The following is a 115343-nucleotide window of genomic DNA, read 5'->3' on the forward strand; positions in this document are numbered from 1 at the left end:
GCTGACCACGGCTACCGCGCAACGAATGCCGCACCAATCACAAGGCGTTTCTTGATACTGGTTATTCTGGCCTATCAGTCACCGATACGGGGCATGGGAAACCTTGTCAGCGCTTGTTCACTGGGAACCTAGCAATGACGACAAGCGTCGATCTCGGGATCATCCACCGGGACATACAATTTCAGCCATTAAACCAGCAGCCAGGCACCCCAACCCAAGGGGCGCCCGGCTCTTCGGCAAGTCCTACTGTCTAATGATTCTTTAGCCGATTGCTATGGTCAGTTGATTCCAAGGGAGCCATCGGTTTCCATGCCTTATCGATTTCTATCTTTCGCCCGTCGCGCAGCCCCTTGAAGAGGTTGGAAGTTCCGCGGATAGTCTTCTCAACGAGTACTAAGCGCAAGATTTCCTTCGCGAAGGTCAGCACTGTTCCCAAGGCGAAGTGAGCGGGGAATAACACACCGTGAGCGCGATAATACTGTTTGAGAATCGCCCGGTTGCGCATGATGTAGTACCGGTATCCGTTGCTAGACGCGTTAAAGTGCCTAACTCCGAGGTCGAGTTGCCGAATGTCTCGGGTACGCCTGAGAACAAACTCATTGACAATAACAGAAGTGGTGATCTTCGAAGCTAACCAACCGTAGAGCTGGTCGTCCCAATATATGAAGAACCGTGGGTCTGGAAGCCCAATACGACGGACCACTTCCCTGTGGATGAACATGCCTTCGAAGCACCCGGAGTTCATCTCTCGATATCCAGTGATATCAAAGTCGCTCGGTGCAAACGGAATCGGGATGGCAAGACGGTCAGAGATCCGATATTGCCAATAGAACTCGCTACCGTCGTAGTCGTACCGGCGTCCTTGAATAACCTGGAACCGCGCTGCCCACTTGCCTAATTTGCCAAGAGAATCAGGGATGACTTCTACGTCATCGTCCATCATCCAGATCCATGAGGCGCCGAGTTCATATGCGGTTTTCACACCGTGATGGAAACCGCCTGAACCACCGGTGTTCGTAGCGAGTTTTTGGTAGATAACCGTTGGAGCCAGCTCGATCGTATGCTTGGCGACAATCTCATGCGTGTCATCCGCAGAGTCGTTATCAATAATTACTACGTGACCTGGCGACGGATTCATCACTTGGATACTGGAGAGAAGACGATCAAGCAGGTGCGATCGGTTGTAAGTAACGATCACGATCGCCGTATCCGACGGCGCGAAACTCGTCGTATCGACCTCTGCTTTGTCTTTTGGTTCAGGCTTCATATCAAATCAACTTTATCTCAATAAAAAGATGTCAGCTAATTATGAAACGACTTATCAATGATAATCAGCAAGAATAAACCATATGTTCACTTGATGTTAACCTAAAAATTATCAACAATTTGTTTTGCGTAGCCAATAGGTCCCCTTTGCTTCACTTCAAAAGATTGATACTGTGCGTTAGAAATCAAAATATAAGCCATGGCCTCGTGATTATGTCAACGTGCAGGTGGGAGCCGGCGCACTTCATGGATCTTGCGAATTACGGCGTACTGCCTCGACGAAGAACAGGAAGTAAGTTCGAAAGGTCGGCTACGAAGTTTAGGTGTCCCCAGTACCCTACGTGACAATTAAGTGAAGCCAGTGATCGCGGATACCGAAGCAATACACCCGCTTGCCGACTAGCGCTAAACGGTACTCTTGTTCCTAAGAAATAGTGCGAAGTCATGAGTTCCACTGTCTACGAAGTAACGAGATTTCACCTCGCTTACAAGAACAGAAGTACCTTCAAGCGCTATTCTGCATCCGCCCGAGTTCTATTTAATCACCAGTGCCAAATACGGATAGCTGGTACCGCTAGGCCATGTAGATGCTACCCGGATTCCAGGTCGCCGTACGCGCGGTACCAACAAACCCTATTCAGCAACCGGTGACTTGCACGTCATCAAAGCAACCAGGAAACTCTGGTCGACAAGTACATGTTGAACCCACCTAAACTAAAACAACCTACCCGCCCACAGAGTCATCACCATCCGTGCAGCAAGCCAAGCATGCGCGGCAATACAGAGATCCCCAATCGCCCGAACCTCACTGCAGACCCACTTGATAAATGGCATTTAGTGACTCTTGATGCTTTGTAGACCCGAGGCAGGCTCGCTGGACGTACATCGGGCCGAGAACCCATCCAGCAATCTCCACCAAGGCCTTAGGGATCATCCTTGCATTTGAGCATGGCCCAAGTGAAGCCCTGAACTAACGGGTCACAATCACAGCGGTACCAATTGATTTAGATACCACGATTGGCAATCGTTTTGTGGTTTCAATGCCACTGGTAATCACAGTCACAAACACGTCGAAGGAACCGTCATTAAGATCGCTAATGTCAACACCTGAATATCCCTCAGTCGCGTAATATGAATACGTATAGTTTGTAAAGGGATCGCCGAAAAGATTGATTTGTTGCTTCCGGCGCCCATTTCCAAGGCGGTAGCTCTTGGTTTGATCGCTAGATTTGAGTGTCACAAAATATCTGTTTTTATGTATCGTGTCTCCAAATAACCCACGCACCGCAAATCTACCTTCAAGGTGAAACAAGTCTCCTTTTATCCAACTAGTGGCAAGTTCAAACTCCTGCATGCCACCTTCGGTAACTGCAATCTCTTTCTTGTAAATATTGGTACCACGCGGATTGGATAGAACTCGAACAAAAAACCCATCGAATACAGTCGCCGAATCTATTTCTCTACGAGAAGTGAGAGGCACAAGCTTTGCTATCTCACGGTTTGAAATTTTTAGCTGGACGTCGTATTTTCCCGGTTTGAGAGAACTCAATGGGATGCCATCATGTCCTCTGGACGCGAAACCAGAATAACTGTAGTCCCTAAATTTCGTACCGTAGTACTTTGCGTTGAGACGCCTGTTCATGCATCCACCGAGTGCAACTTCAGAAGTTTCCTGACCAGACTTGAAAATTAATGTCCTAGATATATCTGCATGTTTCTCGACCGCGTGTCCACGAATAAATGCGGCACCTTCAGGATACCAAACGCTACCCTTGAGAAGGCTTTTGTCCATCTCGCAAACAGGATTACCGAAATCGATTTCTTGCGGCTCTTCTCGTAATTCGCGTTTCGACGCGTAAGACTGGCCACCCGTTCGGACGTCCCCTAGCCGCGGATAAACACCCTCAGCCGCAAAGTTAATCAAAGATATTATGAGCCCTATATTATAACGCGTTACTTCTGTGTGGCCGGTGATTAATTTCGAACTGCTGATAATTGTATTAAAATTGGCGTATTTCCTAAAGGAATCTACGAATGGCTTGATCTGACTGCGATATTCGTTGTCCGACTCAGAAGAAAATACATAAATATTCCGGTCAATATGTTCATCTTCAGAGACTAGGTTAGGAATGAGCGAATTGAGTTGTTCGACATCCTCTTTCATTGATTCAGTACGCGTCATATGTGAAAGTATTAAAGGACGGGTTTCATGAATATAATCACCCACAGCTAGCTGTGGGACGGAGGCTATTATATTTTTATAACCGTATTTCAATCCGATATACAGGGCACCAGCTCCACCTTTAGAAATACCAAATAGTGTGCAATCCTCCTGTTTTATACCCAACTTATGGCAATGCTCCAGAATCAGCGATTGAACTGCATCACTGATTGAAAAATCCATTTGCTGGCACATGTAATATGTACTCTGCCCATCGAACTTGTCGCGAATCCAAAGTATATTTGAAGATATCGAGTCTACAGACTTTCCAATAAACTCGTATCCACAATCTTCTACGATTCCTGAAAAAACGATCAGAAGTGACCGAGTGTCACGTGTGGCTGGCCGTTCCATATATGGGACGACAGTTTCCTTATACTTGAAATATTGCTCAATCATAGGTGCCTTTTTTAAAATTGATACGTTTTAACTTATCGCACATTTCTCTACTCTTTCGGCCTTCCGCCTCGGCCGAAACATATAGATCCTGATGTAGCTAAAACCGGACGAACATGGATCCACATATGGGCAGATCTCGTTGGCATCCAGTGAAGCGCCCGTACCCACAAGCCATTCACGTTCATTGTTGGCTCTACACACTCCACCAGGTTTCGTGAAGCCAGCTCGTAGTATGTGTGCCCAAAGTTTTCCGGTGCGCCACTTGCCTACCGCTGTCGCGAATTCTACGCTTCAAGGCATTGTGCAGTGAGCCTTGTTATGAATCTGCGTCTACACAACGTTCTGCGTGTCTAGATCCTACAAGTGGGAACCGTCGTTCTGCGAATATTGTGTGACGAAGCCTGATATGTTCTTTTGAATTGGATCTCGACACTATACCGCACGCCACATTTAGATACAGATGAGGGCATGACACTGCAGGTTCGCGGTGTTATGCCCTCGCCCTCATCTAGACCTAAAATCTAGCTTGCTTCTTACTCACCTGTAAGCGGTTCCTCGATTTCAGCGAAACGCGCTGTCAGAATACCAACGTCGTGCACTCTTAGTTTTTCTCCCAAGGTGCAGGTATCTGGAACGTTGATCGCATAAATGTCGTCGCCATTTCATGGGTTAACTTTGGATTCGGATCGTCCTCAGATTCGCCGAAAGTTAGGCAATCAAGTTGCATGTACTTAAGCTGAACGAGCCTACGCATGGTGTCTGGGGCCCCCAGGGGAACGAAGCTTACATTCAATGCCCCTTGAACATAAGCTCCTTGGAAGTACCCAAAGTGCTGACCTAGCGAAGACAACATGGAGAGATCCGAGGGATCTCTAAATTTATGGCTTCTTGTGTCTTCGACCGCAGATGAATATCGCGACGAAATCTCACGCAGAACCGAGACCCTGTGCGGATGCGGTGTGTGCAGCATCCCCTGAGTGATCGTTACTCCGAAGTCCGCCTCTAACAACAAACGGTTATTCATCCCGGCAGCCTCATGAGGCTCGGCTTCCTGGCCTAGTTCGTTCATCTTGGTTGATGATGGGAAGAATTTGGCCTGGCCAACGGACGTGAAGAAATTCTCCGGTACTTGATCTCTCATAAGGAAAACATCATCGTTTAGATACAGGAAGTGCTCAGATAGCCCCGGAATGTTATGTAGCACAGATTCAATCGAATGCGAGTTGAAAACTGGCAAAACAGAATCGTCAGGAAAAATATCACGATGATCGACAACCGTTACCTTTTCGTGTTCACTCAGCCACGCCGGTCGCTGTCCATCCGTAACTACGTAGATATGCCGAAGCCATGGCGCGTGCTGATGTAGGCTGCGCAAAGAATATCTGAGTTCGTCGCGGTTCAAATACCGAATCTCTCCCCCGGCCAACCCGCTCGGCGAGAAATCGCCAGTGGCTTCCTTCCTCTTTGCACTCCACTTAGGATCATTACCGTTAACCCAGGTATAAACAGCATCAATAGGAAAATCGACCTGCGACCACAAAGGCAATCCGCGCAGGGAACTCCACTCTGCGAACATTGGTGAGGCAAATTGCTCAGACTTAAGCATATCCACTTCATAGTTGACGCGGGGTGCACGGTAGAGATGTTCTCTTCGTTCGTCATGGTCCCAGATTTCAAGCGTGATTCCAGACGCGAAACCCACGTGTCGACGGGTACCCGGGACACTGAAATTGTGGAATAGGAATAGTCTAGTGACCTCGCCCCAATTTACTTCGTTCAAGTCTTGTCGCCAGGAGTACCCATCCAGGTCCAAACGAGTTCGACCAGCATAGAGACGAACTTCAAGAACATCCGAGCCGTATTTTGCAAGGTGAGCTAGCAATTCCTCGCGGTCTTCGATCCGGAGGGCCCACGAAAATCCTCTGTTAGATTTAATTGGCCTAGCCATGAGGCTCGACGTTGAAAACATTTTGGCTAGTAGTCGACGATTTTCTGCTCTCGCGTTCGAAGGCAACATGCCATGGAGATCTGTTTCAATCGAAGACTCTTTGAAATCCGCATTTTCCTTTGCGACCGCGGAGTCGGTTTTTTCGGAGTGCTTTCCATGCCCACGATCAAAATCAGTCGCTGATGTGCCCTGTTCAGAGTCTGAATCGAGTTCACGTTCTAATTGAGACAGGGCCAAATCGCCATCGCTCGTTCCTATAGCGTTTGTATCCGGTTCAGTTACCTGAACACCGCTACGTGCCGATAGTGGATTCTTTGCGAGTTCTTGAAAGAGTTGATCCCATTGTTCAGATACAGCCTCAGGGCTAAATCGTTGTAAGGATTCCTCCGCGCGGGCGCTCATCGTCTGACGCTTGCTGTCATCACTGATCAACATGCGTAACGCTTCCGCGAAGGCTCCGACATCATCTAGCGGAACCAAGTACCCGTCTTTACCATGTTCAATGATTTCTCGAGGCCCGGTTTCACAATCGAAAGCAACCAGCGGCAATCCCGCTCCTCTGGCTTCCAAGAGAACGAGTGGCAGACCCTCGGACACGGAAGCGAGAGCACCAATGGACGCACGAGCCCATTCTTCTTCAATATGTTCTGTTGGTGGGAAAATCTCCACCTGCCGGGCCACGCCAAGATTGCGCGCCATTGTAAAAATCTTATCGCGATCCGGTCCGTCGCCAAAGATTCTAAGGCGCCAATCTGGGTAGGCGTCAGCAACTCGGGCAAAGGCTCGTACCAAATTCACGAACCCTTTGCCCCGAACCAATCGTCCGGCACTCATCACTACTTTTTGAGTACCGCTACTCTGCGGACGGGCAACAAGCGACAGTGAGTTCGGAATTACGTCCATCCGAGGGGCCTGCGATGCCCACTGCATCTCTAACCACTCGCGATTTCGTTCTGTTAGAAGTACTAGAGCGTCGACATTTACGCCATGCCTAAGTAGCGGCTCAGCAGTTACCCCTCGAGCCATTGTGTTTCGGTGCTCTTCCTGAACAACTTTCGTTGAGGCCGGGCAGCTCAGTAACGCATAAACGGCTAACGCAGGTGTCGATGCAATCAAGACGTCATCGTCACGATTAGACAAGAAGTTCATTAGAGCAGTATCCGTCGCCCTGCAGAACTGATTATCCCATTCTTCCGGAATGATCAAACTAGGAAATGAATCGCTTTCACTCAAATCCGTAATGTACTCAACTTGGACACCCTCGCCGAAGTCGAAACCAGTCTGAGGGAGTCGGTAGACGCTGGAGACAGTTACTTCGTACCCTCTGGCCGTCATAGCCTTGGTTTGATCTGCAATCGCGCGTTCTGTTCCAGCCCGAGCATCGGCACTTGTCAGTAGATAGTTAAGTTTCATTAGTAGCTTCCCTCAGAATTCGAAGAATGGGTAATCTCAAGCGCAAGAAATTGATCTAGGGTCCAATATGGACGAATTCGGTAAAGTACGTCCTTTTTTACCCAAGAAGTTGTGGCCCTAAATCTAACCGTTTCGCGCGGATTAGCTGTCGAACTGCCTCTCCATGTAAGCCGCTTACCACGGGTTAGTTTTTCATCTTCGCTGATGAAAAGGTCCCAAGTTGACTGTCCGCTGTCGATAGGAATATTCATTTGTTCCCAGACATCAGCAGAAATTACGTAGCGGTGACGATCGTCCTGGATGGATTCGGACCGGAGCGCAACAAGCTTTTCTTTTTGTTTTCTATGGCGAAGAAATAGTTTATGGTCTGTTGGAACTGCAGGTAAAGGGCTTACCTCCAATATCACTACTCCGAGGCCTGCATCCAATGATACGACGGCTGGACGCAGATCTTTCTTGTGAATCGGAGAGAGAAAAAGTTGGCCTTCTTCGGACTGGCGAAAATCCCAGATATGTTCGTTCGTAATTCCTTGATTCTGCGTTCCGATATGGATCTCAGTTGCGCCTAAATCTATGATTTTCAGTTCTTCAATGTCCCCATTGATTATGATCTGATACTCCACCGGTCGGAGATCGGCTAAATCAATAACCCCATATGATGCATCTTCTGAATCAAAGCTTGAAAACCCGTGAACAATATCAGTCGCTTTCTCAGCTCGCAAGGATAGAGAAGAAATTGGCTCGGAAACCTTCCAATTCACGAAAGTGCCGCCATCGAAACTGAGATCGATACTTCGCTCCTCGGAAGCCAGATCGGTACCTCTCGAAAATTCGGCTTTCAATCTAGGTGGCTCCAATTCATATTTATTGGCATGTTATCCTAATAACAAAACTTCTCTACAATGTTATTCATTGTTCATTCGGTTCAAAAATCGATGGGGAAATTTGACAATAAAACAGATTTCCCGACAATCGCGCCTAAGCAAATAGGATGTACTCATTATACACAGGGCGTTCAAAGGTTAGCCATTGTGCAGTGATGCCCAAACAGGTCGGTTTAGCTTTATCTTTCGAATCCTCGTTAGTTGCGACTATCCATAAATTTCTAATATCCGTCATCGCCCAGTGCCGACACCTATGGGAATCGACTTTGTCGCGTCCGCATTTGAGCTGGCTCCTAGACAAGAAGCACCCGCCCGCCGAACAAATTATTCAGCGAGCGGGTTGCCTCAGATTAGTGATGCTTAGTCGGCGAGGTTGATCTCTCGCGCAACGCTCGCACCGATAGCAGCGCCAACTACGTCTAGGACACCGCTAGGTAGTGCAGAGTCGATGCTGATAACGGCCAAGGCTTCAGACTTCTTCTCATCGCGCGCAACCTGCATGCCGGCAATGTTGACACCCTGCTCCCCCAAAACGTTGCCTAAGGAACCGACAACACCTGGGCGGTCAGCGTAGCGAACTACGATCATGTGATCAGAAATTGGGATTTCAATTTCGTGACCATTGATGCCAACCAGCTTTTCAATCTGCTTAGGACCGGTAAGGGTACCGGACACCGCAAGCTGCGTGCCCTCATTGGTTGAACCCTTGATGGTCAGCTGATTGCGGTACTCAGGCGAGTCAGCGGTGGTGATCAAACGAGTGGCTACGCCACGCTGTTCCGCAAGCACTGGAGCGTTCACGTAGGAGACCTGCTCCGAAACGACATCCATGAAGACACCCTTGAGTGCCGAAAGCTCAAGCGCCTTGACATCTAGTGAGGCGATTTCGCCAGCAACTTCAACGTCAATGCTGGTCAACGAACCAACGGTCAGTGCGTTGAAGATACGACCAAGCTTTTCGATCAACGGGATGCCTGGGCGTACGTTCTCATCAATGACGCCACCGGCAACGTTGACTGCGTCCGGAACCAGCTCGCCAGCAAGTGCTAGACGAACCGACTTAGCCACAGATACGCCGGCCTTTTCCTGAGCCTCATCAGTGGAAGCGCCCAGGTGTGGGGTGACGGTGACGTTCTCAAACTCAAAGAATGGAAGGTCGGTGCTTGGCTCCTTGACGAACACGTCAATGCCAGCGCCAGCAATTTCTTCATTCTTCAATGCTTCGTATAGTGCATCTTCGTCGACCAAGCCACCGCGAGCTACGTTGACTACGTAGGCAGTGTTCTTCATCTTCGAGAAAGCATCCTTGCCCAGCATGCCCAGGGTCTCTGGCGTCTTAGGCATGTGGATGGTAATGAAGTCAGCCTGTTCCAGCAGTTCATCCAGAGTCACCAAGGTTACGCCTAGCTGGGCTGCGCGTGCTGGAGTGATGTATGGGTCAAAAGCAATAATTTCCATACCGAAGCCCTGCAGGCGAGCTGCGACCAAAGCGCCGATACGACCAAGGCCGATAATGCCGGCCTTCTTCTCAAAAAGCTCAACACCGGTGTAGGAGCTACGCTTCCAAGCACCGCTCTTTAGCGAGGCGTTGGCAGCAGGGATTCGACGAGCCAAAGACACGATGTGACCAACGGTCAATTCAGCAGCCGAGATGATGTTGGAGGTTGGAGCGTTCACAACCATGACACCGGCCTGCGTAGCAGCCTTGATGTCCACGTTGTCCAGACCAACACCTGCACGAGCGATAACCTTGAGGTTCTTTGCTGCGGCGATGGCTTCTGCGTCTACCTGAGTAGCAGAACGGACCAGAATTGCGTCTACATCAGCGATAGCTTCAAGAAGCTGGGAGCGGTCCGCACCGTCCGTCTGACGAATTTCAAAGTCGGGACCGAGAGCAGCAACGGTTGCAGGAGAGAGTTGCTCGGCCAAAAGTACGATGGGCTTAATGTCAGACACGGGTGTGGCACCTTTGCGATTTCATTGGGCTGATGCTTGCAAGTAGACAGCTTTTAACGTCTGCCGTTGAATCAAGCGTAACCCTATGTATCCCGCGTTTTGGTGCGAAATCACGCATGTTACGCAGAGAAAACCCTACTTTGTGAAAACTTTCACTTATTACACAAAATGTGACAGGCCTTGCGTAACCATTAGCTCCGTCAGCATTTAGGGCTGCCCTGACTGAGGTTCCTTCTCATGTACGCCCACCCCATAGACCTCGTCTCGTATGGCCGGTACGATCGCTCTTGAAGCCAACGCGAGTACGCGGGACGTTAGCTTGAAGTTCTAATTGGGGATTCATGGAACAACATATCGGCATCATTGGTGGCGGAATTTTAGGAATAGCCATTGCACGCGCAATCACGCTGCAGACCGGGTACCGGGTTAGCGTAATAGAAAAGGAAAGCCTCCTAGCAAGCCATCAAACTGGCCGAAATTCCGGAGTGGTCCACGCAGGCCTCTATTACCAGCCCGGTTCACTCAAAGCTCAGCTGTGTGCACGTGGCAAGGCACTAACCCGCGAATACTGTCAGGAACATGCACTGCCATACCGGGCGTTGGGAAAACTAGTTGTCGCTTTGGGAGATGACCAGCTTGGACGACTTGCCGACATGGAGCAACGGGCCATAGCGAATCAGGTACCGGGCTTGGCGCGGCTAAGTCGCGATGAACTAGTGCAAATTGAACCCCACGTCAGCGGAGTAGCCGCCCTGCATTCACCTCAAACCGCGGCAGTGGACTATGGTGCCATAACGCGCAGTATGGCGACAGAGATCGAGGCAGCAGGAGGGCAGATCTTACTAAACTCCGAAGTCACTGCAGTCAAGGTCTCAGACCAGATTTGTTTAGTTTCTACCAAGGAGAGCACTTACCGCTTTGATCAGTTGATCGTCTGTGCTGGATTGCAGTCAGATGTCATCGCTCGAATGGTCGGCGCTGATCCCTCACCTAAGATCCTCCCTTCCGCGGAGAATATTGGGTGTTGAGCAAAAGTTCGGCATCAATGGTCAATGGCATGATCTATCCGGTCCCCGACCCACGCTTTCCCTTCCTTGGTGTGCACTTCACTCGTGGCGTGGATGACAAGGTGCATGTAGGGCCGAACGCCGTACCGGCGTTGGCTCGGGAAGGCTACGACTGGAAAACATTTTCTTTCAAAGACACTATGGAGTCGCTACGTTGGCCAGGCGCATCATCTCTAGTCAAAAAATACTGGAAGATGGGTGCCACCGAAATCGGTGCCTCGTTGGTTAAACCCCTGTATCTGAAACAGTCCAAGGCTTACCTTCCAGAGCTCGCATCAACAGATCTCGTCGCGAAAGGTCAAGCAGGCGTACGCGCTCAAGCATGGAGCAGAGACGGTTCACTGCTTGACGACTTCGCAGTGGACCAGGTTGGCCCTGTGACCTTGCTACGCAATGCACCTTCACCAGCGGCCACGTCAGCGATGGCCATTGCCGACTATATGCTGGAGCATTACCCGGTAGGCCGAGCGCGATAAATTGCGGTCCTAGACGTTGATTGAGCTCGTATTTTCAAGGCCGCTGTTGCTCGCCTCAAGAGCCTCAAGATGCCCCTCCGGACTTTGAGAACTGCACACCCAAGATACTCTGGTTTTACACCTATTCCCTGTCTTCCGCTCGTTGACCTACATAGTCTGGGTACGGGTATGTCCTAGCTAAGTTCATGCTCGAAAACGTCTCCCCTGTGCGGGAGCTTCCTTGGGGGATGTAATGAGCGTGGCGCAATTTGAAAGTAGTGAAGCCAGAGAACACCGTGCTGCGGAAAAATCTCGATTCTTGACAGCATTCGCTGCTCTTACAGGACTAATACTCTCCCTACTTATAGCCGCACCGGCACGAGCCGCCGAAGAGTGCGGTCCAGAAGACAACGCTATTGTCTGCGAAAATTCAAAACCAGGTTCTCCATGGACCGAATGGGATATCGACGGGGCCGGTGATGACTCAATCCAAGGATTTGCCGCCGATATCAGTGTCAATGTCGGAGAACCTATCGATTTTAAGATTGATACTGACGCCTCCGCATATTCCATCGATATTTACCGTACCGGCTGGTATAAGGGGCTCGGCGCACGAAAAATCACCTCTATATCACCTAGCGCACAGCTTCCGCAGATCCAGCCCGAATGTTTGACGGATGTCGCCACCGAACTGACCGACTGCGGCACATGGGATATCTCGGCAACCTGGGAGGTCCCCAGTGATGCAGTATCAGGTGTGTACTTAGCAAAGCTCACCCGCACCGACACCGGGGGTTCAAGCCACATCACCTTTATCGTGCGCAATGAATCCAGCACCTCGCAGGTACTCTTCCAAACCTCTGACCCCACATGGCACGCATATAACCTCTACGGTGGTTCAGATTTCTATTCCGGAGCAGACAACGGCCGCGCCTTTAAGATCAGCTACAACAGACCTTTCGCGACGCGTGACGGCGTTGAAGCCAGAGATTTCTATTTTGGGGCCGAATACCCACTAGTCCGTTTCCTAGAACGCAACGGATACGACGTCAGCTACTTCTCCGGCGTTGACACCGACAGGCACGGTGACCTGCTCACCAACCATAATGTCTTCCTTTCCGTGGGCCATGACGAATACTGGTCGGGCGCCCAACGAAGCAATGTAGAAGCCGCCCGTGACGCAGGCGTGAACTTGCAATTCCTCTCCGGTAACGAGGTGTACTGGCGTACCCGTTATGAGCCTTCTACCACCGGTGGAAATAATTACCGGACGTTGGTTAGCTACAAGGAAACCTGGTCCAATTCCAAGATTGATCCTTCCTCCCAGTGGACGGGCACCTGGCGTGATCCGCGTTTTGCATCTCAAGAACAAGGTGGTGGTCTTCCCGAAAACGGGTTTACTGGCACAGCCTACGTGGTGAACAGTGGAGATCTTCCGGTCACGGTGAACTCGGAAGAAGGAAAAATGCGTCTCTGGCGCGATACTTCTTTGGACAGCCAAACAGCGGGCAGCAAAACAGAACTTGCTCCGCATACCGTAGGTTATGAATCTAATGAAGACTTGCCCAACGGTTTCAGACCTCCAGGGCTCATCCATTTGTCCACTACCACCGGGGACATTCCAGAATATTTGCAAGACTTCGGCAATCAAGTCGCACCGGGGTCAACCACGCACCACACCACTTTATATATGGCATCAAGTGGAGCTTCGGTCTTCTCCGCCGGTAGTGTGCAATGGACTTGGGGACTTGATCAATGGCACGACGGTGATGGCGCGCCTGAAGATCCACGGATGCAACAGGCTCAGGTGAATCTGCTGGCGGACATGGACGCCTTGCCTGCAACGCTCATGAGCAACTTAGAGTATCCGGACGCTCCCAAAGATCTTCAAGCTCCATCGGTTCAGGTAACCTCGGCACCGGCGAGCGCGGTTTCCTTTGGCGAAATGGTCAGTGTGGAAGGCACCGCCAGTGACGCGCAAGGCCTGGTCGCTGCGGTTGAATATTCCTTTGACTCAGGACTTTCCTGGCAACTGGCCGAAGGCACCACGCAATGGTCAATCAACACTGTTCAACTCGGAACCGGTGAAAATGATCTGCTCGTCCGGGCTGTTGACGATTCTGCAAACTACTCAACAGAGCCAACCCCCGTACCTTTTGAGGTCAAGGGCCCCTATAGCGCCTTCGGCCAGCAAGAGCCTCAGATTAAGGATTCGGGCGATGATTCCTCGGTGGAGCTGGGGTTGCGGTTTACTGCCGCATCCGAGGGCTATATCACTGGGGTCAGGTACTACAAGAGCGCTGCAAATACCGGCAATCATACCGGTACGTTGTGGAGCCTGAACGGCACAGAGTTGGCGACAACCACTTTTAGCAACGAAAGCAGCACCGGCTGGCAAACCGCGTTATTCAGTGAACCTGTAGAGGCGCACGCAGGTGATGAATTTGTCGTCTCCTATTACGCACCTAACGGACACTACGCTGTGGCAATCCAAGATTTTGCCTACCGTGGAGTTGATTGGTCTGCCGTGAAGGTAGCCGGCGGTTTTGGCACACCTTCAGCGGGTCTCTACAACAGTTCTGCGGGATTCCCCACCACTGCGTGGGACCGCAGCAACTATTATGTGGATGCGGTCTTTGAAACCGGAGCGTCCATAGAACTCAGTGCTTATGCGCAGTCGCCTATCCCAACGGCCAACAGCGTCCCTGTGGCCACGTCTATAGGCGCCACGCTGTCCAAACAAAGTGATCCATCCTCGGTCAGCTTCAAGGTGCAGGATTCTTCCGGACAGGACGTTTCCGGAACCACCAGCTACGATGCGATCACTCGGCGGGCCACCTTCCAGCCGGAGGCACCACTAAGTGACGGTGGCAGCTACACGGTCACCCTGAGCGCCACAGACCTAACCGGCAATCCGGTGAACCGTGGCAATACGTGGACTTTCAACACCGTACTGCCAATACCCGCAGACCCAGCGGCTTGCCCATGCAGCCTGTACAACGACCAAGATATCCCCGCAGAACCTGTAGTGAATGACGGGAAGCCGGTGACCCTGGGTACACGGTTCTCCGCGGACACTGATGGCGTGCTCAACGGCTTAAAGTTCTATCGCTCCCCGGAGAAACTGGAGCACATACCGGATGGCTTTATTCGTCCAATGGCGACACCATTGCCCAGGTGCAGTTTCCGGATGACTCGGCCGCCGGTTGGCAGTACGCCGCTTTTGACTCGCCGGTCAGCATTCAGGCCAATACTGAATATGTGGCGGCCTACCGAAGTAATGGTATCTATCCAGTAACTCCCGGTGGGCTTGGTCAACCGTTACAGGTTGGACCACTACATACTACGAGCAATGCCGGGCACTACAGCTACGCTGAAGAATTCCCTGGATCTATGGTCTCAGCAAGCTATCTCGTAGATGTCAGTTTCACTGCTGCGGGTAGCCCTGTCAGTATCACCGAACAAACACCTGCCACGGGTGCTAATGATGTGGCGGTCGATACCGAAATTTCAGCAACCTTCAGCGAATCATTGGAACCGGGTGGTGCCTTGGAAATCAGTACTTCCCAAGGAACTATTTCTGGTAGCTCCGCCCTGGACGCATCCGGAACAACACTGATTTTCACCCCTGACGCTGACCTGCCCGAAGCCACCGTAGTGAGCGTCAAGCCCACCGGTATCGTGGGTACAGAATCTGGCGAAGCATCATTGCCTTTGTGGACGTTTAGGACGGCGGGGCAAGGCCCAGCCTTGACCACCTTCCTTGAAGATCAGCAGCCGGATCAACTGGATCCTTCCGATGACGCTCCCGTGGAGCTTGGACTAAAATTCAGTGCGCAAAAAGATATTCAGATACACGCGCTGCGCTATTACCAGGGACCTTCTGGGTTCGGTGAGCATACTGGTTCCATCTGGGATTCCACCGGGACTAAACTGGCCACGGCCACGTTTGCACAAACCTCACAGCAAGGATGGCAAACCGCCTATCTGGACAGCCCAGTGGCAATAACGCAAGGCAGTGAATTCACCATTTCCTATCAGGCCCCGTCGGGAGGCTACGTTTTTACCTCTGCAGACTTCGCCAATGGAAAGTCGAATGCTGAGCTCTCACTGACTGGTTCGAATGGGCTTTATACCTACGGCTCGGGCAGCGTCCCCGTCAGTTCATGGAATAACAGTAACTACTTCGTGGACTTGGCCTATACGGTGAGCACTCCAACGGAAACTGCCGAGCCTACGGAGTCGGCTATTCCAACCGAGTCGGCTACTCCTACCGGGCCCACCATTGCTCCTACAGATCCTGCGCAACCACTTCAGGTGACCGGATTGGTGCCGTCCGCCGAATCTTCAGGGGTCGGGACTGCTGCTGAAATTTCTGTGAGCTTCAATCAACCCATCGATGCTTCGGCAACGCTTTCGGTAGCGACGGGTGAGACCACGATTGCCGGCACCACCGCAATCAGCCCCGGTGGCACTACTTTGACATTCACCGCTACCGAGCCACTGCCCGCAGATTCGATCATCACCGTGACGCCGGCTCACATTAGCTCCCCGGGGTCACCGGTACTCGACGTCGCTGAATGGTCTTTCCGCACCGCAGCCTTGGCACCTGATGATCCTTCGGCCTGCCCCTGTGGTTTATTCAGCAATACCGATACCCCAACCGTGGCTGCAATAAACGATGGAGTGCCTGTCACGTTGGGCACTCGGTTCTCCACGGACACTGCTGGAGAAATCCTTGGATTGGAGTTCTACCGTAGCGTCGGCGAAACCGGTGCGCACAACGGTTGGCTCTACTCCACCACCGGTGAAGTGATTGCCGAGTTGGTCTTCCCAGATGTTCCAGTGTCCGGATGGCAGTATGCTGCTTTTGATGCGCCAGTACCCTTGGATCCCAACAACGAGTATGTTGCTGCCTACCGGAGTAACGGCGCCTACCCCGCTTCACCGGGCGTGCTTGGAAGTGGGTTACAGGTTGGTCCTTTGAAGACTACCGACTCCGCCGGTCACTATGGTTATAACGATGGTTTCCCTGCTTCCATGGTTTCCACCAGTTATCTCGTGGACGTGCGGTTCAAACCAGCGGCAGAACCACTACAACTCACCGACAGGTCACCGAGTGCCGGTGCCAGTGATGTCGCCGTAGACAGTGAAATCACGCTGATCTTCAATCAAGCCGTCAGTAGCGAGGCAACAATCGAAGTGAAAGTTGGTGCCACTACGGTTGACGGCACCACCACGATCTCCAACGAGAATAAGACACTGACTTTCAGTCCCTCGTCTCCACTTCCCGAAGCTAGCGTGATCACCGTGGATACAGTCAATCTCTTGGGTGTGGGCAGCACCCAAGAAGTTCTTGCTCCATGGACGTTCTCCACCGTGGGTCTCGCTACTCCCACGGTCTCATTCCTAGGGCTGGATGAAACGCCGACTGTACTGGATCCAGGAGATACCGCGGCGGTTGAATTAGGTATGCGCATGGTGGCGGAAAAAGACTTACGTCTCCACGCTCTCCGCTACTACCAAGGGCCCGGCGGCATTGGTTCGCACACCAGTACTGTGTGGGACTCCCTAGGTGCTCAGTTGGCTACGGCCAGCTTTGCATCTACCAGTAAACAAGGATGGCATACCGCCTATCTGAGCACCCCCGTGGAGGTCACGGAAGGCATGGAGTTCACCGTTTCCTACCATGCACCAAACGGTGGTTACGTACATACTCCTGCACAGTTCGCGGATGGAAAATCTAATGATGACCTGCGACTCGAAGGGGCAAATGGCGTCTTCCGCTATGGGAATAGTAGCCAACCCGGCAGGTCTTGGAACAGTACCAATTACTTTGTGGACGTACTCTACGAAGTTTCAGATGCTGACCCAACATCCGGTCTAACACCTGAACAAAGTCCGTCAGTTCAGTCGCCCAGCACAGCTGAATCCGAAGCCACTGAATCCTTACAAACAACCGTCACTGGTCCTGTAGCTACAGAACCGGTGGCCACTCCTGCTGAATCATCGGCCAGTCAGACAGCACCGAGCACGGGGTCTGCGAGTGAAGGGCCGAAGACGGTGGCACCGGCTCCCTGATCACTGATTCGCAACCAGCAGATAGTTCCGCAAGCACACTTGGTCAAAAAAGGTGTGCGGTTATTTGACGATACGTACTACCGACGGTGACCACGCATCTTTGATGAATAGTTGTGGTTGGGCGTTGGTGGTGGCCTTGATGCTGTAGACATCGCTATCGCCCACGCTGTCGGTGCGCGGCATTCCAAAGAGCAGTGTCTGCGAATCCAGCCATTCCAGCTGATCATCAAATCCTTGCTCCAGCGGGAGGAGAGTCTCTTTCTGCGTTTTTAGGTCCAGGACGGCAATATCCCAGTGCGCTAGTCCACCCTGGGCCCGGCGCTTTTTGTAAGCCACCTTGGATTGATCTGGCGCAACTGAAGGGCACTCAGCATTCTCGATGATGGAGTTCATCCGGCGCTCTTCTAAGTTCCCTTCAACCATCCATGTCTTGCCTGCGGAAGCCACAGTGGCGTAGAACTTGTTCTCAGTGGCAAAAGTTACGCCCCAGACATTGCGGTCAATGGCAGTCAGCTCCTGACCATCAATGAAAATCGAGTAGTTCTCAAGGTTTCCGAAGTCCTGCCCCTGCACAGATCTAATGACAGTCTCCGTAGAGAAACTGTCGGTGGCATAGGAATGCCCAGTGACAAATGCGGTGGTTGCTACCAAGCCTACCTCGGAAATTCGAGTTCGGCTGGGAACACCAGACAACGGCCATTCATCGATGCTATTGGCTTGCGCATCGAGGATTCTCGTTTCAAAAGTTGTCGGGATTCCGCGCTGAGTGCGCATACAGGAAATGTATTGGGCCGTCGCATCAACCCGATCACAAACTGTCTGGAACAGTTCCCTAGGACCGGCAGGATCCGCGATAGCGACCGAGGCGATCTGCCCATATCCTTGACCCATGGCTGTGTTGCGAAAGACTATCCGATTACCGTCAACCAATTTGTCGGTAACTTGCGCTGCAGAGGCCCCCGTCGTCCGTGCTTGATACCGACCGAAGGCTTGCACCGCATAGACAGTGACAGAGCCGAGTGCTAGCACTGCAATAATTGCCAGGATGAGCCACCTGATTTGAGCCGACATTCCGGCTGCCTGCCTAGTCATGAAGTCAGCGCACTTTCAGGGGCCTTGTCTTTGGATAGCAGGAGACGCCACGCCACCGGCACCAGCAGGACTAGCAGCGCCGCGACAATCAGCATGGCGGTGGTACTGCCAAGAAAAATCCACAGCACTCCAAATCCGGTAGAGGCAAACAGCCTGGCTACGGCCACCACCGTCTGTGCAGCACCGATGGCTGTAGAAGTTGTTCCATGAGGTGCCAGTTGGCCTGCCAGCGCAGCCAAAACACCATCCGTAGCTGCATAAAAAGTACCCAGAAGAGCCAGAGCACAGATGTGGAAGGGCAAGGAGTCTCCGGCCCCGGCACAAATGTATGCCAGGGCCAAGGCTAGATGACCAAGGATAAAAACTCCGGCACGGGATGTCTTATCTGCAATTCTTCCTAAGGGAACAGCAAAGCTAAGGAAGAACAGGTTGGCTCCCACAAAAAGCAGCGGGAACCACGAAGCCTCCAGCTGTCCATGTTCCATCAACGCCAGATAAACGAATCCATCACCAATGGTCAGCAATCCAAGAAAGCCGGCAACTAGCAGAAGCTTTCCCAATGGTCCACGTACCAATTCACGGAACTTCGGCCTCGGGACACCACTGGTTTTTTCTTCACTGTTCTCTTCGGCGTCTTCTTGCTGGATAAGCTTCCGGTTGGGCACCAACAGTGCCAAGACCGCGACGCCTGATACGGCGGCGGCCAACGACACCACGAAGACCATCCGGTAGTCCCCCGGTACCAGCATGAGTACCGCGAAAGCTAGGAGCGGACCGATGGTGGCACCCACCGTATCTAACAGCCTGTGGACCCCGAATGACCGTGCTAAATGCTCAGGTTGCGAAGCTTGATGAATCATTGCGTCACGCGGTGCTGTACGGATCCCCTTACCAATGCGGTCTAGGCCAATGACCGCAAGGATGCCACCAAATCCTGTGGCAAATAACAATCCGATTCGAGCTGCCATAGACAGCCCGTACCCTGCTACGGCAATCGGTTTCGGTTTGTTGCTTCGATCAGCCGCATACCCTGCTCCAATGCGCACCAGCGAACTGATTGACTGATTCATTCCCTCAAAGAATCCATAGGCCACCATGGATAGACCTAGCGCACCAGTTATATAAAGTGGCAAGACTGCAGCCACCGACTCTGAGGAAATATCGGTCAGCATACTGACTATTCCCAGAGCAATAACCGTCGGTGAGGCTATGAACGCTACCGTTTTTGCACGGTCGGCACCGGAGGCTTTGCGCGAGGTCCAGTCCGAGAGGCTCAGATACACTCGCTACTCCTGAATTTCAAAAACTCCGGCAGCAACGATTGATGTTGCCCCGGTAGGTAGTTGGCGAATCGTCACCGTGGTGGAGTCCTCCCCGAAGGATCCCAGCAACTGGGTGACGCCCTCGGCCGGTTCACTCTGGGCTGTCAGCCACTGTTGCTGCTCGAAGTGCTCAGAATAGAAGGAAAGAACTTCTTCTACACTCGCATTGCTACGCCCTTCAACGCCGACAAAAACCAGTTTTTCTTGCTTCTCTACCGAAGACTGAACGATAGTCGTCGATTTTGGCACCGGTACCGCGTCTTTTGGAAATTCTTTGGTCAGCTTGCCGGTGGCCACACCAGTTTGTGGGACCTTCGTCAGTACCGGCTCACGTTTCGGTGTATCAGGCAGCTTAAACTGCGAGGCCTCGGGCTGTTCAGGTACTTCTAGCCGTGATTCCGAGCCACTAGGTTTCGGGTCCCAACTTGGACGGGTCGCTTCGGCTGTGGGTTCGGATGACGTTTTCTCTTCTTCAGTCGTTTGTTTCTTCTGCTCAGAATCCTTGCCCGTTTCAGACGGGCTCGACGAGGATTTCGCAGACGTGGCTGAAGAAGCCGAGGGGGACGTGGCCATGGGACTTTGTGCAGTTTCCGCGGACAAGTCAGCGCTAGGAGTCCGCCCGCCAAAATCTAGGGCGAGCGCGACTACCAGCACTACTGCGGCGGCACCGAGCACTATGGACACAAGTATCTTGGTTTTCATATTTTCCCCCTTAGTTATCTTGTTCCCCCAAGAACACGAGATAACCCGCTCATTAGGCTATACCTCGGCCCCTTGAGATATAAGCGAAAATAGCCCAGCGACGTACTCGGTATTTACTTGGCATGGTTAGGGTCAGCAGAGAGTTGCGCTCTTCTTCTTCCTTGATCAACTTTTCTCGCTGGACACAGAACTATGCTCGGAAGAAGAGGCATACGGCATTGGGGTCCGTAGGCTCAACGGTTCGTGGTGAACCGAATTTTTTGGGGAAATTCATGACTCACATCGAGCAAAGCGCCGATGTGTCGCCTTTGGCGACCATTGGCAATGAGAGCAGCATTTGGCACCTGGCACAGGTTCGCGAAGGAGCTGTTCTCGGAAAAAACTGCAACATTGGACGAGGCGCTTACATTGGTCCCGATGTTGTGTTGGGTGATAACTGCAAGGTGCAAAATTATGCGTTGCTCTATGAGCCCGCATCGCTAGCAGATGGGGTGTTCATCGGACCCGCCGCGGTACTGACCAATGATCTCTTTCCACGCGCCATTAATCCCGATGGGACTCGCAAGGGAAATGATGACTGGGAGGCAGTTGCAGTCACCATAGGCCAGGGCGCGTCCATCGGAGCGCGTGCAGTGTGCATCGCACCGCTGCATATCGGAGCGTGGGCCATGGTGGCCGCCGGCGCCGTAGTCAACCGTGATGTCCCGGCGCATGCGCTGGTAGTAGGCGTTCCGGCACGGCAGATTGGCTGGGTAGGCACCGCCGGACACCGGTTGCAATTCACTGATGGTGCGTGGCAGTGCCCTGCCACCGGTGAACGTTATGACCAGCTCGGCTCCGAATTCTCGGTTCCGGTCTAACTGACCGCAGTTATCACTCGTACTTTCCACCATTCTCGGACCAGTCGTGTCATCGACTGGGCTTGATGGTGCTGATCACTTCGTTGAAGGAAAATCATGTCTGCCACAATCAAACGCGTGGAGCTGGCCGGAATAACGGTGGATCTGCTCACCCAAACGGACGCCATCGACAAAATCATCGGGCACGCACACCAAGCCAAGCAATCGCCGGAGTCCAAGCTGCCACCGTTATCGGTAGTTTCAGCAAATCTGGACCATCTCGTGCAGTTTGGCCATGGAAGCCGGTGGCAAGGAGTCTTGGGCGACTCCCTACATCCCAGCCGGCCGCTACGCGATTTACCGGAGGCACCCTCTGCCTTTGATGCACCACCAATGTCATGGCTGAATCTCATCGATGGGGCGCCATTGGTCTTGCGCGCCAGACAATTGACTGGAAAGCTGTGGCCCAGGCTCGCTGGAAGCGATTTGATTGGCCCCATCTTGGACGATGCCGAAATTCATGGACTACGTGTGGGATTCCTCGGCGGCCAGCCTAAAATTCAAGCCGAGCTTGCCACACAGCTAGCAGAGCAACGGCCCAATCTGCACGTCTCCGGATTCTGGGCGCCGGAACGCAACGAGATTGAAAACGAAGCTCTCTCGATGCAATTAGCTAGCGCCATTCGTGAAAGCAACACCGACATTCTAGTAGTCGGACTGGGCAAGCCACGCCAAGAACTATGGATGGCATCTTACGGATCATTGACCGGGGCTAGCGTGCTTCTAGCTTTTGGCGCGGTGGTAGATTTCCTGGCCGGAACCGTGCAACGTGCGCCGCAATGGGTGGCTACTACCGGACTTGAATGGGCATGGAGACTTAGCCTTGAGCCTCGCCGACTAGCACAGCGCTACCTCGTGGATGACCCTCCGGGATTGCTGACACTACAGCGAGAAAGCCGGGTCATCTCCAATACCCAGACCAGTCCCCTAGTGCAAAAACCTGCACGCAAGTTCCCGAAATTGCTGCCTCCTAGTGACGGAAGATTTGTAACAGGGAAAACCCCGGTAGATGTTTCCGTCATCGTCGTCACCTACAACAATGCCGACTCGGTTGAGAAGCTGATTTCCTCGCTACGTGCTGAGGCCTCAGAACTACGTCTGCGGGTCATAATGGCAGATAACGGTTCAGCGGACACTACGGTACAACAGCTGGAAAAGCACAAGGATGTCATCGTGCTTCCTACCGGATCCAACCTTGGGTATGCCGGCGGTATCAACGCCGCGAGGCCATATACCGGCGACTGCGAAGCGGTGCTGATCCTCAATCCAGATCTTTTTGTTGGTCCAGGATCCATCCAACGACTGCTCAACAGAATGTGGATCTCTGAGGCAGGGATTGTTGTCCCACGGCTCCTCGAAGAAGACGGAACCACCTACACGTCCTTGCGTCGTGAGCCCACAGTGCTCCGTGCCGCTGGGGACGCGCTTTTCGGCGAGCGCGTCTCGCGACGCCCCGGATGGGGTTCTGAAATTGAATACAATCTGGAAAGCTACGCCCATCCGCATCAAATTGATTGGGCCACCGGAGCGGCACTGCTCATCAACTCAGCACTGGCCCAAGAACTTGGTCCCTGGGACGAGCAGTTCTTCCTCTACTCGGAAGAAACTGACTACTTTAAGCGGGCCAGGCAGGCCGGAGCCTCAATCTGGTATGAGCCAGAGTCATCGATGACTCATCAGATGGGAGGATCCGGGGCGTCGGTGCAGCTGGAGACCCTCATGGCGGTGAACCGCATCAGGTATGCCCGTAAGCAGCTGCCAGCGCGCACCGCCACGATATTCCAGAGCGCCGTCATTGGACGCGAAGTCTTGCGCTCTTGGAAGCCACAACGCGGTGGCGTGTGGCGTGCTGTAGCCGTTGAAAGCTCATGGCCAACCCTGCCCGCGGCCACCCACGGCCCTCAACCTCATGATGGTTTTCCCTTCGGTGCGGTCATTATCCCTGCGCATAATGAGGCAGCGGTCATTGCTCAGACCTTGACTCCCCTACAGTCACTTGCTGAGCGAGGACTGGTCCAGGTCATTGTCTCGTGCAATGGGTGTACCGATGACACAACACAGATTGCTCGGAGCTTTTCCGGGATACAAGTCATTGAGACAACTACGCCGTCAAAGGTGGCGGCATTAAATGCCGCGGAAGAAATAGCCAAAGGATATCCAAGACTGTATTTGGATGCGGATATCATCATCACGGCATCAGCTCTAAGAATGGTCTTTGAGTACCTCAGCCAACCCGGCGTGCTGTCGGCAAGGCCAGCATTTACCTATGACACTTCCGGAGCTTCTAACACCGTGAGGGCTTTCTACCGTGCACGGCGCCGTTTACCAGGTACTAACAACGCACTGTGGGGTGCCGGGGCCTACGGCCTAAGCCGAACTGGACGTGCACGATTCATACAGTTCCCCGCGGTAGTCGCCGATGATCTCTTTATTGATCAGCTGTTCGGGGATGATGAGAAAACGGTGCTCCCCACCATTCCTGTGCAGGTCAAAACCCCGCGTACTCTCGGTTCACTGCTTGCCATACTGCGCAGGAACTACCGGGGACAGCAAGAACTTTTGCGCCAAGACCAAGCGACGTCTACCACGCGGTCAACATTTGGACAGTTGACGAGGTCAATTTCGGGGCCAGTCTCTGCCTGGGATGCGCTGGTATATGCCGGGATGGTTACCTTGGCCCGAGGTAGAAAGAACTCTATCGCCACTAGCGTGGGTACTATCTGGGAACGAGACGATTCAAGCCGTCAGGCGGCATAGTCGCTTGGAAAAGCTGACTGTGTGATCCACACATAACTGGCTTCGCTTGAATCGTCCGCTGACAATGCAACGCTGGAAATAAGATCCGCTACTGGTAAATATAGTTTGCGAACTCCGGCATCCGCGGGTTGTCCCAACCTATATTTCGTTACATCCCGTTGTAGTACTCGGCACTAGTTCATCTCTTCGGATTCTGCGTGGCACATCGTCGTAGAGTTAAACCTCCCGAAGCAATGAATCCTCGATCCGAGTCCGGTTGTAAGTATCCGGCTCATTATTTGGCAGCACAGTTGGTGATGGGCATCTTGTAGACATGGATGGCGCTTCCGTCGGCAAAGTCGTCGGCGAAGGCTCCCTCTGTTGCGTGAAGGGTTCTGTTTTCATTGAGCACTTCTACGTCAGTTGAACCCACACATTGCAGGTTGAATGATGCAGTCTGCTTAGTGGCCTGCGCTGACCCGGCAAGTACGTAAAAGTGATTCTCATAGACTTTCACTCTAACGTTGACGGCGCCCTCGGCGCTGAGTATCCCCTCGGCGGTATCCGAATTCAGTACCGGAGCCAAAAGTGAAACTTGGTTGTTAATCCGTGCAACGGCGGTGCTACTTTCCTCGTCGCAGTCACGCAGGACGTGTTGCGAGGCGCACTGTCCAGAAAAACTGTGGTTGAAATAGACGATGCCACGTGCCCCCGCGATGAGGCTCTGCCACACTGCTGCGCGGATTTGTGTTGGGGTTACCGTCGGTAGTTTCTCGTCGCTAAAGGGTCGACCCAACTCTACAAACCCCCAAACAGGTTTACTGCCCGCAGGCTGAATGTAATCGCGGATTTGTTTCACCGTATGTCCATAATTGGCCGCTAGCCGGCATTCGGACTCAGTCAAATCACGAGGTTCTTCAAAGCGTGTTCCGCCCTCGGTTTTGTCACAAATATTGGGATCGGTATACCAGTAGTTATCAGCAGATACCACGTCAGCATAAGTACTGGTGAAGTGAGTTCCTACCTCGTCATCACCCCAGAAAGTCACGCCTTTACCAAAGTTCGCGTAGACCATTGCCCCTGCTGGAGCTTTCGCTAAAGTTTCCTCCAGCACCGTGTAACCGCACCGGCTCTCTTCTGGCTCGCAGATGGGAGCCTCTCCTGGCCATGCTCCTGTCCATACTCCCTCTCCGGATTTCCCCACATGTCTACTTCGTCGGGAAGAACGAAACCGTTGAGGCTACTTTGAGGCGTGCTGCTCAGTACATATGATCCGGCGTCATGGGCAAACGTCGGATTGGATTCAGTGGTTAGTTCAACATAGGTGTTGATGCCAAAGGAGCGATCAGTCACCGCATCTTGTGCGTCCATAAGGCTTTCATGCCACACCGCAACCGGAAAATAATTCGGGTCATCTGGTAAGGGGTTCGCAAATTGAGCATAGTAAGCGGACCCACCATCATTAGCGGTGGTCTCGAAAGTTTGTTCTGTGACTCCCACTGCATTCGTGCATCCTGCCAAAAGAGAGCCGGCCACAATGATGGTACCTAGCTTGCCTGCTGGACGTAGTTCTAAGTCCACTTTGTGCAATGTCTTCGTCATGACTGGCCTGTCTTTCGGAGAACTAATTCGTGTGCTGTCGCGGCGGCCATAATGGTCAGGAACCCCAATAAAAGAAGTGCCCATTTGGCGCGTGACTGTATCTGAACGGGAACCACTTCTTCGGGGTAAACATCGGTAATAATATGTGCGCTACGTTTCACGTTCATTTGTTGTTGCGGTTCTTGGGCGAGAGCGGTCAGTTCTGTCATCGTTTGCTCCATGGTTGATGACACCTCTTGAGCTGAAGAGCCAAGCACCTCAACGGTGATCGTTGCTTCTCTCTGATACGTCTGCCACTGCCCCCCAGCGTTAGGTACACGCACCAGTTCCCCACTGTGCACGCCCGTACCGTAAATGGGAGCAGAGACTGGTTCGATAGTCGATGGCCCATGTATTCCGGTGTACGTTTCTTTCACCAAAGCGGCAAAAGGAATCAGATCCCGGGCATCGGTGCGAAGGGAATTTCCTCCTACCGCGCTGGATGGCGGCAGGAACACCAAATCCTGTTGCGTCCAATAAGTGCTAGGTGCTTGCCTGATTACTTGGGCAATGGGCAGTGCGAGTAGTACCACTAGCACGGCAACAGAGGCAGCGAGTATCCGCGATTTTTTATTGCCAATGCTAGGAACCGAAATCTTCGGATTCAGGCGTTCAGAATCCTTGGACAATCTCCAATATGCCGCGCTCATCCCCAACACGAGGAAAAGAACGCCTGGCGCCTGCGGGAATGAGAAACTGTCGAAGAATGCCATGAGTGTGGCGCTGGAAATTATCGACGCGGCCAGTCCCACACCCAAATGACTATCTAACGAATCCTCACCGGCGGTTCTACCTGCAATGGCGCAATAGACTCCTGTAACCAGCAGCGCCAAAAACGCCAGCGTTCCGACGATGCCTATTTCCAAAACCAGTAACAGCAACTGGTTATCGAGTATCCGGTAGCTAGGCAAGAAGGTACCAAAACCACGTCCGAAGAGTCGATTAGTAGCAAATACTTGAAAAGCGAAGTCCCAGCTTCCGGTCCTAGAATCCACACTGGAATCCCCGCCCTCAAACATTTCCATGATGGCACGTAAGACCGAAGGAAGCGCGGTCATCACCGCGCCGGCTCCTGCAATACCTAGCGCCACGACTCTGCGGCGCAAACGCGCATCCCAGAAGGGCATCATCGCTAGTATCCCCAACACCAAGCCGACGAGCGCGGAGCGCGTCAAGGAAATAAATGAAACGCCCACGAGTGCAGCCACCGGAACAAACCGTCGGAGGAAACCACACTTCCGATCCCCAATGCATAAGGCAATAGCCAATGGCACCATGCTGCTGACAACTGCCGCGAACTCGAGGGCATGCCGTGCAGTTCCCCGGGGGCGCATGAATCCGCTACGCATATCGATGCCAGCGTCAACGCTTGCCAAACCAGGCGTTGGGAATCGATCGATGAGTACCGAGCCGCTAAGGAATTGGTACAAGCCCAGTGCCGCCACCACAGCACCTAGCAGAACAAGACGTCTGCATAATACGGCCAATCTTTCCTTGGACTGAATTCCGTCGGCGGCAACGAAGAAGGCGCCGGCAAACCCGGCCAAGCGCAAGATGCCCATATCTGCAGCATTCTGGTCTGGCTGTGGCAGATGGGAAGAGGCAGCGACGACCTCGCTGATCATCACGGCCGCGGCAAATGCTAAAAAGGTGAGGTACACCGGATTTGAGAACTTGACTCGATTTGCAAGGCGGGTTCGATACCAGAGCCACCAGACCATTAACGCTATTGACAGCAGGACGGCCGGTGTTCCGGCACCGCCTAACTGCGCGATAGTTCTGTCGCTGGGGACGAGTAGCAACACCACGGCGTAGACCGTCAGCCCGGTCACTGCATCTGCTTGGGCTGGTGCCCGTTGTGGCAACGGTACCAATCTACGATGTTCCGAGGACTTGAGCATTTCTCAAGTTCCGTTAGCGAATCGTACAGGCTGAACGGTCAGCCTAGCTTCGGTGGTTTCAAGACGTGCAGCTACGTCGGGTAGAGACTGATTCGGCTCCGCGGAGCCATTGCCATCGTGTTTGTCATCCGATTTCCGGCGCTTGTTTTTCGGCTTCCGTTTAGCTAAAAACTTGTCCAGTGCGGCAACAAATAAAACCGTGGCAACAGACCCGCCGCCAGCGGCTACCGCCATAAGTTGCAGCTGGCGCTTGTTCTCGGTTTCGGCTTCGTGCGTCTGAGCCAGAGTCATTGTGCCGATCTTGGCGTCCGCTGGTACCTTCAGTTCGTCCTGCAACGCATTCAAGGTAATGGGAACTTGAGAAGTCACCTTTTCTACCAGAGTTATTGCTTGGCTATCTGTGGGCGCTGCCACTGATATTTGGATAATTGGCCCGGTTGAAGTGGCATCTTGTTCAAGAGTGAATGATTGATCAGGATTAGATCCAATAACTTCCTCTTGTGAAGCCGCCGAATTCATTGTTATAACTAAGACATTGAGTGCTTGGCCAAGTCCCCCAAGGTACAGGTACGGATTATCGCCATCCTTGACCGACTTTTCCGGTGGCAATAACACCACCGTTGATGTTGCGCTGTAGGTCACCGGCGTGACGGTGTAAGCTCCGTACACTCCGGCCGCTGTCAAAATAGCTCCGAGCACGACGATGTACCACCGGCGCAAAAGACTTCGAAGCATGTCGCTTAAAACCATTTTTCCCCCAAAAAATGTCACAAAAGTGACTCCCCCAGTGATGCCACGACTATTGCGTACCAAGTCCCCCTTAGTTCGCCATAAGGACAACAATCCTCATGTTACGTGATTGGCATCTCCTTTAGAGTTGATAATTCGATTAAATCTATGGCTCGTTGCTCCCACGAGTGTCTGGCGGCAAAAGCTCGGCGTTCTGAGATCTCCGAATCCAACGTGGGATGGGCGATACGCTGCCGGAGTATGTCGATGACCTCGCCATTTGTGTTTCCTATCGCCACATGTTCGGTGTCCAGCCAGTGTGAGGAAGGGAGATTTGTCGATACCACAAATAGCCCTGCCGCCAAGTAGTCCAGGGTCTTCAATGGGAAGCTAGCTTTGTTAAATTTCGAATCTGTATAGGGTGTAAGACCGATCCGGCACCCAGCCAAAAATTCCGGAACTCGCGTGGGCGGAATTTCACCTACCCACTGCACATCGGGAGATTCCAGGAATTTCCGCATACGCGTAGCCCACTGCGCGTTGTTACTTTTCAGCGGTCCAGCAACCCGAAGCTTCAATCCTTGATCTCGAATCTCTTCAAGCAGCCCAACGTCTAGGCGTTCGTTGAGCTGTCCCAACACCGCGATCACCGGTTGGCGGTCGCCAGCACTCAGTTCGGAGATCTTACAGCCGTTTGGCAGCAATTGAGTTACGTGCTTCGATTGCTGTTGGTCAATTAGGGTAGCCAGATGCGGTGAGACGGCAAAAACTTTGTCGGCAACGGCCAGGTTCTCGGTCAAGCGTTTGGAAACACTGCCAGCGGGCAGCCCCATAAGCTGCTCGCCAGCAACCCAATCATCGGTCACGTAGAGGTATTTCGTACCTGATATCTCGGCAGGGAAGCTTGCACTGGCAGACGAGTGAATGATCAGACGCGCTCCCGATGGGATGGTACTTGCACCCCTCAGTAGGGTGCGTATGGTGAGTTTGTCGTAGATTTTACGCAGTTGCGGATAGCGCACGCCGAACGGAACGAAAGTCTGAATCCGAGTTATTTTTCCTGTGACCTGGTCGCGGGAAGTTCCGAGAAGTTTCGCTGGTCTAGGGCCATCCGCGGTAAGGGATGATTTCAGCGTTCGCGGCGGATCCACCCAAATCACTTCAGTCTGGGCGGACAAAGCCGTCGCCAACATGTGATCGGTGCCCTTGACATCGTCCCAATAGGTGCCGGCAAGGTACATCACTTGCTGGATTGCATTGCCCGGGCGGCGAGGGCCAAATCTTGCATTCACGGTATTGCTGTTAAAGTCGTCAATCACGGTTTTGCGCCACAGTTTCTGGCGTAAGCGAGCCAGTTTGTATTTTGTGAATTCCCAGGCAGCAAGACTCCAACTACCTAGTTCATTCCCCGTCCGAATGTGATGCGAAAGCTCAGCCAGGTAGAGCTCATCCAGCGTTCGGGACAAACTCCCCAAGGAATATCTAGCGTCCACCAGTTCCCGACCAAAATCTCCGAGTATGCTCTGTCGATCTCTGGAGTCAAGTAGTGGCAACAAAATCGATTTGAGACGTTCGGCACCGCCGTGGTCATCAGAACCAACTCCGTACCACCCTTGCCAGAAAAATTCATCCACCGAATCAGGCTCCAGCAGCTTCCAATAACCTTTCTCCCCCTGAACAATCAGTGGCTTAGCGAAGGCCATAGCACGCAGTGCAGAGCCACCCATACCCAAGGCAACGTCAGCGGCAGCGTAGGCACCGCGCGGATCTGCCATTTTCCCGGTAAGCACAATACTCCCGGGGTATCTCAGGTTGACTTGTTCGGCACGTTCACGAACGGTCCCCGCGGACGAGCCACCGCCAACTATTGCTAAACAGATAGGACGCTCGTCAGCAATTAGTGCAGTTGTATCGATGGCCGAAAGAATTCCCTCAAGTTTCAGCTCAGGTACGAGCCGTGAAACCACGACGACTAATGGCACGTCAGGGTTGATCGAATATTGGGTGCGGAATTCTTGCCCTAGTTGTTGGTTCACATTGTTCTTGTGAACGTCCACCGGCGGCTCTAAGAGCGAAACACGGTTGAAGCCACGCGTTTTCCGCTCGGCCTGAATTTGCTCGGTACCTACCGTCAGTGGAACAGTTCGAGGGATGAAATCAGCCACGGCCATCGACATGACGGTGGCGATGCTTTTTGCCTGTTTCAGGCCAAGAGCCGCCAGGGCGCACTCTAATGCAGGAGGCCATTCAAATCCATGCAGAATGTCAATCTGACGCTCGAGAACTAGCCGTCGTAAATCTGCAACGATAGCAGGAGTCGGCCTAAACCGTGGTCTTGGTGACTGAATAAATTCAAGGCCCAGCTCAAGCACTTTTTGTACCAATTCCCCTTCCAGCCGTAAACGATGACTTCATGGCCACGCTCACGCAACGCGCCGGCTAGTTCAATGGCGTTGAGCTGGCTGCCTCCCATGGACAGATCGTGGGGGTAAATCAGGATCCTCATATGCTCGTTTCCAAACTCTCAGTACGTGAAATTTTGCGGATCTGCCCGACTTCATTGCGGCAGTTCACTAGCAGCAATGCCATGATCAGCAAGCTCCACATGCCGGCAATGGACAATGCAAGGAGCGGCAACGTGATGAAGTTGGTAGCCAGAGAACATCCGGCCCATACGAAACCGCCAGCTAGAAGCGGAAGGTACAGTTGTCGCAGTATTGTGCCAATCCCTACCCCTCCACCGCGCAGCTGCCACAGGTATACCGGTAAGAGGATCACCACGGACACTACCGCGTAGGCGCAAGCTACTCCGACCATGCCTGCAAGCATCGCACCAATCCATAGCGCAGGAATCAGCACACCGAGTCCTACTAGCTGAATGATCAGAACATTTTTGGTTCGTCCCACCACCACCAGATAGTCATAGACCAGCTCGTTATAGACCTTGGACAGGGCCGCGATGACCAGCCAGCTCAGGATTTGCGCGGCTGGAATCCACGGTTCGCCGTAGACAAATATGATCAACGGGTGCGCAACCGCTGATATCGCAAGAAAAGCGGGGATGGTTGCGCTGGCTAAAACCTTAGACAAACTGGTGATGGCTTGCCGCAGTCGTATCTGATCATGTTGTATGGCAGAAAATGCCGCGGGTGCCACTCGGCGTAGTGGTTGCGAAATGATGTTCAGAGGCCAGCTCGAAAGATTAAACGCCAGGACATAAAAACCTAATGCGACACTTCCCAGCGTCGCACCTACGACTAGTTGATCCGCATATCCGACGGCAAAAACGATGACGCTAGATCCGGCTAGGGGCAAGCCGAATTTAATCAATTCCAGGGCATGGTTCCGATTCCAGCCAAATCGGTATTTCAGCGGTGAGGTTTTCAAAAACATTACCGCCGAAATCAGACCACCCGCTAACCGTCCTATGGCCAAAGCCATTGCGCCTAAGCCCACAAGTGCCAATACGACCGAGAGGATTGCCCCAACCCACACGTTGACTTGATCAATGACCATGCGCGTACGTTCTTCAAACGCACGTTGAAGCAAGGCGGCGGGACCTGCCACAAGTCCATTGAGCAGCACGGAAAGGATCAGAATTCTAACTACACCCGTCGCTTCAGGCTCTCCCATGAGTTCGGTGAAGCGCGGTGCTGCAAACCATGAGATCGTGCAGAATACTGCGCTGCCAACAACGGAGAGCGTATTGACTGTCGAAGCAATAAGTGCCGGATCCGAAGGCCACCGGACTATAGCAAGGCTGACGCCGAGCTCATTAAAACTAAGTACCGCCATGAGTGCGACAAGTGCAATAGCAAAAGTACCAAATTGCTCTGGACCCAATACTCTAGCTAGGACAATACCGATGCCAAGAGTTCCGAGCCTTGAAACTAGGGTATTGGCCAGGCTCCAGCTAAAGGCATTACCGGCGGAATTCGAAGCGCCCGTCGACCTTGTCCGCTTCCCGAGAATGCGCATTGGATCACAGCACCGAAATCAGCACATCTGCGACTCGCAGTTGTTGCTCTTCGGTGATGTGCGGGTACAGCGGTAGGGATAGGATTCTGCCGGCAGCGCGCTCGGCGACAGGAAAATCTCCTGCCTTGTATCCCAGGTGTGCGAAGGCTTGGGTCAGGTGGACTGGATGCGGGTAATGGATTCCGGCGCCAATACCTGCAGCGTTGAGTTCCGCCACCACGCGGTCGCGGTCTAGAACTTGTACAACGTACAGGTGCCACACGTCGTGGTTCCCCATGGCCTGTTGTGGCAGGATGACTCCCTCAACCCCGGCCAGGAGTTCATTATACCGAGCAGCTGCTTGGCGGCGCAGTTCATTCCAACGGGCTAAGTGTTCCAGCTTGGCGCTGAGCACCACCGCTTGCACCGCATCCATCCGCGAGTTGCGTCCCACGATCTCGTGTACGTATTTAGTGCGGCTGCCGTGAGCCGAGAGCAACCTTACCCGGGTTGCCAGTTGTTCATTACTAGTCAGCACTGCTCCGGCATCCCCTGCAGCACCCAGATTTTTGCCCGGGTAGAAGCTGGTTCCGGCAATGTCCCCCAAGGTCCCGGCGTTACGTCCGTGGCGGGTGGCGCCCTGTGCTTGGGCCGCATCTTCAATGATCACCGCGCCGCACGCGCGGGCAATGGGCGATAATTCTTCAATAAATGCGGTTTGTCCGTAAAGATGCACGGGCATGATGGCTTTGGTCTTTTCGGTAACAGCTTCTGCTACCGCCAACGGATCAATCAGCAGGTATTCGGGATCAACATCCACCAAGACAACAGTCGCGCCGGTCAGGCTGACCGCTTCAGCGGTGGCAATGAAGGTATTCGCTGGAAGAATCACTTCATCACCCGGCCCAATCCCGCTGGCGCGAAGCGCCAACTCCAAGGCATCGGTGCCGTTCCCCACCCCAACGCAGTGTCCAGAGCCCAAGAAACTTGCATAACTTTGCTCAAAGTCGGTGACCGCTGCTCCCCCAATGAAGGCGGTATTCTCAAAGATTTGTGCCAGTGATTCATTAACCTGCTGCTGCACTTCACGTTGCTGCGCTCGCAGGTCCACCAGCGGAATCTGCGTCTGGGTACTCATAGTCTTGTTACTCATGCTCTAGGCCCTGTCGATTCAAGATTTGATGAAGAAATGATCTGTCGGGCGGGGTTTCCTGCCCAGGTCTGCTCCGCTGGGACATCGTGCAGCAATGCTGATCCCATGCCGATGACCGCACCGGCACCAATCTGCACGTCTTCACGCACCGCCGCATTAGTTCCGACGTAGGCCCGATGACCCACCGTGACCCGGCCTGCCAGTTTTGCGCCGGCCGCCAGCGTGCAAAAGTCCTCAAGCACGTTGTCATGTGTCAGCACTACCTGGGGCATGAGCACCGTGTGCCGTCCCACCCAGATATCGCAGGTCGCCACGCAGTCGGCGAGGATGATACTTCCGCATCCCACGCTCACCGAACTTCCAAGTACTGCCGTGCTGTGGATGTGCGTTGCATAGCGAGAATCATCCAGGCCCAGCCGGCTCACAATAGCTGCCCGACTGCTTCCCTTCCCTGCACAGATCAATAGCTTTTCGCTACGCTCTTTGGCTATTTCCAGTCCCCCAAGAACTCGAACCTTGCCAATGAGCGTTCCGTGCAATGCAGTGTTGTCATCAAGCAGTCCAATGACCTCATGGTCACCGGTCTGCTCAATGGATGCGATGGTTTCTCGGGCCAATCCGCTGGCCGCCACAAGCAGTATTTTCGACATTTCACTCACCGCCGGTGGCGGCAAGCACGTTGGCCAGCACACTGGTGATCACACGATCCTGCTCATGCTCTTCCAATTGGTGGTAAAGCGGCAGAATCAACGTGTTTGCCGTCAGATGTTCGGTTGCCGGCAGGGCAGCGACAATTCCAGAATGACCTGCATAGGCCGATTGCAGATGCGAGGCCATAATGCCACGTCGGGCCGAAATATCGTCTTCGGCAAGCCGCTCAAGTAGTGCCTCACGGTCCGCCCCAAATTCTGGTCCAATCTCAATCCAGAATGATTGGAAGTTTGAGGTTCCATACTCAGGATCTGCAACGCACCGCAGTCCCGGCACATTGGCAAACGCTCGCTGGTACCGGGATGCCAAGTACCGGCGGCGAGCCACCATGGTGTCCAGCTTCTCCAACTGAACTAGGCCAAGGGCAGCCTGCAAATCCGTCATGCGGAAGTTGTAGCCAATTTCCTTGTAACTTTCAGCTGGTGCCAGTGTGGAGTTGTGACGATCGGCAGCAGAGACATCCATTGAATGTTCACGTAACTGACGCGCACGTTGGGCCCACTGCAGGTTGTTGGTGGTGAGCATGCCACCTTCGCCAGTGGTCAAGAGCTTGCGTGGATGGAACGACCACGCGGACACGTCCGCGCCGGCTCCTACCGCAGCTCCACGATAAGTTGACCCTGCGCCGCAGGCGGCGTCTTCAATGAGGACCAGATCCAACTCATCACAAAGCTCACGCAACGGCTGAAGATCCAGCGGCATACCGCCCTGGTCCACCACAATGATGGCAGTAGTTTTCTCAGTCAGTACCGCACGGACTGTCTGCGCTGTGACGTTCCCGGTCAATTCCTCAACATCCGCGAACACCGGACGGGCACCAACATAAGTCGGTGCGTTAGCGGTGGCCACGAAGGAAAACGAAGGCACGATGACATCATCTCCAGCTCCCACCCCGGCAACCAACAAGGCCAAGTGCAAAGCGGTGGTGCAACTGGACGTTGCCACCGCGTAATCCACCTGTTGATGCGCGGCGAAAGCTTCTTCAAAAGCTGCGGTCCGCGGCCCCTGCGCTACCCATCCTGAGGCAATTACCTCGGCGACCGCGTCGGTCTCGGCTTGTCCCAGCCAAGGTTTCATCACACTAATGCGATTCATGATTCTTTTCCCCCAAAAAATCAGTATCTGCTTATTTGTTTGCGCCGATGGGCGTGGCTAAGGCACGTCCGGCGGCAACTTCTTCACGCAATGGTTTCCACCACTCAACGAGTGTGCGCAGTCCTTCTTCTAACCCGATACTGGCCTCGAACCCCAGGTCTTTACGCGCTGCGCTGGTGTCAGCCAGGCGCCGCACCACTGAGTTCACGGATCGTTCTGGCCCGTATTCGATACTCAAATTCGAATCCATGACGCGCAATAGGCTGTGAGCCAACTCTTTGAGACTGGTTTCGGTGCCACTGGCGATGTTGTAGACCCCTTCGGTGACCGGGCTACTGGCTGCCAAGAGATTCGCCCGGGCGATGTCTTGTGACACCACGAAGTCCATGGTTTGTGAACCATCACCAAAAATCAGTGGCGGCAGGCCATCGGCGATGCGTTCCATCCAGCGCACCAGCACCTCGGTATAGGCGCCGTGAACATCCATTCGCGGGCCATAAACATTGAAGTAGCGCAGCATCACGTAGTCCAGGCCATACATGGCGCGGAAGGACTTAAACAGTCCCTCGTTGAAAGTCTTCGCAGCTCCGTACAGGGTGTCGTTGTTATAGGGATGGTGGCGTTCAGTGGTGGGAAATTCCTCGGCCATGCCGTACACCGAGGCGCTGGAGGCGGCCACAATCTTGGGCACCCCGGCTTCCACCGCTGCTTCGAGCACATTGAAGGTGCCGTTGACCATGACATCCAAGGCCAGCCGCGGTTCCTCGGCGCACTGGGTGATGCGGATGGCCGCCTGGTGGAAGACTATGTCCTTGCCCTCCATCACTTCGCGGACCATCGCCCGGTCGGTGATGTCCCCGACGTACAGGGTGACCCGTCCGGTGGCCAGGGCATCAGCGAGGTTGCTGCGCCGGCCGCGGACCAGGTTGTCCAGCACGTCCACATGGGCTGCTCCCGCGGCCAGCAGCTGGTCGACGATTTCCGAGCCGATGGTGCCCGCACCACCGGTGACCAGGAATCGTCCGCCTGCGAGGTTCTTGATATTTTCGTTCATCGTGCATTCTCCATTGCTGCTGTGCTGTGGTCGGTGGACAGGGTGGCCGCCGCGGCGGCCCGGCTGCGATCGGCGTGCTCAAGGACCTTGAGCACCCGCAGGGCCGAGGGCCCATCTGTGGGTGCCGGGCGTGCGCCGCGAATGCTGGCCGCGAATTCGGAAACCATCAGGCCCAGCGGCTCGAATTCGGAGAGGGCCGGAGACCATGTATCGCCTAGGCGATAGGAAATCGTGGCCCCCTTGCGGTCTTCTGCATCGGCGCGCATCATTTCCTGGCGTTCCAGATCGACTCCGCGGTCGAAAATGGTCAGCCGCTGCTGCGGGTTCAGGTCATCCCAGACCAGCGTCTTGCGGCTGCCTCCGATAACCATCCGGCGGATCTTGGTCGGCGATAGCCAGTTCACGTTGATGTGCGCCAGGATGCCGGATTCCAGTTCCATGCTCAGGTAGCCGACGCACGACTTTCCGGCGTGCAAGGGATCTGATCCCAACGCCGTGACGGTGCGGGCGGACAATCCGCCGGGCAGCACGAAGTCCAAGATGGACAAATCATGCGGGGCCAGATCCCAGAACACGTCGACGTCGGGCTGGACCAGCCCGAGATTGATCCGGGTGGAATCGATGTAGAGGATCTCCCCCAGTTCGTTATCAGCAAGCAGATCACGAATCTTGAGCACCGCCGGGGTGTAGCAGTACGTGTGGTCGGCCATCAAGATGGTGCCCGCCGCAGCCGCGGCTTCAACCATCTGGGCGCCATGCACGCTGTTGTCCGCCAGCGGCTTTTCCACCACGACGTGCTTGCCAGCGGCGATCGCCTGCATGGCGATCTGGTGGTGTGTCCGTGCCGGCGTGGCAATGGCCACGGCATCAATCTGGTGGCGGGCCAGCAGCTCGTCAAGCGAGCTGACCACAGCCGGGTTGCCAGTCTTGCGGGCCAGGGCTTCGGCTCGGTCAAGATCCATGTCGCAGATGGCGACTAATTCCCAGTCGGTGCTCATGGCAAAGTTCCGGGCAAGGTTCGGGCCCCAGTAGCCGGCGCCGATCACGGCGACGCGCAGGGCCGGGTGGACCAGGGTCTCGGGTGCAACACTCATCAGTAAGCTCCATCGGGTTTGATCATGACGCGGAAGGTTCGCCAGATGATGCGCAAATCGCTGAGCACCGTCCAGTTCTCCGCGTAGTAGAGGTCCAGTCGTATGCTTTCGTCCCACTCCAGGTTTGAACGGCCGCTGACCTGCCACAGGCCGGTCACTCCGGGCTTGAGCAGCAGCCGGCGGTGGGTGTGCCCGCGATAGGTTTCGACCTCGGTGAACAGTGGCGGGCGGGGCCCGACTACGGACATTTCGCCGCGCAGGACGTTGAGGAACTGCGGAAGCTCATCGAGCGAATGCTTGCGCAGCAAATGGCCAACGCGGGTGATCCGCGGGTCGTCCTTGAGCTTGAATAGGGGCCCAGCTCCTTCATTCAGCTCTAGCAACGCGGCCAATTGCGCTTCTGCATCGTTGACCATTGTGCGGAATTTGAACATCTTGAAGGGACGGCCATCCTGGCCAGCCCGTTCTTGCAGGAAGAAGATCTTCCCTGGGCCATCACGCCTGATCAGCAAGGCGATCAGGAGAAAAACCGGCGACAGGGCCAGCAAGGCGAGCAGCGAAAAGACGATGTCGAAGGCACGCTTGAAGAAGTATCGCGTCCCAGTGAATTTCGCCAGTTCCACATGCAACAGGGGCATCCCATCCATTGGGCTGGTGCGCACGCGGCGGCTGGCTACTCCGATCAGCGAGGAGGCCACAATGAGCCTGGTTCCGGTGCCTTCAAGACGCCAGCCCAACTGCTGCAAAGCTTCGTTCCCACCTGGCAGAGGTCCGGCGACAACCACGGAATCGGCGTGCAAGCGCTGAATTTCCTGTTCGATCGAGCCGGTGTCATATAGCAGCGGAAGTACCGGATCAACCTTGCGGATATCGTGTTCGGCTTCCGGATCCGCCGCACCGTCCATCAGCACCCCAACAACGCGGTAGGCAGGTCCTGACTTCTTGGAAATCTGGCGGATTGCGAACGGGGCGTCAGCGGGCTGGCCGTAGACCAGCACATTGCTCAGAGCATAGCCGCTTCTGCTGCGCAGCCCCAGCCACTGGCGCCAGGTCCACCTGCTGGCCAGCAAGGCGGAGAGTCCCAACGGCAAGGAAAGAACGAGAAAGATCTTCAGGCTCTCTTGGCCGGTGAGCACGATAAGTACTCCGACGAAGCCCGAGAGCATCAACCCCGAATAGACCATGATCTTGTATTCCTGCATGCCCACGGCAACGCTGCCCAAGCGATGGGCTTTAAAGGATTGCAAGCTGGTCATCCAGGCGATGGTCAACAGAAGGCCGGCCAACGCATAGTAATGCGTGCTGCCTGGCAGCAATCGAGATATCTGCGAGTTTTGGGCTTGCACGATTGCCGGCAAGGAGCTCACCAGGGAAATGACCAGCAGATCAGTACCGTATAGCCGGCGCAGATAGGCGCGTCCTTGGGCACCAATGGTGCCGGTTTCCCTTTGATTGCTGGACGCGGCAGCGTCCAGGTTCCGAGCGAAGACACATGATCTTCGCCTAGTTTGCTGCTAATTTGCGACATGGCTTGTTCCCACCCTGGCGAGCGATTCAACGCTGCAAGGGTGGTCGCTGGTCGGCAACACAAAGTCAAGCATCTGTATTCCCCCAAGAAATAAGCGAGTTCCCCAATAAACATGGCAATCGAGCTGTCCCACCAGCCCGGTTGCCGTTCTTTACCTTGAGCCTAGGATGCGAAAGCATCCGATGCACGAGTGGAGGAACACTCCAAAGATTGCCTGCATTACCCGCAAATACTCACATGGCACTTGGTTCCTACTCGATCACTACTTGGAATGGACCGGCAGTGCATAGAAAAACCCTGCACCGGCGCAGAGGGGTTGCCGGCACAGGGTTTATTCGTGAAGGAGCCGGCGGCCGCGCTGGGGGGCAATCCTCGCGGATTCGCTGGCCACCGGCCCCGTTTCTGGGAAGAGCTTCGCCGCAAAACACCAAGCGCGCGCCAGACCGACGGGCACTCGTTCGCAAAAGATCGCTTGCGTAATTCGCCAGCTCCCGCAAATCACATTACTCACCTGTGCCGGGCCGGGCACGGGTGGTACCTACCCCAAGTTTGCGCAAACCGGCACGTGCTACCTGCCGGTTGTACCCGCTTCAAGCCCTGCGTGATCCAATTCCGCGCGCTCGGTAATCCCCAACTTCGAAAATACCCGGTAGAGATGCCCCTCCACCGTGCGCTGCGAGACCGTCAAGGTCCGGGCAATCTGCGCGTTATTCAATCCCTGCCGGGCCAGGCTGACGATTTCTGTTTCCCGCGCGGTCAGTTCTGTCATGGCCAGGACACGGGCGATGTACTTTCCCGGGTCCATCCCCTGTTGGTCGATCAGTTGGGCGGCCCGGCGCAGCAAGGCGCCGCAGCGCCGCTGGTCTCCGGACTGGGCGTAGCGTTCGGCCGCCCGGGCCCAGGCCTCGATCACCACCAGGTATTCTTTCTTGGCCAGGGCGTCCTGGGCCAGCTGCTCCAGCGGCTCGCCAAGCTCTGAGCCTCGCAAGTCCATCAGGCGCGCCAAAAACGCCGCTCGCGATCCCTGCTGCCCCGCCGCCAAGGCGCGCAGTCTTTCACCCAGTTGGGAGTCGGCCAGCTCCTGGTCCCCCAGCTGCCGTGTCATGCTGAAAACGAATTCGCGTTCCACCAGCGGGAAGCACTCCAGCGACTCACCCGGATACGGATAACCCAGTCCCGCAGCGAAGGCCCGTGCAAGTATCCGCTGCTTCGACGACTCCTCGCCCAGCTGTCCGTTCAGCGAAATCGTCCCGCTGGAACTGGAGGACCCGGGCCCGATCACCAGGGATTCAGGCACCGGAAAGCCCAACCGGGCCAGCAGCAGCCGGTACAGTTTATTGGCCAAGGCCAGCAGTTGAGTGATGTCCGCAATCTGCAGCTCCGTCACGGCCTCGGCCATTTTGGCCATGGCGAGCTGGACTCTGCCTTGCAGCAGGTGGCTGACGCCATCGAGCAGCGAGATGGCCCCCTGGTAGTACTGGATGGAACGGAGCCGGGCATGGCGATAGGAGTCGATGAATGCCGCGGCGCGCTCGTATTGTCCCAAGAACAGCAGGTTCCAGCCGATGCGGAAGAACACCCGGACCTCGTACATGGCCTGCGGGACCGGGTACTCCTTGAGGTCCTGCAAAGCCGGTTCCATCAGATCCAAGGCCTGCTGGCACCGGCCGGCGGAAGTGTGCAGGTCGCTGAGCATGATCATGCCGATGAAGCGCACCTGCGCGGGCAGCAGCCGGTCTTCCAGGAATTCTTGCAGCTCGGAAACGCTGGGCAGCGGACCGCGGGCGGTATTGACCCTGAGCCAGAAATCCAGGACTCTGGCCCCCGCACTATGCAGGGCCAAGAAGCTGGATACCTCTTCTGCGTCCGCGTGCCCCCGGGCACGATGCTTCCAATCGTCCAGGATCCGCTCCAATTCGGCGCCATCAGTTCCGATATTCGTGGTGACCTCCAGCAGGTAGGCGTAGGCCTGCCCCAGCAGCGCCAGATCCGTCAGCTGATCGATCAGGCGCAGCAGCAGCGCGCGTGCGGCATGGTGCCGCCCCATGCTCAGCAGCATCCGCGCTTCGAGCAGCGCTCCTGCCCATGATGCCGGGCGAGCTTACCCAAGACGCATAGGCGCAGGGCCAACCCGAAATTCAGTTCCCGAGCGGCCTGCTCGGCCAAATCCAGGACCAGCTTCGTGGGCACCTGCTTACCGGTTTCCAAGGACCACAGCACCTCGCGGGCATTTGGCTCTTTTCCCAGCGAGACCGCCGCGGTAACCCACAGGTCATGCAACTGTGCGATGTCCTGCTCGGTGGCCAAGGCGCGGACGCTCCGCTGCATGAGCTTGGACTTCAAGGCCATCGCCGGGCCTTGCCGCATCAGCTCGCCGATTTTCAGCAGCCGCCGGTAGGGCAATCCGCACTGCTCAAGCACGTCTGGAGGCTGCGGTCCGGCCAAAGCCAGCAACAACAGCGACTGCTGCTCCTGAACGGACAGGGACCGGGTGATTTCCCGGCCCAGCGTCAACATTGGCGTATCGATTTCCGGAAGTGCGCGGGCCACGATCCATACCGGCTCGTGGAGCCCGGGCCCTGCGGCAGCCTGTCATCGTGGAAAAGCGTGCCTTGTTCCAGGCAGGATGCAGCATAGGCTTCAACGAAGCTGGGGTTACCGCCGGTGACCACATCGATCAGGCTCACCGTGCCCTCGGCGAGCTTGCGCCCGATCACTCCTTCGGCCACCGCGCGCACCCCTTGCGGTCCAGGCGTTGCAGGGCCATGGTGGTGAAGGATCCCAGCTCGGCCAGCGCGCCCAGCGGGCTATCCGCTTCTAGCGACCCGCTGCCCAGGGCCAGCACCTTCACGTCGGCGTTTTCCACCAGCAGAGAGAGGATGAAGCAGGACTGCGGGTCCAGGAACTGCGCGTCTTCGACCACAACGATATGCGGTTCAACCTGCCCGCGGCTGGAAAGCAGGCTCCGATTCAGCTCGCGCAGCACGCTCACCGGCTCGTCGATGCTCTCCAGGGCCCCCAGATATGGCGACAAGGCACCATGGGCAATAGTGCTCAAGGACGGCGTGCAATACAGCGTCATGACCGGCTCGCCCATGCCCGGGGAAGCCAGCACTGCCTCCACGAGGCTGGTCTTGCCCACGCCCTGCTCGCCCAGCAGCAAGACGCCGGCAGGACCTGGCCCTTGCAGGATCTGCAGCAGCTGGTTGTATTCAGTTGTCCTGGTCTTGGCAATCAGTTGATGCTGTTTCATCGCAGCCCTGCGGTACGGCGGCTGGTGCGGTCAAGCGCAGTGAGCTCCTGGCGATTTCGGACCTGGAGCTTGGAATATACCTGGTAAAGATGCCCCTCCACGGTGCGAATCGAGACGCCATTGAATTTGGCAATTTCCGAATTCGTTTTGCCAGTTATGGCCATCTTGGCGATCTGGGCCTCACGCTTGGTCAGCTCGCGCATCCAGCCCGGCTGCTGTTCGATGGCTTCAAACTGCAGCTCGTCGTGCTGCTGGATCTGCGGAGCCGAGGCCCGCTTGCGGCCGTTGACTGTCCGGGAAAGCTTGCGCTGGTCCCTGGTTTCCATTGATACGACGAACTCGTTGTTCGATGGCACGGACATGAGCAAGTGCCCGGCCTCGACCATGCTGTCCAGAGCCGCTGCCAAGCGCGGCGAGTCCTTGGCCGACGCCGCGTCTGCGAGCGCCTCCAGGTTCTGTCCGACAAGGCCCTCGCAGCGTCTGGCGGCGCTGCGCAGCTGCGGCAGCACCAGCTGGTCTCCCAGCCGTGCGGCGAACCCCAAGGTCAGCGCTTCGAGCAGGGTGTGCTGGCCGCCGCGGGCACGCTGGGCGAAGGTTGCCAGCCGCAGCCTTGCAGCCTGCGGCGAGCCGAGTTCGGCCAACGCAAGGCAGGAGAAGGCTTCTGCCGCCCAGGAGTAGAAGTTCAGCGGCATCTGCATGGATCCGGGGGTCCCGTATTCAGGGCATACCAGTGCGGCTGCCTCCACCCGTCTCCCGGAGCAAGCCAGCGCATAGGCAATGACCGACCCAATTAGTGCTTCGGTTCCCCGGTCTCCGGCCACTTGCATCTGGTGCAGGTTCGGTTCCAGCAGGCGCAAGGCAGCGTCGTACTCATTGCCCAGTCCCAGCAGGATCCCCCGCATGATGTCCCCGTAGGAAATGAGCAAGGGACTGATGTACTGCCCTTCGGCCAGGCGCTGGGCGCGGGCTGATGCCACGTTCCAGACTCCGGAGAGCAATTCGGCCTGGAGCAGCTGGAACTCTATGTCTGCTGCGTCCTCGGAATGGAAATTCGAGCTCGTCGGGCCGTTGAAGCGGATATTGCGCAGTTCCCCGTCCACGTAACGGACCAGCTTCATGGCATCGGCCTGTCGCGACTGCGCCGCCCAGCTGGCAGCTTGCAACGACAGGGACCGCAGGTGCAATGACTCGCTCATCCAGCCTGACGAAGACAGCAGTGACTCGCTGCTGCCGGCGATGCTCGTTTCTTTGGTCATCTCGGTGCTGAATAAGGTCGCGAACGTGCTGAGCAGTTCCAGTTCCTGGAATGCGATATCCAGGGATTCGCGCGGGCCGGATTCCCTGATGGCCTGGGCCAGTCCCGCCCTGGCCAGGTCGATTGCTTCGAGTCCGTGGGACAACTGGCCGAGCATGGCCAGCGCGCGCACGTGCATTTCCACGATGCCCACCAGGGTGCGCGGGTCAGTTGGCCAGCGTTCGGCGTGATAGCCCTGCTGCTGGAAGTCTTCAGCCACCCTGAGCTGCGATTCGTAGTCGCCAAGGTCGTTCAGGGATTTCAGTTGCGCAAGGATCCGGGCAGCCAATGGGTTCTTGTGCAACTTGGCCAGCAGTTCCGCACCGTGAGGGTGAGCCTGATTGCTGGATTCGGCGCGCACGAGCAGGGACAGCAGCGGATTGGATATGCCTACCTTGTAGGCGGCGCCGGTCAGGTACTTGGCCTGGCCACGGTTCAGCAAGCCGTCAAGCTCGCAGGTCAGGCCCGAACGCCGGATGCGGTTGAGTTCCACCGGCCCGCCCAGTGCCAGGGCCCCGAGCAGTTCGCGTTCACCGTCATCGAGCCCATGGGTCAGCGAAACGTGCAGGGCCTGCATCGCAGGCCCGGAATCGAGCGCGTTTATCCGCAAGGCCCAGGTACCGTTGTGCTGCAGCAGATGGCCGTCTTCGCGCCAGCTGTGCATCAACTTGAGCATCAGCGAGCGGTTGCCCCCGGCCAAGTAGCACAGGGTTGCCGAGGCGTAGGCGGAGACCCGCCCTTCCAATTCCTGCTGGACGAAAGCGTGCGTTTCCATGCTGCCCATGCGCTCGACGCGCTGGTGCGCCAGCCGGCCCGAACGGTACAAGGAGAACAGGTCCCCAGGAAGATCCTGCACGTGTTCGCAGATCACGAAAAGCTTGATCTTGCCCATCGTGGCCAGCTGGGCGAGCAAGGAGCTGGATTGCTCGTCGATCAATTCAGGCCGCCCGAGCACCACCATTGACGGGCGCTGGTCGGTGCACAGCACCCGGCCCAGCTGGTGGATCAGCTCATGACGGCTCGAAGCTCCGGCCACGTCGACTTGGGCAAGCAGGAATGAAAGCACACCGAAAGGCACTTTCGTGCCGAAGTTGCTTCCGTTCAGCCGGATCAGCTTCGGCGGCTCGGCCATCTGGCCCAAGTCGGTTTCCACCTGCGCCCTTCGACCGCTGCCCACTGGTCCGGAGACCACAGCTCCGGCGCAATGCGGGTCGTTCAGGACTCTGCCCAAAATGCCTTGCGAAATCCGCGAGAGTTTCGAAGTTGTCTTACTATCTCCCCGCTGCGCTTGAGCATTGCGAGTGCCCGCCAGCGAGAGAATTCGTGAATATTCCATCATTCAAACCGCCCCAATCGGTTCGTTCCCCCAAATTAACCGCTTATCCGCGAAAGAATCCGCCTGGACTCTTCCTCGTATTTCCCCATCCTATGACTTAAAGGCAGCGAGATCACTGGGTTCGGCAGGATAAATGAAGCTCAGTCACTTTTTCTTCTTTTCCCAGTGAATGCACAGCACTTCGCCATCACTCGGCAACAACGAATTCGTCCCCGCAAATTCTGAAATTGACTTGGAACAACTCTCACCGTGCGCAGGATGGTCGAACCTGACTGAGGGTTTCTTGCCGTTCACCTGCCCTCCACTTGGACCACACCCGATTTTTACCTACCCGGTTTTTATGACGTCACACGATTCTGGCCAAGGAACTGGTCCAGCAAGTCGGATAACGGCTTCGGCGCAAAGCCGGTCGCTTGCAATTTTGCGGTGTCCAGCGTGCTGTTTACCGGCCGGGGTGCCAGATGGGGCCGGTCCAAGGCATACTCCCGGGTGGAAACCGGCTGCACGGCATCCGGGTCATGGCCGCACAAGGCGAAGACCTCGCGGGCAACCTGGTACCAGCTGGCGGGTTCGCCGCCGCCCTGCAGGTGATAGATCCCCGGGGCGCTGCCGGTATCCAGCAAGTGCATGATGCCGCGGGCCAACTCGCTGGCGAAGGTCAGTCGTCCAACTTGGTCATCGACCACCCTGGGCGCGATTCCCTGCTCGGCCAGTCGGCGCATGGTGGACACGAAATTGTTGCCCTGCCCGATAACCCAGCTGGTGCGCACCACATAGTTGCCGGTGTGAGCCAGCACAGCCTGCTCGCCAGCGGCCTTGCTTTGGCCGTAGACTCCGAGCGGCGCGATCGGATGCAGCTCATCGACCTCGCGTTGCGCGCCATCGAACACATAGTCGGTGGAAACATGCACCAGCGGCACCCCCAGCTCACCGCATCGTGCCGCCAGCTGGCGCACGGCCACGGCATTGACTTGCCACGCTTCGGCACTGCCCGCAGGGGTTTGGGCCCGGTCCACTGAGGTCATCGCCGCCGCGTTGACCACGTGGCTGCAATTGGCAAGGTCCAGCGATGCCGCGAAGCCCGGGGACTGCAAGTCGGTCTGGGCGCGGGTATACAAAGCGATCCGTTCATCTGACTTCGCCAGTTGAGCGAAGGCACGTCCGAGCTGACCGTTCCCGCCGAGCACCGCAATTTTCTTGGGCTGCACTGGTTTCGCCTGCGCCAGCGGTGGGTGCTCCTTGTCCGCCTGTGAAACTATGGCCTCATCCAAGCTGATGGGCCAGGGGATGTCCAAATCCGGGTCGGCCAGATTGACGTAGCTGTATTCCAACCGGGCTGCCTCTGTCCAGTGCTCGGTGACCAGGTAGGAGTACACGGTGTTCGAGGCCAAGGTCTGGAAGGCATTGGCCACCCCGCGTGGCACGAAGACCGCTTGGCCTTCGCCCATCTTCGCGGTGAACAGGCTGCCGAAACCGTGCCCGGGACGCAGATCCACCCAGACGCCGAAGATCTCTCCAGACAGCACCGAAATGTATTTGTCCCATGGCTCGGCGTGCAATCCGCGAGTGGTCCCGCGCGGGCCATTGAAGGAGACATTGTTCTGCACCGGGCGGAAGTCCGGCAAACCCGCAGCCACCATTTTCTCCCGCTGCCAGTTCTCCTTGAACCAGCCGCGCTCATCGCGGTGCACCGGTAGGCTGACCACCTCGAGTCCTTGAATCGGGCTGCCCTCCACCCGTAGCTGCGCCGCGCCGCCCATCAGCTGGCAACCTTGAACGCATCGGCTTGCTGCGCGTAGCGCTGCTCGGTCTGTGCCTTGGCCGGCTCCCACCAGGAGCGGTGCTGACGGTACCAGCCAATGGCTTGCTCCAGGCCCTGCACCAGGTCGGTGTACCGCGGCTGCCAGCCAAGCTCGGTGCGCAGCACCGTGGAATCAATGGCATAGCGCAGGTCATGGCCGGCCCGGTCGGCCACCGCATCGAAGTCATCGGCTTTCCTGCCCATCAGCTCCAGAATCAGTGCGAGCACTTCGCGGTTGCTCTTCTCTCCGTCCGCACCAATCAAATAGGTGCGCCCGGCCTGGCCCACTTCCAGAATGAGCTGCACCGCCGAGGAGTGGTCGCTGGCATGGATCCAATCGCGCACATTTGCCCCATTGCCGTAGAGCTTGGGCCGCAATCCCCCAAGGACATTAGTGATCTGCCGCGGGATGAACTTCTCCACATGCTGGTACGGCCCGTAGTTGTTCGAGCAGTTGGACAGCGTCGCCTCGATCCCGAAGGAACGGACCCAGGCCTTGACCAGCAGGTCGCTGGAGGCTTTGGTAGCCGAATACGGGCTGGACGGCTTGTAGGGCGTGGTTTCGGTGAAGCGCTGCGGATCATCGAGTTCCAGGTCCCCATAGACCTCGTCGGTGGAGATATGGTGCAGGCGCACGCCGTGGTTGCGCACAGCTTCCAGGAGTTCAAATGTTCCCAAGACATTTGAATTCACGAAGCTGCGCGGGTCGTGCAAGGAATTATCGTTGTGCGTCTCGGCCGCGAAGTGGACCACAGCATCATGCTGCGGCACCAGTTCGTTGACCAACACGTAGTCGCAGATGTCGCCAACAACAAGGTTGACGCGTTTGCTGTCCAAGCCTTCCAGCGACTGCCGGTTGGCGGCGTAGGTCATCTTATCCAATACGGTGATTTCACTGTCGGAATGCGTAATCATATGGTGCACGAAATTTGCCCCAATGAATCCTGCTCCCCCAGTTACAAGGATTCTTTTCATCTCACCAATGTAGCCAGTGGGCACCGCGGCCAAGCAGCTTCCTAGCAATTCTCGAGTATGACTACTCTGACAAGATCGCTGCCCGCTTCATTAGGCTCGATAGCCATGAGGGGAATAATTCTAGCTGGGGGAACCGGGTCTCGTTTGCACCCGATCACGCGAGGCATCTCAAAGCAATTGGTGCCTGTCTTCGACAAGCCGATGATCTACTATCCGCTGACCACGCTGATGCTCGCTGGAATCAGGGACATCCTGGTCATCACGACGCCGCAGGATGAGGGGCAGTTCAAGTCCTTGCTCGGCGATGGCTCGCAGTTCGGCATCAATCTGTCCTATGCCGTGCAAGCCCGGCCTGAAGGCCTGGCCCAAGCGTTCATACTTGGCGCCGAGCACATCGGAGGGGAATCCGTGGCGCTGGTGCTGGGTGACAACATCTTCCATGGACCGGGGTTCGGCACCCAGTTGGGAAGCTACGCCGACCAGACCGGCGCGACGATCTTCGGCTACTGGGTCAAGGATCCCAGGTCCTACGGCGTCGTCGAGTTCGATAGCTCCGGAAGGGCCGTATCGCTGGAAGAGAAGCCGCTGGACCCGAAAAGCCACTACGCTGTTCCGGGATTGTACTTCTACGACAATTCCGTGGTTGGCAAAGCCCGGACATTGCAGCCTTCGGCCCGTGGAGAGCTTGAGATCACCGACATCAACCGCTTGTACCTCGAAGAGGGCAACCTCAACGTCACGGTGCTGGCCCGCGGAACTGCGTGGCTTGATACCGGAACCTTCGATTCGCTCAACGACGCCTCCAACTTCGTGCGCACTGTCGAAGCGCGGCAGGGTTTGAAGATCGGTTCTCCCGAGGAAGTTGCATGGCGCCAGGGGTTCATCTGCGATGACCAGTTGCGCACTTTGGGCCGGGAGTTGGGCAAGAGCGGGTATGGCGCTTACTTGCTTCAGCTGGCAGAAAACAGTTTCGTCGATCCCCATCATTCAACGCGTCCTGCCGCTATGCCGGCTATCAGCTGACATTCGAGGGCTTCGCGGCTTCCGGACGCCGTTGGCACCTGGAAGCAGTGCGCTGGCTAGCGCGTCGAGCGCAGCGAGAAGAACAGGAAGCTCAAGAACGCGTCGCGTTCACGCAAGGCTTCTGGAATCACGCCTTCGGGCGCATCCTTGGCATACGGCGGCTCCCAAACACGCTCCACCGCGAACCCTGCGGAGATCAGTGCCTTCATGGTTTCATGCAAAGGCCGATGCCAATAGGTCAGTTCGGCAGGCTTCCCCTTGAAAGTCACTTCGTCGGTGTACTGGGTGAGCTGGAAGTAGTCCTTGCCTCGGTGGTTGAACGGGTAGAGAATCGGATGGTTCACCGACATGATGAGCCGGCCGCCGGGCTTGAGGACCCGGCGGACTTCCTCCAGTGCGTAGTCCCAGTCCGGCAAATAGTGGAACACCAAGGAAGCGATGGCATCGTCAAAACTGTTGTCGGCATACGGGAGCTTCTCCCCCAATGTCGCCACTTTCAGGTCGGCATCTTCGCCCAGCCGCTGGCGTGCCAGGTCCACCATTGCCCGGCTGGTGTCGAAGCCCGAGACGCTCGCTCCACGGCTCATGAGCTGTTCCGACAGCGGACCGGCGCCGCAGCCGATATCCAGGATGTTCCGGCCGGCAACCTCTCCTGCCAGTTCCAAGGTGGCCGGCCGCTCATAGTAGGCGTTCAGCATGCTGAATTCGTTCTCGTCAGCGTAGTCCTGGGCGAAATCGTCGTAGTTGCTTTCCTGTGGCATGGGCGCCCTCCTTTGCATGGTTTTGCCCGAGCCTAGCAAAGGCTTCAACTAATCATTGGGAAAACACTCGACTGCTCGGGTAACGCTTTGACGGCAATAGCCGCAATCGATCACAATCGCGTCCAGCCATAGTTTCTATTCCCAGTCCAGATTAGAATCAGCACATGGGACCGATCAGTGCCCATGCTCGCTCGACTTTCCATGGGGAGAAATTGAATAAATTAGTTCAGCGTTCACTCGCTGTCATCGCTTCGGGAGCACTTGTATTCTCCGGTGTCTCCGCGGCCTCGGCCGCTCCGTTGCCCACCAGCATTTCATCTGCCAGCATCGTTGCTGCGAAGAAAAAGGCTCCTGCGGTAACGATCAAGAAAATTGGCACGAAGACTGTCAAGGGTTCAGCCAAGGCAACCATCAAGCCTAGCTATTCCAAGGCAAAGAACGTGAAGATCAAGTCGGCGTTGCTGAAGGTGGTCAAGGGCAAGAAGACCGTCGCCAGCAAGAAGAAGTCCGTCAAGCTCGCAGCGGGCACCTACAAGGTCACCACCACGGTCAAGTACCAGCTCAAGGGCAAGACCTCGACCATTCAGAAGACGCAGACCTTGCTGGTGAAGAAGGCGGCCGCCAAGCGTTCCGTGAAGATGAGCGGCAAGGCAAAGAACTGCCCTGCAGGCTACCCGGTGAAGGGCAACCGCACCGGCAGCCAGAAGGAGTGGAAGTACCACGTCAAGGGACAGCGCTTCTACAACATCACGAAGCCAGAAGAATGCTTCAAGACTGCAGCTGATGCGCGCAAGGCCGGCTACCGGGCTTCGAAGCTCTAAGCCTGCCTGGCTAGTATCCGACCCAGCAGACTAAAAAATCGACCTCGGTTACTTCCCATATCGGAAGTAACCGAGGTCGATTTATTTGAAATGCAATGGAGCCAAGTGCGAGGGAAGAATCTAGCTCCGCCAGCTCCTACTTCTCAATGGCTTCTGGAGAATCCTTCGCGGACTCCCCACTGCGGCTTTTCTTGATATTCTCGGCAAATGAAGTTGCTACGTCCTCGGCTTTGTCCAGGGCACGGTTCTTCGTCTCGTCCCCAAACTGCTTGATTGCGCTCAAGCCATCAGCGCCTGCATCAGTCACCTTGTCCCGAACCTCGGAGACAGCCTTGAGCCACTTCTTTGACTCCAGTGCCCCGTAGGCGCTCTCGATTCCCAATCGGCTTTGGAATTCCACTAGATCATTCGAGACGGCATTCGTCGCCTTCACGACTTCGCTCGATGACTTCGGATGCAGCAGCACCTTTGAATTCGCCAGTCCGGCGACGACAGCGATTCGCTCAAGAAGCTGCTCGGTCACCTTCGTAATGTGTGCGATTCTGCGTTCGCGCGCGATCTGCAGCGCGATTCGATGATTCTCCAGTTCGTCAGGAGACCCGTTGAGCACACGGTCCAGTTCCAGAACAGACATGCCGTCTTCGAGTTGGAAGCAACGTGCCAATACTGCCAACCACTGGGTGGCCTTTGATTCGATCTCGCGGGTGATCTTGGCCAGTTCACCCATCTTCGTTTTGTTTTCCAGCTTTTCAGCTAATCCTGCCAAGGCCCGCAGCGCATAGGACTGGGTCGTTGCGATGGTCTTGGCATTCGAATTAACCTTTGACCATGTCGTCTCGCCGATATGCCCCACTTGGTCGCGCACGACCATGGCATCATCGATGAGCATTCCAACACCATCAAGATCCGCTAGGACCGCGTCATTCTGCGCACGGAGGATATCGTCAATTTTCTCGTCGATCACCTTCAAGTAATCGGTGATCTCATCCATGCTCTACTGCATCGCGTATTGGGCTATAATTCCACCCACGCCTGCCAGAACAGCCGGGTTTGAAAGCATCGCCGTTGGGCTGGTGACGATTTCAAGCAAATTGCTGATCTTGCCATCTTTCATGACGACTGCACGCGCCAGGCCGTTCTCCGATCCAGCCATCAGGTTCTTGGCATTGAAGATCCGTGCTGAGTCTTCCGAGAGCTTGATCCAGCGTCCGGACGTCTGCGCAATCCCGCTACCGGCTTGCATCGCGGTTGCACTGTGGCCAGCTGCTTTGCTTACGCGTTCCAAGGGCAGTTCCTTGGAAATCAAGCCGACGGATTCCACGAATTTGTCAACGGCGCTGCGTTCGCCAAGGACTGCCACGCCATTTCCATCAGAAACGATCTCAATATCTTCGCTAGCCACTTTTGCTCCTTGAACTATCAGCTATTGAACAGCGGCGGCGGCATTGTTCGTTCTGCTCTCGCCCGGAACAATTCTTACACTAAAAGATTGAATACTAAAGTTCCTTCAGGCCGCGGCACTTCAGCACACAGCAGGAGTGCAGCTCCCTTTTCGATGCGCTCATCGCAGAATGGACGCAACATGCATTTAAACGAAAACCGCTGGCTCTAAACGATATTCCTATCGTTCAGAGCCAGCTGCTTTCAGATAATAAAGCTAGTTCTCAGCTCGCGATTAGCGGGCTACGGAACCATCTACGTAGTCATCCGAGGATGCGTCCGAGATCCAGGAGAACAGCGAGCGCAGTTCGCGACCGGTGGTCTCGATTGGGTGGGACTCACCCTTGGCACGCAATTCCTTGAATTCAGGAGCGCCAGCCTTCTGGTCTTCCATGAAGCGCTTAGCGAAAGCGCCGGACTGGATATCGCCCAGTACAGCCTTCATGTTTTCCTTCACCTCTGGGGTGATAACGCGTGGACCGGAGACGTAGTCGCCGTACTCAGCGGTGTCAGAGATGGACCAACGCTGCTTGGCGATGCCACCTTCCCACATCAGGTCAACGATCAGCTTCAGCTCGTGCAGAGACCTCGAAGTAGGCGATCTCTGGCTTGTAGCCAGCTTCGGTCAGAACTTCGAAGCCGTACTGAACCAGCTGCGAGGTACCACCACAAAGAACAGCCTGCTCACCGAACAGGTCGGTTTCGGTCTCTTCGGTGAAGGTGGTTTCGATAACACCAGCGCGGGTGCCACCGATGCCTGCTGCGTAAGCCAGTGCCAGTTCCTTGGCGCCACCGGTGAAGTTCTGCTCCACGGCGATCAGGTCAGGGATACCACGGCCAGCTTCGAATTCGCGGCGTACGGTGTGACCTGGAGCCTTCGGTGCAACTAGGGCAACGTCAACGTTGGCTGGTGGCTGGATGAAGCCGAAGCGGATGTTGAAGCCGTGGCCGAAGAACAGTGCATTGCCTTCTTCAAGGTGCTCTGCGATGGACTCGGAGTACACCTGAGCCTGAACCTGGTCTGGGGTCAGGATCATGATGACGTCGGCCCAAGCAGCTGCTTCAGCTACGTTGGAGACCTTCAGGCCTTCAGCTTCAGCCTTGGCGCGGGACTTGGAGCCCTCAGCCAGACCAACAACAACCTCAACACCCGAATCGCGCAGGCTCAGTGCGTGTGCGTGACCCTGGGAACCGTAACCAATGATGGCTACTTTCTTGCCCTGGATGATCGAGAGGTCTGCGTCGTCTTCGTAATACAGATCAGCCACTGTAGTTCTCCTTATTTGTGCTCTGGCGTTTAGCTCAATCTCTAAGCTAGGTGCCAAGTATCTAAAATTTGTAGTTCGTGTCCGTTGATGTCTTCGCCAGTCTTAGGCGGAGAGGGACTTTAGTGCGCGGTCGCTCATTGATTTGGCGCCACGTCCCACCGCGAGGGTGCCGGACTGAACAATCTCTCGAATGCCAAAAGGCTCAAGGATCGCCAAGAGCGCTTCAATCTTTGCCGCGTTGCCGGTAGCTTCCACTACCAGCGAGTCGGTAGACACATCGATCACCGAGGCACGGAAGAGTTCCGCAGCCTGGGTCACCTGCAGGCGGGTTGCCGCGTCGGCACGCACCTTGACCATGATGTGGTCGCGCTGCACCGAGGTTTCCGGCAGCAGTTCGACAATTTTGATGACGTTGATCAGCTTGTTCAGCTGCTTGGTCACCTGTTCTAGGGAATCGCCCTCGGCGTCAACCACTACGGTCATGCGGCTAATGCCGTCAATTTCCGTGGGGCCTACAGCCAATGAGTGAATGTTGAAGGCACGGCGGGCGAAGAGGCTAGCTACTCGGGTGAGTACACCAGGTACGTCTTCTACCAGTACCGAAAGCGTGTGCTTTGCCATGTTTTAGTCCTCCTCTTCCCATTCAGGGGTCATGCCCTTAGCAATCTGAATTTGGTCGTTGCTGACTCCCGAAGGAACCATTGGCCACACCATCGAATCAGCCGAGACAACAAAATCGATCACCACTGGGCGGTCATTGATTTCCAAAGCCTGCTTGATGGTGGCGTCAATGTCTTCATCACGTTCACAACGCAGTCCCACACAACCGTAGGCATCTGCCAACTTCACAAAGTCGGGAATGCGTGCAGTGCCGTGACCGGTGTTCAGATCGGTGTTGGAGTAACGGCCGTCGTAGAACAGGGTCTGCCACTGACGAACCATACCCAGTGAAGAGTTGTTGATGATGGCAACCTTGATGGGGATCTTGTTGATCACGCAGGTGGCCAACTCTTGGTTGGTCATCTGGAAACAACCGTCTCCATCAATAGCCCAGACCACACGCTCAGGCTGGGCCACCTTGGCACCCATTGCTGCAGGTACCGAGAAGCCCATGGTGCCAAGACCGGCCGAGTTCAGCCAGGAGCGTGGACGCTCATACTTAACAAACTGGGCTGCCCACATCTGGTGCTGGCCTACACCGGCTACGTAAACGCCGTCAGGACCGGTGAGTTCACCGATACGCTGGATCACGTTCTGTGGCGCGGAGAGTCCATCCTGGGTTTGTGTGTAACCGATTGGATAGGTTTCACGCAGACGGTTCAGCAGTCCCCACCAACCGGTCAGATCGGCCTGAGGCTCGTTTTCAAAGCGGGTAGCGCAGGCTTCTTGCAGCTGCGGGATGATCTCATCCAGCGAGCCCACAATTGGCACATCTGCTACACGATTCTTGGAGATTTCCGCTGGGTCGATATCGGCGTGGATCACCTTCGCGTTAGGAGCGAAGGATGAGAGCACACCGGTGACACGGTCATCAAAGCGAGCACCCAGGGTGATCAGCAAGTCTGACTGCTGCAGTGCAGTCACCGCGGATACTGCACCGTGCATGCCAGGCATGCCCACGTGCTGTACATGGGAGTCAGGGAACGCACCGCGTGCGGTCAGGGTGGTGACCACTGGCGCGTTGATGAATTCCGCAAATTCCTTCAGCTCTTCGTGAGCGTTGGCCTTGATGACGCCGCCGCCTACGTAGAGCACCGGACGAGTTGCGCCGGCGATCAGCTTGGCTGCTTCGCGTAGCTGCTTGTTGTGACCACGAGTCACCACACGGTAACCAGGCAATTCCACCTTTGGTGGCCACGAGAAGGTCATATCCGCCTGTTGGGCATCCTTGGTGATATCTACCAGCACCGGACCGGGACGACCGGTCTGAGCTAGGTAGAAGGCACTGGCCAAGGTCTTGGGAATGTCTTCTGCTTTGGTGACCAAAAAAGCGTGCTTGGTGATCGGCATCGTGATGCCGACAATGTCTGCTTCCTGGAATGCGTCAGAGCCGATAAAGGCACTGTGCACCTGACCTGTGATTGCCACCATTGGAACCGAATCCATATTGGCATCGGCCAGTGCGGTGACGAGGTTGGTTGCGCCGGGGCCGGAGGTGGCGATACAAACGCCTACCTCGCCGCTAGCCATGGCGAAACCCTGTGCGGCATGGCCGGCACCCTGTTCGTGGCGGACCAAGACGTGGTTGATCTTGGTCGAATCCATCAGTGGATCATAGGTGGGAAGGATGGCCCCACCTGGCAATCCGAAGACGTCTTTGACGCCTAGTTCTTCCAGCGAGCGGACGATGGCTTGTGAGCCCGTCATCTGTGTGGGAGCAACGATAGTATTCGGACCCTGTACCGGGTTCGAAGCTTCCACAACGGAAGAGACAGCGGCGGCGGCATCCTTGGTTCGATTGATTGAATTCGCAACCGACGCCGGATTGGCGGGTGTTGAGTTGCTCATCGGGATCCTTTCCATTTCTATCTCTTCGTTTGCGCATAAAAAACGCCCCGCGGCCGTCGCTACTGACGAAAGGGGGCTTGCGCGTTACCGATGTTCTGTCCGCTTAGTGCGACAGCGTCTCAGGCTCCGCGCCTGATAACTAGTAGAACATCGAAGTTTGTTTGCATGCCTCTAGTTTTCTCTACCCGAGGGTAAAGAGCAAATAGACGCCCCGTTCATCTCAGTATATGAGATGAATGTCCATGGTGTGGACGCTTCGTCTCACCCACACCATGAATTTTCTGCTGCTTAGCCGCAATACGCGCCTGTCGAAGCAGAATTGACTAGCTTTGCGTACTTGGCCAGCACACCCGTGGTGAACTTCGCTGGCAAGGGCTTCCACCCAATCTTGCGAGCTTCCAATTTTTCGGGATCAACCAAGAGGTCAAAACTCCGTGCCGAAATATCCACACGGATCTTATCTCCGTCGTTCACAAAGGCAATGGGCCCCCCATCAACGGCTTCAGGTGCCACGTGTCCAATACACAATCCGGTGGTTCCACCGGAGAAGCGTCCATCGGTAAGTAGCAAGACATCCTTACCTAGACCGGCGCCCTTGATGGCTCCGGTAATGGCCAACATCTCTCGCATACCCGGTCCACCCTTGGGTCCTTCATAACGAATGACCACCACATCTCCGGCGTGAATCTTTCCTGCATCCAGTGCTTCAAGTGCACCTTGTTCACGTTCAAAGACGCGAGCTGTACCTTCAAAGACATCAGCATCAAAGCCGGCGGACTTCACCACTGCACCTTCGGGAGCCAACGAACCATGCAACACGGTCACCCCACCGGTCTTGTGGATCGGGTTGTCCATGGCACGAAGGATCTTGCCGTCAGGATCTGGTGGAGCGATGTGCGCGAGGTTTTCAGCAACCGTCTTGCCGGTGACCGTCAGGCAGTCTCCGTGGATCAATCCTGCATCTAGCAACGCCTTCATCACTACGGGGACACCGCCAATGCGGTCCAAGTCATTCATCACGTAACGGCCAAATGGTTTCAGGTCCGCTAGGTGCGGAACCTTATCTCCAATGCGGTTGAAGTCGCTCAGCGACAGTTCAACTTCAGCTTCCTTAGCAATGGCCAATAGGTGCAACACTGCATTGGTTGAACCGCCGAAGGCCATCATGACGGCAATAGCGTTTTCAAATGCTTCTTTGGTCATAATGTCGCGGGCACGAATTCCCTTGCGCAACATTTCAATCACGGCTTCACCGGAGCGGTGCGCAAACATGTCGCGGCGTCGATCGGCTGACGGTGGAGCGGCGGAACCCGGAAGGCTCATACCCAGGGCCTCACCGATTGATGCCATGGTGTTGGCCGTGTACATGCCACCACAGGCACCTTCGCCTGGACAGATGGCACGTTCAATAGAATCTAAATCTTTTTCGCTCATTCGCCCGGCCGCGCACGCACCTACAGCTTCAAAGGCGTCAATCAAGGTGACGTCTTTTTCGGTACCGTCTTCTAGCTTGACCCAGCCCGGCATGATGGAACCGGCATAGAGGAACACTGATGAGAGGTTCAGTCGGGCAGCTGCCATGAGCATTCCCGGCAGCGACTTGTCACAGCCGGCCAGCAGCACTGAGCCGTCAAGCCGTTCGGCCATCATCACTGTTTCTACCGAGTCGGCAATGACCTCTCGTGAAACCAGTGAGAAGTGCATTCCTTCATGGCCCATAGAAATGCCATCAGATACGGAGATGGTTCCGAACTGCATAGGGAAACCGCCGCCTGCGTGAACTCCTTCTTTGGCGCCTTGGGCTAGACGATTAAGCGAAAGGTTACATGGAGTGATTTCGTTCCATGAACTGGCAATACCAATTTGAGGTTTTGCGAAGTCATCATCGCCCATGCCGACGGCACGCAACATACCGCGCGCCGGAGCGGCGTGGATACCATCGGTGACCACACGGGAACGTGGTTTGATATCTGGCGTAGCATCCTGGCTCATAAATTTCATTCTAGTCGTCAATATGACCAATTGAGCAACCCATGACGTAACCATGACATGTTTCAATAAATGTTATGACTGATCAAATTGTCCAAAGATATCGGTAGAGTAGGAGACATGGACAACCGCCCAGACGAAAATCCAGCCGAGCAGGTCAAAGCGCGTCTTCACGACGCGTTCGATTCGCAGATCCCTAATTTCGCCAGCTACAACCTTGTAGCTGGAACCGGTATTGCCGGTTCTGGAGGACTTAAGGTCATCGGCTATCGGCGTCAGCCAGCAGAACTGATCATCGCTCCGGTGAATTCCAGTGACTTGCGGGCCTCCGAAGACGCCATCAATATCAATAACACCAATGTGAACCAGCTTGCCCAGCTTGTAGACGGCGGCTATGAAGTCGCCACCTCCACTGGACGAGTCTTCCGCTTCACCATCCCGGTTAAGCCGAGCATTGATTTTTATATCGATGACGCGGTGAGCGTTGGTGCCGTTATTGATCAAGAGTCAGATGCTCAGGACTTTGCTGAGTTCATGGATCACTTCATGAACACCGTTGAAGGAACTGAAAACTTCGTATAGGTCAACGTCGACCTCCGAACAAGACAAGGAAGCCTCCCAAACTCTTTTGAGTTTGGGAGGCTTCCTTGTTATTAGTTTCAGTTTCGATTCAACTCAGGCACGCTGATATAAATCCATCCGTTCCGCTTGCCAAACTACCCATGGGCTAAATGCCCAAGGGGTCAGGCGAAGGAGTCCCCCAGCTGATTCGGGTCAACCCAGCGGTGATCCATCACTTCGCTCGGGTTAGCCGAAATCTCGCTATCAATCACCGCAGTGAACACCGGGCAGATTTCATTCTCAACAATGCCGCTGGCATCTACCGCTCGATAACGGAAGTCAAGCAGCGCCAGTTCAACTGACTTGATGGACAGACCAAGTTCGTGTTGGGCATGGCGCTTGATGGCATCTTCCATCACTTCATCCGGTTGCGGATGCCCACAAAATGAATTCGTCCAGACTCCAGGCCAGGTGAGCTTATTCAGTGAACGGCGAGTAACCAGAACCTGTCCGTCTGCATTAAGCACGTGGCAGGAGAATGCTTGGTGCAGTGCGGTGTCGGTGGTGTGCACCAGTTCTTTGGCACAAGTGCCAATTGGTTGGCCATCCTCCGACAGCAAAACTACATCCATGAAGATTCTTGTTTCCTGTTCTGATTGGCGCTCACCGGTAAAACCTTTGGGAACTAAGCGTATCGGAACCTGCCGCCTAGCTACCAACGGAGAATCTCAAGAAAGTATTGCTACTTGGCGGAGAGTTCATGAGGGTAGTGCGCTCCCCTGCCTTGGAACTCAAGAATCGCAGGATTGAGAACAACACCGTCCTGGATTTCAATGGCCCGTGAAATAGTTTTGTTCTCTTTCCAGGCCTCGGCTCCGGCCAGCACGGTATCGAGGAATGGTAACAAGCCTCCGCTAATCTCCCAGCTGGCCGAGTTCCACAGATACGAAGGGGAATGGTCCACCGCGTAGTAGTTGATGTTCGGACCAATGCTCGACATTGGTTCGGCAAAGGTGCTCGGCTTGGCCCATTCGAATCCCATCCCTTCATCACAAGACACATCCACAATGATGCTCCCCGGGCTGAAAGCACTTAATTCTGCGGTTCGTAAGTACATCAACGGAGCATTGGGGTCTTGGAGAGTGCAGTTCACGACAATGTCGCTTTCGGCCAGGAACGGCGCCAATGGCAATTTGCCCTCGTCGGTGATGACTTCGCTTAGGTTCGGACCACCCTCATGTTCAAACTGGACCATCTGTACGGCGTGAATTGGGGAAGCTACGGCAGCTACCGATCGGCTAGTTAGCACCCGAACATCGTTAATGCCGTGGGCGCGCAGCGCGGTGACAGCGCCGCGAGCTGTAGCACCAAAGCCAATGACAGTCGCGGTCAGCCGGCGACCATAGTCTCCGGTGACCCCGCAAAGTTGCAGGGCATGAAGTACCGAGGCGTAGCCGGCGAGTTCATTGTTTTTGTGGAACACGTGCAGCCCAAAGCTACCGTCCGCACCCCAGTGATTCATGGCTTCAAAGGCAATCAGCGTGAGCTTTTTGTCGATGGCAAGCTGCGTCAGCTTTGCGTCCTGGACGCAGTGAGGCCAACCCCAAAGTGTCTGCCCTTCACGCATTTCTTCCAGGTCGGCGAATTGCGGTTTGGGAAGCAGCACAATGTCTGCGCTGGCGATGATTTCACTTCGTGAGGCGATTTTACCGACAAATGGTGCCAGTTCTTCATCGCTCATGCCACAGGGAATGCCGTATCCGGATTCGATCATGATGCTCTGGCGGGAGTTTTCTTCGATGCGTTCAAAATGCATCGGGTGAATTGGTAGTCGCTTTTCGTCAGTCTTTTGCGAAGTTGCAATGACACCTAGCGAAAGGTTTTTTGTCGAGCCCATACGTGTTGCTCTCTTCCTGTGTGGAACAGGTCAAAATGACCGGCCCCATACTCCTCACGGTACAGGGCTCCACCAAACGGAATTTTGAGAAATCTTTAAATGGCTCTTCAAGTTTTAGCGTGGTGGCCCCAAAATAAGTAGGGCTCGCAGTCCCTTTTGAGAAAATGGATGTCGTCTAGACAAACCATTACGCAAGGAACTACGAGCCGTGTTCCACGGATACCGGTGGAAGCGACCCTGCGTCGATTCTTCTGAACCTCACTGACTACCGCGTCATCAACGCAACCCACGATGCTGATGGACAACAAGTCCTCATCGAGCCCAAAGCCCTCGAAGCTGCCGGCCCTCGTGTGGGGGTGGTCACCACTCGCATCCACGCCAGGCCAATCCACCGAGTCAAAGACATCCCAACCGGCGGAAACGACCTCCAGATCCTGGTACGCAAACGCCGTATGGCCTGCCAAGAAACAGCCTGTGCACGCCGTGCCTTCGTGCAAACCACCGCCCAGCTGCCCTCCCTTGCACGGATCACCAGCCGGCTCTCCAGCGTCTGGTCGATGAGATGAGCTGCGAATTGCGGGCAGTGTCTCGGGTCGCCGCAGCGCACGGAGAGTCGTGGCCTACGGTCATGGCGCGGCTGAATGTTGAAGGTCAGGTTGTCGGGGATGTGGACCGGATGTTTATTCGCCGCCTCGGTATCGATGAACACCAATTTCGTAAGGTTCGTTATGCCCGGGGTAGGACCGGAAAATTCGTGCGGATTGAACCGTGGTCCATTGTGTTCACTGAGCTTGATACGGGGAAAATCTTGGATATCGTGGACGCACGCCGCGGTGCGGCGGTGAAGAAATGGTTGAAGGCCCGGCCGCGGTATCGGCGTCAAAGTGTTGAGCATGTGGCGGTTGATGTGTCTTCAGAGTTCCGTAAAGCGGTGCGGGAGAACTTACTGAAAGCGAAGATCAGTGTTGATCATTTTCATTTGATTCAGCGGGCGAATCATATGATCATCCAGGTTCGTCGACGCCGGTCTCATGAGGTCTTTGAGCGTCGTGGCCGGGTGACTGATCCAGCGTATAAGTATCGGAAACTGTTGACCTGTAACTTGGAGAACCTTTCCCATCTTCAGATTGAACGACTGCAAGAGATCCTGTAATCAGATACTGAACTCGCGGTGGTTTATGGGATTAAAGAGCATATGAGAACGCTGTTGCAGGCTACGAACGTTCATGAGTGTCATTCCCGGTGGTCGGTGTTGGAGAAGTCTGTTCAAGCATCGAAAATGGTGGAGGCGCAGTCTTTGTTCCGGACGTTGGTTGCCTGGCGGTGCGAGTTGTTGGTGTTTGTGAGTACCCGGTTCACTAACGCTAAGGGTGAGTCAGTGAATTTGACGGCGAAGAACTTGAAACGGATTGGTCGGGGGTATCGGAATCAGGGTCATTACCGGGGTCGGATATTGTTGTATACGGTGGGCTTACTACCGTGCTGAGCATCCTCACCACGCTTGGCTTTAAGAGCCGCTAATCTGGCCGGGCTCGCTACTGAGTGCGATACTGGGGCATTTCGCTGGCCTGCATGACCAGCCATGGGCTGAAGGCCCATGGAGCGGCTCGGACCGCTACCGCAAATTCCACGGGATCAACCCAGCGGTAATCCATGACTTCCTCCGGATTCATGGTGATTTCTCCATCGATCACGGCGGTAAATACCGGACAGATCTCGTTCTCAACAACCCCGGAGGCATCGACCGCGCGATAGCGGAACTCCGGCAGGGCCACCTGGATATCGCGGATCGCCATGCCCAATTCACCGCCAGCATGCCGACGGATCGCGGTTTCCATCTGCTCCCCCGGCTGGGGTGGCCACAGAAGGAATTAGTCCATACCCCGGGCCATGTCGACTTTGACAGCGCCCTGCGTGTCATCAGAACCTGGCCCAGGGAATTCTTGACGTGACAGGAGAACGCTTGGTGCAAAGGTGTATCCCTGGTATGCACTGTTTCCTTGGGCATGACGCCAACTGGCTGGCCGTCCTCGGAAAGCAGGATGACATCCATCAAATCCTCGACTTCTCTTTGGTGATTAGCGGGTGAATACAGCTGTGTAAATCAACAACATCGTCAGCATGAAACCACATAGGTAGTTGATCCACAGAAATCTCTTCCAGGCACGGTTAACCGTACCGGACGTGGAATCCTGCACCCCAAGATGCGGAAGCACATTAAGTATGTAGGCGATGGCGAGCAAGCCAGCTAACGAGCCGACTCCGCGAACCCCGAGCAGAAGCAACAGCCCAGCGAATACATACGCGCCCGCCACCAAGAAAATCGTCGTCCGTGCACCGAATGCTACCGCGATCGAACCAAGCTTCGCTTCACGGTCGGGAAGGATGTCCTGAATGGCACCCAGCGCATGGCTGGCCATGCCCCAGAGGAGGAATGCAGTGAACACCAGCCCTTGGGTGGGGTGCACCGGCGCTCCCGCCAGCACCCAGCCGAAGAACGCAGGTGAGACAAAATGGACCGCACTGGTCAGGGAGTCCAGCCCAGCGCGTTCCTTGAACCGCAGGACCGGAACGCTATAGGCAAGCAACGCAGCAACCGACCCCGCCAGTACAGCAGTGGAGATGCCGTTACCGGCGAGGGCCAAGACGATCAGGAAGGGCACGGCGGTGATCGTGCTCGCCAGCAAAATCATCCGGTGGCTGTGGCGGGCCAGTAGCGCGCCTTCTATGCCGCCCTTTCTCGGGTTGCGCAGATCCGATTCATAGTCGAAGACGTCGTTGACCCCGTACATCACCAGGTTGTAGGGAAACAAGAAGAAGATGGTACCCACGACGAATTTCCAATCCACTGAGCCACCAGCCAAGAGGTAGGCGGCGGCAAAGGGGTAGGCGGTGTTCACCCAAGACACCGGCCGCGAAGTTGTGATAATTCCATGAAGCATATTCAAGCCTTGTCGTGGTCAAGAGTGGAATGGCCGCTGCCCTTGCGCCTTGACTCCTGGCCTTCGAAGAGCCACCAGAGGCCGGGTGCCAAGAGCACAGCGCAGGCGGAGTAGAAGAAGTCCTCAATGGGCGCCAACCCGATGCGCAGACCGGAAAGCGTGTGCGTCCCATAGTCGAAGAGCCCCGCAAAGATCATCAGGTTGTCGAAGATCGCCGTGAGCAGCAGCATCAGCGCCATTGCGGCCAGCAACGGCAGCGCTATAGCGGCAGGCCTTTTCCGGCTGGCCAGGACGCCCAGGAGGAACACGCTGCCTGCTGCAGCGAGAAACCATAAGCTCATCTCAAGAAACAAGGTCATCGCCTTCCCCTTAGCTCTGAGCTTGCACGGCATCGCCGCGCCCGGACCTGGTTCAGCGCTTGCGCTCCGGTGACTAAAATCATCGCGCAATAGCACAGGAAGACCAGGAAAAAGACTTCTTCCAACGGAAACTGTTCGCCGACCATGATCCCGGTCATCAGCTTCGATGGCTCATGCAGGAAGATCCCTTGCCCGATGGCAAGGACATCCCAGAACACAAAAATCCCGTCCCCAATCCCAGGACCGCCAGCCCGCGCAGCGGGTGGCGGAAGACAAAGAGCTTCCATTTGGCATCCAATAGCGCCATGCACCCGAGCAGTCCGAGAAGAATACCCAGATAGATCATGTTCCCGCTTCCCTTCTGTTGGCGCTTCGTCGCTCATCGGGCAAGGGGCCAGGGGCAGTGATGCCCAGAACTGCCTTGGCGGCCAGCTCGCCGCTGATCAAGCACATCGGAACGCCAATCCCGGGGCGCACCGTACTTCCGGCATAATGCAGTCCCTGCACCTTCTTGCTGTGGTTGCCGGGCCGGAGCATGGCGCTTTGGCCCAGGGTATGTGCCAGGCCCAACGCCCCTCCCCGGTAGGCGCCATACTGCTGTTCGAAATCCGCCGGCCCGATGCTCTGGCGCACCACGATCCGCTGGCGCAGATCCGAGATTCCGGCCCAGCTCGACAGCTGGTCGATGGCGGCGTCAGCGATCTGCTCGACCATGGGATCCCCATGACCATCCGGGCCTCCTTTTCCCCATTCTGGCAGGGCCGGAGCAGGCACAAGAATGAACAGATTCTCGCAATCAGCGGGCGCGACGAAAGGGTCGGTGGCGCTGGGCTTGCAGACGTAGATGCTGGTTTCCGGCTGCAATTCGCGGCCGTCGCGGATGCGCGCGAAATTATCTTTCCAGTCCGTGCTGAAAAGCAGGTTGTGATGTTCCAGTTCTGGCAGTTTCCCGGTGATGCCCAGGCACACCAGGATGGCGCTCGGGCCTGGATCCCGGCGCGCAAAATTCTTGGCCGTATGAGTTTGGAGGTGCCCTGGCAGCAGGCTTCCGTCGATATGGCGCACATCGGCTGCCCCGATCACCGCCTGGGCCGCGGTGTGTTGCCGCTTCCCTGTGGCATCGGTCCAGTGAACCGCCGCCACCCGCGGGTTCTTGCCCGGCGTGGTTTCGATCGCGGTGGCGGTGGCTCCTACTGTGATGCTGGCTCCATGCTGGGTTGCCACCTTTGCCATAGCCTCGGCCACCGCAGCGAAGCCGCCCATCGGGTACTTGACGCCATCTGTCAGGTCCAGGTGGCTCATCAGCTGATAGAGCGCAGGGTGCGCTCCGGGCTGGAGCCCAAGAATACGGCAGGATAGCCAAGCAACTGGCGAATTTCATTGCTCTGGAAACGCTTGGCTAGGTAGCTTTCCAGGCTAGAGCCCAACAAGGCGGCCAGCTGTGGGAGCAGACGCAGCAGCTGAGGGTCCAGCAGTGACCGGGGCGAGCTGAAATCATCGTAGAGGAAGTGCTGCAGGGCCAGTTCGTAACCTGTGCGAGCGGTGCGCAGGTAATCCTCAAGCGCTGGAGTGCTTCCCGGTTCTAGGGATTCGAAGAGCGCGCGGATGCCCGGTGCGGTGCCCACGTCCACCGGAGATTGGCGGCCCTGGAAGAACGTGCGGTATCCGATTTCCAGTTCGCGCACCTCCAGCTGCGCGCTGACACTGGTTCCCATGAGCTCGAACCAATGCTCGAATACCTCTGGCATGAGATACCAGGAGGGCCCGGTATCGAAGCGGAATCCCGCGCGCTCAATACGGCCGGACCGGCCGCCCACCGTGGCGTGCTGTTCCAGCAAGGTGACATTGCACCCGCGCGCGGCCAGCAGACCGGCGCTGGCCAAGCCCGAGAATCCCCTCCGATGACTACCACGTCCCGAATTTCTCTGGCCATCTAGTGCCGCCTTTCCATGATGTGACTGGTTTGCGTCTTTCCCGGCCTGCCCAGCAGCACCCGCACCGCGATCATCGCCTTGCGCCCGGGGGAAACCGAGATTCTGGTGCGCAGCAGCATTTTTGCCGGAGCCTTGTCCAGCTGCCTGTTCAACTCCCTGAACAGGTCGTGGGCCAGGCGCACCGCACGCGCCGCGGCGGGCGCCAGCAGTGGCAGCCCAGCACGCGCCGTTTCCAGATCCTGCTCGATCTGCGCCACCAGGCGCTGCTTTTCCTGCTCGCTAAATGCTGCGGGGTTGATGCCGGGGAAATAGGCACGTCCCAGCTCCTGGCTGTCCTGCATCAAATCGCGCAGGAAATTGACCTTCTGGAAGGCCGCGCCCAGGCTTCGGGCCGCCCGTTTGGCCTGGTCCGCTTGCTCCGCGTCCAGCGGCACGGCCCCGGGCATCGCCAGGAACACCTGAAGACACATCAGCCCGATCACCTCGGCGGAGCCGTAGATATAATCTTCGAGGCTGCGCGCATCGTGCTGCCCGGTGGTCAGGTCCGCCCGCATCGAGGCGAAGAACGGGGCAGTCAGCGCCTGCGTGATGCTGGTGGAACGAGCGGTGAGCGCAAAGGCATGCACCACCAGATTGGTGCTGTAGCCGCGTTCCATGGCACGTTCCGTTTCCGCTTCCAGGTCATCGAGGCACGCGGCGATCGCGCGCGGCTCGAGCCCGGCTTGAAGGCCACGCCGTCGACGATTTCATCGGCGAGGCGCACCAGGGCGTAGATATTGGCGATATGGGTGGCGCTAGCTGTGTCGAGCATCCGGCAGGCCAGCGAGAAGGAGGTGGAGTACTGGCGAAGCAGCACCTGCGCGCTGCGTTGTGCCGTGCGGGAATACAAGTGCAGGGCAGGGGTGCGCGGGTTGAGCTCCCGCGGTTTTATGGCGTTCATCGGCGTCGCTCCAGGATGAGGTGGCTGCAGGTGCGCAGCAGCTGCTGGGCCTCCTCGGGCAAGTCGCGGAATGCCGTCGATCCAGTGGCGCGGCTGCACAGTGCTTGGGCCAGATGCCGGGCGAATTGCTCCGTCCCCTGGTCGACCAGCTCTTGGCGGATCTGCCCGACTGACACGTGACCGGAGCGGAGGCCATTTAGCATCTGGGCAAATTCAGGCTGTTCGGCGGCCAGGGCCAGCAGGATCGTGCTCTTGAATTCGCGCAGGTCGGACTCCACGGATTTGCCGGTGCACGAAGGATCCCCGAAGGTTCCAAGCACATCGTCGATGACCTGGTACGCCACCCCCAGCTGGCAGCCGACGGTGCCGATGTTTTCAGCTTGGCCCATGGTTGCACCTGCCAAGAGCGCCCCCGCTTGCAGCGGCAACTGGAAGGAGTACGATGCGGTTTTTAGCTGCTCCATGCGCAGCACTTCGCTGGTGGTCGCCGGGGCCGATCCCAGGGAGTAGAGCAGATCCTCCAGTTCCCCTGCTCCGGCCTGCTCGATTGCCTGGAAGAAGGCCTGCTCCACGACGGACTCGCTGTCGGTGCCAGCGGCGGCCCGTGCGGCGAGCTTGATCGCCTCGCTGATCAGCAGGTCACCGGCGATGATCCCCACCGAATTCCCGGCATGCTCCGCTTCGGCCTGGCTGCGCCCGACGGTTAGAGCTTGATCGCGGTACAGCGCCGAGATGGTTGGCTCTGCGCGGCGCACGAAGTCCTTGTCCACCACATCGTCGTGGATCAGCAGCGCACTGTGTAGCAGCTCGAAAGCGCAGCCCAAATCGATGGCACGGACCTCATTGCAGCCCGAGAAGGCGCGGTAGCCGAGCATGACCAAGGCCGGGCGCATCAGCTTGCCTGTGGACAGGCGGGCGGTGATCTGCGACCACAGCACGGCGGCCTGCGCGGAATACGCCGCGCTGCGCTGCTGAGCCTGCAACCCGATCTGCTCGAGGCGATCGCTGATGGCCGCCCGGGTGACTTCGTCGATGAACCCCTTCTCGCCGGTCATCGTGCGCGGGCCGGCCGGCGAAGATTGATCGGTACTGGCATGCGTTGTCATAGTTCACTGCTCCGGTGATCTGGTGGGGTGGAATTATCGTCTTGCCCAGTGCTGGCGGCCTGCAGCGATAGGAGGATTTCCGCGAGCAGCGTGCGCAGCGCTTGTCGGGAGGGAGCATCGAGCTGCGCACAGAACCTGTGCAGGCTGCGCAGGATCGCCAGCGCCTCGCCGGTTGCCTCGGGAAAGGCAGGGCCTGCATGGATCACAGTGCGCCTCCGGTCCGTGGGGTGTTCCCGGCGCGCGATCACTTGGCGTACCTCGAGCCGATCTAACACCGCGGTGATGCCGGCCGTAGAAACGCCCAGCTCCTTAGCCAGCTCGCCGGGTCCGGGTGCGCTCAAGCTGCGGATGAGGTTCAGCGCTTTGAGATCCGTGTCGTTCAGATTCAGGCCAGCGCGTAATCGAACTTCGCGCAGTGCATGCGCTCGCTGAAGTGAGATCAGAGAGCGGAAAAGTTCCGAAGTACGGAAGGGAGGTGCACTTGCCATGATTTTTTATCTCGCTATGTTGATATTTAGCTTATCTAGATACATGATGTTTTAATAATATAGTTTTGTAGAGATAGGTTTGTCCAGCCGCATCCGCAAAAAGATTCCACGATCCTAGGAGCAACGCATGAGACCCTCACACCAACCCGCACTGCAGCCGGGCGTCAGCCCTGTTGCCGAACCGCGATGGACCTGGTCGGTGGTCACGGCAATCTCGCTGGCCACGGCCATCGTCGTATCCTTCATCGGCAGCGGAGCACTGGGCGGCACTCCGGTCCAGCAGGTGGCCGGAGGCTACCTCAGCGCTGATGCGACACTGCTGGCGCCGGCAGGACCGGCATTTTCGATCTGGAGCGTGATCTACGCCGGATTGGCGGTCTACGGCATTTTCCAGCTCACTGCATCGGGCCGGCGCTCTTCCTGGGCAGCGACCCTGCGAACTCCGGCCGTGCTCTCGGCATTGCTCAATGCGGCTTGGATCAGCGTGGTGCAACTTGGCTGGTTGGGACTCAGTGTTGCCATTATTTTCGGCCTCGTCGCCGTCCTGGCGTGGATGATGGCAATCATGCGTGCCGGCACGCCATCATCGGGGCTGGAATACTGGATCATGTGGCTGACCTTCGGCCTCTACCTGGGATGGGTAAGCGTTGCCAGCATAGCCAATACCGCGGCATGGCTGTTGTCGCTGGGCTTCGGCGTCGATGCTGCGTGGGCTCCCAAGCTGGCCGTCGCGCTTTTGATTGTTGCCGTCCTGATTGCTCTGACCATCAGCTTCTATGCGCGCAACATCTTTGCTCCAGCAGCTATCTGCTGGGGTCTGCTATGGATCGGCGTTGGGCGCCTGGGCGGGGCCAACGCATCGAATCTGGTTGGCATCACCGCACTCGGCTGCGCGGCAGCAGTCCTGATTGGAGCCAGCGCAATCGCCTGGCACCGCACATCGAGTTCAAAGGAGGGCTCCCGATGAGCATGATCGCCGTCACCGGTGCCACCGGATACATCGGAGGCCGGCTGGTCCCGCGGCTGCTGCGCCAAGGGCACCAGGTCAAGGTCTTCACCCGCGATGCCCAGCGTTTGCGCGACGTTCCCTGGCATGCCGAGGTGGACATCATCGAAGGAGACCTCGCGGACCTTGAGGCCGTTTCCCAGCTCTGCTCCGGTGCCGACGTCGTCTATTACCTGGTGCATTCCATGTCCGGAAGCCGCAATTTCGCCGAACAGGAGAAAAATTGCGCTTTTGTCATGGCCCAGGCGGCACTGCAGCAAGGTGTTGGCCAAGTCGTCTACCTTTCCGGGCTGCACCCTTCGGGAGAACTCAGCGAGCACTTGGAATCCCGTGTTGCCGTAGGAGAGATCCTGTCCGCTTCGGTGAACACGCTGATCCTGCAGGCCGGACTGGTGATCGGCTCGGGATCCGCCAGTTTCGAGATGATCCGGCACCTGAGCGATGTACTGCCGGTGATGCCGGCACCACGGTGGGTGCGCAACAAGGTCCAGCCCATAGCCATTCGCGATGCCCTGCATTATCTCGTGGCCGCAGCCGAACTGGGAGCGCCCGTCCAAGGCGCCTACGACATCGGTGGACCGCGAGCCTACAGCTACGCCCAGCTGATGCAAATCTATGCCCGCGTGGCCGGGCTACGCGAACCGAGGATCTGGGCGCTTCCGCTGCTGACCCCGCGGTTGGCCTCGCATTGGGTCAATCTGGTCACGCCCCTGCCCCGCACTTTGGCTACCGCGCTCGTCCAGTCCTTGCAGCACGACTGCGTTATGCAATCGCGAAAAATTGACGATCTCATTGCGCCGCCTGCGCAGGGCTTGTGCGACTACCCCAAATCGGTGCACTTGGCCTTGGAAAAGATTCATGCGGACGCGGTGGAAACCACCTGGGCGACAGCCCATCCGATTTCAGCTCCGGCCGAGCCGCTGCCCTCGGATCCACAATGGGCTGGGCGCAAAAGCTATACCGATACGCGCAGGATCAGCACGGCAGCCACCCCGCAGGCACTCTTCCAGGTGGTGCAGCGACTCGGCGGTGATTCGCCATACTTCGCATTCCCAAGTCTCTGGAGGCTGCGCGGCCTGATGGATAAACTAGCCGGCGGCGTGGGGTCACGTCGAGGCCGGCGCTCGCACAGCACCCTGGCCCTAGGCGATGTAGTTGACTGGTGGCGGGTCGAGGCGCTGGAGAAGGACCGCCTGTTGCGCTTACGAGCGGAAATGCGCGTTCCGGGACAGGCCTGGCTTGAATACTCCATCGGCCAGCAAGCCAACGGAAACTCTGAGCTCATCCAGCGTGCGGTCTTCTTTCCCCGCGGCCTCTGGGGACGCTGCTACTGGTGGGCGGTCTACCCGTTTCACGGGGTCATTTTCCCGGCGACAATCGCCAACATCGCGAAGGACGCAGAACAGGCACCGCGCGGTTTCCGGGACTAGGCGCGACTAGGAACGCGTGGGGTTTGACTGCTCCAGGCTGCTGTCCAGGGCATCGGAGGTCTCGGCCAGGAAACGGATCACGACCTCGCGTTCTTCAGGGGTCAGAGAATAGGCCACCTCAAAGCGCTTGGCATGATGCCGCCCCATCTGCTCGCGCGCAGCCAGATGTGCCTGCTCGGTGACTTCGATGCACTGCGACCGGCGGTCCGTCGGATGCTGGCTGCGCCTAACATGCCCATTGGCTTCAAGCCGGTCGATCATTTTCGTCACGGACGCGCTGGAGATCCCGAGATAAGCGCGCAAATCAGTGGGTGTAGTAACCCTGCCCACATTCTTTGCGGCGATCAATTGCCGAAGCGCACGCATGTCGGTCTCATTCAATTGCATATAGCGCTGCGAGCTGCGCATGATCTTGCGCTCAACCTGCCGCATTCGGCCCATCTCGGCCATGATCCGCTCGATCTGCGCCAGATCAGAAGGGGAAATGCCCCGCCGGTCAATCAATAACTGTTCTGGATCCGATTCTACAAGCCCATAGGTTGTGGGCAACCGCTCTACTGCCATAACACCCTCCCCTACGCCCTTGCCCGGCCCAGCAACACGATTATTCGCTGCCTATGATCCTTTAATACTACGCTTCACTGGCTTGCCATGAAGCAGACAAAAACCCTGCGGTCCGATTGCTCAGACCGCAGGGTTATCAGGTGCGAGTAGAGAGACTTGAACTCTCACGTCCGAAGACACTGGAACCTAAATCCAGCGCGTCTACCAATTCCGCCATACTCGCTAGCGCTACACCGAGAATCGAAATCCTCGAAGGCGACCTCAATCAGTGTAGCGGAAGTTTTCACCGATACGAAATCGGCGAGTCACGCGGCCTACTTTGGGTCAATCCCCAAGTCACGACGGAGCTTAGCAACGTGACCTGTAGCACGCACGTTGTACTGCGCGAGTGCCACATTGCCCTCTTCATCCACAACGATGGTTGAGCGAATCAGTCCCTCGTAAACACGTCCGTAGTTCTTCTTTTCACCCCACGCGCCGTATGCCTCGGCCACCGCGTGATCCTCATCAGAGAGTGTTGGGAAGTTTAGGGATTCGTTTGCGACGAACTTTTCGAGCTTTGAAACCTTGTCCGGAGAGATACCCAGAACTTGGTAGCCCAGAGACTTCAAAGACTCAATCGAGTCACGGAAGTCGCAGGCCTGCTTAGTGCAGCCTGGGGTGGAAGCTGCCGGGTAGAAATATACGATGGTTTTCTTACCGCGGTAATCAGATAAGGACAACGAGTTACCCGCCGCGTCAGTCAGGGTAAATTCTGGAGCCTTATCGCCAACGGCAAGGCGTGCGGTTGTTTCGGAAGTGCTCATTACTGGACCTCTTTTCTTCACGGTATACAAAAAATCCGACCTGATGAATCAGATCGGATTTACTGTGCGCCCCTCGGGACTTGAACCCGAAACCTAATGATTAAGAGTCATTTGCTCTACCAATTGAGCTAGAGGCGCATATCGCTCTGACTAGTTCTTTTGAAGAAGTTATCTTTGCAACGTAGATAATCATAAGCAGTAACCGACCAAAAAACAAAACCCGGTCAATCTGCCGCTAATGAGCGCGTAGCTACTAGTCAACCCCTGATTTACGATAGGCCAACTGAGCACCAAGTAACTCACGCCACACCATATTGTCTATGCAGCGCCTCACATTACCTTCCGTGCCTTGTGGTTGCCACGTAGAACACGGGCCTACAGGCAGAAGGAACGCAATTTGAATTTAGGTCCCGAGAATCCGGGAAAACAAAAATAGGCCAGACCGAAGTCTGACCTATTTTCTTTGGTGCGCCCCTCGGGACTTGAACCCGAAACCTAATGATTAAGAGTCATTTGCTCTGCCAATTGAGCTAGAGGCGCGTTTTATTCTTTTGTGAACATATTGCTCATCGAAACGATCAATATGTTGGTGCGCCCCTCGGGACTTGAACCCGAAACCTAATGATTAAGAGTCATTTGCTCTGCCAATTGAGCTAGAGGCGCCCGCTGCGATGTTCTAGAAGCTTTTGGGCTCCGCGCTTTCGCAACGAGATAAAACTTTACCAGCTTTATCCCCCAGCGCAAATTCGATACCCACCGCGGACCGGTGACCTTCATTACAGGATATGACTAGGCGTTACTTCCATAGGATCGCTTCGGTTTGTACAGTGAATCCATGAGTGGACAACAAACAATTTCTTTCCCTTCCCAAGATTTGATTGATGCGGTGGGCTCATTCCCCGAGAATCTCAAACCAGTGCTGTGGGATCTGGTCAACGACCCGCAGACTCCCCTAGACGAGATTGAAATTGCGGTCATGCCTTATATGGCTAACCCAGCCGCCCTGAACAACATCCGCAAGGCACCTAACTTGAAGATTGTTCAGACCCAGACCACCGGCTTTGACGGCTTAGTGGATCTGATTGGAGACCGGGCAAACATCAACACAGCAGCCGGAGTCCACGCAGCATCAACTGCAGAGATGGCCATCGGTCTGGCTATTGCGTCCCTGCGTGGATTCCCGCAGGCAGTTCGAGACCAGCAGGACGGCCGCTGGAACCCGCAGCAGTGGCCTGGTCTGGCTGATCGAACCGTAGGACTGGTAGGTGTTGGCGGAATCGGTGAAGAAATTCGCAAGCGTCTGGAACCTTTTGAGGTAAACCTGCTGCGCTTTGGTTCAACAGCTCGTGCAGATGAGCACGGCGAAATCCTTTCCACCAACGAACTTTCCCAGCACGCTGCAGATATAGAAGTACTGATCTTGATTGTGCCGCTCACCGATTCCACCCATCATCTTGTTGACGCTGAGCTCTTGGCGCAGCTGCCCGACGGCGCAACGATCGTGAATGTTGCTCGCGGACCGGTGGTTGATACCGATGCTTTGGTTAAAGAAGTCGCCTCTGGACGCCTCAACGTTGCCTCGGATGTGTTCGACCCGGAGCCACTGCCTAAAGATCACCCCTTGTGGCAGCATCCCAACGCGCTGATCATTCCCCACAACGGCGGAAATACTGCAGCCTTCTTCCCGCGTATGGTCAAGCTCCTCAAGCGACAGCTAGTTCAATGGTCCGAGGGAGATCTTGGCGAGAATGTTGTGCACCGCAGCTAACAATTAGGTGACACTTATCCGCCCCGGGAGTTTTAGCCCCGGGGCTATAGCGATGGTGCGCTATCTTTGATAAATACCGTTAGTCCACCATTGTTATTGGTGCGTGCGGCATAGAACGTTGCTTGCTAAAGGAAGATGAGCCATCCCAGTGCCCGATTTGCCACTAAGTCTCGTATCTCGACGCGCAATGCTGACCGGTACTTTGGCGACAACCGCTCTGGCATTGGCCGCCTGCACTGGAAAATCTGGCACTCAAGCCGATCCGTCTTCCAATGCTTCTGCCTCAAGCACCCCGATTCCCCGGACCCTACGCCTGTCCGCCTCGGCTCCGCCGATCAAGTTAGATCCAGCCGTGGTTGCCGACAATGAGTCGTTCCGCGTCACTCGTCAGGTGTACGAGACGCTCGTTAATATTGATCTGGATACCGGTGGCGCAATTCCAGGACTGGCAGAGTCTTGGAGTGAAAGTACAGACGGACTAACCTACGTCTTCAAATTGCGTGAAGGTGTGCTCTTTCACGACGGCACCGAGCTGATTGCAGCCGGCGTTATTGCCAACTTCAAACGTTGGGAATCCCTGTCCAGCTCCCAAACCGCCTCGTCGACGCAGGGTTTCTTTGACGTTTTCCACTACGACTGTGACATTCCCAAGCTCCCTAAGGCCGACGATCTTGAGCCGGAGGTCAAGGACGGCGAATCCGCTTCGGCAGAACAACTGGCCACACAGCAAGAACGTGTTCAACAGCTAACGGAGCTGCAAAAGCAATTCACCACCAACCTCTTTACTGGTAAGTCAAAGGGTGGGAGCGCAAGCTACTTCAGGTCGGTGGAAGCCACCGACAAATACGAAGTCACTCTACGTTTGCGCCGCCGCCTGCCAGATCTTATTGAGGCATTCACTCTTCCAGGAATGGCCATTGCTGCACCTAGCGGCCTGACCGGTGGACCAGAAGATAACCCTGCCGAATCTTTGGCTACCGCACCGGTCGGCACCGGTCCCTATAAGTTTGTTTCTTTGGACAAGGTTGTTGTTCGTCTCGAGATCTTTGCTGACTACTGGAATCAGAAGCGGCTCACAGACAATAAGCAACACCCAGAAGTAGTTCTCATTTCTTCCATACCTTCCCCGTATAACCGGGAGGGCGCCTTGCTGGCCGAAGAAGTTGATGGATTCGATATGGTCTCCGTTGACACCATGCGCACCTTGGTACGCAATGCAAAGGTAGTTGTTCAGCGTGACCCATTCTCCGTGCTGTACCTCGGCATGGATCAGCGCAACAAGTGGCTAGCAAAGCCTGAGTTCCGCAAGGCCATTGCCCATGCAACTAACAGGACTTCACTGGCTGACAAACTATTCATTCAGGGATCAAAGTACGCGGCCACCATTTTGCCGCCAGCGCTGAACATTCCCAGTCCAGAAAATACGCCGAGTCATGATGAGTCCAAGGCCAAGGCACTTCTGGATGAGATCAACTACAAGGGAGAAGAAATTGAGTTTGCCTACCCACTACGGGTATCGCGCAACTATCTCCCACTTCCTGAACGTACCTTTGCTCAGATCTCAGAGGACCTAGCCAAGGTAGGCATTCGTATCAAGCCTCGTCCTATCGCGTGGACCGATGGCTATGTGAAAACCGTGCAATCAAGTGAATTTAACGGGCTACACCTACTCGGGTTCTCCGGAGGCTACCGCTCAGCAGATGACTTCTTCTCCGGAATATTGGCAAATAAAGCTAATGAGTTCGGATACAAGTCAGCGTTACTTGACTCACAAATCTTGCTTGCTCGTTCCATTCCTTCGGGAGAAGAACGCACTAATGCCTACGCAAGCATTCTGAAGACATTGGATGAGGATCTACCGTTGTTGCCACTGGTCTTCCCAATCTCAGCCTTGGCATTCAACGGAAACGTCACCTTCTATCCCCCATCGCCGATGCTCAACGAATGCTACGCCGATGTGCAGATGACTAATTCACCAGCCCTAAAGAGTTAATCAGCATTAACCCAGTTAACGATTTCTAACCCAAGGGTGGTTAGGTCTACTCTGGGATAGAGCAAAGTATCACTGTCGATGGAGATCCTCGTGCCTTCTGAAACGTCAACCGAATCTTTTGACGTAGTACTAATCGGTGCCGGCATCATGAGTGCCACTCTTGGCACCATGATCAACCAGCTGGAACCAACCTGGTCTATTGGTCTCTTTGAGAACCTAGACAAGGCGGGGTTGGAGTCATCCTCCCCTTGGAACAACGCTGGTACCGGCCACTCGGCCCTGTGCGAGTTGAACTACACCGCAGCTTCTGCTGACGGTTCGGTTGATCCAGCCAAGGCTATTGGCATCAACGAACAGTTCCAGATGTCCCGCCAGTTCTTCTCCTGGGCCGTGGACAACAAGCGCGTTGCTGACAACAGCTTCATCAACCCGCTTCCTCATATGTCGTTTGTTATCGGCGAGGACCACTCCAAGTACCTGCAGACCCGTTACGAGGCACTGAAGCCCAACGCTCTGTTTGAGGAACTGGAAATCACCAACGACCTAGACACCATCAATCAGTGGACTCCACTCGTTGCTCAGGGTCGCGACGCTTCGCAGAAGGTTGCAGCTTCACGCGTAACCTCGGGTACCGACGTTGACTTCGGTCGCCTCACCGCAGATTTGACCAACTCGCTGAGCGCCGCTGGTGCTTCGGTGAACTACGGTCACAAGGTTCAGAACCTCAAGCGCTCCGGTGCTGGTTGGGAACTGACCGTCAAGGACAAGGCCTCCGGCACAGTAAAGAACGTCAAGGCAAAGTTCGTCTTTGTTGGCGCAGGTGGCGGCGCACTGCCACTGCTGCAGAAGTCAGGCATTGATGAAATCAAGGGCTTCGGTGGCTTCCCAGTCTCCGGTCAGTTCTTGCGTTGCACCGATGAGACCATCGTGAACCAGCACAATGCTAAGGTTTACGGCCAGGCTTCGGTTGGCGCTCCTCCAATGTCGGTTCCACACTTGGACACCCGCTTTGTTGATGGCAAGCGCTCGCTGATGTTCGGCCCTTACGCTGGATTCTCGATGAACTTCTTGAAGTCCACCAGCCAGCTTGATCTTCCACTGTCGCTGCGCCCACACAACCTCATTCCGATGTTGGCTGTTGGCAAGGACAACCTAGATCTGACTACTTACCTGATCAAGGAAGTTCTCAAGTCCCGCGCTAAGAAGGACGAGGCGCTGACCGAGTACTTCCCTGGTGCCGATGGTTCCAAGTGGGAATTGATCACCGCCGGTCAGCGTGTACAGGTCATCAAGAAGGATGCCAAGAAGGGCGGTGTACTTCAGTTCGGAACCGAGGTCATCACTTCTTCGGACGGCTCCATTTCCGGTCTGCTCGGCGCTTCGCCTGGTGCTTCGACCGCAACCCCAATCATGGTTGGCCTGCTCTCGCGCTGCTTCCCTAAGCAGTTCGCCGGCTGGGAGTCGAAGCTCAATGACATGATTCCTTCTTACGGTCAGAAGCTGAATGAAAACCCAGCGCTCTACGCTGAGGTTAAGGCTGCTACCGATAAGGCTCTGGGACTAATCTAGTTCTACGTTCAAAGGTCCGTCCACCAATTGGTGGACGGACCTTTTACGTTAACTCACACCATGAGCAACTAGACACCAGCAACAAAGCTCGAGACTTGCCTCTCAGCCATCACAAAAATGATAGTCACTCAGCATCGTAGCTACAGACCCGTTGTGCTTACCCCATATGCCGCCTGCTTCTGGGTGAAGCCTTCAAATTCCAGCTGTTTGACCAGCCCTGACTTTGAGAATGACGTATATTCCAAGTAACTGGCAGCTTTCAACGCGGCCTGTTCGTTCCAATCAACAGTGACGCGTTCAACCGCCCAAGCAGCTTCGGATTTTGAAAAACCCTCAAATTCAAGCTGTCCAGCGAGACCAGTCTTTGAAAAAGCGGTATATTCCAAATAATCAGCAGCTTTATTCAGCGCATTTTGCTGGCTAAGTGTCCCAGCTTCTTCTTCCGCTTCCGCCGAAGCTTCCGCTTCCTCCTTAGCCTTGGCGCTAGCTTCAGCTTTCTTTTCTTCCTCAGCCTTTGCTTTTTCTTCCGCCGCGGCCTTTTCTTTCTCTTCGGCAGCGGCCGCTGAACTTGCCGCAGCTTTTTCTTCCTTGGCCTGTTCCTCCGCCGCTTCTTTAGAGCTTTCGTCAGCTTCAGAAAAAGCAGAGGCACTTGCCAACGGTTCCTCGGCCAGCGCGATATTCGAGGCGCTTGCAGCAACATTGGCGCTTGGACTTGCAACTACCGGGTCACCACCCCCGTCTTCGCCCCCATCACTAAGCGCAGCGATGACAACAATGGCAACGATTCCCCCTAGAACGCCGAGGCCAATTTTCTTTCCTCGCCCAAGGCGCTTCTTGGCGGAAGACACAGGCAACCCAAGCGGCGAGGAATCAAGTGAAGCGCTATTTGTTGCTCCCCAATCCGGCACTACAGACATGAACAGGAACGGGTTCTGCGAATACTCGATCGGCGGTTCAGCAGCAGCTCCGGTATTCATGTCAACCCACAGAGGCCATCCGGCTGGCGGAGCGCCCCAAGAAGGCTCTGGGGTCCATTGGACACCAGGGACAAAATCGTGCGGAAGGTAAGGCCGCCAGGCTGGCGGTGGATTAAAACGAGTGGACAACTTGTCCTCCTAGGAACTGATTTGAGAGTGAACTTGATGGCCCCAATCAATCCCCACCAAGTAGCCCCAAGCGTACGTCCAGCTTCCGACATTTTAGAGAAATTCAGACAAATAAGTTTACGGCTCTAATTGTTACTGAACAGAAACTTCATTAGAACGTTGACGTAAAGCAGGCATAATACTTTTCCTAGAAATCTTGCAACCACCAGAAAGTACCAAATTTTCATAAAAGCGACTCTTTGGGCTGAAGCTATTCATTCCCTAACCACGGCACGGTATAGATCTAGATACCAAGAATCGTCAGGTAACTCATTCGGTACCGAAAAGACTCGACCTGGCGGTCTGCCAACCCGAAACGCTCGTCTATGACCGACATTGGAAGCCTCCCTCATTCCATAGAACTTCTTGCTCCGAACAATTTAATTCCACACGGGCCACACCAAGAACCACAGATCACAATTCCTGTATCCTCAAAAAGGTTGTCTACTTCACACTAACTGTTTTTAGTCTCAAAATTTCCTGCGCCGGCCAACCCCGCGCGGAATGCTGAAAGGTACCAATGACCTATACCGCAGCGGGAAACCGTTACGACTCCATGCCCTACCGCCGCGTTGGACGTAGCGGTCTGAAGCTTCCCGTTATTTCGTTGGGACTGTGGCATAACTTTGGCGATGACAAACGCTTTGACGAGCAGGGCGCAATCCTGCGCCGTGCCTTTGATCTAGGTGTCACACACTTTGATCTGGCCAATAACTACGGTCCACCGGATGGTACCGCTGAAAAGAACTTCGGTCGCCACCTGGCCCAAGACTTCAAGCCTTACCGCGACGAATTGGTCATCTCCTCCAAGGCCGGTCACCGCATGTGGCCTGGCCCCTACGGTGATGGCGGCTCCCGCAAGTATTTGCTGTCCAGCCTTGACCAGTCCCTCGAACGCATGGGCCTAGACTACGTAGATATTTTCTACAGCCACCGCCCAGATCCTGAGACACCTATGGAAGAAACCATGGGCGCACTGGATCAAGCAGTCCGTTCAGGCAAGGCACTGTACGCAGGTATCTCCTCGTACTCCCCTGCCCAGACACTGGAGGCAGCACGAATCCTCAAGGAACTTGGCACTCCACTACTCATTCATCAGCCAAGCTACTCAATGTTTAACCGCTGGACCGAAGCAGAGAACCCTAACGTCTTCCAAGCCTTGGAGCAGGTAGGTGCTGGGTCTATTGCCTTCTCGCCATTGGCCCAGGGTTTGCTGACCAACCGGTACCTGAATGGAATCCCGGAAAACTCGCGCGCCACCAAGGGACGATTCCTCTCCGAGTCGGCAATCACCGACGAGATCCTGGACCGTATCCGCGGGCTCAACGATATTGCTGCCAAGCGCGGGCAGTCGTTGGCCCAGATGGCTATCGCGTGGTTGCTGCGCGACCAGCCACTTGGCACGCCAGTGACCTCCGCCTTGGTTGGTGCATCGAGCGTGAAGCAGTTGGAAGACTCGTTGGCTGCGGTCAATAATCTTGAGTTCTCCACCGAAGAATTGGAAATAATCGACAAATTTGCGGCCGTTTCTGGTGGCAACGTCCGTGCCTAACCCGCGCACTTGAAGAACTTACAAACCCCTTGCGGACAACAGTCCGCGAGGGGTTTGTTTGTGCCACTACTCCTCACGGATGATCTTTACCGTTTTAACTCTTTAGTGGACAGTTGCGCATGCACAACAAACTAGAATTGGTTCCAAGCACTTCATCCGTACTGCGACCTAGCTAGGACTACACCCGCATGCAACGCTTGGCCACCTTGTCATTGAAGAACCGAGCGCTCATTGCGCTAATTACGGTCTTCGCCGCCATCTTTGGTGTGATCTCCATGGGATCACTAAAACAGGAACTAATCCCCTCCATGGAGTTCCCGCAGATCTCCGTCATGGCTACCCAAACAGGTTCAAGTCCTGATGTCATCGATGAGCAGGTTGCCGCTCCGCTTGAAACGGCGTTGCAGGCTGTTGAGGGTCTTGAATCTTCCAGCGCTACCTCGCAGGCCGGATTCACCCGCATTGCGTTAACCTTTGCGTACGGCACCGATATGGATCGTGCCCGTTCTCAAGTAGACCGCGCGATCTCTAACGCCAAGTCCCAATTACCTGATGACGTTGAGCCAACAGCGCTGGCCGGCTCCATCGCAGATCTTCCGGTACTGATGCTTGCTGTCTCCTCGGATGAGTCCTTGGAGTCGCTCAATGACGACGTTAAGCGAATTGCACTTCCCAAGCTACAGAAGATTGACGGAGTCCGTGAAGCCTCAGTTTCTGGTGGTGCGACCCAGCACATTGCGGTGAAACCGAAAAACGCTGAGATGTCCCGTGCCGGGCTGACCGTCTCCGATTTGAAGGACGGCATCGAGAACGCCGGCTCACCAATTCCGGTGGGCAATATGAACGTGGACGGTCTCCAGTTGCCCGTTATTGCCGGCTCAACCCCGGATAATTTGGATGCTATCAAGAACATCCCGATCGTTACGGATAATGGACCAGCCCTGCTCAAGGACGTTGCAGATGTTTCGGTCAAGGCCGATGAAGCAACCAGCATCACCCGCACCAACGGTGCAGAAACTCTTTCCATCTCGGTGACCAAAACCCCAGATGGCGATACCGTTGCCATCTCCCACGCGGTTGCTGACATGGTTGAGGACCTTCAGTCCGAGCTGGGCCACAAGGCCACTATGACCACGATCTTTGATCAGGCACCATTTATTGAAGACTCGATCAGCCACTTGGCTATCGAAGGTGCGCTGGGCCTTGGTTTTGCGGTCATCATTATCTTGATCTTCCTGTTCTCAGTGCGTTCCACCTTGGTCACCGCAATCTCGATTCCACTGTCGCTGATGATGACCTTCATTGGAATGAACGTCTTTGGCTACACCCTGAACATGCTCACCTTGGGCGCACTGACCATCTCCATTGGCCGTGTGGTTGATGACTCGATTGTGGTCATTGAAAACATCAAACGACACCTTGCCTTTGGTGAATCCAAGGCTCAGTCCATCTTGCTAGCGGTCAAGGAAGTTGCCGGTGCTATCACGGCTGCAACGCTGACCACGGTGGCAGTCTTCCTACCTATCGCAATGGTTGGCGGTATGGCTGGTGAACTGTTCAGCCCGTTCGCGCTAACCATGACCATCGCACTGCTCGCTTCACTTCTGGTCTCTTTGACTATCGTTCCGGTTTTGGCCTACTGGTTCTTACCGCACCGTCCAGGGACCACCAAGGCGCACACGGTTCACGTTGCTGAAGATAAGTCGTGGATGCAGCGGGCTTATCAGCCAGTGCTGAAATCTACCCAGAAGCACCCGGTCATCACCTTGTTGGCCTCAGTGCTGATCTTGGCTGGCACCGTAGCCATGACCCCGTTGCTGAACACCAACCTGCTGGGTTCTACCGGCGAAAACTCCATCACGGTCAAGGCCACTATGCCTTCGGGTACCGCGTTGAATACAACCACTAATGAAGCCAAGAAGATTGAGTCTAAGCTTGGCGACATTGATGGTGTAGAAGACGTTCAGATGACCGTCGGTACCGCCAGCGGCATGGCGGCCATGTTTGCTTCCGGTTCAGACACCGCAAGCTTTACCGTCATTACCGATAAGGACGCAGATCAGGAAAAGCTGACCGATACGATCCACGAGCAAGTTGATTCCCTTGATCTGTCCAAGGACATGACCGTCACCTACGGTTCCAATTCTTCGGCTATGACCTCAAGTGACGTCACCGTGGAGATCAAAGCTCCTAATGAAGACAGCTTGCGGGAAGCCACAGCGACTATGCGTGAGGCGCTTGAGGACACCGCGTATGTCTCCGGTATTACCGACAACCTCTCGGCTGAACGTGAGCAGGTATCCATCGACATCGATGCAGATAAGGCCGCAGCAGCGGGTCTGACCGAATCCCAGCTGGCCGGAATGGTCGCTGGCCAGGTCTCCCTGTTCCAGCCGGCAAGCTTCGCCTTGATTACACCGACCTGACGGTACAGATTGGTGAGGGGCTCAAGCTCGATAGCGTACAGAAGCTCCGCGACCTGCAGATCCCTACTGCAACTGGTCCGAAGAAGCTGCAGGATCTGGCCAAGGTTGATCGCACCAAGGTAGTCCAGCAGGTCACCACCTCTAACGGTGAGCGCATCGCTACGGTGACGCTGACCCCGGATGAAAACATGCTGGGTAAGGTTTCCAAGGAAGTCACGACCAAGCTTGATTCGGTCGATCTTCCAGAAGGTGCCAGCGCAGAAATTGGTGGCGCTGCCACCGAGCAGGCAGACTCGTTCAACCAGCTCTACCTCGCATTGCTGGCTGCTGTAGCCATCGTTTACGTCATCATGGTGGCCACCTTTAAGTCATTGATTCAGCCACTGGTGCTTCTGGTATCCATTCCATTTGCTGCCACCGGCGCCGTCGGTCTACTGCTGATCTCGGGCATCCCGCTGGGTCTGCCGTCGCTGATTGGTATGTTGATGCTGGTGGGCATTGTGGTCACTAACGCGATTGTGCTGATCGACTTGATCAACCAATATCGTCAGCCTTCCGCTGAGCGTGCGGCCATGAGCCTAGAAGACGCCATCACCCATGGTGCGCGTCAACGTTTGCGTCCGATTCTGATGACCGCATTGGCCACCATTTTTGCGCTGATTCCAATGGGTCTTGGACTGACCGGACAGTCAGGCTTCATCTCACAGCCTCTGGCTGTCGTGGTGATCGGTGGCCTGGTGACCTCTACCTTGCTGACCTTGATCCTGGTCCCCGTACTCTACCGATTGGTTGAGTCCCGTAAGGAAAAGCGTGCGGCACGTCGTGCCAATCGCAAGCACTCCTCACAACAACAGACCGATTCCGCTGATCTTGCTCTGGCGATGAATTCGGCCACCGCAAAGATCACTGCCCCGGCCAGTGAGTCGACGGTTCAAGGCGAGAAGCCTGAAAAGTCAGAAACCGACCTAACTGACAAAGTCGAAAGTAAGACTTCTAAGGCTCCTGTCTCGAATGATCCAGTGGTTCATCCCATGACCGGCCAGATCCCGAGCACACGTCGCGAACGACGGACGATTGAAGAGATGATCAATAAGTCCCCTAAGGCTTCTGAAGATTAATCTCGGCCTCGACTAGGCGGCGGACCAGACACCAAACTAACGGTGTCTGGTCCGCCGTTTTTCATCTTCAGAGTCTCCGCCAATTGCTCAGCGTGGACATCATGACCGCGTGAAGCACTTCACCACAAATTTAAGTTGCGCACAATCTAATTACGTGCAATGATTAATGCATGGCGATAGTTGATGAAATGGTTTGTTTCTCCCTGTACTCGGCAACCCGAGCTACCACCAGGGCCTACACCGAGCTGCTAGCTCCGTGGAAACTGACCTACACCCAGTACCTGGTCCTAGTGATCCTCTGGAATGAAGGATCGCAGCCGGTACGAGAAATCGGTGAGATGCTCCAGCTGGATTCCGGAACGCTCTCCCCGCTGTTACGCCGACTGGAAAGCAAAGAATTCATCAAGCGTCAACGCAGCGAGACAGACACTCGCGTAGTCAACGTTCTACTCACCGAGCAGGGCAACAATCTACGCAATGAACTAGCGCATATCCCAGAACAAATCGCTTGCGGCACGGGCCTACCCGACATCGCCAGCGCCAAAGCTTTGGTGAACTCATTGCATCGGCTTACCGAATCAATGCAAGAGATCCCAACTATGGACAGCAAATAATTTACTGCCCACCAGCACGTATTCCCCCTAAGAAAGGCAGAACCATGGAAACCTTGTACACCGCAGAAGCATTGTCCACCGGCCAGGGCCGCGAAGGTCGCGCACAGACCCCGGATGGCCGTCTTGATCTGGTTTTGACTGCCCCTAAGGAATTGGGTGGAACCGGAATTGGCACCAACCCAGAGCAGCTCTTTGCTGCCGGCTACTCGGCTTGCTTCCACTCCGCACTAAACACCGTGGCTCGTGCACGCAAGATCAAGGTTGAGGACTCCAGCGTTGGTGGCCGAGTGAACCTGCACCGCGATGGCGATGCCTACAAGCTGTCGGTAGAGCTGGAAGTTATCATCCCCGGAATGGATCACGACGCTGCTCAGGAACTTGCTGATGCAGCTCACGCCGTGTGCCCATACTCGAACGCCACCCGTGGCAACATCGACGTGACCGTCACCGTTTCTGATGACTAATCAACTCAGCAAGCCAAGGCATACAGCACGTCTGGTGCTCGGCGCATTCCTGACCTACGCGGGCGTTAGCCACCTGAGCTTTGGACGCCAAGAATTCCAGGCGCAAGTTCCACAGAGCCTTCCGTTGGATCCTGACTTAGTGGTTATATTGTCCGGCGTGGCAGAAGTGGGTCTAGGTCTATCGCTACTGACCCTGCTCAAGAAGCGTGTTCACGTCGGTTGGATAGTGGCACTGTTTTTTGTCGCAGTATTCCCCGGCAATATCGCACAGCTACTGGATCACCGCGATGCCTTCGGTTTAGATACCGATGGCAAGCGATTGGCTCGGCTGTTCTTCCAGCCGGCGCTGGTTGCACTGGCACTCTGGGGAACCGGAGCTTGGCGTGACCGCGATCAGTTGCGTTCAAAGAGCTGAATACCTCATAAGTTCAACTAAACGGTGAGTGCCATGCGGCACTCACCGTTTAGTTTTATCTAATGCTCACTGCCCCAAAGGCAAGCAGCACAGCGTCGAGGTTAGAGTCCGCTAAGCAGCTCTTTCATCTCTTGAATTTCACGATTTTGATCTTCAATGATGTTTTTTGAAAGCTTGATCGCTTCAGCATCTGACCCTTGATCCACTTCAGTCTTGGCCATGTCGACCGCGCCTTCGTGATGCGTAATCATCTGCTGCAGAAAGAGCCTTGCAGCGCTAGTTCCTTCGGCCTTTTTCAGGGCCGCAATGTCTTCATCTGAAATCATGCCGTCACCGTGGTTCATTTGACCGTGATCCATGCCTTGAGGCATTTTCCAATCGGCTAGCCAACTGTTCATGAGTTCAATTTCCGGGCCCTGAGCCGACTTGATCTTTTCGGCCAGCTCCCGAACCTCTTGTGGAATATCTTCCTTGCTCAGCAGGTCCTCGGACATGTCCAGAGCTTGTTGATGGTGGGCCTTCATTCCGCTGGCGAAACTCATATCCGCCGAATTGGCGGCACCCGATTCCGTGGCTGGCGCCGAGGAAGCGTGATGTCCGCTGTCGTGAACCGAGGAACTTGGTTCGGCCACCTGCCCGGATTCGGCTGCGCAAGCGGTGAATGCAAACAGGGTGCTTAGCGCCAGGGCGCTGAAATATAGATTTTTGTCCTTCAAGAAAAACTCCTACGGTGGGTGAAAGATGTCGTGTGCCGGCTTAGCCTTGGCACAAAAGAGCGAAACGGCAGGTCAAGATAGCGCCTGCCAATATTTCACGTTCGACAAATCCCCAACGCGGTCAAATCTGGCCTCGTCGCCCATACTCGTGAGGTGGCATTCACTGGTCGATAGACACTTTCCACCACAGCGGAAATACCTAGAACCCTCGGAGGGCGCACAAGTAGCAATAGCGCCAGCAAGGCGAGAACGCAGCCTACTGCTGCCATGTCATGGTCCATCGGACAGTCAGCACAACCGTGCGATCTTTCTGGAACGCTCTTGGCATCGGCAGAGGCGCGAGCCCCATGATGGGCAACTATCTGTTCATGGCTCGTTGCTGGAACTGGCTGAGGTTGTGTGGCCGGTGCCAGCAGCACATGCATGGAAAGCAGGCCGATAAAAACTGAACCAACGAGCAACGCCACGCGTACTAAGGTCATCGGAGGAATCCTCCGCTGACCGAGGCGCACAACGCTACTAGATTGATTCATCTTCACTACGATAACCAATCATCACCGGTGTCGCGAAACCCGGCGAGATTGATCACTACTCATGGTCAGCACCCGTCACCGAGCCCCATCCAGCATCGCTGTGCACGATGCCTTGTTTAGCTGGTACCGCTTCTTGCGCCATCGGAACTGACGGCGAGTTTTCTAAGCCTCAGGGAATATTTGACGCTTCAACTTGTTATTACATGCATACGCATATAAATTTGAGGCAAGCGCACATCGCAACAGCCCATAGATTCAGGAGTGGAAATGCAGTTCGGAGTATTCTCAGTCAGCGACATCACCCGCGACCCAACCACCGGCCGTATCCCGACCGAAAAGGAGCGCATCGACGCTTCGGTAGCTATCGCTAAAAAGGTAGAAGAAATTGGTATGGATGTGTACGCCATCGGCGAGCACCACAACCGTCCATTCTTCTCTTCCTCGCCGACAACTACCCTGGCTTACATCGCTGCGCAAACTGAGCGAATTATTCTTTCAACCACCACCACGCTGATCACCACCAATGACCCGGTGAAAATCGCAGAAGACTTTGCCATGCTTCAGCACCTTTCCAATGGTCGTGTGGACTTGGTCTTGGGCCGCGGTAACACCGGACCGGTGTACCCATGGTTTGGCAAAAACATGCAGGACTCAGTGAACCTGACCGTTGAGAACTACAACCTACTGCGCCGACTGTGGGATGAGGATGTGGTGAGCTGGGAAGGGAAGTTCCGTACTCCCCTACAGAACTTCACCTCCACCCCGCGTCCGCTTGATGATGTTGCACCGTTCGTCTGGCACGGCTCAATCCGTACCCCACAGGTAGCTGAAATCGCTGCCTACTATGGTGACGGTTTCTTCGCCAACAACATCTTCTGGCCAAAGGAGCACTACCAGCAGCTGATCAACCTGTACCGTGAGCGTTACGAGCACTACGGTCACGGCAAAGCACATCAGGCAGTGGTTGGTCTTGGCGGCCAGTTCTACATGGCCAAGGACTCGCAGCAGGCGGTGAAAGAATTCCGTCCATACTTCGATAATGCGCCGGTTTATGGCCATGGTCCGTCGTTGGAAGATTTCACCGCACAAACTCCGCTCACCGTTGGTTCCCCACAGCAGGTCATCGAAAAGACCCTGGCTTTCCAGGAATACTTTGGCGACTACCAGCGCCAGCTCTACTTGGTGGACCATGCAGGTCTCCCACTGAAGACCGTGCTGAATCAGTTGGACATGTTTGGTGAGTACGTCTTGCCAGAACTGCGCAAAGAAATGGAGTCACGTGCTCCAAACGACCTGACTCCAGCTCCAACCCATGAACGCTTGGTTGTAGCTCGCCGGGCTAAAATGGAAGCTGACTTTGCAAATACCAAGGAGCCAGTAGCAAGTGACCGAGACCAGTAAACCGGTAGCCTCGCTCAAGAGCACCACCGATGCTTGGGAGTCACTCTTCCGAGCACAGGTGGCGGTCATGCGTCACATCAATTCGATGTCCGAGTTCGGCAAGCTCTCCATGCGCGAATACGACGTATTGTTCAATTTGCGCAACTGCCCCGAAGGCAAAAGCCGCATGGTTGATCTGAACAAACATCTGCTCATTACCCAACCTAGTTTGAGTCGAATGATCACTCGCTTAGAAGAGCGAGGCTTGGTAGTCCGTGAAGCAGATCCAGATGACCAACGGGCCTCACGGCTCTCGCTGACCGATCAAGGTCTCAAAGTTCAGCAGGAAATCGGCCGTGAGCATGTTAAACATCTTCATGAGCTTTTGGGTTCAGCACTGAGCGAAGAAGAATTTCACGAATTAGAACGGTTGAGCACGAAGTTGCACCGCGCCATTGACTAGTTCATCATTACAGACCCGGTAGGTCAGGCTCGCGCCCCGCCTACCGGGTTTTCTGGCACCATTGAACTAGGCAACAAAATAGTCGGACCTAGACCAGCACCGAAGGAAGATCATTGTTAGAAGATGAGCAGCTACTTTCGTTAGACGTAGCAGCTAGCCAGCTTGGCGTTCCTACCAAGGATCTAAGAACTTACCTTCAAAAGCAGCGCCCCAAGGGCGGTGTCCAAATCCCGAATAAGCCCGGCGGCAACTGGCACCTGCAACCCGCGTTGCTCACCCAGCTCGGATTCGCTGGCGCCCCGGGACTAAACGCACCGTTGGTACCTATCAGCGACGAAACCCTAGATTCGCTGGACTGGTCCGAGTGGATCCCCTTTGCTCAGGCAGCCAACGAAGCACCGGCGCTTCCTGGTGTTTACATGTTTCGCCAGCAAGGCAGCGACTCAAATCCACCGCTGTATATCGGAGCTGCCGGCGAACGAAACGGCAAGGGTGTGCGCGGTCGGTTAAGAATCTATTCTTCCGGCAAGGGCGCAACCTCCGGTCTAGGCAAACATGCCATGGATCGGGCACTGGCAGATCCCGCCTGGGTGAAAGAACTACTCCAACAGGCCGAAGCTGGAACCGCAGACAAAGTTGAGTCTGTAGCAAGGCGCGCCATTGACCGCCTGGACGGTGAGATCAGATGGGTGACTTGTGTGCACCGCAAGGCCGCCGTAGTTTTGGAATCTGCACTACTAAAGAAGCACGCCGCCACGGTGTGGAATGTTGTTGGTGTTCCTAAGGACGCTGATTCCTAAGCTTCGACGCGTTCCGTGCGTGATTTGCTTGCATCTACTCTCTGACCGGTTCACTGTAGGAGTACCAATACTCAAAGCGTTTCTCCGATGATGAATTGAGGTCTAGTGATGGGGCTAGTTACTTGCGATGTTACGGTTTCCTCTGATGGTTTCTGCGCCGGACCGAATCAATGCTTAGAAACTCCGCTAGGCGAAGGCGGAGAGAAACTGCATCGGTGGCAACTTGAGCGCACCGAGGAAAATACCGCCGAGATAGCGGCCATTACCGAAGCCTCAGCGTTCATCATGGGCCTGAATATGTTTGGCCCACCAGAACAAGCCCTTGAGTCCGGCTGGAGCGGTTGGTGGGGCGATAATCCTCCGTACCACGCACCGGTTTTTGTACTAAGCCACCACCCTCGACCCACACTTCGCCTTGATGGTGGCACAAGTTTTCAGTTTGTCACCCGCGGAATTCAGGAGGCGCTCTCCGAAGCCAAGGAAGCTGCCGGCGAAGGGCAGGTAGCCATCGCTGGCGGCGCCAACACGATCGTGCAGTTCTTGAACGAGGGACTCATTGATGAACTGCGCCTACATATCGCGCCGATTCAGCTGGGCAAGGGCGAAGCGATCACCGTAGAAACAATCGAGTCGCATATGGACCGTTACTCACGACGAGAAACTTCGCTAGCCACCCACTTGTACTACCGACGTCGCCGCTAGATTCGTCGAGATTACTTGTAGAAGCCCTCACGCAGGTTGATGCCGTACTCCAGCCAAGCTTTCATCGCGGCCATCATCCCGGTCCATCCCATGCAATTGCCAAAGGCCGCTTTGGCGCCATCAGTGGTGGCTTGCCACGAGGTTTCGGTGATATCGACTTTAGTTCGTGTGTCATTATCAACGGAAGTGAAATCGAAGGTCACGGTGTTCATCGCGTTATCTGAGGTGGTGTGCTCAGCGCCCCATTGAATCACGATTTTCTTTGGGGACTGCGCCTCAATGACTTTGACCGGGAAAGCGCCAGGGAAATCATGAAAATCCCAGGTGAGCGTTTCCCCGGTTTCAGCACGGCCCTTAGCCCCACCAGTGGTGAAGTAGCTAGAGAGTTTTTCGGGATCAGCAACGGCTTCGTAAACCTCGGAAATCTCTTTGGAGATAAATCCTGAGACGGTGAAGGACAGTTGCTCTAAATCTTGATCTGATGCCATGTTTCATGTCTACGCGTAGCGGTAGGCTCAGGCAACACTTCGCTACTTTTTTACCGAGAATTCTGAGTCAAACACCGAAGGGCTTGGCATACTGGTAATGACCGGTGGGCAGCTTCCGCTCATCAAAGACCCGGACCATAAAATGATCGCCCCAGGTGCTGTCGCTCGGGTTGATTCCTCGCGCGAGTGCCGGCTCATATCCAAATCGGCGGTAATAGCCCGGAGCACCCAAGAGGACGATTCCACCAAGAGCTTCTGCTTCGGCCTGATCATGGATGCTCTGCATCAAGATCGATCCGACGCCGCGGTGCTGGTATTCCGGGGCTACCGCTAGTGGGCCTAACCCGAGAGTCGGTACGCCAGCGATGTTCCCCCACGTGGCAATCACGTGGCCAATGACAGCGGTGCCATCCAAAGCGACCAACGAGAACCTGGAGTCATACTCGTCGCAGTCGAACAGTTCTTGCAAAAGTGAGACCTCTTCAGGTTCCACCATCGGGTCTATTCCGGCGAAGGCTGCATGCGTAACTGCATACACCGCAGCACGGTCATCAAAGACTTCTGGACGGATATGCATGATCGCAAACTTATCAAAACTCACCGAGCAAGAAAAATTCTCCTCTCAGATTGATCAACCCGTTCGGGGCGTCAGGTCCGATCAATATGCTCGCCGACCACCTCATTCAAAAGCGTTTGTGCATGCCAGCTCATAACTACCGGTATCGCTTCCACCGCTGGCTGAACACATCGTAATAATTGAACTCGCAGCCGCCGGCACAAGATGACGTATCCACCTGTCTCTGACCGGGACATTCACCTTTTGACACCAATGAAGACTGGCTTCGATAAACCGCAGGCAAGTAGAACATTCATCTTCAACCAATTGCAGAAACCTTGAATCGGAGGGCGATTAGTGATGAAATGAGCAGCACATCACTCGAGATCCGAATGGACACACGCATGAAATCGCCACGCATGCTTAGACTTTCTCTGGCCACGACGCTAAGTGTTGCGTTAATGGCAACATTGATGCCGTTAGCTCCAGCCTCTGCCACTTCGAGCATTGCTGCGCCGAGCGAAATCAGCACCCAAGCACTCTCGGTAGACTCGGCGGTACACATAGCTGCACGCAAGATCCAGCGTGATCCGAGCCGGACCGACGTATTTGTGAACAAGAGCTACCCGTTGAGCCCCAAAAAATACGCACCTAAGACAGTTGCAGTACCAGGCACTAACGTTCGCCTGAAATCTTCGGCATCATCTGCTTACACCACGATGGTCAAGGCAGCAGCCAAAGACGGAGTCAAGATTCGTGCGGTCAGCGGCTACCGTTCCTACGCCCGTCAGGCGGAGCTCTACAACTACTACACACGAATCTACGGTCAGAGCTACGCATCTAAGATTTCGGCCGTCCCCGGAACCAGCGAGCATCAAACGGGCCTGGCCATCGATGTTGGAAACAACAACAGCGCTTGCGGCCTGCAAGCCTGCTTTGCCGATACTCCTGTTGGCCGTTGGGTTGCAAAGAATGCACATAAGTACGGCTTCATCCTTCGTTATCCGAAGGGCCAAGAATCGATCACGGGATACTCGTACGAGCCATGGCACTTCCGCTACTTGGGAACGTCACTGGCCAAGAGCTACAAGAACTCAGGCGCGAAAACTCTTGACGCCTACTACGGTGTTGCCGGAAGCAAGTCCACCACTCCTCCTTCCAAGAGCGCCAAGGGAACGGCAAAAACAAGCGCAAATTTGAATATGCGTAGCGGCGCTGGCACCGGCAACCGAATTTTGCTGACCATTCCTAACGGCAAAACCGTCAAGCTCACCGGTTCCAAGAATTCGGGTTGGTACCAGGTTCAGTACAGTTCAAAGACCGGTTGGGTTTCTGGCAAGTACCTAAAGAACATCTCCATGCCATCGAATACGTCCAAGGACACTCCAAAAAGGATGACTCCAAGACCATCAAGGCAAAGTCGGCTAAGACGACTGAAAACCTGAACATGCGATCCGGTAACGGAACCAACCACCGAATCATCTTGACAATCCCCAAGGGTAAAAAGGTGAGCGTCACCGGTTCCAAAAATCGGGGTGGTACCCAGTGAAGTACGCCGGTAAAAACGGTTGGGCCTCTGGCAAGTACTTGCGTTAAATCATCACAATAAAATGCCGCAGCCCTTGGACATAGTCAGCTAACTGCTAATCAATCGGCTGCCAGAGCTCGGCGAGCACCGGATGCAAGTGCCTGGTTTTTAGAGCTTCTGTAGCTTGGTGCGCGGCCGCGCTTAACGCTTCCTGGACGTCGTTACCGTTCAGAGTTGCAGCGAGGAACCCTGCCATGAACGCATCGCCTGCACCGTTGGTGTCAACTATTGTTGCCGGTGCGGCTGCAACCTGGTGCCGGGTGCCGTCAGCTTCCAAGGCGATCGCACCTTTGGCACCCAAGGTGCACACCGCCAGCTGCGGGCCACGTTCAAGACAGGACTTCATGAGCGTCCAGGGATCATCAGTTCCGTCGTCATTCATGAAGACTGTGCTGGCCCGGCTCAGAAATGGTTCGTGGAAGGTCGAGGACCCGTCATAGTCATGTAGATCCATCCACAGTGGCGGGTGCTCAACAGGTAACAAATCCAAGAGGTGCTGGCCCACGACGCTGAGGTCGATGACCGCAACACGTGCGCCCATTACTGCCTCACAAAGGGCTGCTACCGACGCGGCTGTTGGTGCAGAGACCGTAGAGACATAGACGGAAACTCGGCTTCCACCAGCCATGAGGTTAACGTGCCGTTCGGTGTCCTTGCTTGGGATGACCTGAACGTGGACTCCGGCGGTTTCGAGCAGGATTTTTACCCGAGTGCCATCTGTGTCCTCATCCAAACTGGTCCATAGCTCAACATCCGCTGCCAGCCCGGCCAGATGCAGTGCTTTACCCGCGCTTGTTCCGCCTACCGTGTGCCAGGCTGACTGTGCGAACTGCGTGTGAGGTACCGGTTCTGGTAGGTGATCCATCTTGATCAGATGATTCCATGTGGCCGGACCGGCAATGACAATGCGGGATGAGGCCATCAATGGTTCTCCTGAGATATCTGAAACGTCTGCGGGGCGGAGCCCAAGGTTCGGTGAAGCACATATCAAATGCGGGGTCAGGTCCTTCCCCGCAGACAGCGTTCACAACACGCCCAACCTATAACACGCTGTAGCCAGGCGCCAGAGTCTTGGAGCTGAAGGGCGAAAGCTCTGTCAGGTTTCATTGGCCCGCTGCCCTTCACGCCCCGGCTGCGGTGCGACGAGCCAGCACTCCGGCTGCCGAGGCCTATTAAAGCAGTAGACGCTTGAACACAATATTCAAGCGTCTACTGCTTTGTGCGTTGCTTTTAGCCGTTCAGCATGCGGTAGTTTAGTGCCCCACCGGTTGCAGAATCACCAAAGGTCTCCACATGGATATGGTTCATGTGTCGGGTGTTGTCAGTCCAGTTGTTTGTGAACTGAGTGCCGTACTTACCTGAAGTAGAGTATGGCTCCCATCCCTTGCTCTCACCCAACCAGATCTTGTCCTGCCAAATCAGGTAGCTGATGCCCAGCTGCTGACGGTTATCCAGAAGGAACTGAGCGATGCGGTCACCGGCCTGAACGCCTGAGGCGCTCTGGTAATTGCGGATCATCACGTCTACTGCTCGTCCTGAGCTATGGCCTACAGAGCCTGAACGCAGAGTGCCCAGTGAGGTGAAATCGCCGGCGAATAGTCTGCTGACAGTGTTCATGACCAGTCGGGTATCGCTGCGCACCCCGCTGGTTGACGAGCCAGTTGCCGAAGTGCTCAGGTAGCTAGAGGCGACATAGCCAACACCAACACTGCCGGAAACCTTTGACCAGCCGGCCTCGGCACTGAGTACCTGAACCTTGGAACTAGCCGGAACAACTCCCTTGATCTGGTAGTTAGTTCCCGGACCGGAACGAAGGTTCACGCTGGAAGTGGCGTAGGCAGTCTTGGTAGGAGTCTGCTCTGGTTTAGGCGCTGGTTGTGGCTTCTGCGGCGTAGCGGCATTGCCGAGGTACGACTTGCTGACCCAGCCTGTTCCCTTGGAAGTTGAAACCTGAGCCCAGTTGCCCGAGGAGCGATAGACCTTGACCTTTTCGCCCTTGGGGATCACACCCCGTGAACGGTAGCTGAGTCCAGCACCGGTACGCAGATTCAGGTTAGCTGTGGTGTAACGAGAAGTGCTCGTTGTTTCCGGGGTGGACTTCTCTGGGGTCGAGGAACCGCCCGAGGACTTGAGGTAGCTGGCCTTGGACCAGCCGGTGCCCTTGGAAGAAGAAACCTTGGCCCAGCCACCTGAAGTTTTCAGGACGGTGACACGCTCACCCTTAGGGATCACACCCAGCGAGCGATAGTTGGTTCCACCGCCACTGCGAAGGTTCAGATTGGCAATGGTGTAGCGCACGGCGCCACCGTTGTTTTGCGACGCGGAGACGGTGGCTAGGTAGGAGTTGGAAGACCAACCGGTCTTGCCAGCGTATCGAACCTTGCTCCATGATCCGCTGGTGCCCAAAATGGTGAGTTTGGTTCCCTTGGGAATGACCGCCAAGGTGGCCGAAGATGTGCTGCCCTTGGCACGCAAGCGCAGATTCGCCGTGGTGCGCTTGGTGACTGTGGACTTTGCAGCTGCGACGTTGAGCTTAGTCGAAGGCAATGATTTGGGAACTTCAGGGGTGGCTGCGGTTGCAACCGCTGCCTGTGCACCTGTTCCGATGGTCATGGTTACGGCCAGCGCTAAGGCGGCACTACGTCCAGGAATCCTCATAGGGTCCTTCTGTTTGTGGCTCAGTGCAGTCGCTTGCCACCTGATGTGCGTGGTCTAGCGCTACCCGAACTAATGATGCGAGTTGACTTTAGTTTTGGCCTCAGCCACGAGACTGCGCCGGTGCCGCGCCCTATTATGGACTGCGCCCAGTGTAACTTTGCCACATCGCGGCGCTCTGCGCACCTAAATTCAGCCATCTCAGCGCCAAAACTTACGCCGAGTAACAAGTTTTTCGTCATTTTACTACTTCTGGGTAGTCCAGACCACTAAACCAGTCCCCCAGTAGCAGGGTTCACAAAATTAGTGTTTTGCCCAGAACAAAGCGAACCTCCAAGCAACCGAGTTGCTTGGAGGTTCGCGTTTTGAGTTTTGGTTATCTACCCACGGTCATTTGTGGCCGTTGGGATCTACCGTTCGTCCATCGAGACCGGCTCCCGGTCTACGGTGAAGGAGGTGCGAGCAGAAACTGCCGAGGCACCCATACCTTGACTGCCGGAGAGCCAGACATCGTCGCCTGCTTCTACCGAGGAAATCTTGACTGCATCGTCGGTGCGGGTCAAATCTCGACGCAGGGTTTCAGGAACCAAGAAGGTCGAAGCTACGGTGATGGCCGAAAGCACTGCCATATACAGTCCCAAGACCAACCAGCTGCCATCGGTGATGGCAATCAGGTAGGCACCGAGCACACCGGCCAAACCACCGGCGAGCACTGCAGAGATTTCGCGGGCCATAGCCACACCCAAGTAACGGTGACGACTGCCAAAGAGTTCAGGAAGCATGGCGCACTGTGGGCCAAGCATCGTGGCAACACCAATGCCGATGCCCACTGCGATCACGGCAATGGCCAAGGCGTGGCTGCCCAGGGTCAAGGCCCACCATGCTGGCAGTGAGTACACCAGCATGAAGACCGCGCCGGCACGATAAATGATTCGACGTCCGAAACGATCAGAGAGTGCTCCGGCAAACGGTACCGAGAAGACACCGATCAGCGAACCAATAGTCACACCCCAGGTAAGCAAGCCCTTGTCGGCTTCTGGACCCACAACGGTGACAAAGAAGCTCAGTGCCAGGCCCTGGAACATGTAGGAGCCACCGTTTTCCGCCATGCGCAGACCGATACCTACCAGCACGCCGGGGAAACCGTTGCGGAAGAGTTCACGCAGTGGGTGCTCTGAAACCTGCTCGCGCTTTTCCATCTCAACAAAGGTTGGGGTTTCTTCCAGCTTTGAACGGATAAGCACGGCCAGGATGATCAGCAAGAATGATGCTAGGAAAGGTACACGCCAGCCCCAGGTCATCAATGCTTCTTCGGGAAGCATGGTCAGCAGCGAGAACACCACTGCGGCCAGCAGAGTTCCGGCCTGAATGCCGATAAATGGCAAGGCCGAGAAGAAACCGCGTCGCGCAGTTGGCGAGTACTCTGCCATCAGCACGGTAGCGCCAGCTTGTTCGGCGCCTGCGCCGAAGCCCTGCAAGAGGCGCAGGAGCACCAGCAGAATTGGGGACCAGATGCCGGCCATCTGATAGGTCGGCAATACACCGATCAGGGTTGATGCGCCGCCCATCAGCATGATGGTGATGATCAGGACAATCTTTCGCCCCAGCCGGTCACCGAGCATTCCGAAGAACAGGCCGCCAAAAGGCCGAGCAATAAATCCAACACCAAAGGTGGCGAATGCTGCCACCGTGGCCATGGCCGGATCGCCTTGCGGGAAGAAGAGCACATTGAAAATCAGCGCCGTGGCCAAGCCGTACAGAGCGAAGTCGAAATACTCCAGTGCACTACCAATACTCGAGGCCAAGGTGGCCCGTTGCAGGTTTTTAGCGTAGTTCGCATCAAGTGCTGAACCGCCGGAGCCGGTGGCTCCCGTTGGCGTTGAATTCATGGTGGTCTCCTTTGACGAGTGAAGCACATCACTTCTACCTGAATTGAAGATACCAGCATAGCGAACGCTGTACAACATATTGGACACATTATTTTTGGTTGATATTTCTTGGAAAACAAAAGCGCCACCTCGCACGCCCTTCACAAGGGGAAACGAGGTGACGCTCTAAAACACTATTTAGTTTTCGCTAGAGACAATTAGTCTCGTGCGGCGCGGGCTCTCCAAGGATTTTCAAGACGCGCAGCCACTTCGCGTAGTGCAGTACCTACAGCAGCCACACGTAACGGGTCAGCCTGATCCATCGGAATAGCAGTTCCAAGAGCCAATGGCGGATCACCTGGCGACCAGGCAGCCAACGGTACGGCTACGCCGGTAACGCCACTGGTTGAATGCCCTTCATCCACCGCAAATCCACGCTCACGCGCCAGCGTCAAACGTTGACGAAGTTCCTTCGGCGTCACTTCCAGACCATCAATCCCACTGCGCAATGGCAGATTCTGGTCGATATGTTCGGTCAGCTGATCTTCGGTGAGCGACATTAGCAGCGCATTACCCGCCGCACTAAAGACGGCCGGTAGCCGCGAACCCAGAGGAGCACCAAAGCGGTAAGGCATACGCCCCTCATGACGAGCCAAGTACAGCGCGTCCGCGCCATCAAGCATGGCAATCTGCACCAGCTCACCACGCAGGGTGGGTGAGGATGAGATGAGCCCGAAGAATTCGCGCACCTGATTGAACTGCAGCGAGTACGCTCCGCCAAGTTCGGCATTGCGTCGACCCAGTCCAAATCCGTCACTGGTGCGCCGTATCATTTCGCCGTCTTCCAATGCTTGGCAAAGGTTGGCGCAGGAGGATTTGGCAATGCCCAAGGTTCGTGCGAGCTCACTAAGTGAGAGCGCACGACCATCGGCTTCAGCAAGCAGACCTAGAATTCCCAAGGCTCGGGTCACCGCCGGCGCAGGGTCTCTATTACCCCGTTCGCCGGTGCCTTCAGTAACCTCAATTTCGCTTGTCATTAGTAGAATTCTACGGTGTCGACCTTGTTGCGCAAGTCCTGACCATCCAGGAAGCACGTTGCATTATGAGCGAAGAGACGAGCGATTCGCGTAGTCTCTTGGCTGCTCAGCGCAGCTGTATGCGGACTGATCAAAACATTCGGGTGATCCCACAAAACGCTGTTCGGATCCAACGGTTCCTGAGCCACCACATCAAGGGCAGCAAATCCGATTCGACCGGCCTGCAATGCAGGGATGAGCGCAGATTCATCAACCACAGTTCCACGTCCCACGTTCACAAAGATGGTTCCTTCGCGGACCGCTTCAAAGACGTCAGCACCCAGCAGTCCTTCGGTACTCTTGGTGCCTGGAAGCGTGGCGACAATGGCATCTACCTGACCAGCCACTTCGGCCAGCTTGGAAGGATCAATCAGTCGATCTACACCCGTAACCGGTTGGCCGCTACGCGAGGTTCCCCAAACGGTAGATCCGCAGGCCTTAAAGCGTTCCGCTACTGCGGTACCAATGCCGCCGAGGCCAACAACAAGAATGGTCATCTCATCTAGATGGCGCATACCCCAGCGTTCCGAGGGCCAAAACTTATTGGCTTGGTCAGCTTCAAGCTTGCGCAGATTCTTTGCACCGGCCAGAACACCAAAGAGGGCAAATTCCGCCAGAGTTGAACCGTGGACTCCGGCACTGGTGGAGAAGGCGACGCGCTCCAGTTCTTCCGTGGTCAGCCCTGCGGCTTTAACTTGCGCGCCACCACCGGCAGCAGTGGTGTGCACCCAGCGAAGTTCCGAGTTTTCGCCCACGGTCTTCTTCAGAAGTCCTGGGTTTACGTCCGGAATTCCAAAGAGTGCCTGTGATGAAGTGATGATCTCTTGATAGCGTTCAGCTTGTTCGGCCGTGCGCGTGAACTGCGGATCACCCTCCCAGTCACCTTGCCAGCGCTGGGGCCGGTAAAGCCCCGGTTCATAAATGAAATCCAAGCGGGGTTCGAGTTCTTGCATGAGTTCAATATCTGCTGCGGGTACATCTACGGCGATTCCCACGCGCAGGCGTTGTGTTGTAGGCGTCATTGCTCTGTTTTCCTTCCGTCTGGTGACAGCATAGCGTCTTGGACAGTATATTGAACAGAGTTCTCTATATTGACCACCCTTTTTTACGTCGTTCCACTTCACAACAAAGGAGTTGCTGATGAATTCACCAGTACAAAAGAACACACCTCTTGTAGGCGTGATCGGTCTTGGAGCCATGGGACGTCCTATGGCCAGACTGCTAGCCGAGGGCCACGGAGTGGTTACCGTGACTTCCAGCCGACCGGAAGACCAGGTGCTCACCGACCTACGATCAGAGTTGGAAGACGGCACAAACCCAGAAAACATTCGGTGGGCATCCAATGCGGCACAACTAGCGGCCGAATGCGATGAAGTTCTACTTATGCTTCCGGACCTTCCACAGATCAGCGAAACCCTGGAAGGCCCCCAAGGACTCTTGGCCGGGCTGGAACAGCGATCCGAAACAGCCCCACCACTACTGCTTCTTATTGGCTCCACGTGCTCGGCCCCGGGGTACGCAAACTAGCTGAAGACCTCACCGCACGTTTCGGCGAGCGCATTTACGTCGTCGACGCACCGGTCTCAGGCGGTGAGGATGGTGCCAAAGCAGGCACGCTTTCCATCATGCTTGGCGGATCACAAGCTCTTTGTGAACGAGCATCTGAGGCATTGGCACCTTGTGGCACGTCGGTGCGTCTAGGCGAACTCGGGTCCGGTCAGGTTGCTAAGGCGTGTAATCAATTGGTTGTCAGCGCCACCATCTTTGCCTTGGGTGAAGCGTCGGTGTTGGCTGAGCGTTCCGGGCTAGATCTGGAAGCCATGTGGGACCTATTGGGTCACGGGTACGCGTCGTCGCGCCTACTTGATAGCCGTAAAGATCGGCTGGTCTCAGGTGATGATTCACCTTCTGGTGCTATCAAGTACATGCGTAAAGATCTTCACGGTGCCAACGAGATCGCCGAAGCCACCGAGACCAATGTGGTGTTACTGCCCCAGCTACGTGCGGCCATTGAGGAAGTCATTGATGCGGGCCTTGGCGACCGAGACATCTCCGTCACCAAGCGTTTTGTCGCTGAGCGGTAAGCTGCTGACCGCTAAGCCTCTGGCTGCTTAGCTCACCAGAGATTTGATGGTGGCGACCACCGCGCTGGCTACCTGACTGATCTCGTTTTCCTTGGTGCTGCGGGTGAAGGATAAACGTACGGCGGTATGTGCGAGTTCCTCCTCGTACCCCATGGCCGTGAGCACAGCTGAGGGTTCGGTGCTTCCGGCCGAGCAGGCCGAACCAGAAGAGCACAGCACTCCTCGACGTTCTAACTCGATGAGTACTGTTTCGCCCGCGGTGCGTGGGAAGACGAAGGAAACGATGCCGCCGATTCGTTGTTCAGGATCCCCGGTGAGTTCTACTAGGCCTGGCGCGATTGCGTTCACCTCCTTGGTGATGCGCTCAATGAGGTACTTCGAGTAGCTATCACCGACTGATGCTTCACGCTGCTCGGCGCCGAGTTGCAGGGCTCGTGCGATTCCTACTGCAGCTGCTGGGTTCTCAGTGCCTGAGCGTACACCGCCTTGTTGTCCCCCACCGTGCAGTAAAGGGACCAGGCGATGACGGTTGCTGAAGTACAGGACTCCGCTTCCTTTTAATGCGCCAATCTTGTGCCCAGAAATGCTCAGTGCATCAACGTGGGAGGCGAGCAGCGCAACGTCCAGCCATCCAGCGGCCTGTACCGCATCGGTATGCATCAAGGCACCGGCTGCGTGTGCAAGTGAAGCTAGTTCCTTGATGGGTTGGATGGTTCCAACTTCATTGTTCACCGCCATCACCGATAGCACTGCGACGTGCTCATCAATGAGGTCATTGGCTGCGTCCATGTCCACGATTCCGTTACGCCCTACCGGGATCATGCGGTGGGTGAAGCCATGGAACTGCACCAGATAGGCGCAGGCCTCTAGTACAGCCGGGTGCTCAATGGAACTGGTCACGACAACTTTTCCACGCGGATTGGCCAAGGCTGCACCGATCACTGCAGTGTTATCGGCTTCGGTGCCACCAGAGGTGAAGTAAATTTCGCTTTCGTCTACCCCGAGGTGATCGGCAACTTGAGCGCGGGCCCAGTCGCTGGCGCGCTTAGCTTGGTGGCCCAATTCGTGTAGGGACGCCGGGTTGCCGTAGTTGCTAGTAAGTAGCGGGGTGACGAGGTCAAGAACCTCTTGTCTCGGCGGTGCGGTGGAGGCGGCGTCCATGTAGATCATGCAATAACCATATCCAAACCGAGGTCAATGGCTCGCACCGAGTGGGTGATGGCTCCGCTGGAGATGATGTCCACGCCCGTTTCAGCGATAGGTCCGACAGTTTGAGCGCTAACCGTGCCGCTGGCTTCGATGATGGCCTGCCCATCAATGAGCTTTATAGCTGCGGGGATGTCTGCAAGATCAAAGTTATCCAGCATGATCACATCTACCCCGGCTGCCAGAACTGCGGGGATCTGCTCGATTCGATCCACTTCAACTTCCATGGCGGTGGTGTGTCCCAACCGGGCGCGAACCGCTACCAGCGCTTTAGTGAGCTCTTCACCCTCACCGAGCAATGCCAGATGGTTATCTTTGGCCATGAATGCGTCGGAGAGATTATCTCTGTGATTCACTCCCCCACCACAACGCACTGCATACCGTTCAAGTACCCGTAGGCCCGGTGTGGTTTTTCGGGTATCGGCAATGCGAGCTTTGGTGTGCGCAACGAGGTCTACCAGCTGCGCTGTAGCTGTGGCGATAGCGCTCATACGCTGCAATAGGTTCAGTGCTACCCGCTCTGCGGTCAATACCGAGGCTGCTGGTCCGTGAACTTTGAGCAGTTGCGCTCCAACCTCAAATTTTTCTCCGTCCTGGATCAGCGCAGTGACCTCAATCTGAGCATTGATCATTTTCATGGCCCGGGTAAAGACTTCGGCTCCGGCAAGTACTCCAGGTTCACGTGCGCTGACTACTGCGGTAGCCACCGCGCCCACCGGGACGATGGAATCTGCAGTGAGATCTCCCCGTGGATTGTCTTCAGCAAAAGCGATGTCCAAGATGCGATCAATAGCTTGGGCCGGTACTGGACGGATGGGCTGGTTCATGCGTGGACTTCCTTGCTTTCAGACTGATTGATTATTGGCTTCGCGGTATCTAGGACCCAACCGAAACGCTGTCTGTTGTTATCACTGCCAGCTGGCGCATCAAGTCGGTGATGCGCTCCGAGACTTTGTTTACGGGTCAGCGCGGCGTAGGCAATGATTCGTGCGCTGGTGAACAGGTTGTTGAGTTCAATTTGGGCACGTTGCTCTTGAGCTACCGGGACGCTGGCATCCAGTACGGAAATTAGCTGTTCAAGTCCATGCCCGCTGCGGTGTACGCCGAGGTGCTCACTAGCCAATGCTTGTAGCTGAGCTAGGTCCAATGGCGCTTTGGTCCACACCGGTGGCAACTGGGTAACTTGTAGGTCGCTGAGCTCGCAGACTCGTGTCGGTGCATCGGTACTCATGACGTAGATGGCTTTGCGGGCAAAGACCATCGCTTCCAGTAACGAGTTGCTGGCCAAACGATTGCCCCCGTGCACAGTGGTATTGGCACATTCCCCGGCTGCATAGAGCCCTGGCACACTGGTACGTCCATGGGTGTCGGTGTGGATTCCACCCATGACATAGTGCTGGGCTGCCACCACAGGTACTGGGGCCACTGCAAGATCCAGTCCGCACGCTTTCAGCCGCGCGCTAATGGAAGGGAAACGGCTGGCGAGGAACCCTTCTTCTCTCTGGCTCTCTATTTCGCGGGCGTCGATAAAGACTTGATGGCCTGCTTGGTATTGGGCGTGGATCGCTCGGGCCACCACGTCGCGTGGTGCAAGCTCTGCCAGCTCATCAATCTCCAGCATGAAGCGCTGGCCGAGTTCATTGACCAAGACGGCACCTTCGCCACGTACCGCTTCGCTGATCATGCCGGCATTCGGGTGAAGTGCTGGGTCAACCAAGGTGGGGTGGAATTGAATAAATTCCAGATCACTAATCACCGCTCCAGCACGGGCAGCTAACGCAATTCCGTCAGCGGTTGCACCTTGCGGGTTGGTGCTCGCTTGGTACAAGGAGCCGATACCACCGGTAGCGATGAGCACCGAATCAGCCTTGAAAGACTGTTGCTGATTTCCCTGTAGATAGTTCACCGTGCGCTGTCCATCATCACCGGAAACGATTTCGGTGACCAGAGCATGTTCTAGAAGATCTATTTTCCCTTCATAGGCAGCGGCGCGAACGGCCTGTGTCAGCGCAGCGACTAATCCTGCGCCCGTAGCGTCTCCGCCTGCATGCAGAATCCGATTAGCACTGTGCGCGGCTTCCAGCCCAAGTTCATAGTTGCCTGCCGTATCGGTATCAAAGTGGACCTGATACTTTTCCAGCGTGCTGACCAGCTCGGCAGCTGCACCGCATAGTTCCTGAACCGCATTTTGACCGCCGTACCAGGCACCAGCGCGCAAGGTGTCAGCTACGTGGCTAGCCACGCTATCTCCTACTGCCTCACCTTGAGCTGTCACCGCCGAAAGTCCACCTTGAGCGCAGGCACTGTTTCCGGCACCTAGTTGCTCTTTGGTCACCATGACTACTGGCAGTTCTAACCGAGCGGCCTCCAATGCTGCGCAGAGTCCAGCCACACCGGAGCCGATAATCACCAGCTTCCGGTCTTCCTTTAATGCCTTGTTCATGGCTTTGCTGCCAGCATGCGCTCTAGGGCAATTTTTGCGTCACCCTGCTGTTCTTTTGGCACAGTGATCTGGTTGACTACGCGTCCTTCTACCAGTTCCTCTAGTACCCAAGCGAGATAGCCGGGGTGGATCCGGTACATGGTGGAGCAGGGGCAGATCACTGGGTCAAGGCAGAAGATCGTGTGCTGTGGGTACTGGGCAGCCAGACGATTGACCATGTTGATCTCGGTACCAATGGCGAAGGTAGTTGGTTCCGTAGCAGCAGCGATAGCTTTTTGGATGAAGTCGGTGGAGCCAGCAGAGTCTGCTGCGTCGACAACTTCCATTGGGCATTCGGGGTGCACTATGACCTGTACACCGGGGAAGTCTTCACGCGCCTTGGCAATTTGGGCCGGGGTGAAGCGCTTGTGCACGGAGCAAAAACCGTGCCACAAAATGACCTTGGCGTCGAGTAAAGTCTGGGACTCATTGCCGCCCAGTTCTTTACGCGGTGTCCACATTGGCATCTGCTCTAGTGGCACGCCCATAGCCTTGGCGGTATTACGACCCAGGTGCTGATCAGGGAAGAACAGTACCCGGCGTCCGCGTTCAAAGGCCCATTCCAGGACGGTCGCTGCGTTGGATGAAGTGCAGACCAATCCCCCGTTGCGACCCACAAAAGCCTTGAGTTCAGCGGAGCAGTTCATGTAGGTCACCGGGATAACCGGCATCCGTCCGTCATCTTCTTCATCTGCGTACAGCGCCGTGAGGTCCTCCCAGCACTTTTGCACGCTGGGACCATCAGCCATATCGGCCATCGAGCAGCCAGCAGCCAGATTGGGCAGGATAACGGCCTGGTCATCACGGGAAAGAATGTCGGCGGTTTCAGCCATGAAGTGCACACCGCAGAAGATGATCGCCTCGGCCTTGTCACGGCTCAGGGCTGCGTTGGCCAGCTGGAAAGAGTCACCAACAAAGTCCGCGTATTTCACCACTTCATCGCGCTGATAAAAGTGTCCGAGGATAACTGCTTTCTCCCCCAGCTTTTCTTTGGCCGCCACGATCCGAGCATCCAATTCAGCATCGCTGGCTTTCAGATACTCTTCGGGAATGGAGCCCTGCACCGGGTACCCGGAAGGAATCTTGTCCTCTTGGGAAGCTCCGGGACCATAACCGGCTGGGGTATCCCACGGGTTTGCGGCCAGGTCGGTGGAGCAGGTGGATTCTGGAGCCAAGAGGTTTAGCCGGGTGATGTTCTGTGCGACAGATCCAAAGTTGTCAGTTAGTTCGGTGCTCATGGGGTTGTCCATTTCTTGCGAATCAAAAAAGATAAAGCTGGTGAAAAGTTCTAGGCCTGCGTGGGATCGACTTCCAGCGGGTCAGGTCCGTGGCCTACATAGCGGTAGAGTCGCGGAGGTCGGTGTTGTCCGCCAGCGAGGTACTCATCGGTGACCTCGATGGTCGCGGTGTTCTTCAGCGTGCGGCGGAAGTTCGCTGGATCTAGCCGTCGTCCCAAGATGGCTTCATATACGCCGCGCAATGCCGTGAGGGTGAAGCGCTCGCCCAGCAATCGATGCGCAATTTGCCCGTACTCGGTTTTATTGCGTAGTCGCCACAACGCGTAGTCAACGATCTTGCGGTGATCGAAGGCCAGCTGCGCGATCTGTGGATCATCGATGTCGAACCACGCCACATTTTCGTCTTGAACCGTTGTGCCCACTTGGTTGGCATTAAGTAAGGCGAAGTAGGCGATGGTGACCAGACGGTGGGTTGGAGATCTATCGATATCACCGAAGGTATATAGCTGTTCAAGATAATTAGGGCGCAGTCCGGTGGTCTCGGCCAGGTTGCGTCCCGCGGCTTGGCCCAAGGATTCTTGTGCGTCAACGGGTCCGCCGGGCAGGGCCCACAGTCCCTGGTGTGGTTCTCGGATTCGGCGCACCAGCGGTAGGCAGAGTTTATCCGGGCCACCGTCTTGTCCTTCTCGGATGCCAAGGATCACCGTGGAGACTGCCAGGGCCGGCGGCAGGTTGCGCCGCTCGTTGACGTTGGCCCATCCGGGTACCGATGACATGTTGTTACCTCATTTTCACTACATAGATTTCGTTAGAGTCATTCTGACATTAAGTCTCGATTGACGCTAACCTCTGTCCTGAATTCAGGACACAATGGCCTATGATCAATGGCATGACACTGGATCTAAATCTTCGAGTGATTCGCACAAACGCTGAGGTGAGTGGCCCTTCCGTGCTTTTCATCCACGGCTTCGCCTCATCTGGCGAATTGAATTGGGAGCGTTCGCGTTGGCTGAAATATTTCACTGATGCCGGGCGCAATGTGCTGCTCGTCGATCTGCCCGGGCACGGCAAGGACCCACACCGCAATGAGGGAAACTGGGCACCTAGCCAGATTCGCCAGTCGCTGGCAGCGATTGTCATGGAGCTAGATGAAGGACCAGTGGATGTCATCGGCTACTCGCTCGGCTCTCGCCTTGCGTGGGAGTTTGCGGCGTTTAATCCAGACCTGGTGGAGCACCTGATCATGGGTGGCCCAGGAGCCGGCGACCCGCTGGCCGCTTTTAATCTTGCGCAAGCTCAGGCCAACGTCACTTCCGGTGAACCGATCAACGATGACTACACGGCAACCATCATGAAGATTGCCTCCGCCGAACCAAGCAATGACCTCACGACCCTATTTGAGTTGATCGAAGCCATCAAGTCAGAGCCATACGATCCCGCAGCGAAGATCCCTTCGGTCCCCACGCTTTTAGTTGCTGGCGACCAGGATGACCTTGCAACCACCATGCCTCGGTTGCGCCGACTACTGCGAGACGCGGGAACTGCGAACGAGGTGTTGTGGCTGGCCGGGCGCAATCATGCCAATGCGGTGACCAGTCGCGAGTTCAAGGAGAAAGCACTGGACTTCTTGGGCAACTAGCACTTGAGCGCGAAGACCGGTGAAGACCATCAAGACAAGTCATGTCCTGATGGTTCACCATGCCAGTCTTCACCTAAATTTCGCCTTCAAACTATCGACAGTCCTCGATTGATCTCTTTCAACAATTATCTTGACTAAAATGCTTGCCCCGCGGATTCGACTGATGTTAGCGTCTTGTTCTAAGAGCGGTTCAAACGCAAAGCTACGTGCTGTTAATTACTCAGGCAATTGTTCAGCTGGTCCAAACGCGATGAGCCCCATCGACTGCACGATCGTCATCTTTGTTGATGCATCCACAACAGACTTCGAGGTTTTCTGATGAAATCAAAGCTCCCGCTACTCATTGGACTCAGCGCCGTTCTTCTGGCCACATCCTGCTCGGCAGCGTCCCCAACAAGCGAAGAATCCGGCACTTCGGCGGAGCCAGTTTCTGCAACTAGCCAGTCGCAGAAAGGGGATAAATCATCCGCCACACCATCGGCATCACCATCTGCCTCGGCATCTAAGTCACCGGCATCCGTCAGCGCGAAAGACATCATTCCCACGTTGGCCAAGCCGCAGACGGACGAGGACCGACCGTCCCAGAAGTTCAACGATTCATCCATCAAGAAGTCCAGTTTTAGGGCCCTGGCACCGTTGTCCTACGCCCAAGAATTTGCTGCAACCAATAAAGAGGGCGACCTATGCTTGGTTGCCTGGGCGCAAAGCGGAGACGGTGACGGCAGTGCAACTATTAACGGTCCCGAAACTGAATGCGACGCTCCCGCTGAGGTACAGAAGGACGGCTTGACGCTGAACATCGATGGCAGCGACAAAAAGCCCGGCGTTGTTCTGGCAATGCTTCCACCAGATGTGGCAGAGAAAGACGTCCGTACCGTCTTGCTGAAGATTCCGGGCAATCACGAAGATCTACGTCCACCGGTGGAGTTCAAAGCTACCGACTTTGGGATTGTCTCGGTAGCAATGGAACCGGCAACGGCGAAAGAGCTGGGAACCATCACCATTCCGCGCAAGGATGGTTCTGATTTCACGCTGGACCTTGACTAGATTTTGTATCAATCCGCTCGTCTAAGTTCCCACGCGGCAAAATGGGATCCGAGCTTTAATAGAATCGCTCGGGTCCTAGCCGCAGCTCTTCGACATCCATGTCGTTGTGGATCAGCCGTAGGACAGTGTCATCGATGTGCCCCTCATTGCGCAGACGCATGACGGTCTCACGCCTACGCTCCAACATGTGCAGGCGCAGTGCCCGGTATTGCCGGTCTCGACGTACCTCGTCGTCGCCTTCACCGTCCGTGGCTCCGGCGTTGAGGATACGCAGATGGGTTTCGAAATCCTCGCGTAGCTTCTGGCTCACGGCTTTGTCCGCGCCTAGGACGGTGGCGGCTTCGTCCAGTTCAACAAGGGCCGCCTCGGTTGCCGTTCTTTCGGCCAAGTAGCGTTCCTCGTCGATGGCAGTATCCCTCGTCATTTGGGCCCATCGGACCACCACCGGCAGTAGCAAACCCTGGACAAGTATGCTCACTCCGATGACGCCTGAAGTGACAAAGATAACTAATTCCCTTTCCGGGAACGGATCACCGGAGGCCACCAGCAATGGCACGCCAAGTGCTGCGGCTAGAGACACCGCTCCGCGGAATCCCGCCATGCCATTAACGATGCGTGTTTTGTGGCTGACTCGGCGAAGACGCTGCGCCGGGCGCCGGTCTATCCAGCGAATAATGTAGGTCACCGAGAAGAGGTGACCAATGCGCACTAGGACCAAGGCCAGTGAAATGACAACCAGCAGCACCGAGCCCCGTGCAATGAGACTGGAGTCCAGTGACCTCATGGCCGCTTGCATTTCAAGCCCAACCAGCACAAAGAGTGAAGCGTTCAGTAAGAACGTGGACAGGCTCCAAAAGCCATGGGACTGACGCCTGGATGCGGCACGTGACTTGCGCGGCTTGGCTTGGCTCATGATGAGCCCGGCAGTCACTACGGCCAGCACCCCTGATGCTTCGATGGTCTCTGCGATGAAGTATGCAAGAAATGGCGTCAAGAAGGTCAGTACCGTTTCTTGGGTTGGGCTATCCATCGCAGCGCGCAATCGCAGTATGGTCCATGCGAGGGCCGCCCCGATCAGCATCCCGCCGGCATAAGCCAGAAGCACTAACCATGAGACATGAGCAATAGTGATCTTTTCGGTTCCTACCGTAGCTCCGACGACGATGCCATAGATGACCAAAGCTGTGCCGTCGTTGATCAAACTTTCGGCTTTCAAAATTGTCACGTCTCGGCGTGTGAAGGTGCGGGTCAGTGCACCAACGGCCGTGGCATCAGTGGGCGCCAGTGCCGCGCCAAGCACCCAGGCTGGGCCCCAAGCCATGCCGAATACATGCGCAATGCTAGCCACGACTCCAGCGGTAACCAGCACAAGTAAGGTGCTGGCAAGAATGATTCCGCGAAGATTAGCTCGAATCTCGCGCAGCGAGGTAGTCAGGCTCTCCCAGAAGAGCAACGCTGGAAGGAATAAGAACAGCACCACTTCAGGTGGCAGGGAGACTTCGCGAAGTGCTGGCAGAAAACCCAACAGAAGACCGCCAAGCAACAGAAGCACCGGGGGTGCGATATGCAGCCGGCTGGCCAACCCGGTACACACAACGATGGTGATTCCCAATATGACAACTAGCTCGAGCCCAAACATTATCTGCCCCTTCGTGCAAGGGGCGCCGCTGCCCGGTTCAACGTGGGAGACTCAACGGTTGCCTGCCGATCTCCGCGATCCCCACCAAACTATGTGGTGCTTCCAGTGTGGCAGGGGAAGATTTCGTAGGTATTTCCAGCGATGAACATTGATGTTGACCGCCTCGTTGCTCTTCGAGAACAACAGGATGCTGAGAGATTCCTTTACAGTGGCGTATACATCAACAGGGTAAGGTCTGGGGCTTCAGCTGGCGTCAGGTTGTGCTGTTCATATTTGGTTAGCCCTTTGGCTGGATGGCGGAAGACCCGCTCCCCTGTTTGGAATCCTGCAACATCTCGCTCATTCCAAATCGCAGCAAATTCAGCCGAAGCCGCCGAGACTCGTGCGACGATTCCAGTCTCTCCCGACGGGCTGAGCCAGCCTCTGGTTTCAGCACGGAAGCTTCCCACAAAACCACGACTCTGCTTTTCCCAGTCTGGAAGCATCTCGCGCAATTGAGCGTCGGTGAACACGAGCCACAACAAGTTCCGGTCTTCAACGTCCACAGAAGTAATTCTCGGATAGAGCTGCGCATACTCGGCGTTCCAGCCAATGATGGCCCAGTCTGCAGACAGCAAGAAGGCCGGGAAATTCATGACGTCTAAGAGTCTTTGTAATGCGTCAGTCATTGGGCTGGATTCTTCCGGCGCCAATTCACCGTGGCCGGCTAAGGACAAGAGGTAGCTGGTTTCTACTGCACTTAGGCGGAAGAGACGCGCAAGAGACTGCATCACCTGACGTGAGGGATTGATGTCTCTAGCTTGCTCCAACCAGGTGTACCAGGTGGCAGATACCCCAGCGAGGGTGGCCACTTCTTCACGGCGCAATCCACGCACTCGACTGCGTCCCACTTCGGGCAAACCATGCGAAGCCCTGTCGGCGCGAGCTCTTCGGTCTTTGAGGAAGGCCGCCAATTCTTCGCGGCGACGCTGACCTGCGTTCATATCCCGATCCTCATATCATGGTAGTAGTACTACTAGTATCGTCACCGTCTGGGTTTCGGAACAAATCTATGGTGAGATTTTAAAATGACCACACTTCGTTCACACACCGTTACCCATGGCCGCAATATGGCCGGCGCCCGCGCACTGTTCCGCGCAGCCGGCGTGAATGGCGCAGATCTTGGCCGCAAGCCGATCATCGCCGTGGCCAACAGCTTCACCGAGTTCGTCCCCGGACACACCCACCTACAGCCAGTAGGTCGCATCGTTTCCGAAGCCATTGAGGCTGCCGGCGGTATCCCCCGAGAATTTAATACCATCGCTGTTGATGATGGAATCGCTATGGGCCACAGCGGCATGCTCTACTCGTTGCCTTCGCGCGATTTGATCGCTGACTCCGTGGAATACATGGTCAATGCACACTGTGCTGACGCACTGATTTGTATCTCCAACTGTGACAAGATCACCCCGGGTATGCTCATGGCCGCACTGCGCCTGAACATCCCTACCGTCTTTGTCTCCGGTGGACCCATGGAATCCGGACGCGCCACCTTGGTCGATGGCACCGTACGTACCCTGGACCTGGTTGACGCCATCTCGGATGCCGTGAACGAAAACATCTCGGACGCTGACCTCTTGCGTATCGAAGAGGCCGCATGCCCTACCTGCGGTTCCTGCTCTGGTATGTTCACCGCCAACTCGATGAACTGCCTGACCGAAGCCATGGGTCTGTCACTGCCAGGTAACGGTTCAACCCTTGCCACCCACACCGCCCGCAAGGACCTGTACCAAAACGCCGGCAAGCTGGTAGTAGACATCGCTAACCGCTACTACACCGACAACGATGAGACGGTCTTGCCTCGCAATATCGCCACCATCGAAGCCTTTGGCAACGCCATGGCCTTGGATATCGCCATGGGCGGTTCCACCAACACCATCCTGCACCTGCTCGCTGCCGCCCACGAAGCTGGCGTGGAGTTTGGTTTGGATGAAATCGATGCAGTGTCCCGCCGTGTACCGTGCTTGGCTAAGGTTGCACCAAACGCTGCAGGCGCTGGCAAGATCTACTACATGGAAGATGTTCACCGTGCCGGTGGCATCCCTGCCATCCTTGGCGAACTGCGTCGAGGCGGATTGCTTGATGAAACCGTCCACACCGTTCACGCCACCACCTTGGGTGAATGGCTTGATGACTGGGATATCCGTGGCGGCAAAGCCACCGAGGAATCCTTCGCACTGTGGCATGCAGGCCCAGGTGGCGTACGCTCGTCCACCGCTTTCTCGCAGTCGGCTCAGTGGGAAGAACTGGACACCGACGCAGAAGCAGGTTGCATCCACTCGGTAGAGCACGCCTACTCCAAGGATGGCGGCTTGGCTGTGCTTCGCGGCAATATCGCCGTTGACGGTGCAGTGGTCAAGACCGCTGGTGTGGACCCATCGATCTGGACCTTCTCCGGCCCAGCGGTTGTCTGCGAATCACAGGATGAAGCCGTAGAAAAGATCTTGAACAAGCAGGTGAAGGAAGGCGACGTTGTTGTTATCCGTTATGAGGGTCCTAAGGGTGGACCGGGTATGCAGGAAATGCTTTACCCAACTTCCTTCCTCAAGGGTCGCGGTCTGGGCAAGTCTTGCGCACTGATCACCGACGGTCGCTTCTCCGGTGGTACCTCGGGTCTGTCCATCGGACACGTTTCCCCAGAAGCTGCTTCCGGTGGCATGATCGCATTGGTTGAAGACGGAGATACCATCTCCATCGACATCCCTACTCGTGAGCTGACCTTGAACGTTTCCGAGGAAGTACTGGCCGAACGCCGCGAACGTTTGATCTCCACCACCGGTTACCGTCCAGCAACCCGCGAACGTGTGGTCTCCCCTGCGCTGCGTGCTTATGCAGCTATGGCGCTGTCCGCCGATAGGGGTGCGGTCCGCGACGTTGATCGTGTGGAGCGTGCACTGCGCGAAGCCGATGAGCGTGAAGCCGCCGCGGCACGCGAAGGTGCTCGGGCGTAGCTTACGCTTAGCCAAAATCTAAAGTAAGCCGCGCAAGCCGGCCCTGCCTTCGGGCAGGACCGGCTTGCGTCGTTTAGTCCGCAAACACTTTGGAAACTAGGCTCTGGGAGTGCTTCTGGCTCAACTAGTGTTGATTTCTAATTGCCATCAGGCGTTTCGGCGGCCGGCCCGTCTGATTCAGGAGACTGAACTTCAGGACCACCAATTGGCTGCTCTTGCCATTGGACAACACGCCATTGCCCGTCGGTTTCTTCCACGACAACCACACCGGTATTCAACACCGGAGTTTGCGCAACAAAACCAGGCTCAATATTGACGCACCGCGATCCAACCCAGCTACGGATGATCGCACCATGTGAGACAAACACCGCGCTGTCCACTGCTGAAGCACGTACTTCATCAACTACACGGTCAAACTTTCGCAGAACATCGCTCCCATTTTCCCCAGCACCGAGAATCATAGCTTCCTCCGAACCGTCGGCCCAATCCATGACGATTTTGAGATAAGTCTGAATTGAGTTTTCGTCGTTAGCCATTTCTAGGTCGCCGGCGGAAACCTCGCATATTCCAGAACGGGTTTGCACACTGATCCCCCGCGCTGAGGCTAATGGTTTCGCGGTTTGTTGCGTTCGTAAAAGTGGTGATGCGTAAATAGCGTCAATTCTCTCGTTTTCTAAAGTACGAGGCAACAAGTTGGCCTGTTCATGCCCCAACTTAGTTAGAGGCGCCCCTGGCTCGCCTGTGTCAAGATGACGTCCAATGTTTGATGATGTCTGACCATGACGGATCAAGATAATACGCATAGAACCATTGTGTCAGCGTAATTCCAAAGACAAAGGCCTTCGCGAAAAACGCATCAATAAAAGTCACGAACACATGGACTTTGTGAGATCGCGATTGACTGCAATGTCATGATTTGCCGTCAAAGCTAAATTGTCTCCCGCGTCACTTACTCTTAGTTCATTCAAGGAATCCACCTTGGATATTCACTCGCACTCTTATGGGAGCACATCATGAAAGTTTCCGCGATTCGCCGTGTTCACAACGCGGCCGTGGGCCTGGTTATCACCGGGGCGCTGGCGTTGGGCGCAATGCCAGCACAAGCAAGCGAACGTCCAATCGACATCACCGGTTATTCGGTGTCGTCCTTCACCGTGGACGACACAAATTGCCGCAACGTCACTGTGAAAGCTTCAACCAAGGTGAAGTCGGACTACGAGGACGCTTCCGGGACTGTCGATGTAACCCGACGCGGCGGTATAGTTGACTCACTCTGGTTTGATAATCGGAAGGTTTCAGACCGGGCGTTCATCTGCCCAAGTTGGGATGGGCTCGGCGCTTATAAGGTTGGTCCCGCGGATATTGGGGCGACTTCTAGTTACTGGCGCTCCGACTACGACATGATGTGGTCCGATTACTCCGACTACACGGACCGAACCAGCAAGACCTTCTACGTACGTGGCAAGGCAAAGAGCTCGGTGGCTGCCACACGCAGGGGCAGCAAGGTCACACTGACCGCCAAGGCTCAGGTCTACGCTCCGGATCGCTACGGCTACATCAAGTACAACGCCAAAAACGCCAAGTTCCAGGTCAAGTCGGGCACCTCGTGGAAGACGCTGAAAACTGTGAAGCTCACCAAGGGCACGGCCAAGCTGACTGTTACTCAGTCAAAGAAGAAGACCTATCGCCTATCGATTCCGACAGCCAGCTGGGCTGCTTCAACCACTAGCAACTCGGTGGCAAAGTAACTTACCAACAAAGGTGAGTCACAAGCCTCCAACATTATCCAGGAAACCGCCGCGCACCGTATTCTTCGATGATTACTCCACGAATCCTCATCATTGATGCACGTCGCACGTCAGAAACAGCAGCGCCGTCCAAGATTATTTTTTCTTGGGCGGCGCTCTTGCGTGTTCTGATATTGAGTCGATTTTTACCTGTTGAGGAACATCGCATTCATCCCGTCGGAGACTCTGCTTGACAGTCATTGAGATTCAGCGCACACTGATCGTATACGATTTGATGTACGACATGATCCATGACGAAAGTAGGACGATCAACGGTGACCACTACTGTTCCAGTAACCGATCAGACCTTCGCTCAGGCAGGTAAAGTTCTGGCTGTTCACCTGAGCTACTCCTCGCGTGCAGCCCAGCGCGGGCGCACCCCGAAGTTCCCTAGCTACTTCATGAAAGCGTCAAGCTCCTTAGCTGCCACCAACGGAAGTGTTGAGCGACCTGCCGGCACCGAGCTCTTGGCCTTTGAAGGCGAAATCGCACTGATCATCGGCACCGCTGCCCGCCGTGTTTCGGTTCAGGACGCATGGCGCCACGTTGGTTGGGTTACCGCTTCTAATGACCTCGGTGTCCATGACATGAAGTACGCCGACAAAGGTTCCAACATCCGCTCCAAGTCCGGTGACGGATACACACCAGTTGGTCCCAACCTGTTGGAAGCGGCCTCACTGGATCCGGCTAAGCTACGCGTTCAAACCTGGTTAATGGTCAGATCGCGCAGGACGCCTCCACCTCAGAACTGCTCTTCTCCTTTGCACAAATCATCGCTGATCTCTCCCAACAGATGACCCTGCGGCCAGGAGACATCATCCTCACTGGCACCCCTGCCGGCTCTACCGTCTTCTTCCCAGGCGATGTGGTCGAGGTTGAGGTCACTGATCTGATCACCGGCACCACCACCGGAAAGCTTAAGACCACGGCTACCGAGGGAACTTCAGCTTTTGCGCCTTTCGGAAACCAGCCAAAGCTCACCGAACAAGACAAGGAAGACGCGTACGGTGACCGTGCTTCGGCCGGCCTGCCACCGGTGATCACCGGCAAAGACGTGCTCACCGACTCGGTGCGCGAACAACTCGCCTCGGTTGCTACTGCCACGTTGTCCGCCACCTTGCGTAAGCGCGGACTGAACAACGTCAACATCGAAGTTCCCGGAGCGACCAAGGGCATGCAGCGTGTGATCGGCACCGCCCGCACCCTGCGTTATATCCCAAACCGCGAAGATCTCTTCAAAGCTCACGGTGCCGGCTACAACACCCAGAAGCAGTCCATTGACTCACTGAATAACGGCGAAATTCTTGTGATGGAAGCCCGCGGGGAGACTGGTTCGGCCACCTTGGGCGATATTTTGGCCCTGCGCTCTCAGCAGCTTGGTGCAGCCGGCATCATCTCCGATGGTGGTGTGCGTGACCTTGACGCGGTATCCAACCTAGATATCCCGGTCTTCTACAACGGCGCCCACCCAGCAGTGTTGGGGCGCAAACATGTGGCTTGGGACAAAGACATCACCGTGGCCTGCGGTGGCGTATC

92 protein-coding genes, 4 tRNA genes and 6 pseudogenes (1 of these 102 only partly in view) are annotated in these 115343 nt (G+C 55.7%); 33 read left to right on the top strand and 69 right to left on the bottom strand.

Annotated features, from left to right (window positions below):
• Nucleotides 1-250 precede the first annotated feature (250 nt).
• The 5 genes from N6V40_RS12950 to serA all read right to left on the bottom strand — a co-directional run bounded on the left by N6V40_RS12950 (nucleotide 251) and on the right by serA (nucleotide 10087).
• Nucleotides 251-1267, bottom strand: a complete 1017-nt coding sequence (locus N6V40_RS12950) for a glycosyltransferase (RefSeq protein ID WP_262197925.1) — start codon at nucleotides 1265-1267, stop codon at nucleotides 251-253.
• 969 nt (nucleotides 1268-2236) lie between these two features.
• On the bottom strand, nucleotides 2237-3886 hold the full coding sequence (locus N6V40_RS12955) for a hypothetical protein (protein WP_262197926.1): 1650 nt from the start codon (nucleotides 3884-3886) through the stop codon (nucleotides 2237-2239).
• A 601-nt stretch (nucleotides 3887-4487) separates the two neighbouring features.
• Nucleotides 4488-7247 (bottom strand): stealth family protein, encoded by a 2760-nt coding sequence (locus tag N6V40_RS12960; RefSeq protein ID WP_262197927.1) that lies wholly within the window; start codon nucleotides 7245-7247, stop codon nucleotides 4488-4490.
• The gene (locus N6V40_RS12965; RefSeq protein ID WP_262197928.1) at nucleotides 7247-8089 is read right to left on the bottom strand and encodes a hypothetical protein; all 843 of its coding nucleotides are present in this window, start codon (nucleotides 8087-8089) and stop codon (nucleotides 7247-7249) included. The genes N6V40_RS12960 and N6V40_RS12965 overlap by 1 nt, the downstream gene beginning before the upstream one ends.
• 402 nt (nucleotides 8090-8491) lie before the next feature.
• On the bottom strand, nucleotides 8492-10087 hold the full coding sequence (serA, locus tag N6V40_RS12970) for a phosphoglycerate dehydrogenase (protein WP_262197929.1): 1596 nt from the start codon (nucleotides 10085-10087) through the stop codon (nucleotides 8492-8494).
• Between the two features lie 341 nt (nucleotides 10088-10428).
• Here serA and N6V40_RS17760 point away from each other — a divergent pair, with 341 nt between their 5' ends.
• The 4 genes and pseudogenes from N6V40_RS17760 (at nucleotide 10429) to N6V40_RS12985 (ending at nucleotide 17690) form a co-directional block, all read left to right on the top strand.
• Nucleotides 10429-11115 (top strand): FAD-dependent oxidoreductase, encoded by a 687-nt coding sequence (locus N6V40_RS17760; protein WP_396267851.1) that lies wholly within the window; start codon nucleotides 10429-10431, stop codon nucleotides 11113-11115.
• The gene (locus N6V40_RS17765) at nucleotides 11112-11630 is read left to right on the top strand and encodes an FAD dependent oxidoreductase family protein (protein ID WP_396267853.1); all 519 of its coding nucleotides are present in this window, start codon (nucleotides 11112-11114) and stop codon (nucleotides 11628-11630) included. Before N6V40_RS17760 ends, N6V40_RS17765 begins: the two co-directional genes overlap by 4 nt.
• Nucleotides 11631-11862: 232 nt before the next feature.
• Nucleotides 11863-14547, top strand: a pseudogene (locus tag N6V40_RS17390) (N,N-dimethylformamidase beta subunit family domain-containing protein); the annotation flags it as partial.
• A 230-nt stretch (nucleotides 14548-14777) separates the two neighbouring features.
• Nucleotides 14778-17690: a DUF4082 domain-containing protein gene (locus N6V40_RS12985; protein WP_262199744.1), complete on the top strand. Its 2913-nt coding sequence runs from the start codon at nucleotides 14778-14780 to the stop codon at nucleotides 17688-17690.
• Between the two features lie 60 nt (nucleotides 17691-17750).
• Here the strand turns inward: N6V40_RS12985 and N6V40_RS12990 are convergent, their stop codons facing one another.
• The 3 genes from N6V40_RS12990 to N6V40_RS13000 are packed head-to-tail and all read right to left on the bottom strand — an operon-like array spanning nucleotide 17751 to nucleotide 20806.
• A complete protein-coding gene (locus N6V40_RS12990) occupies nucleotides 17751-18782 on the bottom strand; it encodes a hypothetical protein (protein WP_262197930.1) in 1032 nt (343 codons plus the stop codon).
• Nucleotides 18779-20065, bottom strand: a complete 1287-nt coding sequence (locus N6V40_RS12995) for an MFS transporter (RefSeq protein WP_242632428.1) — start codon at nucleotides 20063-20065, stop codon at nucleotides 18779-18781. The genes N6V40_RS12990 and N6V40_RS12995 overlap by 4 nt, the downstream gene beginning before the upstream one ends.
• A 3-nt stretch (nucleotides 20066-20068) precedes the next feature.
• Nucleotides 20069-20806 carry a hypothetical protein gene (locus tag N6V40_RS13000; RefSeq protein ID WP_262197931.1) on the bottom strand — a complete coding sequence of 246 codons (738 nt, stop codon included), beginning with the start codon at nucleotides 20804-20806 and terminating at the stop codon, nucleotides 20069-20071.
• 272 nt (nucleotides 20807-21078) lie between these two features.
• On the opposite strand from N6V40_RS13000, the gene N6V40_RS13005 reads away from it, so the two are divergent.
• Both N6V40_RS13005 and N6V40_RS13010 read left to right on the top strand, forming a co-directional pair.
• Nucleotides 21079-21666 carry an acyltransferase gene (locus N6V40_RS13005; RefSeq protein ID WP_262197932.1) on the top strand — a complete coding sequence of 196 codons (588 nt, stop codon included), beginning with the start codon at nucleotides 21079-21081 and terminating at the stop codon, nucleotides 21664-21666.
• A 96-nt stretch (nucleotides 21667-21762) separates the two neighbouring features.
• Nucleotides 21763-24462, top strand: coding sequence for a WecB/TagA/CpsF family glycosyltransferase (locus N6V40_RS13010; RefSeq protein WP_262197933.1), 2700 nt, complete (start codon nucleotides 21763-21765; stop codon nucleotides 24460-24462).
• Between the two features lie 274 nt (nucleotides 24463-24736).
• Here the strand turns inward: N6V40_RS13010 and N6V40_RS13015 are convergent, their stop codons facing one another.
• The 19 genes from N6V40_RS13015 to rfbB all read right to left on the bottom strand — a co-directional run bounded on the left by N6V40_RS13015 (nucleotide 24737) and on the right by rfbB (nucleotide 47963).
• On the bottom strand, nucleotides 24737-25555 hold the full coding sequence (locus N6V40_RS13015) for a hypothetical protein (RefSeq protein ID WP_262197934.1): 819 nt from the start codon (nucleotides 25553-25555) through the stop codon (nucleotides 24737-24739).
• Entirely contained in the window at nucleotides 25537-26043 is a 507-nt protein-coding gene (locus N6V40_RS13020) for a hypothetical protein (protein WP_262197935.1), read from the bottom strand. Before N6V40_RS13020 ends, N6V40_RS13015 begins: the two co-directional genes overlap by 19 nt.
• A complete protein-coding gene (locus N6V40_RS13025) occupies nucleotides 26040-27983 on the bottom strand; it encodes an O-antigen ligase family protein (protein WP_262197936.1) in 1944 nt (647 codons plus the stop codon). Before N6V40_RS13025 ends, N6V40_RS13020 begins: the two co-directional genes overlap by 4 nt.
• Nucleotides 27984-27986: 3 nt before the next feature.
• Complete coding sequence (locus N6V40_RS13030; protein WP_262197937.1) at nucleotides 27987-28718, bottom strand: YveK family protein; 732 nt, start codon at nucleotides 28716-28718, stop codon at nucleotides 27987-27989.
• Between the two features lie 116 nt (nucleotides 28719-28834).
• The gene (locus N6V40_RS13035) at nucleotides 28835-30889 is read right to left on the bottom strand and encodes a glycosyltransferase (RefSeq protein ID WP_315973688.1); all 2055 of its coding nucleotides are present in this window, start codon (nucleotides 30887-30889) and stop codon (nucleotides 28835-28837) included.
• Nucleotides 30890-30996: 107 nt separating this feature from the next.
• On the bottom strand, nucleotides 30997-31218 hold the full coding sequence (locus tag N6V40_RS13040; RefSeq protein WP_262197938.1) for a hypothetical protein: 222 nt from the start codon (nucleotides 31216-31218) through the stop codon (nucleotides 30997-30999).
• On the bottom strand, nucleotides 31215-32690 hold the full coding sequence (locus N6V40_RS13045; protein ID WP_262197939.1) for a lipopolysaccharide biosynthesis protein: 1476 nt from the start codon (nucleotides 32688-32690) through the stop codon (nucleotides 31215-31217). Before N6V40_RS13045 ends, N6V40_RS13040 begins: the two co-directional genes overlap by 4 nt.
• A 4-nt stretch (nucleotides 32691-32694) precedes the next feature.
• Nucleotides 32695-33822, bottom strand: a complete 1128-nt coding sequence (locus tag N6V40_RS13050; protein WP_262197940.1) for a DegT/DnrJ/EryC1/StrS family aminotransferase — start codon at nucleotides 33820-33822, stop codon at nucleotides 32695-32697.
• Nucleotides 33819-34472: a NeuD/PglB/VioB family sugar acetyltransferase gene (locus tag N6V40_RS13055; protein ID WP_262197941.1), complete on the bottom strand. Its 654-nt coding sequence runs from the start codon at nucleotides 34470-34472 to the stop codon at nucleotides 33819-33821. The genes N6V40_RS13050 and N6V40_RS13055 overlap by 4 nt, the downstream gene beginning before the upstream one ends.
• Nucleotide 34473: 1 nt before the next feature.
• On the bottom strand, nucleotides 34474-35628 hold the full coding sequence (locus tag N6V40_RS13060; RefSeq protein WP_262197942.1) for a DegT/DnrJ/EryC1/StrS family aminotransferase: 1155 nt from the start codon (nucleotides 35626-35628) through the stop codon (nucleotides 34474-34476).
• A gap of 31 nt (nucleotides 35629-35659) precedes the next feature.
• Nucleotides 35660-36682: an SDR family NAD(P)-dependent oxidoreductase gene (locus N6V40_RS13065; RefSeq protein WP_262197943.1), complete on the bottom strand. Its 1023-nt coding sequence runs from the start codon at nucleotides 36680-36682 to the stop codon at nucleotides 35660-35662.
• Nucleotides 36679-37776, bottom strand: coding sequence for a Gfo/Idh/MocA family protein (locus N6V40_RS13070; protein ID WP_131087987.1), 1098 nt, complete (start codon nucleotides 37774-37776; stop codon nucleotides 36679-36681). The genes N6V40_RS13065 and N6V40_RS13070 overlap by 4 nt, the downstream gene beginning before the upstream one ends.
• On the bottom strand, nucleotides 37776-39122 hold the full coding sequence (locus N6V40_RS13075; protein WP_396267860.1) for a sugar transferase: 1347 nt from the start codon (nucleotides 39120-39122) through the stop codon (nucleotides 37776-37778). The genes N6V40_RS13070 and N6V40_RS13075 overlap by 1 nt, the downstream gene beginning before the upstream one ends.
• 750 nt (nucleotides 39123-39872) lie before the next feature.
• Nucleotides 39873-41363, bottom strand: coding sequence for a LuxR family transcriptional regulator (locus N6V40_RS13080; protein ID WP_262197944.1), 1491 nt, complete (start codon nucleotides 41361-41363; stop codon nucleotides 39873-39875).
• Nucleotides 41354-41854, bottom strand: a complete 501-nt coding sequence (locus N6V40_RS13085) for a hypothetical protein (protein ID WP_262197945.1) — start codon at nucleotides 41852-41854, stop codon at nucleotides 41354-41356. Before N6V40_RS13085 ends, N6V40_RS13080 begins: the two co-directional genes overlap by 10 nt.
• A gap of 163 nt (nucleotides 41855-42017) precedes the next feature.
• Nucleotides 42018-42557: an ATP-binding protein gene (locus N6V40_RS13090; RefSeq protein WP_262197946.1), complete on the bottom strand. Its 540-nt coding sequence runs from the start codon at nucleotides 42555-42557 to the stop codon at nucleotides 42018-42020.
• Nucleotides 42554-45004 (bottom strand): helix-turn-helix transcriptional regulator, encoded by a 2451-nt coding sequence (locus N6V40_RS13095; RefSeq protein ID WP_262197947.1) that lies wholly within the window; start codon nucleotides 45002-45004, stop codon nucleotides 42554-42556. Before N6V40_RS13095 ends, N6V40_RS13090 begins: the two co-directional genes overlap by 4 nt.
• Nucleotides 45005-45525: 521 nt before the next feature.
• Nucleotides 45526-46947, bottom strand: a complete 1422-nt coding sequence (locus N6V40_RS13100) for a sugar nucleotide-binding protein (protein WP_131087983.1) — start codon at nucleotides 46945-46947, stop codon at nucleotides 45526-45528.
• A complete protein-coding gene (gene rfbB / locus N6V40_RS13105) occupies nucleotides 46947-47963 on the bottom strand; it encodes a dTDP-glucose 4,6-dehydratase (RefSeq protein ID WP_131087982.1) in 1017 nt (338 codons plus the stop codon). Before rfbB ends, N6V40_RS13100 begins: the two co-directional genes overlap by 1 nt.
• Nucleotides 47964-48068: 105 nt before the next feature.
• Here rfbB and rfbA point away from each other — a divergent pair, with 105 nt between their 5' ends.
• A complete protein-coding gene (gene rfbA, locus N6V40_RS13110) occupies nucleotides 48069-48986 on the top strand; it encodes a glucose-1-phosphate thymidylyltransferase RfbA (protein WP_131087981.1) in 918 nt (305 codons plus the stop codon).
• Nucleotides 48987-49042: 56 nt separating this feature from the next.
• Here rfbA and N6V40_RS13115 read toward each other — a convergent pair whose 3' ends face one another.
• Nucleotides 49043-49747, bottom strand: coding sequence for a class I SAM-dependent methyltransferase (locus N6V40_RS13115; protein WP_131087980.1), 705 nt, complete (start codon nucleotides 49745-49747; stop codon nucleotides 49043-49045).
• 164 nt (nucleotides 49748-49911) lie between these two features.
• On the opposite strand from N6V40_RS13115, the gene N6V40_RS13120 reads away from it, so the two are divergent.
• Nucleotides 49912-50568: a sunset domain-containing protein gene (locus N6V40_RS13120; RefSeq protein WP_105661116.1), complete on the top strand. Its 657-nt coding sequence runs from the start codon at nucleotides 49912-49914 to the stop codon at nucleotides 50566-50568.
• 136 nt (nucleotides 50569-50704) lie between these two features.
• Here N6V40_RS13120 and N6V40_RS13125 read toward each other — a convergent pair whose 3' ends face one another.
• From N6V40_RS13125 to ilvD (N6V40_RS13150), 6 genes and pseudogenes are all read right to left on the bottom strand, one after another.
• The gene (locus N6V40_RS13125) at nucleotides 50705-51559 is read right to left on the bottom strand and encodes a hypothetical protein (RefSeq protein ID WP_131087978.1); all 855 of its coding nucleotides are present in this window, start codon (nucleotides 51557-51559) and stop codon (nucleotides 50705-50707) included.
• A gap of 3 nt (nucleotides 51560-51562) precedes the next feature.
• The gene (locus N6V40_RS13130) at nucleotides 51563-51970 is read right to left on the bottom strand and encodes a hypothetical protein (RefSeq protein ID WP_131087977.1); all 408 of its coding nucleotides are present in this window, start codon (nucleotides 51968-51970) and stop codon (nucleotides 51563-51565) included.
• A gap of 273 nt (nucleotides 51971-52243) precedes the next feature.
• Nucleotides 52244-53276: pseudogene (gene ilvC / locus N6V40_RS13135) on the bottom strand (ketol-acid reductoisomerase).
• A gap of 102 nt (nucleotides 53277-53378) precedes the next feature.
• Nucleotides 53379-53897 (bottom strand): acetolactate synthase small subunit, encoded by a 519-nt coding sequence (gene ilvN / locus N6V40_RS13140; RefSeq protein ID WP_131087975.1) that lies wholly within the window; start codon nucleotides 53895-53897, stop codon nucleotides 53379-53381.
• Nucleotides 53898-53900: 3 nt separating this feature from the next.
• Entirely contained in the window at nucleotides 53901-55784 is a 1884-nt protein-coding gene (locus tag N6V40_RS13145) for an acetolactate synthase large subunit (RefSeq protein WP_262197948.1), read from the bottom strand.
• A gap of 288 nt (nucleotides 55785-56072) precedes the next feature.
• Nucleotides 56073-57776 carry a dihydroxy-acid dehydratase gene (gene ilvD, locus N6V40_RS13150; protein ID WP_262197949.1) on the bottom strand — a complete coding sequence of 568 codons (1704 nt, stop codon included), beginning with the start codon at nucleotides 57774-57776 and terminating at the stop codon, nucleotides 56073-56075.
• Between the two features lie 117 nt (nucleotides 57777-57893).
• On the opposite strand from ilvD (N6V40_RS13150), the gene N6V40_RS13155 reads away from it, so the two are divergent.
• Nucleotides 57894-58355 (top strand): hypothetical protein, encoded by a 462-nt coding sequence (locus tag N6V40_RS13155; protein ID WP_131087972.1) that lies wholly within the window; start codon nucleotides 57894-57896, stop codon nucleotides 58353-58355.
• 93 nt (nucleotides 58356-58448) lie between these two features.
• Here the strand turns inward: N6V40_RS13155 and idi (N6V40_RS13160) are convergent.
• A pseudogene (idi, locus tag N6V40_RS13160) lies at nucleotides 58449-58966 on the bottom strand (isopentenyl-diphosphate Delta-isomerase).
• Between the two features lie 110 nt (nucleotides 58967-59076).
• Nucleotides 59077-60231 carry a N(5)-(carboxyethyl)ornithine synthase gene (locus N6V40_RS13165; protein ID WP_262197950.1) on the bottom strand — a complete coding sequence of 385 codons (1155 nt, stop codon included), beginning with the start codon at nucleotides 60229-60231 and terminating at the stop codon, nucleotides 59077-59079.
• Nucleotides 60232-60476: 245 nt separating this feature from the next.
• Here N6V40_RS13165 and N6V40_RS13170 point away from each other — a divergent pair.
• Nucleotides 60477-61717: pseudogene (locus N6V40_RS13170) on the top strand (ISL3 family transposase).
• A gap of 49 nt (nucleotides 61718-61766) precedes the next feature.
• On the opposite strand, the pseudogene idi (N6V40_RS13175) reads toward N6V40_RS13170, so the two are convergent.
• From idi (N6V40_RS13175) to N6V40_RS13210, 9 genes and pseudogenes are all read right to left on the bottom strand, one after another.
• Nucleotides 61767-62284, bottom strand: a pseudogene (gene idi, locus N6V40_RS13175) (isopentenyl-diphosphate Delta-isomerase).
• A 25-nt stretch (nucleotides 62285-62309) separates the two neighbouring features.
• Nucleotides 62310-63131 carry a prenyltransferase gene (locus N6V40_RS13180; RefSeq protein ID WP_315973689.1) on the bottom strand — a complete coding sequence of 274 codons (822 nt, stop codon included), beginning with the start codon at nucleotides 63129-63131 and terminating at the stop codon, nucleotides 62310-62312.
• Between the two features lie 44 nt (nucleotides 63132-63175).
• Nucleotides 63176-63532 (bottom strand): lycopene cyclase domain-containing protein, encoded by a 357-nt coding sequence (locus tag N6V40_RS13185; protein ID WP_242632427.1) that lies wholly within the window; start codon nucleotides 63530-63532, stop codon nucleotides 63176-63178.
• Between the two features lie 342 nt (nucleotides 63533-63874).
• Nucleotides 63875-64834: a phytoene desaturase family protein gene (gene crtI, locus N6V40_RS17395; protein WP_315973690.1), complete on the bottom strand. Its 960-nt coding sequence runs from the start codon at nucleotides 64832-64834 to the stop codon at nucleotides 63875-63877.
• Nucleotides 64834-65415, bottom strand: a complete 582-nt coding sequence (locus tag N6V40_RS17400) for an NAD(P)-binding protein (RefSeq protein WP_315973691.1) — start codon at nucleotides 65413-65415, stop codon at nucleotides 64834-64836. The genes crtI and N6V40_RS17400 overlap by 1 nt, the downstream gene beginning before the upstream one ends.
• A gap of 50 nt (nucleotides 65416-65465) precedes the next feature.
• Nucleotides 65466-66122, bottom strand: coding sequence for a phytoene/squalene synthase family protein (locus N6V40_RS13195; RefSeq protein ID WP_262197952.1), 657 nt, complete (start codon nucleotides 66120-66122; stop codon nucleotides 65466-65468).
• Nucleotides 66041-66406, bottom strand: coding sequence for a squalene/phytoene synthase family protein (locus N6V40_RS13200; protein WP_262197953.1), 366 nt, complete (start codon nucleotides 66404-66406; stop codon nucleotides 66041-66043). The genes N6V40_RS13195 and N6V40_RS13200 overlap by 82 nt, the downstream gene beginning before the upstream one ends.
• Entirely contained in the window at nucleotides 66403-67512 is a 1110-nt protein-coding gene (locus N6V40_RS13205; protein ID WP_131087964.1) for a polyprenyl synthetase family protein, read from the bottom strand. Before N6V40_RS13205 ends, N6V40_RS13200 begins: the two co-directional genes overlap by 4 nt.
• Nucleotides 67509-68000, bottom strand: a complete 492-nt coding sequence (locus tag N6V40_RS13210) for a MarR family winged helix-turn-helix transcriptional regulator (protein ID WP_131087963.1) — start codon at nucleotides 67998-68000, stop codon at nucleotides 67509-67511. Before N6V40_RS13210 ends, N6V40_RS13205 begins: the two co-directional genes overlap by 4 nt.
• Before the next feature lie 127 nt (nucleotides 68001-68127).
• On the opposite strand from N6V40_RS13210, the gene N6V40_RS13215 reads away from it, so the two are divergent.
• A complete protein-coding gene (locus N6V40_RS13215) occupies nucleotides 68128-68967 on the top strand; it encodes a TspO-related membrane protein (protein WP_131087962.1) in 840 nt (279 codons plus the stop codon).
• Complete coding sequence (locus N6V40_RS13220) at nucleotides 68964-70436, top strand: SDR family oxidoreductase (RefSeq protein WP_131087961.1); 1473 nt, start codon at nucleotides 68964-68966, stop codon at nucleotides 70434-70436. Before N6V40_RS13215 ends, N6V40_RS13220 begins: the two co-directional genes overlap by 4 nt.
• 6 nt (nucleotides 70437-70442) lie before the next feature.
• Here the strand turns inward: N6V40_RS13220 and N6V40_RS13225 are convergent, their stop codons facing one another.
• The 6 genes from N6V40_RS13225 to N6V40_RS13250 form a co-directional block, all read right to left on the bottom strand.
• Nucleotides 70443-71000 carry a MarR family winged helix-turn-helix transcriptional regulator gene (locus N6V40_RS13225; protein ID WP_262197954.1) on the bottom strand — a complete coding sequence of 186 codons (558 nt, stop codon included), beginning with the start codon at nucleotides 70998-71000 and terminating at the stop codon, nucleotides 70443-70445.
• 141 nt (nucleotides 71001-71141) lie between these two features.
• Nucleotides 71142-71223, bottom strand: a tRNA-Leu gene (locus N6V40_RS13230).
• Nucleotides 71224-71314: 91 nt separating this feature from the next.
• Nucleotides 71315-71806 (bottom strand): thioredoxin-dependent thiol peroxidase, encoded by a 492-nt coding sequence (gene bcp, locus N6V40_RS13235; protein WP_262197955.1) that lies wholly within the window; start codon nucleotides 71804-71806, stop codon nucleotides 71315-71317.
• Nucleotides 71807-71871: 65 nt separating this feature from the next.
• Nucleotides 71872-71944, bottom strand: a tRNA-Lys gene (locus tag N6V40_RS13240).
• A 326-nt stretch (nucleotides 71945-72270) separates the two neighbouring features.
• A tRNA-Lys gene (locus N6V40_RS13245) sits at nucleotides 72271-72346 on the bottom strand.
• A gap of 47 nt (nucleotides 72347-72393) precedes the next feature.
• Nucleotides 72394-72469: transfer RNA gene (locus N6V40_RS13250), tRNA-Lys, on the bottom strand.
• 172 nt (nucleotides 72470-72641) lie between these two features.
• On the opposite strand from N6V40_RS13250, the gene N6V40_RS13255 reads away from it, so the two are divergent.
• From N6V40_RS13255 to N6V40_RS13265, 3 genes are all read left to right on the top strand, one after another.
• Nucleotides 72642-73574 (top strand): 2-hydroxyacid dehydrogenase, encoded by a 933-nt coding sequence (locus N6V40_RS13255; protein WP_131087958.1) that lies wholly within the window; start codon nucleotides 72642-72644, stop codon nucleotides 73572-73574.
• 148 nt (nucleotides 73575-73722) lie between these two features.
• Nucleotides 73723-75567 carry an ABC transporter substrate-binding protein gene (locus tag N6V40_RS13260; protein ID WP_131087957.1) on the top strand — a complete coding sequence of 615 codons (1845 nt, stop codon included), beginning with the start codon at nucleotides 73723-73725 and terminating at the stop codon, nucleotides 75565-75567.
• A gap of 78 nt (nucleotides 75568-75645) precedes the next feature.
• Nucleotides 75646-77136 carry a malate:quinone oxidoreductase gene (locus N6V40_RS13265; protein WP_207306452.1) on the top strand — a complete coding sequence of 497 codons (1491 nt, stop codon included), beginning with the start codon at nucleotides 75646-75648 and terminating at the stop codon, nucleotides 77134-77136.
• Between the two features lie 140 nt (nucleotides 77137-77276).
• On the opposite strand, the gene N6V40_RS13270 is transcribed toward N6V40_RS13265, so the two are convergent.
• On the bottom strand, nucleotides 77277-78113 hold the full coding sequence (locus tag N6V40_RS13270; RefSeq protein ID WP_131087956.1) for an Ltp family lipoprotein: 837 nt from the start codon (nucleotides 78111-78113) through the stop codon (nucleotides 77277-77279).
• 688 nt (nucleotides 78114-78801) lie between these two features.
• Here N6V40_RS13270 and mgrA point away from each other — a divergent pair.
• From mgrA to N6V40_RS13300, 6 genes are all read left to right on the top strand, one after another.
• A complete protein-coding gene (gene mgrA, locus N6V40_RS13275) occupies nucleotides 78802-79833 on the top strand; it encodes an L-glyceraldehyde 3-phosphate reductase (protein WP_131087955.1) in 1032 nt (343 codons plus the stop codon).
• 188 nt (nucleotides 79834-80021) lie between these two features.
• Nucleotides 80022-82259, top strand: coding sequence for an efflux RND transporter permease subunit (locus N6V40_RS13280; protein ID WP_262197956.1), 2238 nt, complete (start codon nucleotides 80022-80024; stop codon nucleotides 82257-82259).
• 59 nt (nucleotides 82260-82318) lie between these two features.
• On the top strand, nucleotides 82319-83377 hold the full coding sequence (locus N6V40_RS13285) for an efflux RND transporter permease subunit (protein ID WP_396268666.1): 1059 nt from the start codon (nucleotides 82319-82321) through the stop codon (nucleotides 83375-83377).
• A 170-nt stretch (nucleotides 83378-83547) separates the two neighbouring features.
• Nucleotides 83548-83991: a MarR family winged helix-turn-helix transcriptional regulator gene (locus tag N6V40_RS13290; protein WP_242632426.1), complete on the top strand. Its 444-nt coding sequence runs from the start codon at nucleotides 83548-83550 to the stop codon at nucleotides 83989-83991.
• A 44-nt stretch (nucleotides 83992-84035) separates the two neighbouring features.
• Nucleotides 84036-84455, top strand: coding sequence for an organic hydroperoxide resistance protein (locus N6V40_RS13295; RefSeq protein ID WP_131087953.1), 420 nt, complete (start codon nucleotides 84036-84038; stop codon nucleotides 84453-84455).
• Nucleotides 84448-84870 (top strand): DoxX family protein, encoded by a 423-nt coding sequence (locus tag N6V40_RS13300; RefSeq protein WP_131087952.1) that lies wholly within the window; start codon nucleotides 84448-84450, stop codon nucleotides 84868-84870. Before N6V40_RS13295 ends, N6V40_RS13300 begins: the two co-directional genes overlap by 8 nt.
• Before the next feature lie 101 nt (nucleotides 84871-84971).
• Here the strand turns inward: N6V40_RS13300 and N6V40_RS13305 are convergent, their stop codons facing one another.
• Both N6V40_RS13305 and N6V40_RS13310 read right to left on the bottom strand, forming a co-directional pair.
• Nucleotides 84972-85586 (bottom strand): DUF305 domain-containing protein, encoded by a 615-nt coding sequence (locus N6V40_RS13305; RefSeq protein ID WP_131087951.1) that lies wholly within the window; start codon nucleotides 85584-85586, stop codon nucleotides 84972-84974.
• Between the two features lie 95 nt (nucleotides 85587-85681).
• On the bottom strand, nucleotides 85682-86068 hold the full coding sequence (locus N6V40_RS13310) for a DUF6153 family protein (RefSeq protein WP_262197957.1): 387 nt from the start codon (nucleotides 86066-86068) through the stop codon (nucleotides 85682-85684).
• A gap of 318 nt (nucleotides 86069-86386) precedes the next feature.
• On the opposite strand from N6V40_RS13310, the gene N6V40_RS13315 reads away from it, so the two are divergent.
• The 4 genes from N6V40_RS13315 to N6V40_RS13330 all read left to right on the top strand — a co-directional run bounded on the left by N6V40_RS13315 (nucleotide 86387) and on the right by N6V40_RS13330 (nucleotide 89464).
• Complete coding sequence (locus N6V40_RS13315) at nucleotides 86387-87520, top strand: LLM class flavin-dependent oxidoreductase (RefSeq protein WP_262197958.1); 1134 nt, start codon at nucleotides 86387-86389, stop codon at nucleotides 87518-87520.
• Entirely contained in the window at nucleotides 87504-87962 is a 459-nt protein-coding gene (locus N6V40_RS13320) for a MarR family winged helix-turn-helix transcriptional regulator (protein ID WP_131087948.1), read from the top strand. The genes N6V40_RS13315 and N6V40_RS13320 overlap by 17 nt, the downstream gene beginning before the upstream one ends.
• A gap of 113 nt (nucleotides 87963-88075) precedes the next feature.
• A complete protein-coding gene (locus N6V40_RS13325; RefSeq protein ID WP_262197959.1) occupies nucleotides 88076-88762 on the top strand; it encodes a hypothetical protein in 687 nt (228 codons plus the stop codon).
• Nucleotides 88763-88870: 108 nt separating this feature from the next.
• Nucleotides 88871-89464, top strand: a complete 594-nt coding sequence (locus N6V40_RS13330) for a dihydrofolate reductase family protein (RefSeq protein WP_262197960.1) — start codon at nucleotides 88871-88873, stop codon at nucleotides 89462-89464.
• 11 nt (nucleotides 89465-89475) lie between these two features.
• Here N6V40_RS13330 and N6V40_RS13335 read toward each other — a convergent pair whose 3' ends face one another.
• Both N6V40_RS13335 and N6V40_RS13340 read right to left on the bottom strand, forming a co-directional pair.
• Nucleotides 89476-89952 carry an SRPBCC domain-containing protein gene (locus N6V40_RS13335; RefSeq protein WP_262197961.1) on the bottom strand — a complete coding sequence of 159 codons (477 nt, stop codon included), beginning with the start codon at nucleotides 89950-89952 and terminating at the stop codon, nucleotides 89476-89478.
• Nucleotides 89953-90019: 67 nt separating this feature from the next.
• Nucleotides 90020-90553 (bottom strand): GNAT family N-acetyltransferase, encoded by a 534-nt coding sequence (locus N6V40_RS13340; protein ID WP_131087945.1) that lies wholly within the window; start codon nucleotides 90551-90553, stop codon nucleotides 90020-90022.
• Nucleotides 90554-90912: 359 nt separating this feature from the next.
• Here N6V40_RS13340 and N6V40_RS13345 point away from each other — a divergent pair, with 359 nt between their 5' ends.
• Nucleotides 90913-91953: a D-alanyl-D-alanine carboxypeptidase family protein gene (locus tag N6V40_RS13345; RefSeq protein WP_262197962.1), complete on the top strand. Its 1041-nt coding sequence runs from the start codon at nucleotides 90913-90915 to the stop codon at nucleotides 91951-91953.
• Between the two features lie 198 nt (nucleotides 91954-92151).
• On the opposite strand, the gene N6V40_RS13350 is transcribed toward N6V40_RS13345, so the two are convergent.
• From N6V40_RS13350 to N6V40_RS13370, 5 genes are all read right to left on the bottom strand, one after another.
• Nucleotides 92152-93018 (bottom strand): carbohydrate kinase family protein, encoded by an 867-nt coding sequence (locus N6V40_RS13350; protein ID WP_262197963.1) that lies wholly within the window; start codon nucleotides 93016-93018, stop codon nucleotides 92152-92154.
• Nucleotides 93019-93326: 308 nt separating this feature from the next.
• Nucleotides 93327-94754 (bottom strand): SH3 domain-containing protein, encoded by a 1428-nt coding sequence (locus tag N6V40_RS13355; protein ID WP_262197964.1) that lies wholly within the window; start codon nucleotides 94752-94754, stop codon nucleotides 93327-93329.
• Between the two features lie 407 nt (nucleotides 94755-95161).
• Nucleotides 95162-96640 (bottom strand): MFS transporter, encoded by a 1479-nt coding sequence (locus tag N6V40_RS13360; protein WP_262197965.1) that lies wholly within the window; start codon nucleotides 96638-96640, stop codon nucleotides 95162-95164.
• 197 nt (nucleotides 96641-96837) lie between these two features.
• Nucleotides 96838-97656 carry an IclR family transcriptional regulator gene (locus tag N6V40_RS13365; protein ID WP_262197966.1) on the bottom strand — a complete coding sequence of 273 codons (819 nt, stop codon included), beginning with the start codon at nucleotides 97654-97656 and terminating at the stop codon, nucleotides 96838-96840.
• On the bottom strand, nucleotides 97656-98717 hold the full coding sequence (locus tag N6V40_RS13370) for a D-2-hydroxyacid dehydrogenase (RefSeq protein ID WP_131087939.1): 1062 nt from the start codon (nucleotides 98715-98717) through the stop codon (nucleotides 97656-97658). Before N6V40_RS13370 ends, N6V40_RS13365 begins: the two co-directional genes overlap by 1 nt.
• Before the next feature lie 118 nt (nucleotides 98718-98835).
• Between N6V40_RS13370 and N6V40_RS13375 the strand changes: the two genes are divergently transcribed.
• Nucleotides 98836-99222: an NAD(P)-binding domain-containing protein gene (locus tag N6V40_RS13375; protein WP_262197967.1), complete on the top strand. Its 387-nt coding sequence runs from the start codon at nucleotides 98836-98838 to the stop codon at nucleotides 99220-99222.
• Nucleotides 99195-99779, top strand: coding sequence for an NAD(P)-dependent oxidoreductase (locus tag N6V40_RS13380; RefSeq protein WP_262197968.1), 585 nt, complete (start codon nucleotides 99195-99197; stop codon nucleotides 99777-99779). The genes N6V40_RS13375 and N6V40_RS13380 overlap by 28 nt, the downstream gene beginning before the upstream one ends.
• Before the next feature lie 27 nt (nucleotides 99780-99806).
• On the opposite strand, the gene N6V40_RS13385 is transcribed toward N6V40_RS13380, so the two are convergent.
• Genes N6V40_RS13385 through N6V40_RS13405 form a run of 5 tightly spaced genes read right to left on the bottom strand, consistent with a single transcriptional unit; the run spans nucleotide 99807 to nucleotide 105481 of the window.
• Nucleotides 99807-100949, bottom strand: a complete 1143-nt coding sequence (locus N6V40_RS13385; RefSeq protein WP_262197969.1) for a cysteine desulfurase family protein — start codon at nucleotides 100947-100949, stop codon at nucleotides 99807-99809.
• On the bottom strand, nucleotides 100946-101812 hold the full coding sequence (nadC, locus tag N6V40_RS13390; RefSeq protein ID WP_262197970.1) for a carboxylating nicotinate-nucleotide diphosphorylase: 867 nt from the start codon (nucleotides 101810-101812) through the stop codon (nucleotides 100946-100948). The genes N6V40_RS13385 and nadC overlap by 4 nt, the downstream gene beginning before the upstream one ends.
• Nucleotides 101809-103428 carry an L-aspartate oxidase gene (locus tag N6V40_RS13395; RefSeq protein WP_262197971.1) on the bottom strand — a complete coding sequence of 540 codons (1620 nt, stop codon included), beginning with the start codon at nucleotides 103426-103428 and terminating at the stop codon, nucleotides 101809-101811. Before N6V40_RS13395 ends, nadC begins: the two co-directional genes overlap by 4 nt.
• Nucleotides 103425-104705: a quinolinate synthase NadA gene (gene nadA / locus N6V40_RS13400; RefSeq protein ID WP_262197972.1), complete on the bottom strand. Its 1281-nt coding sequence runs from the start codon at nucleotides 104703-104705 to the stop codon at nucleotides 103425-103427. The genes N6V40_RS13395 and nadA overlap by 4 nt, the downstream gene beginning before the upstream one ends.
• Before the next feature lie 50 nt (nucleotides 104706-104755).
• Nucleotides 104756-105481 (bottom strand): NUDIX hydrolase, encoded by a 726-nt coding sequence (locus N6V40_RS13405; protein ID WP_262197973.1) that lies wholly within the window; start codon nucleotides 105479-105481, stop codon nucleotides 104756-104758.
• Nucleotides 105482-105594: 113 nt separating this feature from the next.
• Between N6V40_RS13405 and N6V40_RS13410 the strand changes: the two genes are divergently transcribed.
• On the top strand, nucleotides 105595-106344 hold the full coding sequence (locus N6V40_RS13410) for an alpha/beta fold hydrolase (RefSeq protein WP_262197974.1): 750 nt from the start codon (nucleotides 105595-105597) through the stop codon (nucleotides 106342-106344).
• Between the two features lie 318 nt (nucleotides 106345-106662).
• The gene (locus N6V40_RS13415; RefSeq protein ID WP_262197975.1) at nucleotides 106663-107391 is read left to right on the top strand and encodes a hypothetical protein; all 729 of its coding nucleotides are present in this window, start codon (nucleotides 106663-106665) and stop codon (nucleotides 107389-107391) included.
• A 55-nt stretch (nucleotides 107392-107446) separates the two neighbouring features.
• Here the strand turns inward: N6V40_RS13415 and N6V40_RS13420 are convergent, their stop codons facing one another.
• On the bottom strand, nucleotides 107447-109030 hold the full coding sequence (locus N6V40_RS13420) for a Na+/H+ antiporter (RefSeq protein ID WP_262197976.1): 1584 nt from the start codon (nucleotides 109028-109030) through the stop codon (nucleotides 107447-107449).
• A 203-nt stretch (nucleotides 109031-109233) separates the two neighbouring features.
• Entirely contained in the window at nucleotides 109234-110013 is a 780-nt protein-coding gene (locus N6V40_RS13425) for a helix-turn-helix transcriptional regulator (RefSeq protein WP_131087929.1), read from the bottom strand.
• An 84-nt stretch (nucleotides 110014-110097) separates the two neighbouring features.
• On the opposite strand from N6V40_RS13425, the gene ilvD (N6V40_RS13430) reads away from it, so the two are divergent.
• Complete coding sequence (gene ilvD, locus N6V40_RS13430; protein ID WP_262197977.1) at nucleotides 110098-112020, top strand: dihydroxy-acid dehydratase; 1923 nt, start codon at nucleotides 110098-110100, stop codon at nucleotides 112018-112020.
• 137 nt (nucleotides 112021-112157) lie between these two features.
• Here ilvD (N6V40_RS13430) and N6V40_RS13435 read toward each other — a convergent pair whose 3' ends face one another.
• Entirely contained in the window at nucleotides 112158-112823 is a 666-nt protein-coding gene (locus tag N6V40_RS13435; protein ID WP_262197978.1) for a histidine phosphatase family protein, read from the bottom strand.
• A gap of 210 nt (nucleotides 112824-113033) precedes the next feature.
• On the opposite strand from N6V40_RS13435, the gene N6V40_RS13440 reads away from it, so the two are divergent.
• Nucleotides 113034-113768: a hypothetical protein gene (locus N6V40_RS13440; protein WP_262197979.1), complete on the top strand. Its 735-nt coding sequence runs from the start codon at nucleotides 113034-113036 to the stop codon at nucleotides 113766-113768.
• A gap of 290 nt (nucleotides 113769-114058) precedes the next feature.
• Nucleotides 114059-115343: pseudogene (locus N6V40_RS13445) on the top strand (fumarylacetoacetate hydrolase family protein); it runs 241 nt beyond the window's last position.

The sequence above is a fragment of the Glutamicibacter sp. M10 genome, from assembly GCF_025452055.1.
Classification (GTDB): Bacteria; Actinomycetota; Actinomycetes; order Actinomycetales; family Micrococcaceae; genus Glutamicibacter.

Coding starts and splice junctions, on each gene's coding strand:
- N6V40_RS12950 (WP_262197925.1), bottom strand. CDS start 1,267: ATGAAGCCTGAACCAAAAGACAAAGCAGAGGTCGATACGACGAGTTTC.
- N6V40_RS12955 (WP_262197926.1), bottom strand. CDS start 3,886: ATGATTGAGCAATATTTCAAGTATAAGGAAACTGTCGTCCCATATATG.
- N6V40_RS12960 (WP_262197927.1), bottom strand. CDS start 7,247: ATGAAACTTAACTATCTACTGACAAGTGCCGATGCTCGGGCTGGAACA.
- N6V40_RS17760 (WP_396267851.1), top strand. CDS start 10,429: ATGGAACAACATATCGGCATCATTGGTGGCGGAATTTTAGGAATAGCC.
- N6V40_RS12990 (WP_262197930.1), bottom strand. CDS start 18,782: ATGACTAGGCAGGCAGCCGGAATGTCGGCTCAAATCAGGTGGCTCATC.
- N6V40_RS13000 (WP_262197931.1), bottom strand. CDS start 20,806: ATGAAAACCAAGATACTTGTGTCCATAGTGCTCGGTGCCGCCGCAGTA.
- N6V40_RS13005 (WP_262197932.1), top strand. CDS start 21,079: ATGACTCACATCGAGCAAAGCGCCGATGTGTCGCCTTTGGCGACCATT.
- N6V40_RS13010 (WP_262197933.1), top strand. CDS start 21,763: ATGTCTGCCACAATCAAACGCGTGGAGCTGGCCGGAATAACGGTGGAT.
- N6V40_RS13020 (WP_262197935.1), bottom strand. CDS start 26,043: ATGACGAAGACATTGCACAAAGTGGACTTAGAACTACGTCCAGCAGGC.
- N6V40_RS13025 (WP_262197936.1), bottom strand. CDS start 27,983: ATGCTCAAGTCCTCGGAACATCGTAGATTGGTACCGTTGCCACAACGG.
- N6V40_RS13030 (WP_262197937.1), bottom strand. CDS start 28,718: ATGCTTCGAAGTCTTTTGCGCCGGTGGTACATCGTCGTGCTCGGAGCT.
- N6V40_RS13035 (WP_315973688.1), bottom strand. CDS start 30,889: ATGTCGATGGCCGTGGCTGATTTCATCCCTCGAACTGTTCCACTGACG.
- N6V40_RS13040 (WP_262197938.1), bottom strand. CDS start 31,218: ATGAGGATCCTGATTTACCCCCACGATCTGTCCATGGGAGGCAGCCAG.
- N6V40_RS13045 (WP_262197939.1), bottom strand. CDS start 32,690: ATGCGCATTCTCGGGAAGCGGACAAGGTCGACGGGCGCTTCGAATTCC.
- N6V40_RS13050 (WP_262197940.1), bottom strand. CDS start 33,822: ATGAGTAACAAGACTATGAGTACCCAGACGCAGATTCCGCTGGTGGAC.
- N6V40_RS13055 (WP_262197941.1), bottom strand. CDS start 34,472: ATGTCGAAAATACTGCTTGTGGCGGCCAGCGGATTGGCCCGAGAAACC.
- N6V40_RS13060 (WP_262197942.1), bottom strand. CDS start 35,628: ATGAATCGCATTAGTGTGATGAAACCTTGGCTGGGACAAGCCGAGACC.
- N6V40_RS13065 (WP_262197943.1), bottom strand. CDS start 36,682: ATGAACGAAAATATCAAGAACCTCGCAGGCGGACGATTCCTGGTCACC.
- N6V40_RS13070 (WP_131087987.1), bottom strand. CDS start 37,776: ATGAGTGTTGCACCCGAGACCCTGGTCCACCCGGCCCTGCGCGTCGCC.
- N6V40_RS13080 (WP_262197944.1), bottom strand. CDS start 41,363: ATGCTGCTGAGCATGGGGCGGCACCATGCCGCACGCGCGCTGCTGCTG.
- N6V40_RS13090 (WP_262197946.1), bottom strand. CDS start 42,557: ATGAAACAGCATCAACTGATTGCCAAGACCAGGACAACTGAATACAAC.
- N6V40_RS13100 (WP_131087983.1), bottom strand. CDS start 46,947: ATGGGCGGCGCGGCGCAGCTACGGGTGGAGGGCAGCCCGATTCAAGGA.
- rfbB (WP_131087982.1), bottom strand. CDS start 47,963: ATGAAAAGAATCCTTGTAACTGGGGGAGCAGGATTCATTGGGGCAAAT.
- rfbA (WP_131087981.1), top strand. CDS start 48,069: ATGAGGGGAATAATTCTAGCTGGGGGAACCGGGTCTCGTTTGCACCCG.
- N6V40_RS13115 (WP_131087980.1), bottom strand. CDS start 49,747: ATGCCACAGGAAAGCAACTACGACGATTTCGCCCAGGACTACGCTGAC.
- N6V40_RS13120 (WP_105661116.1), top strand. CDS start 49,912: ATGGGACCGATCAGTGCCCATGCTCGCTCGACTTTCCATGGGGAGAAA.
- N6V40_RS13125 (WP_131087978.1), bottom strand. CDS start 51,559: ATGGATGAGATCACCGATTACTTGAAGGTGATCGACGAGAAAATTGAC.
- ilvN (WP_131087975.1), bottom strand. CDS start 53,897: ATGGCAAAGCACACGCTTTCGGTACTGGTAGAAGACGTACCTGGTGTA.
- N6V40_RS13145 (WP_262197948.1), bottom strand. CDS start 55,784: ATGAGCAACTCAACACCCGCCAATCCGGCGTCGGTTGCGAATTCAATC.
- ilvD (WP_262197949.1), bottom strand. CDS start 57,776: ATGAGCCAGGATGCTACGCCAGATATCAAACCACGTTCCCGTGTGGTC.
- N6V40_RS13155 (WP_131087972.1), top strand. CDS start 57,894: ATGGACAACCGCCCAGACGAAAATCCAGCCGAGCAGGTCAAAGCGCGT.
- N6V40_RS13165 (WP_262197950.1), bottom strand. CDS start 60,231: ATGGGCTCGACAAAAAACCTTTCGCTAGGTGTCATTGCAACTTCGCAA.
- N6V40_RS13185 (WP_242632427.1), bottom strand. CDS start 63,532: ATGACCTTGTTTCTTGAGATGAGCTTATGGTTTCTCGCTGCAGCAGGC.
- crtI (WP_315973690.1), bottom strand. CDS start 64,834: ATGAGCCACCTGGACCTGACAGATGGCGTCAAGTACCCGATGGGCGGC.
- N6V40_RS13195 (WP_262197952.1), bottom strand. CDS start 66,122: ATGGAACGCGGCTACAGCACCAATCTGGTGGTGCATGCCTTTGCGCTC.
- N6V40_RS13200 (WP_262197953.1), bottom strand. CDS start 66,406: ATGAACGCCATAAAACCGCGGGAGCTCAACCCGCGCACCCCTGCCCTG.
- N6V40_RS13205 (WP_131087964.1), bottom strand. CDS start 67,512: ATGACAACGCATGCCAGTACCGATCAATCTTCGCCGGCCGGCCCGCGC.
- N6V40_RS13210 (WP_131087963.1), bottom strand. CDS start 68,000: ATGGCAAGTGCACCTCCCTTCCGTACTTCGGAACTTTTCCGCTCTCTG.
- N6V40_RS13215 (WP_131087962.1), top strand. CDS start 68,128: ATGAGACCCTCACACCAACCCGCACTGCAGCCGGGCGTCAGCCCTGTT.
- N6V40_RS13220 (WP_131087961.1), top strand. CDS start 68,964: ATGAGCATGATCGCCGTCACCGGTGCCACCGGATACATCGGAGGCCGG.
- N6V40_RS13225 (WP_262197954.1), bottom strand. CDS start 71,000: ATGGCAGTAGAGCGGTTGCCCACAACCTATGGGCTTGTAGAATCGGAT.
- bcp (WP_262197955.1), bottom strand. CDS start 71,806: ATGAGCACTTCCGAAACAACCGCACGCCTTGCCGTTGGCGATAAGGCT.
- N6V40_RS13255 (WP_131087958.1), top strand. CDS start 72,642: ATGAGTGGACAACAAACAATTTCTTTCCCTTCCCAAGATTTGATTGAT.
- N6V40_RS13265 (WP_207306452.1), top strand. CDS start 75,646: ATGGAGATCCTCGTGCCTTCTGAAACGTCAACCGAATCTTTTGACGTA.
- N6V40_RS13270 (WP_131087956.1), bottom strand. CDS start 78,113: ATGAATACCGGAGCTGCTGCTGAACCGCCGATCGAGTATTCGCAGAAC.
- mgrA (WP_131087955.1), top strand. CDS start 78,802: ATGACCTATACCGCAGCGGGAAACCGTTACGACTCCATGCCCTACCGC.
- N6V40_RS13280 (WP_262197956.1), top strand. CDS start 80,022: ATGCAACGCTTGGCCACCTTGTCATTGAAGAACCGAGCGCTCATTGCG.
- N6V40_RS13290 (WP_242632426.1), top strand. CDS start 83,548: ATGGCGATAGTTGATGAAATGGTTTGTTTCTCCCTGTACTCGGCAACC.
- N6V40_RS13295 (WP_131087953.1), top strand. CDS start 84,036: ATGGAAACCTTGTACACCGCAGAAGCATTGTCCACCGGCCAGGGCCGC.
- N6V40_RS13300 (WP_131087952.1), top strand. CDS start 84,448: ATGACTAATCAACTCAGCAAGCCAAGGCATACAGCACGTCTGGTGCTC.
- N6V40_RS13310 (WP_262197957.1), bottom strand. CDS start 86,068: ATGACCTTAGTACGCGTGGCGTTGCTCGTTGGTTCAGTTTTTATCGGC.
- N6V40_RS13315 (WP_262197958.1), top strand. CDS start 86,387: ATGCAGTTCGGAGTATTCTCAGTCAGCGACATCACCCGCGACCCAACC.
- N6V40_RS13330 (WP_262197960.1), top strand. CDS start 88,871: ATGGGGCTAGTTACTTGCGATGTTACGGTTTCCTCTGATGGTTTCTGC.
- N6V40_RS13335 (WP_262197961.1), bottom strand. CDS start 89,952: ATGGCATCAGATCAAGATTTAGAGCAACTGTCCTTCACCGTCTCAGGA.
- N6V40_RS13345 (WP_262197962.1), top strand. CDS start 90,913: ATGAAATCGCCACGCATGCTTAGACTTTCTCTGGCCACGACGCTAAGT.
- N6V40_RS13350 (WP_262197963.1), bottom strand. CDS start 93,018: ATGGCCTCATCCCGCATTGTCATTGCCGGTCCGGCCACATGGAATCAT.
- N6V40_RS13355 (WP_262197964.1), bottom strand. CDS start 94,754: ATGAGGATTCCTGGACGTAGTGCCGCCTTAGCGCTGGCCGTAACCATG.
- N6V40_RS13360 (WP_262197965.1), bottom strand. CDS start 96,640: ATGAATTCAACGCCAACGGGAGCCACCGGCTCCGGCGGTTCAGCACTT.
- N6V40_RS13365 (WP_262197966.1), bottom strand. CDS start 97,656: ATGACAAGCGAAATTGAGGTTACTGAAGGCACCGGCGAACGGGGTAAT.
- N6V40_RS13370 (WP_131087939.1), bottom strand. CDS start 98,717: ATGACGCCTACAACACAACGCCTGCGCGTGGGAATCGCCGTAGATGTA.
- N6V40_RS13375 (WP_262197967.1), top strand. CDS start 98,836: ATGAATTCACCAGTACAAAAGAACACACCTCTTGTAGGCGTGATCGGT.
- N6V40_RS13385 (WP_262197969.1), bottom strand. CDS start 100,949: ATGATCTACATGGACGCCGCCTCCACCGCACCGCCGAGACAAGAGGTT.
- nadC (WP_262197970.1), bottom strand. CDS start 101,812: ATGAACCAGCCCATCCGTCCAGTACCGGCCCAAGCTATTGATCGCATC.
- N6V40_RS13395 (WP_262197971.1), bottom strand. CDS start 103,428: ATGAACAAGGCATTAAAGGAAGACCGGAAGCTGGTGATTATCGGCTCC.
- nadA (WP_262197972.1), bottom strand. CDS start 104,705: ATGAGCACCGAACTAACTGACAACTTTGGATCTGTCGCACAGAACATC.
- N6V40_RS13405 (WP_262197973.1), bottom strand. CDS start 105,481: ATGTCATCGGTACCCGGATGGGCCAACGTCAACGAGCGGCGCAACCTG.
- N6V40_RS13410 (WP_262197974.1), top strand. CDS start 105,595: ATGACACTGGATCTAAATCTTCGAGTGATTCGCACAAACGCTGAGGTG.
- N6V40_RS13415 (WP_262197975.1), top strand. CDS start 106,663: ATGAAATCAAAGCTCCCGCTACTCATTGGACTCAGCGCCGTTCTTCTG.
- N6V40_RS13420 (WP_262197976.1), bottom strand. CDS start 109,030: ATGTTTGGGCTCGAGCTAGTTGTCATATTGGGAATCACCATCGTTGTG.
- N6V40_RS13425 (WP_131087929.1), bottom strand. CDS start 110,013: ATGAACGCAGGTCAGCGTCGCCGCGAAGAATTGGCGGCCTTCCTCAAA.
- ilvD (WP_262197977.1), top strand. CDS start 110,098: ATGACCACACTTCGTTCACACACCGTTACCCATGGCCGCAATATGGCC.
- N6V40_RS13435 (WP_262197978.1), bottom strand. CDS start 112,823: ATGCGTATTATCTTGATCCGTCATGGTCAGACATCATCAAACATTGGA.
- N6V40_RS13440 (WP_262197979.1), top strand. CDS start 113,034: ATGAAAGTTTCCGCGATTCGCCGTGTTCACAACGCGGCCGTGGGCCTG.